Origin of the sequence: Clostridium lacusfryxellense, assembly GCF_018861735.1 — a bacterium.
GTDB classification, from domain to species: domain Bacteria; phylum Bacillota; class Clostridia; order Clostridiales; family Clostridiaceae; genus Clostridium_AD; species Clostridium_AD lacusfryxellense.
Genome location: NZ_JAHLEB010000015.1, coordinates 1 through 98,861, shown reverse-complemented (window position 1 = coordinate 98,861; position 98,861 = coordinate 1). Strand labels below are relative to the sequence as shown.

Sequence of the window (98,861 nt, the reverse complement as noted above, 5' to 3'; positions counted from 1 at the left end):
TTAAATATAAAAGTAAAAAGCATGAGATACCCAAAAATATGGGTATCTCATGCTTTTTCTGTTCAAACCTAAAAACTTTACTGAAAAAAGAGTGCTTTTTTCAGTGGCCTCCCTTTAATGGATATCTTTTTTTATGTCTTTAACCTGAATTCACTAAAACACTTTGAGCATGTAACGATAATTTTACCTTTTTTTCTTGGTACCCTTAATTTTTGCTTACACTTTGGACAATTAGTTATTATATACTTTCTATTCTCTTTTAATTTCTCTATTGGATTATAATTTTTTATTTTATTATTAATTACCTTAACACTTTCTTTAAAATCTTGTCTAAAGTTTGTTATTTTAAGAAAAAACCTTCTTTCTATATTTTCAAATACAAATTTTTCAATGTTTCTACCACGCAAATTAGTTGACTTACTTCTCCAAATTGAATAGATAATAAGTGCTGTTCCTAAAATCCATGCGTACCTAGTTATAATCAAAAATATCCCTACTATTAAAGTTACTTTTGATAATCTATCCCAGCCATAAAGTTCTCTAGAAGACTTAACATACATTTATACTATCCCCCCATTATTCTCTGGCGTAGATAACAATTTCAGATTGTTACCTATATATATATTAATGAAATAAAATAAATATTGAAATCTACCTTACGCACCATTATTATTCTTATATATATTTTATCACTATAAGAGTCAAATTATTATTAATATAATGTAAATTAATTAACCTTTAAATTAGCCTTTATATTTTGTCGAATATATTTATCTATTTTAATCCTAAAATTAGTCTTATTAAACTTTTCAACTCCTGTTGACTAATTACCTAATTAATGTTATCATTAAAATAAGAAATAAGTCGAATTATAATAGCAGTACATACAAATGATAAAACTTATTTTGATATAAATTAACAAATTAAAATGCCCTTAAGTAACAAAATATAAAAAAAGGAAACTATTTATGTCTTATAGTTAGTTATGAATAATTATTGTTCATATATTAAGCTAACACCCTGTAAACATTATCGTATTCATGGATGTAAATATTTTATATAAATGTATTTGTAGCAGTTAATATAAATTTAGTTTCCTTTTCTTTATCCCCCCCCAATGGATTTTATAACTGATTTTTAGTTATTATATATAAAAAACCTTAAGCAATTGCTTAAGGTTTTTATTTTTTCACATAATATATAATTTTCAAAATTACTTTATTTCCAAAATTACTTAATTCCAAAATTACTTAATTCCAAAATTGATAGATCTCATTTTGGGCATCAGCGTTGTTGCTAGCAATATAAAAATCGTCCCATTCTTTTGGGAAAAGACGTTTATACCTTTGTTTAAGAAATCTATCGTCTATTAAAAGTACTATCCCTCTATCTTCTTCTGTTCTAATTACTCTCCCCGCAGCTTGTAATACCTTATTCATTCCAGGATACATATAAGAATATTCATAACCGTTATTACTTTTACCATCAAAGTATTCTTTAATTATTTCTCGTTCAAAGCAAATCATAGGATGGCCTACTCCTATTACAATAACACCAATTAAGGCATCTCCTTTTAAATCAATACCTTCAGAAAATATACCGCCTAGAACTCCAAACCCTAATACATTTGCGCCCGTGGAGCTATTAAAATTTTGCAAAAAAGATTCTCGTGAATCTTCTGCCATAAAATTAGTTTGAGTTTCAACTTTTACCTTTGGATACTTTTGCACAAAACTAGCACTCACATCATCCATATATTTATATGATGGAAAAAACACCATATAATTTCCTTTTTTAGCACTAATTACAGCATATATATACTCCACTATTTTAGAGTAACTATTTTCTCTATATCTAAATTTAGTAGAAATATCCTTGGCAATCAAAACTTTAAGCTTGCTTGGGTCAAAGGGAGACTTTAGAGTTAAATTATAATCTAATTTTTCTCCGCCCAAAATTTCTTTAAAATATACGAGTGGCAGTAATGTTGCAGAGAAATATATCACCGACTTACCTCTTTTGGATGCCTCTCTCAGGAGTTTAGATGGGTCCAAACAAAATATTTTTAATACTACATCATCCTGCGTAGTTTCAACATAGGTTATATATTTTTCATCATATAGTTCAGCCACCCTAATAAAACTCAGGGAATTAAAATATAGTTCTAATAAATTATCATAGATTTCAGATTTTTCATTTTTCGTAAGCCATACCTCTAATATTTTAGTAAGCCTTGTAAGAAGATTGTATATGTCAACTGGTTCAGAATTTTGTTTGTAATATCCATCCTCATTACACAAGTTTTTCATACTAACCATAAAAGCATTCAACTTATTAATAATCTTATACATTTGATTGTCGATAGCTTTTATATCTCTTTTCAATTGCAAAAGCGGTTTTTTATGGAGCACCGCTGAAAACATTTCTCTTGCTCTATCAACTAGGTTGTGAGCCTCATCAACCAAGATAGTATAGTCACCATTGTTATCAGTAAAGAATCTTTTAAGGTAAACCCTAGGGTCAAATACATAGTTATAATCGCATATAATACAATCAGACCACACCGTCAAATCCAGTGTAAATTCAAAAGGGCACACTCTATATTTATTTGAATAATTCTCAATTATTTCTCTGCTAAATGTATCTTCATTTTTAAGAATATCAAGTAATGCTTCATTAACCCTATCAAAATGTCCTTTCGCAAATTCGCATTGCTCTGGATTACAAGCACTACCTTTGCTAAAGCATACTTTATCTTTTGCTGTTATTGTAGTTGTCTTAAATTTAAGGCCATTCTTTTTCATTTTAACAAAGGCATCCTCTGCAACCTGCCTTGTTATAGTCTTAGCTGTTAAATAAAATATCTTTTGGGTATAACCCTCTCCCACGGCTTTAATTGCGGGAAACAACGTAGATATAGTTTTGCCTATTCCAGTTGGTGCCTGAACAAACATTTTTTTATTTTCTACTATGGTTTTGTATACAGAAACAGCTAGTTCCCTTTGTCCCTCTCTATAACTATCAAAAGGAAACTTCAATTCTTTTATAGCCTTATCTCTTTCCTGATTCCACTCATTTGTAATATTAGCCCAGATAAAATAGCTAGAAATAATCTCATCAAAAAATTCTTTAAGTCTTATCATTGAAAAAGCTTTAATGAATTGCTTTATTTTCTGCGTATCAATTTCATAATAAGTTAGTTGAACATTTACAAGATCAAGATTATTTTGGACACCATATATATATGCATAACACTTGGCTTGTGCCCAATGAAGACTATTATAATCTTCTTTAATAAGCTCCACGTCTCTAGTGACTGTTTTAATTTCATCTATGGTGACCTTATCATCTTTGATTAGCATACCTTTTTCTATTAGAATTCCATCAGCACGCCCCTCAACAACAATTTTAGTATCATTATATAATATTTCGAGTTTTAAACTTACCTCTGCCAAATATTCTTCTCCAAATATTATAGAATACTTTTCTCTATTTTCTTGCTGAATCTTTTGGTGTGCCTTAGTACCATCAACAGCTCTACTGCTGCCCATAAATCTCATATCTAAATCTCCAGCCCTTAGTACAAATTCTACTAAGTTACGCACAGATATTTTTATATCTCTATTTTTATCCACAGATTATACCTTCTTTTTTGAATAACTACCTTCTTTTTTGAATAACTACCTTCTTTTTTGAATAACTACTTACTTTTTCTGAGCCTCAATAGACTCATTTAACTCATTTAACTCTGCCCAACGTTTCATTAGACGTTCAGCTTCAGATCCGATATATTTTTGCTGCTTCATCAATTTTTCCAAATATTCAAAATCACTGCCTGCAGCATTAATCTTTTTATTAACTTCAACAAGTTCTGCTTCTTTTTGCTCAACTAAACCATCAATTTCATCAAATTCCTTCTGCTCTTTAAAAGTAAATTTCAAAAGTTTTTCTTGTTTAATTTCTTGGCTAATTTCTTTTATAATTTCTTTTCCGATAGCGCCATTCACTTCTTTATTATCTTCAAGTAAGTTTGGATTATTTTCTATATATTCTTGATATTCAGTATAATTCCCTACAAATTGAATTATCTTCTCATTTCCTTCAAAACTAAATATTTTGTCTGATACTCTATCTAAAAAATACCTATCATGAGATACACTTATAACCACACCATTAAACCCATCTAAATAATCTTCGAGCACAGCTAGAGTTTGAATATCGAAGTCATTAGTAGGCTCATCTAAAAATAGCACATTTGGAGCTTCCATAAGAATCCTTAATAAATACAATCTTCGTTTTTCTCCACCGGAAAGACTCGAAATAAAGGAGTGTTTTGTAGTGCCATCAAATAAAAATCTCTCAAGCATTTGAGACGCTGTAATCTGTTCTCCATCACCTGTAGTTATAAATTCGGCTCCTTCACGTATGTACTCTATAGCGCGTAGCTTTTCATTCATCTCACCATTTTCTTGATGAAAAAAACCAATCTTTAATGTTTCTCCACGTTCTATTGTACCTGAATCTGGACTTAATACTCCGCTTAAAATATTCATTAAAGTAGATTTCCCCATACCATTAGGACCTATAATACCTACTTTATCAGTCCTAGTAAACACATGACTAAAATCACTAATTAATTTCTTATCACCATAAGCTTTATAAATATGTTCTACATTCATTATTTTTTTACCAAGCCTAGTTGACGCCGAAGATAATTCTAACTTTTCATTTGTTATTTCAACTTTACCATCACGAAGCTCATCGAAACGGTCGATTCTAGCCTTTTGCTTAGTAGTTCTAGCTTTCGCCCCACGCCTTATCCAAGCTAGTTCCTTTTTAAATAAACTCTCTCTTTTTTTCTCCATTGAATCCATTAAAGCCATTCTTTCAACTTTCTTTTCCAAAAATACACTATAATTTCCCTGGTAGCTGTATAGATTGCCCTTATCAAGTTCAATAATTTTGTTTGTAATTCTATCTAAAAAATACCTATCATGTGTAATCATAAGTAGTGCACCTTTTCTATTGTTTAAAAATTTCTCTAACCAATCTATTATTGCATCATCCATATGATTTGTAGGTTCATCTAAAATTAATAAATCTGATGGAGTAATTAGTGCGCTACATAACGCAACTCTTTTTCTTTGTCCACCTGAAAGTTCACCTATGCGCTGCTTAAAATCAGTTATTCCGAGTTTTGTAAGTATAATTTTCGCATCATTTTGTACTTCCCACCCGTTGCATGCATCCATCCTAGTGTTAAGTCTCATTAAAGCATTTTGAACCTTTTCATCCTCTGGAGTTTCCTCCATATTCTCTAAGGCAACTTCATACTCTCTTATAACCTTCATTACATCAGTTTTACTTTTGAAAATTTGCTCAAGCACTGTAGCTTCCGGATCAAATTCAGGATTTTGAGATAAATATTCTATATTCATCATGCTGCCCTTTAAAATTCTTCCTTCATCAGGAACTTCAAAACCAGCTATTATTTTTAAAAATGTAGATTTTCCAGTACCATTAACTCCTATTAATCCAATTTTATCTCCATCACTTATTCCTAATGATGCTTTATTAATGAGTATTCTCTCACTATAACTTTTACTCACTTCTTCTATTGTTAACACATTCATTTATGTACCACCCTTTTTATTTAATAAAACCATACTATATATTATAACCAAAAAAATAGCCAAGTGATAGTGGAAATTTTTCGAAGGCAAATTTCTCACTATCACCTGACTATTCACTTTTCACAAAAAAATTACCGCTAAGTCACACTTTTACATATATTCTTAAATAAGAATTATTTTTTATGTGAAGATAAAAGCGGATTATTAATTTTCTTTTGTTTTGCTAAACTAATTTGATACTCTATTAGCTTATTTTGAGAATCAATTATTTTATACTTATACGATTGAAGTTTAAATTTTATTTCTTTGTTCTCCATTTCCATTTTTCTATTTTCTTCAATGCAATTTTTACTAGTCTCTTGCATAATATCTAGTTGTTGCTGCATATCTATATTTTCACGCTCTAAAGCTTTGACATACTCTGTTTTATCTGTTGTTTTACACTTATTAAGCAGTTCTTGATTATAATCTTCCAAATGAACTAATTGCTTTTTTAAACCTTCTAATTGTTCAGTTAATTCTTTATCATGTATTTCCAGAGACTTCTCTTTACTTGAAAACTCCGTATTAAGTAATTTACTTTTAAACATATCGTCACCTAAATTCAACGCAGTTAAAATTGCTGCTGATGAAGTGCTAAGTTTTTCATTATTTGACATAATATTCTTTATTTTTTTATCAACATAACTAGCAACCTTATGTAAATATTCTTCTCTTTCATCGCCTTTTAAATTATATTCAATACCATTTATCTTTATTGTTACAATGTTCATCTAAAACACCCTCTTAGACAGATTAGTTAAAACCATTGTACCACAATATAACTTTTAATAAAACCAATATTTTCAAATTATATATACATTTAGAACAATTTAAATATTAATATGTTTTAACTTTTATGTTATATATTGTTAAAAACTCCTTATTTAAAGGAATTTTTAACAATATTAGTTTTATCTAAGTAATGCACCTAATTTATGCTCTAGTGTTCTAAGTATTTTATCATGTACCTTATTTACCTCATCATCTGTTAATGTTTTGTCGTTTCTTCTATATACTATAGCGTAGGCTATACTTTTCTTTCCCTCGGCTATTTGTTTTCCTTTGTATACATCAAATAACTTAACACTTTCTAAAATATTACCTCCTTGAGATACTATTATATCTTCAATGTCCTTAACCAATATCTCCTCATCAACTATAAGTGCAATATCTCTTGTTACAGCTGGGAATTTTGGAAGAGGTTTATACTTTTTATTTAGTTCTGCATATTTATATAATATATCTAGGTTTAGTTCTGCTATATAACATCTTGGCTCAACCTCATAATTTTCCGAAACACTAGGATGAATTTCACCAACCGTGCCAGCAAATTCTCTTTTTACATATAAATTTGCGGTCTTCCCTGGATGATAAGTTGGATTTTCACTTTCTCTTTTAAATGATGTATTTTTCATTCCTAAAATGTCCAATACATTTTCAACTACACCTTTTAAATCTAAGTAATCAACGTTTCCATACATTCCTATAGTCAATATGTTTCTTTCCTCAGGAAGTTTATTCGTATCATCATTTGGAATATAAACTTTACCAATTTCAAATAATCTAGCTTCTTCATTACTTCTTGAGTAATTTCTCGATAAACATTCCATCATAGATGCAATGGTTGTAGTTCTCATTATACTAAAATCTTCTCCTAGAGGATTTCTTATAATAACTGCTTTCCTTAACTCACTATCCTGCGGAACTAAAATTTTATTAAATATTTTAGGACTTACAAACGAATAACTTATTGATTGATTAAGCGAACTTCCGATTAAAGATAAAACTACCTTATCCTCTAATTTTTGCTTTTCGCTTTTACCACTCTTTAAAGTTTCACATTTAGGCATAGTCGTTGGTATATTATCATAACCATACATTCTTGCTACTTCCTCTGCAATATCTTCTCTGATATTAATATCAGACCTGAATGTAGGTGCTTGTATTATTAAAAAATCACCTATTATGTCAGTATGCAGTTCTAACCTATCAAGATACATTTTCATATCACGTTTTGATATATCAGTTCCTAAAAATTCATTAATCCAATTTGCATCTACTTCTAAGCTATGTCCATTAACAACTCTAGGATATACATCTACGCACCCCTGCATTATTTCACCTGCACCTAATTCTTCTATTAGATGACACGCTCTATCTATTGCAATTTGCGCCATATTAGGATCTAAATCTTTTTCAAATTTTGATGAAGCATCAGTTCTTAAAGCTAATTTTTTAGAAGCCAGCCTTATATTAACTCCTTCAAAGTTTGCGCTCTCAAATATTACGCTTGTGGTATCTTCTTTAATTTCTGAATTTAAGCCACCCATTATACCTGCAATGCCTATAGTTCTATCTCCATCTTTTATGGTTAAAATAGTTTCATCTAAATTTCTTTCTTTCTCATCTAATGTAATAAATTTAGAATCATTTTGAGCCCTTTCAATGATTATATTATTAGTCGTAATTTGCCTAGCATCATAAGCGTGCATAGGTTGACCAATCTCCAGCATTACAAAGTTTGTAATATCAACTATGTTATTAATAGGCCTAAGTTCTGCCTCAATTAGTCTTTCTTGCATCCATTGTGGTGATGGCTCAATTTTTATATTTTTTATCCCTTTTAACATATATCTTCTGCAAAGCTCATCTTTAATATCAACTTTGTAGATATCTTCCACATTATCCATGTTAGTAGCTTTATAATCTAATGCTGGTTTTCTAAACTCTGTGCCTAAAGTTGCTGCTGTTTCTCTAGCAATTCCTAAAACACTTAGGCAATCTGCCCTGTTTGAAGTTATCTCAAAATCTATTAGAACGCTTTGAAGTTTTAATACTTCTTTTATATCCTTGCCAATAATAGTATCACTTGGAAGTATCATTAATCCATGAACTGCTTCATCTGTGGCAATTCCAAGTTCTTCCTCAGAGCAAAACATTCCATTTGAAGCTATCCCACGAAGTTTACCTTTTTTTATTTTTAATCCTCCATGAAGCGTTGAACCATGAAGTGCTACTGGTACAATATCCTGTTCTTTCATATTAGTAGCCGCTGTAACAATTTGAGTTGGTTTATCAAGCCCTATTTCTACCTGACATACAACTAATTTATCTGCATCTGGGTGCTGCGTTATTTCTATTATTTTTCCTGTGACAACATTTTGAATTTCAGCACCTGCTATAATAACCTCTTCTACATTTGAACCAGACATCGTTAGCCTATCTCCAAGTTCCTTTGGTGGAATATTTATATCAACATAATCTTCAAGCCATTTAACTGGAATTTTCATAATGTATCCTCCTAGTCTTTCTATAGTATTAATTATCTTCTCCGAAGCTGTAATTAACTTTTATATTAAAATTGTTTTAAAAACCTCATATCACTTTCATAAAGCGCTCGAATATCATCTATTCCATATTTAAGCATTGTAATTCTATCAAGTCCAAATCCAAAAGCAAATCCGCTATAAACTTCCGGATCTATTCCACAATTTCTTAAAACATCAGGATGAACCATACCACAGCCCAAAAGTTCTATCCAACCGCTTCCCTTGCACACGCTACAACCTTTTCCCTTACAAACAAAGCAAGTAGCATCCATCTCAGCTGACGGCTCAGTAAACGGAAAATGATGTGGCCTGAACTTAGTTTCCATTTCGTCTCCGAACATTTTTTGTGTAAATGCCGCTAATGTTCCCTTTAAATCTGAAAACGTAATTCCCTTATCAACAACTAATCCTTCTATTTGATAAAAGATTGGAGAATGAGTAGCATCCGCTGCATCTGATCTATAAACCTTTCCTGGAGAAATCATTTTTATAGGCGGTTTCTGAATTTCCATAGTTCTTATCTGTACTGGAGATGTTTGAGTTCTTAAAACTATACTATCATTTATATAAAATGTATCCTGCTCACCCCTTGCTGGATGATTTTTAGGTATGTTTAACGCCTCAAAATTATAATAATCTCGTTCTACCTCTGGGCCTTCCTCAATTGCAAATCCCATAGATAAAAATATATCATTAACTTTTTCAAGTGTTAAATCAAGAGGATGTCTTTTCCCAACTGTTTGTTTTATCCCCGGCATAGAAATATCTATGATTTCACTTTTTAATTCCATTTCCTTTTTATTGTTTTTAAGTATATCTGAAGCTTTTGTTATAAGTGATTCTATGTCGCTCCGAACCTCATTAGCTATTTTACCAACAATTGGTCTTTCCTCATTTGAAAGTTGTCCCATACCTCTTAATATTTGTGTTAGTTCTCCTTTTTTTCCTAAATACTTAACTCTAATATTTTCTAATTCTTCTTTAATGGTAGCTATTTTTAATTCTTCTAAAACTGTTGCTTTTATCATTTCTAACTTTTCTTTCATAGTGAATTCTCCTTCCATATTTACTTACTTAATAAATTTTATATTTTTTTTTAAAACAAAAAAAACCATCCCTAGTGAAGGGACGGAATAACCGCGTTACCACCCTAATTGACTAAAAAACAGTCCTCTTAGATAAATTTATCGATTCTACCCGCTAACAGTTACTTGGTTTCACTGTTAGAACTCCGGAGTGAATTTCAATATAAAAAATTTCTTAAGTAAGCTCTCAGTCTAAGGCTTCTTATCCCTGTATATATTTTTATATCTACTATCTCCATCACAGCTTAATATCATTTAATTCTTGATTCTTGATTTTTAATTACTAATTCGTAATTTGTGAAAGTATACAAAACATTATAACCACAAATGAGAAAAATTTCAACTATAATTTATATATTGTTTTTTTGTCTTACTACTTCATACATCATAATTGATGCAGCTACAGCTGCATTTAGAGACTCTGCACCACCAGGCATAGGGATTTTTATTTTCAAATCACTTATATTATAAACTTCACTGGAAATTCCATTACCTTCATTTCCAACTGATATAATAATTTTTCCTTTTAGATCTACATCATAAAAGTTTTTATCTGTATCTAATGAACTAGCAACTAATTCGAATCCAACATCCCTAAGTTTTTTCACAATGTATAAATCTTCATCGTATATAACAGGTATTTTAAAGATAGATCCCATTGTTGCTCTTAAAGTTTTCTCATTGTAAATATCCACAGTTCCTTTTGTAATTAAAACCCCTAACGCTCCCGATGCATGAGCAGTTCTAATTATGGTTCCCATATTACCTGGGTCTTGAATTCTATCAGCGAGCACATAGAACCCATTGTCATATTTAATCTCTAATGGTTTATTACGAACAACCGCAATAATCCCTTGTGGATTATCAGTATCGCAAATACCTTTAAATACATTATCACTAACAATGTAAACCTTAGTATTTTCATTTACCTTGTTTTTTATACAAAAGTTTTCATATTTAAGCTCTGCTCTTTCACTTATAAAAATATTCACCACATCAAATCCTGAGTCTATTGCTTCTTGTGCAAACCTAAATCCTTCAACTAAAAACATGTTGCTGCTTACTCTATGCTTTTTTTCTTTCAACTTTCTAATATCCTTAATCAATAAATTATCCTTACTTTCAATATGTTCCAAAATAAGTACCCCTTATTTAACTAGATTTTCTAACTTATTCAATTCCTCAATATTACCTATAGCCACAATAATATCACCTGGTTCAATAATGTTATCTGCAAGTGGTGAAACGTCAATGTCATTATTTCTTTTTATAGCCATTACATTAATGCCGTACCTTGCCCTTATATTCAATTCTCCTAAAGTTTTATTATGCCATTCTTCAGGGCTAATAACTTCGGCTATACTATAATCAGGCGATAATTCAATATAATCTAAGATGTTTGAAGATACTAAATTATGTGCAACACGCACACCCATATCTCTTTCTGGAAAAACTACTCTATCTGCACCTATTTTATATAATACTTTTGCATGTGACGCATTAGTTGCTTTTGCAATTACATGTTTTACTCCTAATTCTTTTACTAATAGTGTTGCCAAAATACTAGCTTGGATGTTAGAACCAATACTAATAACTGCGCAATCAAAATTACGAATACCAAGCGCTCTTAAGCTATTCTCATCATTTGCATCTACTTGAACTGAATGAGTCACATTATCCGAGATTTCTTGAACTACTTCTTCATCAGAATCAACTGCCAACACATCATTTCCCAAAGAATATAATGTTTCAGCAACAGACGCTCCAAATCTTCCAAGACCTATAACAATAAACTGTCTTTTACTCATTAACCCCACCCCTATCCAATTAAAATTTTACCTTCCGGGTATTTTATCTTACCCGATTTAGCCTTTTTATTTTTAGCAACTGCAAGTAATATAGTAAGCGGTCCGACTCTCCCCGCATACATTGTAATTGCTATTACTATCTTCCCTACAAGTGTTAATTTTGTAGTTAACCCCAAGGTTAACCCTACTGTAGCAAACGCCGAAGTAGCCTCATATAAGAAGTACTCAAAAGGAATGTCGTGTTGCTGTGTAATTGATAATATCATAGTAACTCCTATAACAATTACAAAACCAAGTACAGTTATTACTAATGATTTATATACAGTTTCCTTATTTATACGTCTTTGAAAAATCTCAGTATCTTCACGCCCACGAACTACAGACAATACAGTCATAAAAAGTATAACTGCAGTTGTTGTTTTTATACCACCAGCCGTTGAACCAGGTGATCCACCAATAAACATTAAAATTATAGTTAAAAAATTTCCTGCAGGAGTCATTTTATCTAGTTGAATAGAATTAAACCCAGCAGTTCTAGGAGAAACCGATGCAAATATTGAAGATAAAACTTTACCCTTAAAGGTCATCCCCTTAATAGTACCTGGATTATTCATCTCAAAAATATACATAAGTATCGCCCCTCCAAAAATTAAAACTAAAGTAGAATAAATAACTACTCTAGAATGAAGTGACAGCCTTTTAAATGATTTACAATTATATATTTCCACCCAAACGAAAAATCCTAAACCACCAATTGCAATTAGTGCTGCAATTGTCAATATCACTACTGAATTATTAGCATATTCAGTAACACTTTTGAAATTTCCCATCAAATCAAACCCCGCATTACAAAAAGCAGAAACTGAATGGAATACACTATAATATATTCCTTTAGCAATTCCAAATTCTGGAATGAATTGTGTTGAAAATAACACTGCCCCTACTGCTTCAACAGAAAATGTAAATATTAGTACATATTTAACCATTTTAACTAAGCCTTGAAGCGAACTAACATTCATAGCTTCCTGCATTACTAGCCTTTCCTTTAATGTTATCCTTTTACCTAAAAAGAAAAAACCAAGTGTAGCCACGGACATAAATCCGAGCCCGCCTATTTCTATAAGAAACATTATCACTGTTTTCCCAAAGTATGTCCAATGCGTCCCAGTATCCACAGTTACGAGGCCTGTAACACACACAGCCGATGTAGAGGTGAATATACAATCTATGAAAGGTGTAATTCCACCGCTTTGTGAAGCTATAGGTAGACTTAGGAGTAATGCTCCTATGAATATAACTATAGCGAACCCTAATGCTAGTATCCGAACAGGAGTATATATACTTTTCTTTTTAATAGCTTTAATATCTAATTCCAAATTAGCCACCTCTACACCTTTAAATTTCTACAATAACATTATTATAATGACATTTCACTAATTATATCACTTAACATATTTTTGTCAAAAATGCAATAAAAAATGCAGCCTAACGGCTACATTTTAAATTATAATTTTTATGCTTGTAATTGTTTTTTTGCAACTTCTACTAATTCAGCAAAAGCTTTAGGATCATTTATAGCAATTTCAGAAAGCATCTTTCTGTTAATATCTATGCCTGCAAGTTTCATTCCATTCATAAATCTTGAATATGAAAGATCACTTAACCTTGAAGCTGCATTTATTCTAGCTATCCAAAGTGTTCTAAAATCTCTTTTCTTTAATTTTCTACCAATATAAGCATTTCTTAATGCTCTCATTACTGATTCATTAGCTGTTTTAAATAACTTACTTCTTCCACCGTAATAACCTTTTGCAAGCTTTAATACTTTTTTATGGTTTTTACGAGAGTTTACTGCTCGCTTAATTCTTGCCATTTAATATACCTCCTGATCACCATTCATATTATAAGTATGGTAACAATTTCTTCATCGCTTTTATTTGAGTTGTTGAAACATATCCTGTTTTTCTAAGGTTTCTTTTTCTTTTTGCGCTTTTCTTTGTTAATATATGGCTTGTAAAAGCTTTCGCTCTTTTTAGCTTGCCAGTACCTGTTTTCTTAAATCTTTTTGCTGCGCCTCTATGTGTTTTCATTTTAGGCATAATAAAATTCCTCCTCTCGGTTACGCTTTTTTGGGAGCCAAAATCATTATCATATTTCTTCCCTCTTGTCTCGCTGGTTTCTCGACAACATAAACATCATCACCGATTTTTTCTACAAATGATTTTAAAATCTTATGTCCTACTTTAGAGTTTTCAATTTCTCTTCCTCTAAATCTTACAGTAATCTTTACCTTATCTTCGTCTAGCAAGAATTTTTTAGCATTACTAGCCTTAATTGAGATATCATGATCTTGTATTGTTGCACTTAATCGTATTTCTTTAAGAACGACAACTTTTTGTTTCTTTTTAGTTTCTTTTTCTTTCTTTTGCTTTTCGTATTCATATTTACCAATATCCATTATTCTACATACTGGAGGTTTAGCAGTCGGAGACATCATAACTAAATCCATATCTGCCTCATCAGCGAGATTTAAAGCATCCTTAGTATTTAAAATACCCAATGCAGATCCGTCAGCTCCGATAACTCTTATTTCTGAATGTCGTATTTCCTCATTCATTATGAAATTTTTGTTTTTACTAATAGTTTTCACCTCCTAGGTGTATTTAGCTAACCTTATAATATTTAAACAATTAAAAGGACGACAAAATGCCGTCCCTAATAGTAACAAATTTAAATTACTAATTAACCAAACTAGCATAGCTGTAAGGTGAGAAACGGCTGTTTCTTCTTGTAAACATTATATTATATTAAATTATTTTTTATATTTTCATTCACAACAATTAGTATTATATAACATAACTTTTTAATTGTCAATACTCTTTATTTTTATTAAATATAAATTTTATATATATTATTTTCTACTCAAATACAGCTAATCCTTTTTTTATTTTTTCACATTCGACGCAATTATCACAATAATGAACTCTATCCACAAACACCTTACTAATCGTACCAATCAATTCTTTATTTTTACAATTGCCGCTGCAATGTATAATTATTTTTTTAGGAGCATTAGTTATCATAGCACTAATTATAAGTTCTTCTTGATTTTCTTTCGAATCAAATTTAACATCAGGTAGCTCCGTCATCATATTACCTACTAAATCATTTCCTTCTTCATCTCTTAGATTATAACTTCCATTTTTCTCAATTAGAATGTGAACCTCATCTACCTTACTCTCTTGAACGTCAACAAAATATTTAAGAAGCTTTATAAACTCATTATATTCTTTATCAACCATATACTCTTCAACTACTTTATCTACAATACATTCTAAATCTGAATTTAGTTCTTTTGTCCTAAATGTTAAAAATCCACTTACATTAATTTCATTATTTTCTTCTATACATCTAGTTATTTTATCTATAATCTTATTTTTCCTATTAATACAATACACCATATTAGGTCCTAGTATAGTCCCTTCACTAAGCAATGCCTCTTGTATCTTTGGTTTAATTTGTTTAATTTCATCATTTTGCAGAAAAAAATACGTTTCTGCTAAAAAAGCATTCATTTCTTTTTTACAAAATTCTATTGTTACTATTTTATATAACATATTAGCGACATTTAAATTAAATGCTTTAATACTACTATCACTTAAATTATCATCACTACTAAAAAACTTTACCAAATGACTATCTTCTATAATAGACTCTGATATACCTAGTATGTTTTTCTTATCTTTAAAAGATCTTTTCATATCTTCAATTTCTTCAATGATGTATTCCATACTCCTATTATATGCAATAGTTAATAAAAGCATTTTACACACTCCTTTCTCATTAAGGTAGTATGCGTGTAATATTAATGTATATGCAAAATAACTTAAACAATTATCGACATATTGCATTTCCTTATAGATTTATGTTATAAAATAAACATAAGAAAATATATTTAAAAACAGGAGTTTTATAATGAAAAATTTAATCGTTGATTTTAGAATTGCTAAAGAAGAAAAAGAATATTTAATTTCTAGAGGATATAATTTACTTATTTGCCCTCCAAGCAAGCTACTTTGTGATGTTGAATGTGGTCATCCCGATATGCTTATGCACATATCAGGCAATAATATTATAGTACATCAAGACATGGATAGTGATTTTATACAGAAGTTAATTTTGCAAAACTACAAAGTGTACAAATCAAAACTAACTTTAAAAACAGACTATCCTTACAACATATTTCTTAATTGCTTGAGCTTAAGTAATCTTTTTATTCACTCAATTAATTTTACTGATCCAGCTGTTTTGTCTTTTTGTAAAGATAAAAATCTAATAAACGTAAAGCAAGGTTACACAAAATGCTCTACTTGCATAGTAAATGATCATGCAATAATTACTAGTGACATTTCAATTTCCAAGGCTTTGACTATAAATAAAATAGATGTTTTATTAATTCCTCCCGGTGATATTCTCCTTCCAGGGATGAACTATGGTTTTATTGGTGGTGCAACAGGTCTTATCGAAAATAACGTCTTAGCATTTTATGGTCATTTAGATTATTATCTATATGGAAAAGAGGTATTAGCGTTTTTAAAAAAGCATAATGTAGAGCCTGTATTTTTAAGAAATGGGAAACTAATCGATAGAGGCAGCATTTTTAGAGTCTAGGTAGTAAATAAGGTTCTTCGTATATTATGCAACAGCTTTTCTTAAATCATGCTATAACGAAAAGTATATATTGCTTGAAATGCTTTCACTTCACTAAGTAATTCTAAAATTCAGTTTATTTGTAGTTGCTAAAAATCGCAAACTCGCTATCGCTCAAACATGCGTTTTTCTTTACGCATCTGCAAATAAACTAAATTAAGAACACAACTTAATATAAGAATAAAGGTATCATATAGTCCGTGAGCAATACCCACCGATAAAGTTGTACAATCTTTGAATTTCAATCGTAATACTGCAAATATAAACCCAATAACAGTTGTCATAAGAACTTGCAGAATATTGTGTCCCACAGGATAGTGAAACAGCCCAAACAATATAGATGAAATAACAACAGACTATTCTCCAGAATTTGTAGTTTCCTTTAATTTTTCATACAAGTATCCACGGAATACAATTTCCTCACCTATTCCACAAAAAACATGTAGTAAATAACATAAAATCCAATTATGCTTGCCTTTGTTGTTTTAATCATCAATACATCCTATAAAACGCAAGATTATACTAATAAATTAATGCAAATGTATAGCTACATTATTTTATAATATAAAAAAAAGAAGTTTAACTGCTGAAACATCAGTAGTTAAACTTCTTTTTTTGTTTTGGAGGCGCCACCCGGATTTGAACCGGGGAATAAAGGTTTTGCAGACCTTGACCTTACCGCTTGGCTATAGCGCCATTTTTTTTAATTTTTAAAGTTTTTGGAGCGGAAGACGAGATTCGAACTCGCGACGTCCACCTTGGCAAGGTGGCACTCTACCACTGAGCTACTTCCGCAACACTGGTGGCTAGACCAGGAATCGAACCAGGGACACGAGGATTTTCAGTCCTCTGCTCTACCGACTGAGCTATCCAGCCACATTAATTTTTAAAATCGCCATTTTTTTGAATTTAAATGGCGACCCAGAAGGGACTCGGACCCTCGACCTCTGCCGTGACAGGGCAGCACTCTAACCAACTGAGCTACTGGGCCATATGTGGTGGGAACAACAGGGTTCGAACCTGTGACCCTCTGCTTGTAAGGCAGATGCTCTCCCAGCTGAGCTATGCTCCCACATGTCTTTATACAACTATTATAGTCTACCTTAATTAATAAAACTTGTCAACAACTTTATAATATTTTATTAATAAAGTTAATTATTAATTAGCCTCTTTTATTAGTTTACCAATATCTTCATGATTAAATTCATAATTTTTATTACAGAAATGGCACTTAAGTTCCTCTGTTTTTTCATCATTATATATTTCTTCTAGATCTTTTCTTCCTATGCTTATTAATGCTTTCTCCACTCTTTCTCTAGAACAATCACATTTATATGTTGGCTTAATGTCTTGAAGTATTTTAAGTTCCATATCTTCAAATATAAATTCTAATATTTCTTCTATGCTCATACCTTTTTCTATAAATTCAGTTATCGATGGAATTTCTTCAAGTCTGTATGTTATCATATCAGCTAAGAATTCATCCGCATCAGGCATCATTTGGATTATAAACCCTCCCGAAGCCTTAATACTCATATCAGTATCAACTAAGACTCCAAGTCCAACAGCTGATGGAGTTTGCTCAGAAACTGTATAATAATAAGCTAAATCATCCCCGATTTCACCAGTTTGAATAGGTACTTGGCCTACATATGGTTCCTTGAGCCCCATATCTCTTATGACTCTTAAATAACCATCTGTTCCAACTGCACCACCTACATCAAGCTTACCCAGTTTGTTAGCTGGCAAATCCACATTAGGATCTGCTATATACCCTTTTACACTTGAATCAGCATGAGCAGTCACTACTATTCCACCCGCTTTTCCACCACCATCAATCTGAAGGGTAAGGCTATCTTGCTTTGCCTTTAACATTGTTCCCATAAGTGTACCTGCTGTTAGCATTCTCCCAAAAGCTGCCGATGCCGTTGGCAAACATGAATGCATAACAACTCCTTCATTTACTAAATCGGTAGTTATGGCTGCAAATATTCTAACTTGGCCCTGTTTTGCTGTAGCTCTAACTAATTTATCCATATAATATCCTCCTGTAATTTTAAAATAATTCTATCTCTTCTTATTTTACTTCTTAAGAACATAACATATTCTCTCTGTTGTATCATTTACTACTTTATCTTCGTAATTATTCATTTTTTTTATTATTTCAAATCCAACTTCCTTTATAATCCGTTCTATATACTCTTCGGTATAAGCTCTTTCTGAATGTTGTTCATCAAACCGCCTATATACTTGTCCTTCTTTAACAAAAAAGGTTAAACTCATTTCAACTACATCATCCTCTAAATAATTTTCCCATATGTATACTACATCTTCCGAATCGTAATTATAAGTATTATTTCCAAGTACGTTTGTAAGTTTGTAATAAGAATTAATATCAAAAACAAATAATCCATCTTCTTTTAATAAATTGTAAGCTCCTGATATATATTTTCTAAATTTTTCTTCTTGTAATATATAATTACTAGAATCTAAGCAACAGGTTATGAGATTGAAAGTCTTATTTATATTAAGTTCGCAAATATTCTGACATACAAATTGTGCTTTTATGTTAGAATTCCTTAATTTTTGTTCTGCTTCACTTAACATATCAGAAGATAAATCAACTGCCCATATATGTTTAAATTCACTTGCAATTTCTATAGTAAGATTTCCTGTACCACAGGCTAAATCCAAATAACTGTCCATATTTAGGCGTTGATCTTTACAAATACATAATATGTTAGTTGCCCATGTTTTATAATCAATATCCGAATTGATTAATTCATCATATATATGAGCAAATTCTTTATAACAATCCATATTAACATTTCTCCTTTGCTTTTAAAAAAAGGTTCACCTTTTTAAAAGATCCCCTCTTACTACTGTAATGGTATATAATATTCTAACCTATACAGCAATTATTGTCCAAGCAATTTGCTTTGGAATTCTAAAAATCTTTATTTTTAGGGAGATTTATAAGTTTTTTTCTTTTTGTCATTAATCCTCCAATTCTTCCTGTTTCCTCAGCTGTTAGTCCACTCCACCCACAATCATCTATCTTGCTTATAAGTCCTAATTCTTCTGCTATTTCATATTTTAAGGTTTCTCTTAACATTTCATTTGTTGTTAACTCCTTATTTGTTTTTAATTTAGCTTTTATAACTTTTTTTAAAGGTGTTTTCCCCATGATGTACCTCCCAATTATACTGTAATATGTTATATATTTTACAATATAGGACTTTTTTATTCATAATATTAAAATTAAGAAGCAATTACTAAAATAATTCTTATCACTATATATGTAGAGATTTTTTATTGCAATATGTAGAATTTACTTTTTTTTAAAAAAGTATATATATTTTCGCATATGGGCTATATAATATAATATAATGACAAAAAATATTTTAGTGGCTAGTCATGTTATGTTTCAAATTATTATGAATTTACATTACTATATTATGTACGAAAAGAAATTCTTCACTAAAAGCAATCTAAATTAATAAATATATAGTATACAAATAAAATAGCTATATAAAAGTAAATTTTTATTTATTTTTATAAAACTACGAGGAGGTAATCTTTTGAGTATTTTTAAAGGGTCTGGTGTTGCAATCGTCACTCCATTTAACGAAAGAGGAGTAGATTTCCAAAAACTTGAGGAATTAATAGAATGGCATATTGAAAGTAAAACAGATGCAATTATTGTCTGCGGTACAACTGGTGAAGCTTCTACTATGACTGAACAAGAAAAAAAAGAGACTATAAAATTTGTAGTTGATTTAGTTAATAAAAGAATTCCAGTAATCGCAGGTACTGGAAGTAACAACACTGCCGATGCAATTAGTATGAGTAAATGGGCAGAAAAAATAGGAGTAGATGCATTACTTGTAATTACACCCTACTACAACAAAACTACACAAAAGGGTTTAGTTGAGCACTTTAAAGTAATTGCAAATAGTGTAACTTCACCAATAATAATATACAATGTTCCTTCAAGGACGGCTCTTAATATTCTTCCACGAACACTTCAAAAATTATGCTTAATACCAAATATTGTAGCAATCAAAGAGGCAAGTGGAGATATAAGTCAAATAGCTCAAATTAAAGCGTTATGCGCAGATAACTTAGATATCTATTCAGGTAATGATGATCAAGTTATACCTATACTTTCATTAGGTGGTATAGGAGTTATATCCGTTATTGCAAATATAATTCCTACAGATATTCATAACATGTGTGAATTATATTTAAATGGAAAGCACGATGAGGCATTAAAAATTCAATTAGGTTACCTTCCACTTAATAATTCTATATTTATAGAAACAAATCCAATCCCTGTAAAAACAGCTCTAAATCTTATGGGCATGCAGGTCGGTCCTCTAAGATTACCTTTATGTGAAATGGAAGATAATAATTTAGAGTTCCTAAAAAAAGAATTAAAAGCATATAACGTTCCATTAAAGGAGGTATTATAATGATTAGAATGCTTCTAAATGGTTGTAATGGGAAAATGGGTAAAGTTATTTCTGAAATGGCGAAAGCTTCAACAACAATTGAAATTGTTGCAGGTGTTGATAGGAATTCATCTAATCTAAACTATCCATGCTATGACAGCATACTTGAGTGTGATATTGATGTAGATGTAATTTTAGATTTTTCAAGGCCAGATGCTTTAATTGACTTATGTAAGTATTCTAAAGAAAAAAATACTCCTATTGTATTTTGTACCACTGGTTACTCAGCTGAACAATTATCTGAAATTAGCTCCCTTAGCAGTGAAATCCCAGTATTTCACTCAGCAAATATGTCCATAGGTATAAATATTGTTAATAACATTCTTAAGAGTGTAAGCAAAATGCTTTATAAAGATTTCGATATTGAAATAATTGAAAAACATCACAATCAGAAAGTTGATGCACCTAGTGGCACCGCTCTACTTCTTGCTAATACAATTAAAGCTTCAATAGACGACGAGACGGTTTTTACTAATGGTCGAGATGGATTAAGTAAAAGAGAGCACAACGAAATAGGAATTCACGCTATTCGTGGTGGGAATATTATAGGTGATCATGAAGTTATATTTGCAGGAAAAGGCGAATGTATCGAAATCAAGCATACTGCAATATCAAGAGATGTTTTTGCAATAGGCTCACTTAAAGCTTGCGAATTTATGTACGGAAAAGATAAAGGTATGTATACTATGGATGACGTAATCAATCTATCACTTTAAACGCTAATAACTAAAGCCTTGGAACAGATACTTCTCTGCTCCAAGGCTTTATTATATATATACCCCACTTACGGAAATTACTGTTATAACATTGCGATCCATTTTTCCATCCTGTCTAACCCCTCTTTTAAAACCTCTGAACTATACGAATATGATATCCTGATAAATCCTTCCCCTCCTGTTCCAAAAGCTGAACCAGGCACTACAGCAACTAAGCCTTCATTTAGTAACCTAGTACAAAACTCTTCGCTAGTCATAGAGAATTTCTCTATAGATGGAAATATATAAAAAGCTCCTCTAGGAAGTGTTGTATCCATCCCCATTTGCCTTAACCTTTTATACACATACTCTTTTCTCTTTTCAAATTCAACTTTCATATTACTGACATCATCCCTGCAAGAAATTAATCCTTCAAGTGCTCCCCATTGCGAAATTGAAGTTGCACAAGAAACATTATATTGATGCACTTTGAGTATATTATCCGTTATGTGTTTGCTAGCACAAACATATCCTACTCTAAGTCCAGTCATTGAAAACATTTTAGAAAACCCGCCTACCAAAATTATTCTATTTCTTAATTCATCAATTTGAGCAAGAGAATAGTATTCTTCATAGCACAACGCGCTATACATCTCATCACTTATTATGTAAATATTTCTTTCTTTTAGGATTTCAAAAAGTTTATCACGCTCAATCCTTGATAATATTGCTCCAGTTGGGTTTGACGGATGTGACATAACTAATAGCTTAGGATTTTCATCATCTATAAGTTTAATTATACTATCAAAGTTAATAGAAAAATCTTTGTTAAGATTATAGTTAACTACTTCCGCGCCAAAAATCTTAACACAGCTCTCATAAGCCGGGTAAGCTGGTGTTGGCACAAGAACTTTATCTCCCGCATTCAAAAATGCCCCAAAAATACATAGCAGTGCCTCACTTCCTCCTACAGTCACAGTTATTTCATCAGCTAAATAGTTAATGTCCATGCTACGTAAAAAATTAGAAATCTCATTTCTAAGCTCCACAATACCTGCATTAGCTGTATACTCCGTTTTATTTTCATTAATTGCATTAATCATAGCTTTTTTAATATTTTTAGGCACTGGAAAATCAGGTTGCCCAAGTGTCAATGAAATTGCACCTTCAACTTTTGAAACCTTATTGAAAAATTTTCTAATTCCAGATATTTCAACATTAGATACGTTGTTTGAAAATAAATTACTCATAAAATCATCCTTTCAAGTGTTTTTACTTTTCAAGTGTTTGCATTATAAGTATTTTACTATATAATATAATAAAAATCAGTATTTTTTAAATTTTTATAACTATGCTAATGATATTTTTCATTGATTCTTTAATTTTAAATATATTTCTTAAGAAAATAAGTATTTTAAATTTGTTTTCATAATAAGATAGTATTTATATTTTACTTGAAATGGAATGCATAAAAACAAGAATTTGGATTAATACTTATGATACGAGAGGAGACTAATTATGAACTACGATTTAACAGATGCTTATGAAATTGCAAGGTACATAAAAGAATCAAAAAAGGCTACACCAATTAAACTTTATATTGATGGAGATTTATCACAATGCCAGTTTGGGAATATAGAGACTTTCGGTGAAGGTACTTTCCGTATACTTTTTGGAGAAAGTGATGAGATATCAGAATTCTTAGAAAAGTATAAAGACAAAATCAAAAAATATAGACTTGAACTAGACAGAAGAAATTCTGCTATCCCTTTAATTGATATGAAAAATATCGATGCAAGAATTGAACCAGGTGCAATTATACGCGATAAGGTTACCATAGGTAAAAATGCCGTTATAATGATGGGTGCTGTTATCAATATAGGCGCTGAAATTGGTGATGAAACTATGGTAGATATGAATGCTGTTGTAGGCGCAAGAGGTAAACTAGGTAAAAGAGTTCATTTAGGAGCAGGTGCTGTAGTTGCAGGCGTACTTGAGCCACCAAGCAAAAGCCCTTGTGAAATTGGTGATAATGTTCTAATTGGAGCAAACGCTGTAATACTCGAAGGAGTTAAAATCGGTAAAAACTCAGTAGTTGCAGCAGGGTCAGTAGTTGTTAGTGATGTTCCTGAAAATGTTGTAGTTGCTGGAGCTCCTGCAAAAATAATAAAAAATGTAGATAGTGGAACTAAAGAAAAAACTAAATTATTAGATGATTTAAGAAAATAGTTTAGGAGAAAAGAGCATATATTACTACAAATGTGTTTCACTACGCTAAGTAATTCTAAACTAATTTTAATTGAAGATACTAAACAGTACAAACTCGCTAACGCTCAAACATGTACTGTTCTTAACGTATCTTCAAATAAAATTAATTAAGAATTACTAAGGCTTGTGAAAATACATTTTACGTGATATATGCTCTTTTCAACCCACTAATTTCTCAAATAAATCTATTGTGACGTATGCAGTTTCATCAAGCTAAAGCTTGTTTAAATGTATTTTACATAATATATGATCTTTTCTACGCCTTCACTTCTTAAGTGAATCTTATTTCTAGTCCTAATAAAAAAAAACTCCAGACATTATATATGTATATAACATCTAGAGAGTATCTTAAAATTAATTCACAAATATATGACTTTTCAACTACTAAAATTATTCTATATAGCGTCTAGGGCTTGAAAGTCTTGATCTTGATCTATTGTTGTATCTGGCTGCACTATGTTTTCGCCATCTTTGGTTACTCTTTCCATCTTAGATATAGACACTTCATATGCTACTTTTTTTATAACTTCGTCGTCTGATAATTTCTTTTGATATTCTCTACTCTGGAGTCTTCCCCAAATTCTTATGTTGTCTCCTACTTCAAGACTTTTGCAGAATCTAGAATTTCGTCCCCATGCAATTGTAGGTATATAATCAGATTTATTATATAATCTATTAACTGCTAAAAGCATGTCTGCAATTTCTCTTCCAAAAGGAGTTGTTCTATACACTGGGCTTTTGCAAATATACCCATCTAAAAATATTTGATTTGGATTCTTACTACGTTCTTCGCATACTTTAATGTCTCTAGCGAACACTGTTAATATTAATCTATTAGATCCCTCAACAAATTTATTGTAAGATCTAAGTTGACCTTCAACTATAAATTCATTTCCTGTTTTGATATCCATACCTGCGATTAATCTTTCAGAAATTGTTATAGTTAAAATATCAGTTGTTTCACTAAGTCTCCATACCTCAAAATCAAATACATAAAACCCTTCCCCATACATTTCATGACTAAATTTCAGTTCAGATACTACCTTTCCTTCTAAATAAATCTTGTTATTTAACATAACATTCTCCATCATAATCCCTCTTTCCCTTAGTTTTTTTAATAAACTTTCCTTAGATTATAGGTATTCATTTTTCCGTTGTAATATTCCTAATATTGAAAGAATTTTAGTTATTCAAAGCTCCCCCCATTTATTTTTCTAATTTTACATATATATTCCTTTTTTATTCCCATTATAATACATATACCTATTAAATTTCAATACTTTTAATTATTATTTTTGTAATTGTTTTCCTGACTCATTAATATAATAATTCTTTTTGTATATTAGGTCTGATACTGTTACGAATTCATAACCCTGAGCTTTAAAATGTTGTAAAATTTTTTCCAAATTCTCTGGGGTATATTTGGCATCATTGTGAAATAAAAGTATAGAGCCGGGCCTCGTCTTTTTTATTATTCTATTATACTCAATTTCTGCCCCTTCTTCTTTCCAATCAATACTATCAGCATCCCATTGTATACAATAATGATTTGTAGATTGTACAGTTCCAATAACTAAATCATTATATTCTCCTGAAGGGCATCTAAATAGTGTTGTTTGCTTTCCTGTTATAGACATTATTTTAGCATCTGTTGCCGCTATTTCTTCAATCATTTTTTCTTTAGATATTGTAGTCATTATAGGATGTTTATTGGAATGATTTCCTACTTCATGTCCCTTTTCATCCAATATATTTAGCATCTTAGGGTATTGGTCTACCCAAGCTCCTACTATAAAAAATGTTGCTTTTGCATTATACTTATCTAGTGTCTTCAGTATATCCTCTGTTTTATCATCGCCCCAGCTTGCATCAAATGTAATTGCAATTTTTTTCTCTTTAGTGTCCACGCTATAAATTGGTAATTTACGTTGATTATTCAAAAACGTCCCCTTACTTTTCCAATTATAAATACCTATAATTGTAGAAACCCCAATAAAAATGATACAAAATAGTATTAAATTCTTTTTTATGTAACTCATGACGTGCTATATCCTCCTTGTATATTTATACTTAAATTTATATTCTAAAAGTTGATATATATGTATATATTTTTATATCTAAAATTTATTTTTTACCATTATTTATAAGAAATAACTCATTATAATTAAAAGCACCGATTCATTTCGGCGCTTTTTATGTTATACTGTTTGTAGTTAATTTTACATTAAACGAGCCAGTTCATTATCGTTTTAAACTAAGTGACCTACAAGGAGGATACGATATGTTTGAGGATGCTTTAGACTTAGCTGAAAATAAGCTTCTTTTGCTTTATATATTTTATAAAATAAAACTCCCAATATCTAATATTCAAATAACACAAATAATTTTAGAAAATAATTTTATTAATTATTTTACTCTGCAACAATATATTACAGAATTAGTTACATCAAACCTACTTATGCATACTGAGCAAAAAGGTAAACATAGATTAGTCATTACACAAAAGGGTGACAATGTTCTATCCTTGTTTAAAGGAAGGATCTCCGATAGCAAAATACAACTTATTGATAACTACTTAAAAACCCATATTGAAAATATAAAAAAAGAGCTAACAGTCAGTGCAGATTACACAATAGAAAACAATAATAATTATTTAGTTAACCTAACCGCTTCTGAGGACAGTTTTACACTTATAGACATTAAACTTAGTGTAACCTCAAACAAACAAGCAAGAAATTTATGCGCAAAATGGAGGAACAAACCTTCAGAACTTTACGCCAAAATAATTAACCTTCTCATAGATGATTAATCTTAATACATAAGCTTAATCTTCCTATAGAAGCTATTATTTCTCATGGAAGTTACATATATTTTCGTAAAAACAACTTTTATAAAAAAGTCATTCCTGTAGGCTCTCCGCCAATAGAAATAGCTTTTTTATCATCAGTATTTTTATCAATCCTAAACAGTAAATTGTTATAGTTATCACCTACATACAAATATCTTTCATCTTCTATTATTCCTCTAGGCATACCGCCAATCTCTATTTTTTTCACCTCTTTATAACTGTTAATATCTACCATACTAACCGTTCCATCTCCAAAATTTGATATATAACAGTATTTTTGATTGCAATACATGTCTACAGGCGAATTTCCAACAGAAATTTTTTGTATTACATTGTAGTTTTTCAACGAAATAATACTAATATTCCCTTTGTTATCCATGCCAATATTAGACTCACAAACTAAAATATAATTTCCATCAGGTGTAATTACCGCTTTAGTAGGATACGCTCCTACCTTAATATTTTTAATATCCCCATCTCGCGAAGAATCTATTATAGTTATACTATCACTATTCATATTCGCTACTATAATAAGTTTTTTTCTTTTACAGATATAAATACTATGCGGAGAATTACCACAAGGAATCGCCTCTACAATGGTTTTTTTCTCTAAATCAAATACTATTATATCGTCTGAATCCCCACAAATAACATAAACCTTATTATCATCAACCGATAAATCATTACAGTGCATACCTATAAAGTAACTTTCTGTTTCATAATTTTTAATATCAACCAAAGAAATACTATTACCATAACTATTAGCTGTTAAAATCTTGTTTTTATAACCACATATGCCATGAGGACCAACTCTTTTGAGATTTACTTTATCCAAATATATTTTTTCCTCTTCTACAAATAAATCTAAGTTTACCTTTGATATGCAATCTGATGACGTACTACATACATATAACTTTCTCAAATCCCTCACCTCCTCATATCCATAATATGAAAATAATAATAATGTGCTAACAATGTTTTCTAAAAATTAATTTCTTGAACTATAGATACTAAATAGTATATAATAATTAGTGTAATTATTAAGATTACACTAATTGGAGGAATAAATTATGTATAGTTATGAGCCAAAAGGCGTTTGTGCAAAAAAAATAAATTTTGAAATTGTTGATAATATAATAACAGATGTTATTTTTATAGGTGGATGCCCTGGAAATGCATTAGGAGTTTCAACTTTGCTTAAAGGCATGGAAGTTAAAGCTGCTATAAAAAAACTTAAGGGTATTACATGTGGTGATAAAAGTACTTCTTGCCCAGATCAATTCGCATTAGCGCTTGAAGCATTAGTTATAAATGCTTAATCAAAAAAAATAAAATGGATGCATCCAAATGTGATGCATCCATTTTGTGCTTTTAATAACCATGAACATTTCGTATTATTTTTCTCATATCTCCCACCATGTATAACGATCCCGATATTAGTAATAAGTCTCCATCTTCGCAATAGCTCAGAGCTTTTTTATAAGCCAGTTCATAATCTTCTATTGCTTCACAATCCGAGGTATATTTTTCTACTTGGACTTTTAACTGCTCGCAAAGTTCCGCCCTCTCGCTATGAGGTGTAACTGTAATTACTCTACTAGCTTTGGGAACTATAGTTTTTATCATATCCTCTACTTGTTTATCTGCAAGGATTCCTAAAATCAGTATGATTTTATTGTAATTGAAATACATGTCAATGCTTTGAGTAAGTTTTTCTATACCATCTATATTATGTGCTCCATCTATAACAACCAAAGGTCTCTTGTTCATCACCTCAAGCCTCGCTGGCCACTTTACCTTCTTAAGACCACTTATTATATCTTCACTACTAATAATGGCACCTTGGGCTATAAGTTCCTCTATAGCATGAACTGCTACAGAACAATTTAATAATTGATGTTTCCCTAAAAGTGATAAATCAATAATGTACTCATTATTTAAGGTAGTTACTTTAATTCTTTGAGTTATAATTTTATCGTAATTATGTATTGTTTCATTTAATAATTTTTTTTCATTTATTGAAGCACTTTCAATATTATGCAAATTCTCTTTACCTAAATATATAGATGAGTCCGGAAAAACTTTTATTAGTTTGCATTTTTTTTCGGTGCATGTTTTTTCTATTACTTCTTCACTCTGTTTCTGCTGAGGAAACATAACTAATGGAATTCCCGCCTTAATAATGCCAGCCTTTTCATATGCTATTTTATCTATAGTGTCCCCAAGTATTAAAGTATGGTCTAGACTTACAGATGTAATAATGCTTAAAATCGGTGTTATTACATTTGTTGAGTCAAGCCTTCCACCGATTCCTACTTCAACTACAGCAAAGTCTACATTATTTTTATGGAAATATAAAAATCCAGCACAAGTTATAATTTCAAATTCTGTCGGATTACCATACCCGAGTTCTACTACCTTCTCTACTACTTTGGAAACCTCTGTTATAATGTCACTTAAATCTCCTTTAGAGATGTTCTTATTATTAATTTGCATCCTTTCTTCAAATACTTCTATAAAAGGAGATGTATACGAACCTACTTTATACCCAGCTTCCACCAAAATTGTAGTAACCATAGCTGTAGTAGACCCTTTCCCATTGGTCCCTGCAATATGGATACACTTTAATTTTTTATGCGGATTCCCTAAAAGTTCTAATATCATCTGCGTTCTCTTAAGCCCGAGTTTGCTACCAAACTTTGCTGTGTCTTTTATATATGCCATCGCCTCATCATAATTCATTGTTATACTTCCTTTCAAAATCAAAATAAACAAGTGAGTCTCCTATGCCTTATTTAAACATAGGAGACTTTTTACTTCTTATTTATTGTGCATCACTTATTTCAGATTTTCTATGCTTTGAATTACTGAATTGTACATTTCTTTATATTTTTCACCTTTAGCTTTTTCTTCTTCAACTACTTCTACTGGAGCTTTAGCTGTAAATCTTTCATTACTTAGCTTCTTTTCTACTCGCTCTATCTCTTTTTTTAGTTTATCTTTTTCTTTATTTAATCTCTCTAGTTCTACCTCTAAATCTACAAGTTCAAGTAATGGCATATATACCTCTGCGCCAATAGTTACTACTGTAACTACATTCTCGGGTGCCTCTGCTTTAGATGCTAAAAACTTAACCTCACTAGCAAATGCAAGTTTTTGGAAATAAACCATTCCTTCCTCAAATGCTTCTTTTGCTTTTGTTGCGTATATGAATACCTTAGCTTTTCTAGAAGGTGCTACATTCATATCTGCTCTTGCATTTCTTACGTCTTTTATCGCCTCTATAACATAATTCATATTTTCCTGAGCTTTTTCATCATTAAGCGTTTCGTCATACTCTGGCCATTTAGATATTGTTATAGATTCATACTCATTATCCAAATGCATATAAATTTCTTCTGTTATAAAAGGCATAACAGGATGAAGAAGTTTAAGTCCAGTTTTTAATACCTTATTTAAAACATTTAATGCTACGCCTTTAGCTTCACCATCTTCTGCATATAATACTGGTTTAACGAGTTCAATATACCAATCACAGAATTCAGTCCACATAAAGTCATGAGTCTTTTGAAGTGCTATACCTATTTCATATTTTTCAATGTTTTCTGTTACTTCTTGAACTACAGTGTTCATTCTCGATAATATCCACTTGTCAGCGGCAGTGTAGTTTTTACTATCTTTATATTTAGCCATTAATTCTTCATTATAGTTCATCATAACAAACCTAGAAGCATTCCAAATTTTATTAGCAAAGTTTCTAGCAGCTTCAACCCTTGACTCATAGAACCTTATATCACTTCCTGGAGAATTTCCTGTTGCAAGTGAAAACCTTAATGCATCTGCTCCATATTGGTCTATTACGTCTAATGGATCAATACCATTTCCTAAAGACTTAGACATTTTTCTTCCTTGATCATCTCTAACCATTCCGTGCATTACTACTGTTTCAAATGGTACTTCACCTAAATTGTATATTCCCGAAAAAATCATTCTTGCGACCCAGAAGAATATAATATCATATCCTGTAACTAAAACACTTGTTGGATAAAATTGTTTTAAATCTTCTGTATTACTTGGCCAACCAAGTGTTGAGAAAGGCCACAATGCTGAGCTAAACCAAGTATCAAGTACATCTTTATCTTGATTAAGATTTGTACTATTACATTTACTACAATTCGTTGCATCAGTAGCCGAAACAATAATTTCTCCACAATCAGCGCAGTACCATACTGGAATTCTATGTCCCCACCATAACTGTCTTGATATACACCAATCTTGAATGTTTTCCATCCAATTGAAGTATGTCTTTTCAAATCTCTCTGGAACAAATTTAGTTTTCTTTTCCCTTACAGCATCTATAGCTGGTTTTGCAAGAGATTCCATTTTAACATACCATTGTTTTGATAACATTGGTTCTACAGTTGTTTTACAACGATCGTGAGTACCTACATTGTGAGCATGATCCTTTATCTTAACAAGTAGTCCTGCCTTATCTAAATCTTCTACCATGACCTTTCTTGCTTCATATCTATCAAGTCCTGAATATTTTCCATAACCTTCACATATAGCTGCATTTTCATTTAAAACTACTATTTCTGGAAGGTTATGTCTCTTTCCTATTTGGTAATCATTAGGGTCATGTGCTGGAGTAATTTTAACCGCCCCTGTTCCAAACTCTATATCAACATAATCATCTGCAACTATTGGTATTTCTCTATTTACTAGAGGTAGCATTATTTTCTTTCCTATTAAATGTGTATACCTTGGATCATTAGGATTTACAGCAACTGCCGTATCTCCAAGCATAGTTTCTGGCCTTGTAGTAGCTATTTCTAGGAATTCAGACCTGCCTATTATTGGGTATTTTATATGCCAGAAGTGTCCCGCTTGTTCTTCAAATATTATTTCAGCATCTGAAATTGCTGTCATGCATTTTGGACACCAATTTGTTATCCTATTTCCTTGATATATTAGTCCATCATTATATAATTTAACGAAAACTTCTCTTACTGCGTGGTTTAAGTTTTCATCCATAGTAAAACTTTCACGAGTAAAATCAACAGAACAACCCATTTTTCTTATTTGTCCTCTAATTTTTTCTCTATACTCATTAGTCCAATCCCAAACTTTTTCAAGGAAAGCTTCTCTTCCCATTTCTTTTTTCTTTAGCCCTTGCTTTAAAAGTTCATTTTCAACCTTTACTTCTGTTGCAATACTAGCATGGTCTTCACCTGGAAGCCACAATGTATTATATCCTTGCATTCTTTTAGTTCTTATTAGAATATCTTGAAGAGTATTATCAAGAGCATGACCTAAATGTAATTTTCCTGTAATGTTTGGTGGTGGCATCACTATTGTAAAAGGTTTTTTATCCGTATCAACAGTTGGTGTGAAAAAACCTTTTTCTTCCCACCAGGCGTAAAGTCTTTCCTCAAACTCTTTAGGATCATAATTCTTATCAATATTATTAATTTCTTCCATATTTAAGTCCTCCTATTTACTAATTAGTAATCTAATTGTATTAGCAATTATTAAAAAACAATAAAAAAAGGCCCTTCGTCTATAAAAGGACGAAAAGCTCGCGGTACCACCTTTTTTCCTGCAAAATTTGCAGGCTCTTTAAAATTTAACGATTAAGAAAACCGTCTTTACCAAGTTCTTATAATTAATTACATCAACTTGGCAAAGAAGCTCCGAAGCAACATTCAAGGATTTTCATATAGAAGATCTTACAGCCTATGGATCTTCCTCTCTTAATATTAATTTTCCCCTACTCCTCTTCATCTAAGCTTTTGAATATTTTATAATATAACTATTAATTGTTATCATTATTGTTTAATTTTCATTATACCTTTTAATCTACATATGTCAATATATTTTTTTATAAAGCTAGAATATTATTTAAAATGTAACATCTAGCCAATTTTCCATATTATATAATTATAACACTATATAATACGGAGGTATCTATGAAGATTAAAAAAATATCTATTTTTTCCTTACTTCTCTCACTAGCCTTAATAACTACATTATTCTCTGGATGCAAAAAAACTACCAGCGATGCTTTAGTAAAAGTAAAATTAAATGAAGTAGTTCGCTCTATATTCTACGCTCCTATGTATGCAGCTATTTCAGAGGGTTTTTTTAAAGAAGAAGGACTTGACATTGACCTTTCAACAGGTCAAGGCGCAGATGCACAGCTTACCAAAACACAAGTTTTAATACCAATTCATTAAACGTCAAAATAATGAAAAAATATGTTACATATATAAAGAAGTAAAAAACATGATAAATACTGATGAATGAAATGCAGTTATTACAGCCATCAGTGTTTATTATATTTTTTTACCATTGGCTATAAGTTTTAAAACAAGCTGTCCATTACTTTTCTTTACAAATACCAATTTAGGTTTCAATTCCTTCATATCAATCTGTTTATCCTTTGTTACTATATTGTCCATTTTTATCCCCCCATAGTATTTTATGTCTTAATATATACATAGTAACGATCAGCTAAGACTTTTATACACTAAAAAAATATTTATTTTTATTTTGTTTGATTTTTCTTATTTGGTAGTTCAATAGTTCAATATTAGCACTCGACTGTTAACAAGTAAAGAACATTTGTTCGCCTTTTAATTTATAATATGTAATATATTTCATATTATTCTTTTAAGAATATTGTTAAATTTTAGTTGTACGCGAAACGAGTCATAATAAATTTTGTCAATTGCTCCATGATATACTACTTAATTATATGTAGCATGGAGGGTTTGATTATGCGATTTAATGATCGGTTGCGAAATATTAGACAAGATAGAGATTTAACACAGGATAAAGTATCAAAGGCATTAAACATACGAAGGAATACATTAAGCGGTTACGAAACTACACATCGCACCCCTAGTATATATATCACCATTGAAATAGCTAGATACTTTGATGTATCTGTTGATTATCTTTTAGGTCTAACAGATATTGAAACGCCTTTTCCTAAATGATTAAAATAGTATTTATTACTTTATAATAACATGCTTTTAACTTTTTGTTTATATTTATGTTCGCCTTTTTGTTCCCATTAATTTTTTTTATTGTAATTTAAATCTATATATTGTATACTTTGTCCTTTATTATTAAAATAAATTTAATAGAATTAAAGCCTACCAATTAAGGTAGACTTTTTTATTTAGGCTATTTTTAGTAATTTTACTTCTTTTATTTTCAAAGTCCTTTTTTTCTTTATTGGCTTAGGTAACTTACTTATGAAACTACTATAGCCTCCTGTGTAATAAATTAAGTTCATGGACGAATATTGTTTCATATCTCTGAGATCCTCATAATCAAAGTTTTCTATCTTGTTTTCAAAATGTTTGAAGTCTTTCTCCGATGTCCCTCCGAGTAACATAAAAGATGCACCGGCACCCTCTAAGGTTTCAGCTATTGTATCTATTTGATCTAAGAATTGACAACTTAAAACAAATTTACAACCAAATTTTCTTGTTTGCGGTAATATATCCGTATCATTTAACATTTTCATTGCAGTTTTGCATTGGAAAATCTCATCAATTGAGATATGAGTTGGTCTAGGTTTTGCATTCCATGAACCCCTAATTTCAGTTGCGTTCCATATCTTAGAAATAAGGAAAGTAACAATTACGTTTTTGCTATGCATACTGAATTTGTCCTGAGGCATGCGAATTATTATCGTCTTACCAGCCTCAAGCTCCTCAGCAAAATCAATATTATTAGCACTGCTTTTATTGAACATATATTTTAGTTTAAAGTCCTCCCTTAACAAACTAATTCTATCAAGTATACCTTCAATGCGGTCCATTTTAGTTCCAATTACATAAGCTGTAGGCTCTTTTACTGTAGCTTTGGAATATTCATCAAGATCATGTAAACTCTTAATCTCATCCTCTAAAAACTCAATTTCCTCCTCATTTAATTTTTTTATATAATTGGCACGGATCACATGGTCCTCTAAACATTTAACAACCTCCTTAAATCTACTTTCCCCACATGCAAATACTACATTTGTAGCAGCTGATAAATATTTTCTCATCCTAGCTTGGAGTGGCTGCTCTACATTAATTGAATTTACAAATGTTAGTATCTGTTGGGCCTGTTTATTCATAAGCTCAAGCCTTTCAAATATAGTCATTGAAGAATCCACTTTATATTCATTAAAAGCTAAACTCTGAATACATTCAGGCTTTGTATAATCCAATATGATAAGATCCTCTGGTAGTGTATCTTTTATAATATCATCACTTAACTCACAATTTTTTATATAATCTATGACCACGCCGCCCTCTTTACGTTTATTTGCCATCTTATGATAATTTGCATCGAACTTAGATTTCCCAGATCCTTGAGCTCCAATCATAACTAGAGGTAAAGAACCTTTGTCGTAGGTATCTTGAATATAAGCGGTCATGCCCTCACCCTTACACTTTACTTCTCCCAAACTAATATATCCATGACTTAGAGTATCAGGAACCTTGGCCTCCTCTACCTCTACATGATGTATTCCTAATATTTTCATAAGCTGTCTACCTGGTTGTTGTATAAAATTCTGTGTTTCATCAACCGAGAATGTGTTCTCATCTACTCCTGAAAATTTATAATCCTCTATGTTTATATGTTGCTTTTTTTTCAATTTTACTTTTTTCGCAATTAACTCATTCCCACCCTCTGCATCGAGTACAGAAAAACTGTTGCATACACTTTGTGTTATATTCTCTCGGCGAATTCTGTCTGTGCTACTCGCCGCAATTAGAATCTGAGCATCAAGGACGGTTTTATCCTTTTTACGTTGGGTAGAATCGCTTAATCTTTTATTCGTCTCCAATATGTTGCTGGTGACTAAGAGCTCAGAGAAAACTGTGTTTACTTCTTTCTCATCACCCATGAAGTCCGTTAATACTGATAATATGCTTGTAAATATATAATTAACACCAGCAAGAGCTGCTTTGCCTCTATAGGTCCATGTAGCCTTGTCTTTGTCTATTGGTTGCAATTCCTCTATCTTTTTACGAGTGGACTCATATCTTTTACCCCATGAGAATTGACTTTTAGGTAAAAAATTATATATAAGTGTCACGCGGTCTTCTTGCTGCATGATCTCCATGACTGCCAGGATTGAGTTAAGAGGCTCATTACTTGTCTTATTAATTTCTAGTGATAAAGCGTCCTCTTTTTTATTATTAAGTTGGTAATAGACTGTGTCAGGTCCAAATGCTGAAATTGGATCAACCACCTGGAGATCTACTTTCGACCAGATTTCACGGATTTTTTCAGTAAGGTATGATAAATATTGCTTTGGTAGTATAAAATAAAAACATGTATCACCTTTTTTAATATCAACCGCATATGATATTTTGAAATTTGTTTCAATACATAACTTCTTTTTATCGAATTTTACTCTTTTATTTATGGACCTGAATGTCCTCTGTATGGCCTTTGCTATACGACTTGAGTCATAATTCCTTGTAGCTTTATGAGGTATGATCTGCAAATATATATACTGTGGATGCGTAAACTCCAGGTATTTAGAAATTGGTATGCTAAAATTTTTCACTAGAAAGCCCCTCCTATAGTCTTGATGAGAGTAAAAATTGCAATTGATCCAGGTATCCATTTGGCACATTTTTTAAATCCTAATCCATAAAATATAGCTGCTAACATTGCCAATAATAAACATATCCAAAATGCATAAGCTTGTGTATAGTTCCACAGTGCAGATACAATCAAACTTGGGTGCATAAGATAATTTAAAAATTTAGCTATAGTTTTTAATGAATCCCACCCATCAGCACCAGCACCTTTTATTCCTTCAACTAAACTAGTAATATTATTCATAATTTCCCCCTCCTAATGTGCAAATGCTGCTTGTATTGCATCGAAAATTTCAGGTATCAAATACATAGAAGCAAATATTACAATAAATTTCATTAATATTGGTAATGTCTTTTTTACATCCCCGGAACATCCAGAGCGAATAACTTCGACTATGCACCATAATACTAGAATTGGTTTTGCCCAACCTCTAATTAAATTTAATAATGTCCATCCTAATTTATCAATTGATGATGTTGCTGCAAATACATTTCTACAATAAAGACTTAATCCTAACAGAGTAATTAAAAATTTTCTGTGATTAGATTTCTTAGATAATTTACCTGCTAATATTTCTACTTTTTTATCATTCATACAATCTTGGTATTTTGTTGAAGAAGATCTTGATTCCCAATTTATAATTGTATGATTATTTTTTATTACTAAAATTTCCATGAATTACCTCCGTATAATTATTTGTAATTTGGTTAAACTATTTGTAAGGTGGTGATGTAAAAATGTTCGCAATAATACCTTATATAATTGGTGGGCTTTATATTGTAGCGACGATAATTGGAGCGTAAGAAATAGATATGAATAAAATGTAACGTTTTAAATATATAGATAAAAAGTGTCATCTTTTCATAGTTGGTGGCATAACTTACATGTAAGGAACTCATGTAAGACTCGACTATTTCTCTCCGGAGAAGTAGTCTTTTTATTGCTCTTTTTTGTTTTCGTCAGTTAACATTGCTCTCAGCTTCTTTTCAAAGTGCCCGTAATTCATGTAAAAATTTATACAATCTTTAATCCAACATACCTTTCCACTGTGACTTATTGCCTCCGAATACATTCTCATTTCTTTGTCATCTTCTTTAAATGTTACTTTTATGCTTGCTGACATCAATTGCCTCCTTTTGGTTTTCTCTTATAGTTCTAATATATGCTAGTTAGCTCCAATAGTTTCCAATTATTTGAATTATCGTTAAATTATTTAATACACCTACAAATAAAAAAATATGGCACTATTCAAAGTACCATATTTCCTCTATCCTTTTATTTAGTTTTAAAGCAATTGACATAGCCAGTTCTAACTTAGGTTTGCTTCTATTACTCTCCCAGTTATTATAGTTTTGCATATCAGTTCCTATATATAAAGCGAATTCTCCTGGGCTCATCATATGCTCTTTCATTCTTATTTCCTTAAGTCTATTTTTAACCATTCAATCACCTCATAAGTTTATCTTATGTAAGTATTCTCCAAAAGTTAAAAAATTCCTTTATATACTCTTATTTAGTTAATTATGTCTACCATTACCCCTGGTATAGTAATGTCACCACCCATTGTAGATTTATACGTAATAACCCCTGACGATATTCCTTTAATAGTAACTTCATCATCTTCTAATATCCTTGAATCTATTATACTTTTATCATATGATGCTAATAAAACAGTGTCGTAATTATCATTTATGGCAATTCGCAATTGTACCTCTGAACCACTTTCCATAACTTGTATTACTTTACCATGAAATTTAACCTTTTGAGCAACATATTTATCAGGTGTTCTAGCTAATTGATTATAAGTTATTCCTGTATCGTAAGCTACTTTATCAGCTTTTGCTTTAGCCGCCGCCTCAACCTTAGCTTTTGCATCTGCAACTTTTTTGTCTTTAGCTGCTTGAATATTTGCAAGTCTTTCATTTTCACTAGCTACAGCAGCTGCTAATTTCTCTGCCGCTATGGACTTTTGTTTTGCCTCGGCATCACTCTTAACTTTAGCTGCAGTAATTACCTTTTGTTCAAATGCAGCTTTAGTGTCAGCTTTTCTTTGAACTGAGGCTGCATACGAACCCAACCCAAGTAAAAGCACCATACATATTCCAATTATTCCTGTAAGCTTTTTTGTAAATACAATAGGAGTGCGTGGCTCAATAGTTTTTGTAAATTCTTCAGGATTGTTTTCTCTTGCTTTTTCGTTTGCTATCACTTTTGCTTTAGCTGATTTAGTATTATCCTTTATAGAAAAAAACACAAAGGGAATTAAGATCGAAATTATAAATGCTCCGACCCCTTGAGCCGGAAGTGAATACACGCAATATGCGTAATAAATTAATGCCACTATTACTTTCCATTTAGTATTGGATCTAAAACCAGGTACTTTTTTTAAAAAATTATTCATTGTTGAGTCCCCCTCTAATATACTATTCATGTAATAATATCAATAATTTCATATATTTACAAACATGAAGTGAATATAATTTGAAAAAAGGTCAATAATCTAAATAATCCTTTATTGATACGGATAATTTAATTTTATTTAGAAATACCGCAAGGGACTCCTCTCTCGCGGTATTTTGCTGTGCAAACTAAAATATAATTACAAAAAATAAAAAAAGACCTGAGTTAGTATTTAAACTAATCTCAGGTCTTTAAAATTATACTGTTGCTACTGGAACTACTATTGGTGTTAGCTCTATACCATTTTCATCAACATATACCTTTTTAGATTGTACCACTATAGTTTCATCAATGTTTGCCATAGGCGCTGACTCAGTAGCCTTTACGATTGCTTCATCCGCATAACTTAGTAAATTTATATTAGGATCTTCTAACTTTTTATTAAGCCAAGTTACTGCATCCTGTATATAAGTGTTAAGTTCGACTTTTGAAAATAAAACTCTAATAAGAAATGGTAATGCGCTATACAAATCACTTACAACTTGGTTATATTTTAAAATACCTGTTTCTGTACCTAGTGCCCTTTGTGCCTTTACCACTAAATTCTTAACAATGCTCTTTACTAGATTCTTTTTACCCTTTTTATAAAGGATTGCCAAGGCTGCTGCCACTACAATTACTAAAAGCATGTCACTCCAATATAATAGAATTAAATTGTATAAAAATATTAATATATTCATTTAATACATCTCCTCGGATTTTAGATTATTTAATATAGTCAGCGCTTACATATCCGCCATTATCACCAAAATAAATATTGTACATATTCCCTACTTTTTTAGCTATTTTAACTTTACTACCTTTATTTAATTTTCCAATTATAGCAGAGTTTGAAACCGCAGTTTTTCTGACATTTAGTACACTAGCAGTAACTGTGCCACTTGTTAATGTTGCAGCTGCTACAGAATATACATTTTGCCCAGCAGAATTAAATAAGCTATAGCCAGGATGATTATTTACATAAGATTTTGCATTAGCTAAAATACTAAATGCTTGAATCTGAGAACTAGCATCAGCCCAAGTTTTTCTGACTCTATACATTTCTCCAGTTGTTACAACTTTTACAGGTGCTACTGCTGGCGTTGCTTTTATCGCTCCTATAAGACTTTCAACTATAGCTTTTGCAATAGCCTTATAGCCTATCTGTAAGTAATGATTAGCATCTGCGGTATCTACAAAACATACCTCAATTAACATAGATTTTGCTTTTGTTTTTCTTATAACATAAAGGCCTTTACCATCTTTTACACCTCTATTTCTAAATCCTAATTTAGCTATGTTAGAGCACACTTCAACTGCATCAGGATATTGATTGCCACCATATGTGTAATTTTCAACACCGACTCCTCCACCCGCATTAAAATGTATTGCTATAAACCAATCAAGGTCCTGTCTATTTGCCTGATCCATTATCTTAGATAAACTTTGAGATACTGAATTAGCATAATCAACAGTACAATTTATTGCTTTGTGACCAGCTGCATTAATTAATCTTCTTACCTCTGTTCCTACTATTCGAGTTTGTACTCCCTCGTTTATAATCCCTACCGCTCCAGTACCATACCCTTTAATTGTGTGTCCATCATTTACACCTATATTCATTAATAAAACCTCCTGTTATTTTAGTTGTTCAATGCTTTACTGAGCCATATAATACCTTTATATAAACCTACCGCTACAGCTATTCCACTACCTAATAACCATTGCCATATCATAAATTTCATTTTTTTAGCATTTGCTGCTGCTACTCTAGCTGTCTCAATTGGTAACTGCTCTATTGCTGTTACTTTAGCGTTAACTTCGGCTAGTCCTTTTACTACGGTGTCTGTTACTACTACTAAATTAAGGGCTATTTTCTCAGTTACAGTAGACTTTTGTATATCCTCTGCAAGTGATATTTTTAAGTCGTCCAACTTTTCAAAAATCTGTGTAACAAAAATTTTAGTTTCGGCGGTAGTAACAGCTGCTATATTATCTCTTTCTGTATGCTTATCTTCTTTAGCTTGTAGCGTTTTTACATTTTCTTCGATATTTTCTATTCTAAATTCTCTGTCGTCAGCCATTTCAAACATCTCCTGTTTTTTACTACCATCTTTCGTGTATAAAGGCCCTAAGCTTTCTACTTAAAGGCCTTTACCTTAATTTAAATTAGTGCAATAAAAGCCATAACCACCAAGGCATATATTCTCACTGCCTTTCAATTTTGGACATGAAAAAAACACCCTTTCGAGTGTCTTAAATTTAATTATTTAATTTTTCAGATCTTGCGCGATATATTCCTAATGTATAATTTACCCACTCTTAACCATTGGTATGACTTAGTTTGCACTAGTTAATACTAATACTTACAAGTGCGAACTAAGTTCACATTGAAGCTTATACCCTTCTAATTCCCACAATTTATTCTTAATTCTGTCATAACAAATATCCCTACCTATTGTTGCATCAAAATTTGCTTTATCTACACAAGCAGAGCTCTCAACTATAATAAACCCATTTGGTAGCTGAACTGTTACAACTAGACATTTTTCAAATATTATATTTTCGTTCTTTGTTGCACTATGCAGTATTTGATTTATCTGTTCTTGTGTTACTGTATTTTTCTTTGACATTATTAAAAACCTTCTTTCATATTTTTTTATATAAGAAAAGACACCCTCATGGATGCCCTTAATTTTTATTTTTTCTCATTTCTTCCAGAAACTTTTCCTCTTCTACAAACTCTTTCATTTTTATAGTTACCCAGGTAGAGATCTTAATACCTTTCTTCCCAGCATAATTACAAAACTCTTCAAATACAGTTGGATCTATACTCATATTCTGTCTACGTACTGCCAAAATAACCACCCCTTGAGAATGATTATATAGCATAATTAACATTATTTATCATGATTAACCACTAATACACACTAGTATACATTGTTACACACTATTATCCTGAGACGAATTAAAGTGTCTTTAACTTTGATTCAATTTGTGGGACATAAAAATATAAATATCCGTTATAATTAGGGTGTAATCCCATACTAGAACCATTGAAATAGTTTGTAAGCCATACATCATTATAACCACATAAATTACTTGATTTTCTTAAATCGACATAAGGAATAGACCATTTTTCGAGTGCTGAAATTATAGCATCCCAATAAGAATTTTGATTTGGAAAATCCCCAAAAACAGGTGTATTTGTTGTAAGTCTATGCCCTAAAATAAATAGTTTTTTAGCAATTGGATAATTGGTAATTAATGTTTTACAAATACTTTCGACTGCCCCTATTACCGTAGTTTCAACTAATGTAGCAATAAATCCAATACTTAACATACCAAGTGGTAAACTCTGCATTAGGTCATTATAACCACCTTGTACTAAAATATAATCATAACTATTTGTCATAACTTTTACTCTTTCTAAAATACTATTAGTTTGACCACCTTTTACAGCTAATGTTGTACCACCTAATGATTTTTTAGTAAGCATCATAACATTATTAAGCGAAATTATATTTGCATAACTAATTCCTAAAGCTTCTACTCCATCAGCGACACTATCACCATCAGAATACATAGTCTTTTGAAATAATGGGTTATTCGACATTTGGTATGATGTGGATTTCAATATAGTAACAGGCTTATTCATAGGCAAATTTTTATTTACTATCAATGTGCAATCTTCTGTCATAGTAATATCAACTAATTGATTAACATTTCCCTGTGTTGATACTGTAGGATAGGAGGTTATAACCCCATTTGTTCTTATAATATATAATGGACAAGCGTAATAATCATATCCAGTAATCTTGTATTTATCGCCTGCCTTGGCATAAATTATAGTGTTTGAATATCCCGGAAAAGCAAGTACACCATCTCTTCCATATGCCCCATTAGTATTGTAAATTGGATTTTGTACTGTATAAACTGGTTGAAATGAATTTTGTAAAGCAGTATTTAAATTATTTAAACCTACACTTGAATTTTGCAATAAATCATATCCACTACGTTTACTTAAATAAAATGAAGCACCTTTAGTTATATCTGTTTGTAATGTCATTTTTACAACATTGCTTGGAATAATTATCTTGGTATTACTATATAAAATATTATCAACATGATTATCGTAAACAATTATTTTATTAGTGGAATCATATAAAATATATCTACAAGCACCCCAAATAGAATAACTAGTTAAAATATATATTTCCCCGTAAGAAACTACAACATCATTACTATAATAAGATGCAGTACTAGTTACTTGTGAACCCATTTGATTAATATAGTATCCCTTATTTGTCAATACTATATCTTGTTTTGTAAATAAATCAGTAAAACAATTTTGTAAATTAATTTCCAATTTTTCTTTAATTACTGCACCGTTTGTAATGTTGGATGTAAGTACACCATCCGTACTAATTCCTATGCCTTGATATACTCCGAAATCTGTCCAAGCCGAATTCATATAAATATATGAATGTTTTTCAGCACCACTTAAACCAATTATATATTTTCCAGTCGTACCCGTTGGGAAAGTTGATTGCAACAATGCTAAACTATCATATTGCCCTTTTGGTGTATCATTTGTTTTTAAAGTATTTTGTGCATCCACATAAGATTTATCAGCCTTTAAAGCCACAACATTATTAGTAGTAACTAACGATGTTTGCAACGCCTTTTGAGCCAAATCCGCATCAACTTTATCACTTCTAGCTTTTAAATTTGCGAAGGATCCTCTCCCAGCTGTTACTTCTGCAGCAAAAGAATTCTGACCCGCTAAAACAATATCAGCCTTTAAAGTTACATCTGTAGCATTACCAATTACTGTTGATGCTTTTACATTTGCATCAGTGGCATTTCCTGTTGCGATATCATCTTTTAAAGTTACATCTAACGTATCTCCAGTTGCAATGTTACCCTCTAATATTGTGTTAAGCGTATCTATGGTACCAATATTTTCTACCGCAACATCTATTTTATTTAAGGCATTTGTTAAAGCTGTAAACTCACTTGTACTTTCTATAGCTGAATCATCTCTTATAACCGGAGTAACAACAAATATGAATGTAACTGTTGTTAAAATCTCACCATTCGGACCATAAATAGTGATTTCACTTGATACTATACCCGCATAACTTACAGCTTGTGTTTCTACTAGGTAGGTTATTTTTCCGTTCGCTGCATCATCCATGGTACAATCAGAAAATAATTTATTTTTATCAGCTTTTTTTAAATATATTCTTGCTGTTGAACCAGTTAGAGGGTAAGGAACTCCATTGTCTGTTATATTTATTTTAAATAAATGACTATTAGTATCATTCTTTTTAATAATAATCGACTTATTTGTATTTATTATTTTCGATAAATCTATATTTATTATATGGGGAATAGGTACAAACATGTTATCACTCCTTTTGATTAAGATATTATTGGATATTGATTAATACTTTCTTGTTTTAAAGATAATATTGGTTGTTCACCATTTAAATTCATTTTAAACTTATTTGAGTTTTCTAAGACATAAGGATCATTTGGCAATACAATTTCGTCTATTATTAGTATTAGGTCCTGAGAATGAGTTGTAAAAAACTCATTGATATCTTGTATACCAGAACAGGCTGAATATATATCGCCATTACTTTTATAATAAAATATTGTCATATTATCTTGCATTTCTTGCATTGTAGACATTGTTAGTACCTCCTTAATATATTACTGTATATAATATATTCATTTCACCTCTCCAAGCCGGTGCTCCTTCTGTAGCTGGGTTTCTTACCATTAACGATGCTTCCACAACAAATGAAGCCGCGTTCTTATCTTCAGAAATAAGATTAACGTTAGAAGAAAACACTAAGTCCGTTGGGTGTTGGGGAAATGTATTTCCGGCCCACCAATCAAGTAAATAGTTTTTGCCCCTAAATTCCTCTGGGAGATAGACTCTATACGTACTACCACTAAGAACTTTAGATATTGAGCCACTAAATTTTAAATAATGATAACTCTGCCCAGTTGCTGAAACATATCTAGTAAGCCCTTGTGAGCTTATTACAGTGTAACTACCATCTACATGATTACATCTCATCCCACCGGTACTAAAACTAAAGTTATCATTAATTCCGTTAAAACCTATTTCAACATTATCAGGGTTTTGAGCTATTGTACTCGCTTGATTTGCGGTTACCTTTTGTCCTAAATCATTTATATATGATGTTGATCCTCTGACTGTGGAGACTATAAGATTTGTGTCAATTGCCAATACCCCATCTGCATAGCTTAATTTATTGCCTAAATTAAAAGTTTCAGCATCAAGATTAAGTTTCCAGTTACCATTTTTAGAAGTTATGATACCTGTTTTTATTAGGTTAGCATTTAGAACTCCAGTTGTTATAAAATCAGCTACAATAGCGCCATCATTTGTCATTGCTATACCAAATTCACCATAATAGCCAGTACTTGAATATCCTAAACCACCACTATTCCATCGCCATACCTTAGTCATTGTATTTATGTCTTTGGTATCACCTATAATTATTTCATTTTCTCGTACAGTTACATAAGAGTTTTTAATACCTGCCTTTATAAGTACAGTTGCATTATCTTTCGCGAGTTGCAATATATCATCTTTAGTTCCTATTTCATCTAATCTTTCGATTATTTGTTTTATACTTAAGGGTTTGACTTCAATATAGTTGCTTAAGGTAATTTCTATTGTTTTCTGTGCCAATATATCAAACTTTTTAATCATTGCCCTTACTTTTACATCTGAGTTCAATCGAGGGACATAAACTCCAATAATATCGCCTAAATAAACTCTTTCAGCTTGAATATAATTCTTATATTCCTCTGTTTTTTCAAGTTGTACAAAGTTAATGGCATAACTAGCTTTAATTTTATCTATACCATTTGTGTCATATTCTGCTCTTATTCTTCTATCGAGTTCAACTTGTGCAAGCGCTAAAGTAGCATATCCTTCTTCACTGTTCTCACCCTTAACCTTTACGTCTGAATACTCAATTACATCTGTATAAACTCGGTTATAGCTATTAATCAAGGGACTATCTATATAATGGCCTACAATGTCATCAGAGCCTTTGCCCTGTGCCCTTGTGATAAGATTATCTATATTGGAGGTACACTCAAACCCTGTAAGATTTTTACCTTCCCTTATCGAACCCCCTCTACTTATACCTATAACACTATTGATATATTCTATATATCCTCGCCTTTGAATTTCTCCGCCCCATCTATTTAAGAAAGATTGGTCACAATCATGTAAAGCTTGATACAATGTCATTTTTTGATAATATGCAGTAGAAAAATTAGAAATATTAGAAACAACTTGAATTTCTTTTATCCCTATTGAATTTGATACTAGATAATTACTAGTATTAGCACCACTCATTGTAGTAGGTCTTACATCCTCTAACCACAAAGTTAATTCCTCAGCAATAGTAATTTGTCTTGCCACTATATCTATATACCTGGTGCCAACTGTGGGCTTACTAATCCTAAATATTTCTTCACCATAATCCATTAAAACTTTTAATATTACTTCTTCTTGCAATAGATCCTGAAGATTATCCTCTATAAGAAAAGTAGCATCCAGAATATAATTTCCAGTGCTTAGATCTTCTTCCGTACTACACTTAATACAATATTTATCTAAGCTTTTACCATTGCTGCTCAAAACCTTATTCTTAGTAGCAGTAGAGGGGAAATATGCTACTTTTATTTGTTTTTTCATATTATCCCTCCTACCTATATTTAGTGGTGTATTCCACCATTATTTTTGTAACTGATCCTGTATAGGAAATTGTATTTGTACCCTTTTCAAACATATTGAAATTACCTAAAGTATCATCATCCTTAGAAGTACTATCTAAATTTCTAACTTGCAATAAATTGCTATCTATTTCCACATAATTAACTACATTTGATATTTGCATCGTTTCCCCATTAATAGTAATTTGTATATTTCCATTCCCGTAAATCTTTATTAAGGATTCAGCTGGAGCATTGCCAAAGTATTCAAAAGAAAAATTATTAGATGTTATTGTATATAGTGTTTCCTCTAGATCTGCTTTGAAAGGTTCAAATACAAAATCTACGTTAAACTCACCTATACTTCTAAATTCCTTTTGTAAATCACCAAATATAACCTTCTTAACCAAATAGCATCTGTCTACCCTACCAAATATAAATCTATTATCTTCTATATCCAATAACCATTCATATACCTTGTCAAAATCAATTTCAAAGTCCTCAGACCGAAGTGCAAACACAAAAGGAACCACCACATTAGGGTAAGTTCCTTTATTTATAAATAGTGTTCCATTTCTGCCCTCGACTGGCACTTCTTCGTAATCCTCATTGCTAATAGGTATGGATGGATACTTTTCTAAAAATAAATTAAGGTTAAGGCTACTATTATAATTAAAATATATTTCACCCTCTTTTAATATCATCTTCCATCCCCCCATTTTGCTAATACTCTATCTGTATCTGGATTATCCTTTACAATATTAAAGTTATGTTGTGCTGCCACGCTTGCTGTAGTTTTAGCAGTTTCATAATCAACAGTGCCTTTCATTTTAGCAACTAACCCAGACATATTTTTATCTATACCCTTTTTTAAATTAGGCATTTCATTGTCTATACCAACCCCGATACCTTTTGGAATAAATTTACCTATCTGGTCTCTCATTACTCTTGAAGGTGAATTTATATCTAGTGCATCTTTCATACCCTGCAAAATTCCACCTGCAAAATTAGCTACTTTAGATTTCATCCAACCTGCCATATTGCTCATACCATTCCAAACACCTCTTACGATATTTGCACCTATACTTGCCATTTTACCTGGCAAACTACCAATAGTACTCATTATATTGCTTACCATATTCGTTCCAGCTTCACGAGCCTTAGACCCTAAATTACTAGCAAATTGCGCCATTTTGGAAAGTGCACTTGATAAATGTGACCATAGTTTCCCTGGCAACTGACTAAAAAATGTAACCGCTGCACTTATAGCTCTACTAGCAGCGCTCGACATATTACTATACATTTGAGATCCCCAAGATATAATCTTAGAAATAGCATTAGCCAACCACGTATAAATTTTACCCGGCAATTGACTAAAGAACGTAACAACAGCCGTTATTGCTCTACTAATAGCACTTGACATATTAGCGTAGGTTTGTGCTCCCCATGTTACTATTTTAGTGTATGCGTTAACTAGCCAGGTCCATATTTTACCTGGCAACGTACTAAAGAATGTAACTACTGCATTTATCCATATAGGTACATTTGTTACAAGATAATTAAATGCATCTATGCCCCACTTAATTATTGTTCCTAAAGCAAAACCTAAAGCATACCCAAGTTTACCTGGCAATTCATTAAAGAATGTTACTATATTATTCACTATTTGTGATACTGTGGTAGCCACCCAGGTTATAATACTTAAACCCCAACCAATAAACCCGTTATAAATATTGGTAAAGAAAGTACCTATCTTACCCGGTAATTCACTGAAAAATGTTATTATTGTATTTGTTATTAGAGGAATTGTTGTTGTGGCCCAAGCAATAACACCTGTACCCCAAGCAATAATAGAATTTAAAATATTTGTAAAACCAGTAGATATTGAAATCTTAAGTCCATCGGCCCAATTTTTTATATATTCAATGACTGGAGTCATGCAAGTTCCAATTGTTGCTAAAAGCCCTTCTCCTAACGCTGTTAAAGCATCTATTCCAATTTGCAACCAATTAATACTATTTAACCCTTCTACTAGAATACCTATAATTTTCAACGTGGCAATTGTTAATTGAGGCAAAGCCTTTGCCAGTCCGTCTATAATCGCTACTAGCAATGCTACTCCAGTTTCTATTATAAGTGGTAGGTTATCAACTATAAACGTAACTAGACTGTCTATTATTTCAGGAAGCATAGTAATTAATTTTGGTAAAGCTTTTAATATCCCTTGTACCAAACCAATTATAATTTGTAATCCAGCCTCTAATATTAAAGGCAAATTATCTATAATTGTATCGACTAAGCTAAGTATACAGTCAATCGCAAGTGGTATTAACGTAGGTAATGCTTTTCCTATACCTAGTGCAAGATTTGCTATAAGTTTCAATCCAGTATCTAATATTTGTGGTAATATCGTTAAAAACCCAGTTACTAAACTTGCTATTATCTTAACAGTCGCGGTTGTTATTGCTGGTGCATTGTCTTGTAACCCTGAAATTAAACTTTGAATTAATTTTATACCTAAGCTTATAATTACTGGCAAAGATTCAAGCATACCATTTCCAAGAGATGATGTAATTTTCATTCCAGCATCCAACATCCCAGGCAATATGGACATTATTATCCCTGGTACTTTATCCATAATTAGAGGTAGCAATCTTCCTATTAAAAGCCCAATACCATTCATAGCAACTTCTATTCTTGGTAATAAATTTTCACCCAAAGCACCCGCACTAGTAACTAAATTATCTATTAATCCATCAAAATCAGACTCCTCATCAGCCATACCTGTCAACAAATTAGTCCATGCTGATTTAGTCATGTTCAAACTACCTTCAATAGTAGACGCAGCTTCTTTTGCAGTAGTCCCAGTTATACCCGTTTGGGTCTGAATCACATGAATGGCTTCAATGACATCACTAAAGTTACTCATGTCATATTTAATACCAGTAAGTTTTTCTGCATCAACAAGAAGTCTTTTCATTTCTGTTTTTGTACCACCATAACCAAGCTTCAAGTTATCTAGCATAGTATAATTTTGCTTTGCAAATCCCTGATATGCATTTTGTATATTTTCTATACCTGTGCCCATCTTATTTGCATTATCCGCCATGTCGGTAACAGCCATATTTCCTACTTCAGCCGCTTTTTTTGTATCTCCACCAAGGCCTTGCAATAGTGAGGCAGAGAATCCTGTAATGGTACTCATATATTCGTTTGCAGACATTCCAGCTGTCTTATATGCATTATCTGCATACTTCATCACTTTATCGCTACTGCTTTTAAATAACGTTTCAACTCCACCCGTTATCTGCTCGTATTCAGCATATTGTTTTATAGATGCGCTAATTAATCCTCCAACAGCAATCGTAGCCGCTCCTATTGCTGCCCCCATTACCTTACCAGCAGTTGCTATGCCACTTAACCCAGTCTTAGCAATGCTACCTAATTTACCCACACCTTTTTCAGCACCGCTAGAGTCTAATTGCGTATCAATGATAATTCTTCCATCAGCCATATATTTCACCTACCTTTAGGACATCTTATATCTTTAATTGTAATCACCCCAATTTTATACAATAAAAAAGCACCTACATTTCTGTAAGTACTTAACCTTATATGTATACTTTAAACTCTCCATCTACGACCACAATTTTGGCATATCGCTTCACTATGTGTTTTGGATTTTGTCTTCGAATTAGTCAGCAAAGGGATTATAATTATAAGTCCTAGCGTACAAATTGCTAGCATAATCCATATACACCATCCTAAACATCCTCTATGCTTAGTCTTTACGTTTGTTACCGCCTGAACAGATACATTTTCACTTTTACATTTTGGACACTTCATGTAAATCCCCCCGATACAATTTATATTTATTATTGCATATATAGGGTAAATTTACAATAGTTTGGACATGTCCCCTCCATTAAGCAATGCATTTTCAATGCTGCCTAGCTTTTCAGTTTCATCCTTGCTTATATGTCCCTGTATTTTATATAAATCTTTCATTTTTTTATAACGTGCCTTTTCCTCTTTATCCTTAATTTTGTTTAGGTCCATAGAACGATAGCCCATAATCTTTACAATTTCATTGTCTTCTTTAAGACTTTTAAATAATGCTTTAAACTTCCACCAATGCAAATCCGCATCCTGTAAGTCAATATTGTATTGGTCTAAAAACGCACTATAGATATAATCATCATCAAAGTCGAAATCATAAATTTGATCGCTTTTACCACTACCAGAACCTTTTGATTTAGTCATGTTTTTACCACACCTATAAAACCACAGTATCTGTTCTATAGCTTCATTTATATCATTTGGTATTATAGGATAATAAAGCATTAAAGCATTTTCTATCCTTTGTTTATCGTCTAGTTCTTTATCTGCCATCATTAACTCAAAGAGCATAGACGTTCTAAAGTCACTATTAATAGCATAATTTACACCATCAACACTAACTTTATTAGTTAATACATCTATAATCATATTCATTATTTAGCGCGTTTTTGTGCTCTGTTAGGAGAATATTTATTTGCCATCTTTTCCATTTCATCTTTTTGTTTGTTGACAAATATGGCTAACTCCTCAAAGGCTTTTAGGCATACCATTAAGTTAGTTTTATTCCCAAAAATCTTTTTATCTGTACCCGTTCCAAAAATTGCATTAAAACAATCAAATACAGCATTGCATTGTCTTCTGATTACAGAAGATAAAACTTTTTTATCTTCATTTGTTGTTGATTTTAATTCTCCTACTACCTTTTGAAAATCTGCTATGGCCACCTCATATTTTTCAGATGTTTCCAAATCATATATATCAATATCTTCTAATTCTACATTATTAATTAACATTCAATAGCCCTCCTATACTGTTTCTGTAAAAGTTTGTGTGAGTGTAGCGAATGTTCCTATAACTATATCACCATTTCCTAGCAAATTTCCTTCGGCGGTCATCTCACCATCTTCATCGCCAAAGCCTGACACCTCAATTGCTACTTTTATCATCCTAGCCTCGAACACGTTAGGTGTTGCTTCTTCAGCTAGTTTATCTAAATCAACCATTACATATCTTGTTTCTGCTTCAGCTCCAGTTAATTGTTTTTCACCAATATTACAAATATAATCTATTACTTCCTGTGCCTTGATTTGATCTGTAGTAAAAGCGGTTGACCATTCATAACCTGTAACACTTTGAGTAGCTGACTTATCATTTATATATCTTTTGCTAGTTGTCTGCGCGGATGGAGACTCATTTAACTCAGTAAATCCAGCACCCATTAAAGCAAATGTTGGGGTTTCACCTACCTCTAAATAATTCGCTAACATTCTTCTTTGTCTTACTGCCATTTTAATTCCTCCTCGATTTATAATATTTTAATCTCAATTGGATTTGATATTGCGCGGTGTCTTCGCTAACCGCAAAAGCATATCCTGTACTAGTTACTTTAATTTCTCTAACCTCTGAGTTATTATCCAATACAGGAAATATTTCATTATCATTTTTGCTTTCAATCTCATCCGCAAACTTTTCATAAAACCCTGAGTTATCTATATTCTGTAGTACATCACTACCATACGGATTTCTGCTTGTAAATATAAAAGCATATTGTCTAATGCTATCGCCATTAACATACTTCTTTAAAATAGGTTCTATTGGCATTTCCTCAATACTATAAGTGTCAACATTAGGCTCTAAGTAATTAACATTTACGCTTATCGCATTGTTAAACATTTCTAGGCAATCCATGTTCTTTATAAAATCTCTTATACTTTCAATTATCATCCTTTTCTCCCGCCTACAAAGTTAGCTACCGTTTGTATTATCATGTCCCTATTATCAATAAACCCACGCTTATCCCAATACATACCGCGTTTACCACCAGCTGATTCGCCCTGTTTTCCCATGCCTTTATTATTGTAATACTGCATTTTTGCATAAGGAGCTGAGTATGTTATTTTAGTAATATCAATAGTTATCATCATATTTTTAAGCCTACCAGTATCAAACGGAACATAATTATCAAAAGCTTTGGCACATGCTCTTGTTAAAAAATCTTGCCCTGTTCCGTTTTTATTGAGGTGATGTGCAAGCAAAATTCTTGCGGTGCTATTCATATTTATATTAACTCCCATTACTTGCCCTCCACCTCCCAATGATCAGAAAGAGGTCTTGAAGACATTACATTTACCACATCATCAAAGTCTTTTTCCAAATCAGCAATCCTATATGGACTAATTCCTAAAACTTCAAAATCAATCACACCTTTTACAATTTTATCTCCCATGGCCAACGTAAAATAATTTACTCTTTCATCATCAGATAATTTTGCAAATTGCTTTGGTGATACATAATTTTCTAATTTATCAATTATGATAACTATACTATCAGCCAGTAACAAGCCAGTGTTTGACACGGTAGCATTACGTTTACCTTGCCAGTCCACATCTTTAACTACAGTCCTTTGATACATGTCATTACCACTTGTAAAATCATAGTATTTGTTATATATAGTTATATCTGAATTTACAAAGAGTACCATTAAATCACCCCATCATCCTTACAAATGGTAGAGGTAATAACATTTTTATACTACTGGTTACCACCCATGCTTCAACACCATCAGTAAATGTAACGCTTTGAACACCATCACTTTTAGATTTTATACCTGTAGCTTTAATAGCTTTAATAGATAAAGAACTTTCAACTAATTCATCTATTGCCAGCTCAAAGGTTTTCATCATATAGGTATCTGTATATTTTGGATTAGTACCTACATTTAAATAATTTTTAATTGTTAGTATTGCTTTTCTTTGGTCTTTAGTAGGCATAAATACCTCCCTCTATAAAAAATAAAAAGAGGAAATTAATTCCCCTTTAGATTAAAGTGTTATTGTTGCAATTCCTAATTCATTGGCATATGGGAAAGATGGAATTACTGTAGCAGCAGATTTTGTAAACTCTGCAACTGGATCTACGCTTGTATAAGTTCCTACAAAAACATTTCCAACCATGCTTGCAGTTTCCATGTTACCATCACCAATAAGTTTTACTTCTTCAGCAGTTAGGCCATAAATTGTTTCTCCTAAAGTTGAAGATCCAAACATAGATATGATGTTCTCAGGGAAGTATCTTACAGTTGTATATCCAGTTGCATTTTCAACCTTGTATTTACCCTCATTAACTAAAAGAATTGGTAAATCAGATTGTGACAATAAGTCATTAAGTAACGCTAAAGTAACAAGCTTATCTGAGTTAGTTCCAAAGATTGCTTTCTTAATTGAAGTACAAGCACAAATAGCTTTTACGATTTTTCTAGAAGTCATTGCCCTTGCTGGTCTGTTTCCACATTCAGCCTCAACCGCTGTAGCGATTGTTTCTAAGTCAATTAGTGGTGTAGCAGTAGTTGGTGCGGACCAGTTGAAAGGTAACTTGTTTCCGGCTGGGACTAAATAATCTATAGTAACCGCAACCCCATTTTCATTTATTGCAATTTTCCCGCTAGATAGGACTTCCATTCTCATAGCTTCAACTCTTACTCTGATACCTTCTTCCATTTTTTCAGCATCATTGTAAAGTTGAGCTAAAACAAATGATAACTCAGCATCTGAACGAGGGTTTTGAATTTTAATTAATTCTTTCTCAGTGATTTTAATTTGTCTTTTGATTAGAGATAAACTAGCAATACCTTTTTCAATAGCCTCTCTACTAGCTAATTGTGTCTTTGTATCGAATGCGTGAACACTTGCTGATACTGGAAGTCCACCTGAGCCTAAAATCATATCAAATTCGATATCCTGTATCTTTTTTTCTGGGAATAAAGCTTCACCTAACATTGGTACTATAGCTCTTTCCTTGAAATAATTTATAATTTCGTTTGTGTTAAATACTTCTACTAATTTTGGCATATTATTATTCCTCCTCGATTATCTAAATTTTATTTCTGTTAAAGCTTCTTTGATTGCAGTTTGAGCAGCAACTGAGAAACTGGCTAAAATTCTATCCGCTCTTAAGTAACCCTCAACCATTATAGATCCTGCTTCGTCACCGGCAGTAACATCTACTGTTTGATAAAGAATTCCAACAGGTGTACCTGTTAAAGCATCTCCTGTAGCGGTAACAACATTTCCGTCTGCATCAATTAAACTTCCAGCTTCAACATATTTTTTTCCGTCTGCATCTGCCACCACACCGGCTGCTAATACTGTTCCTGAAAAACATACTAAATTTGCTTCTGAAAATAATATTTCCATTTCATTTGTGTAAACTATTTTTTTAAACATTTAATATTCCTCCCTTTATTTGCTTGCCCAAGGATCACTTGGAGCGGTCTTTGAACCATTATTTTGTTGAGCCATTGAAGCACCAATACTAGTTTTTGTTCCATCTGTGTTTGTTCCTGGTGGAACATATACATTAGCTTTAAGTCTTTCATTCACTGAGGTTTCAAGCCCTTTTGACCAATCTGTTGCCAATATGTCTAAATTAGCTTTTGTAGTCTCCAAATCTTCACCCAAAAACTTATCAATGAATCCTGCTGGCAACTTCTTTTCTGCAGCATACTTCATTGCATTACTAAGTAGATCTTTACGAGTATTTGAAGCTCTCTCTTTTTCAAGTTCTCTTTTCATTTCCGCTAACTCTTTTTTAACTGGATCAGTAACCATGTCCGGATACTTTAACAGCATAAATGGCTCAAGTTCCTTTTCTAAGTTATTTTCTTTCCAAGTTGTTAAAGCTTTATTGTGATACTTGTCGTTTTCACTTTCGAGATAAGCTTTGAAATCCTTATCTGTTTTAGCCTTTTGTTTGAAAGTATCTAGCGTAGGTTCGGCCCCTTTAAATTGTGTTTCAATGTCTGTTCCACCCAATAGTGAATTGATGTCTTGAGTATCTGGAGCACTTTCGATTAATTTTAATAAAGCTGATTTTAACATGTATTTCCCCCATCCCTTATACGCAAATTGCCCATAAGACATAATTTTTTATTGATTTAATATAGTTGCACCCCTTATACGCAAATGCCCATAAGACGAGCTTAAACAGTTTAGGGCCATATTAAGGGCACAATAAAAAGCCTTAGTTTCCTAAGACTCTAATTTTTATTTTTTCATTTCCTTTTTAGCTTGCTCTAGCTGTGTTATAAGAGCATCGATACTTTCAGCTTTAGTAAATGTCATAATGATTGGAAATTCTCCCAATAGGTGGACTTCTCCGCCTTTAGTTATTCCCTCAATGCCTATTTCTCTAGGTTCTTGATTTATAAAAGTAACTAATCCACTTTTTTCTAACATGCAATCTCTCACATATCCACCAGCTATACATATGTCGCCATCACCAAAAGCCAATTCAATTTGATTGTTTTGATTGTTTTTAACTATCATTCGTTATTCCCTCCCCTCTAGTTTACTAATTATATCGTATAAGGTTTCATAAACGTCATCACCTCTGAAATGGTCATTCCGTTTATTTATTAAATCTAAAATTAATTCTTCTCTGTCGGCTTTCAATCGTAGATTTTCTTTCTTTAAGTTCTTGCTAAATTCAATCAAAGATTCTATCTGCATATCCTTACGCTCAATAACAATTTCAAGACTTAAATCTTCAAATTCGCCAACTTGTGGGACTCTCATTTTTATAGGTTCTCTTATTATTTTGGCATTGTAACTACCACATCTCATACCATTGTTTTCACCTTTTCTAAAATTGCAATGTTTGCCTGTATGGACACAACACAAATGATTGTCATTATCCTTGAACATATTTTTACAATCAATTTTGCCTAACATATAACTTCCTCCCTACGTTTGTTTTTACTATGTCTTTTCACTACCATCCCCACATAAAATTCACCACTAGCATAATTGGATTTAAACTGTATGAATTGTGCTCTTGTATTTCCACCATAGCCATATAACTTATGAAACAGTACGTGTATATCATGTTTTAATACTATTCCATTGTCTGCATCAATTCGCCTTTCAACAAATTTTAGTAGATATTAGAACTTTAGCTGATAAAGAAGGTAGAAACGTAAGTAACCAAATCAACAAAATATTAAAAGATTATTTTGAAGAATCTGCTAAATAGTAGGTTCTTTATTCAACTATTGTGTTGTAACCTCGGCAACAAGGGTGCAAGCCACCCGGAGCATCCTCTAAATCATATACATTTTCATTTATACCAGCACATTCAGCGCAAGTTCTGGAATCCATTTCTTCATTTCTCATAACGCGTTTCACACCTGTTTCTTTACAGAATCTTTTAAATGCTTCATCCTCAACACGATTAATTTCTGTTTCAACAAGCCTGCGTGCATTGTAAGCATTGGCATTATAAGTATCTTCAATATTTCTCTTAATTTGATTAACATTTACTTTTCCATTAAGGAAATCATTAACTTTCTTATTGAGGTGTTTGGCAACATCTTCTTCTTTTTCCCAAACTCTAGTACTAAAATGTTTCCCTTTGAAATTATTGCCTATAATCTCTTTAACATCTTTAAAATTTACATTATAGCTGTAAAAATCAAAGGTTTTATTTATAGTAGAGGATAACATCTCCTCTATAACCCTATTCTGTGTAGTACCTTGTCTCTGCGCTCCACTTGTAACCATATTGGACAACCTATTGTGCTCTTTCTTTTTATCTGCTATAGAAAGCTTCATTAGGTCGTTTAAAATGGAATAGGTAAGCATGATAGTTGCTAATTGCTTTAATAATTCATCTCTATTATCTTTCTGCTCTTTATATACCTCTTTTATCTGTTTATCAGCTTCATTATAAAGCTCCTCTATAAAATCTAACTCTTCTTTATCTGTATAATCTTTCATTTAAGTCACCTCATCTAAATTAAGATCAGGCATTTCTGCATCCTGTTCCTTTTTAACTTTTTCAGCTTCAGTAACTTTATTATTAATAAAACTAAATAATCCTCTTGCGGTATCTTTAGAAATAGTACCCTCTGGTACCTGCGCCAACATTTGAGCTGTGCCTAAATCATCCATCGGAATATTTGGAGTATAAAGAGCGTTAATATCTTTATAATCATAATTTTTGTCTTTCTTAAGGTTTAAATACATGCATAAAAACCTATTACGATTTTTAACAATATTTTTATGTGCCTTTTCTTCAAGCTCACATTTATTTTCCAGTGCTATAAGCCTGGACCTTAAAGCAATACCACTCAAATTAGAGACCATACCTTCATTATGATTTATATGGCAACTAATTTGATACATTGTATCAACATATCTATCAAGCGTATTTTGAATAAAGGTATCATTAATATTTTTAATAAGCCACTGGATTGTACTATCTTTGTCTTTAGCTTGTAATACCCCTAGTTTTTTCATCTCTGGAATATCCTCTTTAGGAATTTCACAACCTGTAAATACCAAATAAGCGTTTCTAAAATCACTTATTTCATTACCGATATCACTAAAATTAGTTTCAAAAGCGTCCTGAAGACCTTTAATATCACCATACAAGCTATCATGATATTCCTCTAGTGTTAATACCCCAACAGAAACCGGAACTTCTCTAAATATGTTTTCAGTTGGAGGAGCTATTTCATTAAATTTGATATCAAAATGATATATATATTCGTCAGTATAAACATCTATATATTGGTTAGTTGTGTCAAAATCATTTTTAAAAGCACGAATAAAAAATAAAATCTTATCATTATCATTTGTATAAGCATAACCATCTGTTGGTTTTACAACTTTGCTACAAAAGTCAAGATTATCATTAAGGTAATATATTTCATAAACCTTAGTGAATACCAATAAATATTTCATAAGATTCGTATCATGAAGTTCATCCCAGTGGGCTTTATAATATTCAATATCTTTAATTATTTCGTTATTATCACTCTTGGACTCATAAGTTATATCGTTCCCAACGGTATACGAGACCTCTTCCTTAACAAATTTTTTCATGTAATTTGTATTTGTCTTAATATTGGACCTTTCAGTTATAAATTTATAATTTCTCATTGCATCAGTATCGCCCTTATAGTAACGGTACATTTTTTCATGAATATGCTTATTTGCATTATATTGGCCATATATTTTTTTGACCAATTTGAGATGTTCAGGGTTATGCATATCTAATCCAATTTGCTTTTTAAATAATTTCTTTATCATTTCACTTAAATTCATTTCTCCACCTCCTTATAAGCCTAATGCTCTCCTGTCCAATATTTTAACAACACTTACTACCTTAATATCATTAATTCTATTAGCAAACTCTGCGGTTATATCTGGAGCATCATCATGTTCACTGAAATTTTGGCCAGCAAAGTCAATTATTTGATCTTGGAATGCAACATCTTCTTCATTAAAAATTATTCTGCCATTATTAACATCAGAAACAATGGTGCTAATCTTTTCATCTTTATTCTTATTCTGCATTTCATTAATAAAAATAAAAGTCCTCGATTTAAGAACTTCATCCAATGCTATTAATTCTTTTAACTTAATTACATCAGCGCCTGAGTATGTATTTTTTTCAACACATATGTGAGTTATATCTTTATAATCAATTAAAAGTTTAAGAGTATGCTTCATATACCCATCAAACTCAATTTTCAATATTTCAGCCTTACGAGCATATTTAAAACCATTATCAGCGAGTGATCCAACTAAGAAACCATAAAAATCTTCTTTTTTCTTATTTTTATTATCAGTGCCAGCAGGATCCATGCAAAGCATAGTTTTAATAAATTTATGACTTTCAATTTCTATAGCAGGTTGATTAACAGTAGTTTTAAAGTTTTTAACACCAATTTTGCTGGCATCATTCTGTAATTCCTGTTTAAAACTTATTTCATCAGTGTAATAATCAATCGCAAGTTTTACACAACTCCATTTATCAGGCCATGAAACAGGGTACTGCATTTCCTCTTCATGTTGATAATAAAATTCTTTAGCTGCAGCTTCAGCATCCTCGTATATATCACTAAAATAAATCTCTTTAAACTGTGCCCATAATCCAGTAGTGTAAAGATCATCAACATCATCTACTAAAACTGCTTTTCTAGTAATGCATTTATATTCTTTATTTACAAGAATCCTACTCATAAAACAATCTCTATGAAGAATAGTGCCGAGTACAATAAATTTTGTGGCCATTTTAATTTTTACACCATTACGGATTACGGCTTCATCTCCTGCAAACTTTGCATCATCCATCCAAGTACGATATTTTTTATCCCTTGATTCCTGAGTTATAATATCTGACTTACCTTGGTAATCATCAGCTATAATACAGAAAGGTCTATCATTACCATACTTTTTCCCACGAATAGAGCTTGTAGAAGATATTGCCTGTATCTTTGTATGATTAGCAAGTTCAAGCTCTAATTTATTTACTGTGAAATTTCTAGTATCAATTAATTTTCCAAATGTTTTTATGATATATTGATTTTCTTCAAAAGCCTGCCTTGTTGTTGCTATAAAATCAGTGGCATCCTGTTCAACCTTTCCGCAAACAAGGGTATAAGGTGATAGCTCATAAGCATGGAGCCAAGTAGATACTGCGAAATCCATTATAGTTGTTTTTGCAATTCCACGAGGTTCTGCTGCACCAAACTTATCGAACTCATCAGCTATAAACATTTTTTCAGCCTGTTCCCAAAGTTCATAATGCACAGGTGCTAATTCTCTAGCTACGTTTCCAGGCTTAGGTGTAAATGTGTCCTGAAGAAAGTATTTACAGAAAAATGCTATTGACCGCTTACCTACTGACCAGGCTAGACCATGAAAACCAAATAAGTTATTATTATTTTCATGCATCAATTCACTAGCTCTAACTGAACCATATAATTTCTTTAAGTATTGGAACAGTAGTCTTCTATTTTCTTTACTCTCATCATATTCCATTTAATCACCTTCTTTGCTGAATAGCCCCTCTGTGCCTTGTATAACTTGGATGCCTCATGCAATCATTCATATTAAATGAATTATCTAACGTGAAATCTAGTTCTTCGCATCCATGGTTTTTGTTGCATTTATTAATCAGAGGACAGCAGCATACTAATTCTTTTTCTTTCCATTGAGTTAATAATGTTATTTTCATTAGCCTCACCCCCAACCTAAAAAATAATATAAAAAATTGTATAGCCTACCCCAGGAATTTCAGAAATTCCCAGAATAGAAGGGTACCCCACCACAAAATATAAATTCTTTTTAAATATGAACAAACTATTAATGTCGTGAAATCAAACTTTAACGACATTAATGCATGCTCTAAACCCATTGCCTTGGTTAATTGATTGTACAACTGCATAATATACTATGAATCCATGTATATTCTGCATATTATACAGTAATTATATACATGATAACAATGAGTCTATCACTCATGCATAGCTTACCAATAACAGGACTTCATACATCATATAATGTAGTGATAGCCTCATTCTAATTAGGTTATTTAGTATCATTCATTTAGTTGTAACTAAACATAATATTAGTTATAACTAAATAAAGATACTCGCCAATTAAATTAGTTCAATCTATTTTAATATTAGCTGCAACTAACTTCACATGACCCCCATATAACATTAGTTGCACCTACTATATGATTAGTTCAATCTATTCTGTTATGGCTCTGCGACTACATTAGATGCCACTAAATATATATTAGTTCAAACTAAATATAATATTGTACCGCATTAATTAGTTATAACTAAATCTCATATCAGTTCAATCTAATTAATAATAAGCACCGCATATATTAGTTGGATCTAATTAGATGATTAGTTGAAACTAAATATAATGTAGCATCATTAAGATTAGTTGCATCTAATTAGATGATTAGTTCAAACTAACACAATGCATCACCCACAAACGAGGCTATAGGCTAGACTTCCAACGTATATATGGTTAGTGTAATCGCACATCTGTGTAGCAACCACTACCTACATTGCACCAGCATCATTGCTCTTTATCAAACTCTTTAAGCTCTTGGTCCAATATATCAGCCGTTACGGTGTCTTTATCCTCTCGGCCGTCAGCCAACTCCATCCTAGAGGTGGCCTTGCCATGACCTCTATCAAGGATATCCGTTGCTGCTCCTTGTGCTATCTTCTCATTCTTTGACTTTAGCTGTTCGACTAAAACCTTTGATGCATTGATAAGAGCTCCCTTTAATATCCGTTTACTTTGAAATGAAATCTCCTGTTCGAATTCGTCCAGCTTCGCCTGAAACTCTTTCAATTTTTCCCAACTCCAAAGGGTTGTTCTTGATATTCCAACAATTGTTGCTATTTCAGCTTTACCTATACCAATAGCAAGCATTTCTGCACACTTTACTTGTCTTTCATCTAGCATTAAAACCACCTCCTTAAGGTTAACGTTAAGCATAAAAAGAGCACCAGTTGTTCACCAGTACTCTTATACCCTTTTAAATACTTCCATTACGGTTTCCATTACCTTTTATTCATAGAAAAAGCACCCGAAATCAGTTAAGATTTTCAAGTGCTTTTTAATTACAATTTATAATAGTATCATTTTACCACTTCTGTTTTAACATGTATATAACATCTTTTTAACACGTTTTTATCATAAGGCATCTACTCCAAATAAATATACTCCCAAGGCTTGTACCATCTCGTTTCTCCACCTTCTAACGGTCATCTCTACACAGCTTAATTCAACTGCTATCTTATCAAATGGTACATTTTGTATATAATACATTTCAAGTACCTCATACTTACTTAGCTGGTTTTTCTTAATACATTCTTCTTTTAGAGCTTCCAGTGCTGCTTTAATATGACTTACCATAATCATTGTCCTGAACTTACTTCTTCGGATTGTTAATATAAATAGTTTATCATTTGATTCTATATTCTCACAGGAATTTTCATCAACTTCATCAAGATCTATAAAGTCTAAATTATCAACTGCATTCTTATAATGTTTTGATAGACTATTATAATTACTTAAAAGCAATCTCGTATTATGAAGAATTTTAGTTTTTGCATCCTCCTGTCTTTTTATATCAAATTCCTTAATAGCCTCTGTTACAGCTTTTTTTATTACTTCATCAAAGTTTGCAGAATATCTCATTGTCTTATCCCTCCTAAGTTTTTATATTAGCCTAACTTCTTAACACGTTCTTGAATTATTTTCTTTTCAGCCTCAAGCTGAGCTTTAAGTGTCCACTTTTTACCTAAAACAGCATTTCTGATATTTATATTTAGTTGATCTATTCTACCCAGGTACATATCTTTAAAATCTATTTTCATATTTGCCCCCTTAAATTTTAAATCCGTTTAACAATTCATCTTGTCTAGCATTTTCAATTTGGTTTCCAACTTCGCTAAGCTCTACAGTAATTTTCTGATATTCTGGAATATAACTTTTCTCTATAACTTCAAGTTTTATATTTTTATTATCTAAGTACAAACATGCTTTCTTCTCTCGAAGTAGCAGAGAATTATATTTTTTCTTTAATACCATTGATTTATCCATAAATTACCTCCATTCCCCCACCGTGTAGGGAATTTTGAATTCGTGTAGGGAATTTATTTTCCTACACGCCCTTTAACCCGTTGGTATCACTAGGTTTAATGATAATTCGTGTATAAAGTGTACAAAAAATCCCTATTGTATACATAATACATATGTATATATGTATATATATTACATATATTTTACACAGTATATAATTGTTCAATAATTTACTACACTTTATACACGATTGAGTATTACCAATACTTTGAACCAGTTTTTTTATACACAAAGCCTACACAAAGCCTACACGTTTCCTAAATTCCCTACACGCTTTTTTACTATTTGTATAATTAATATAATATTTATACATTTGTTGATTTATTTGTCTATTCTTCACTTTTACCATTACTTGACATCTCATTCCTCAATAATTCTTCTTCTCTCCTGCTATTTTCACTACAATTCATCATCAGATTAGCTAACCAATATCCCATTATTGCACCCATGGATAATATAAATGTTACTTTTGCTAATGCTATCATTTTTACCCTCCCTATATTTTTTAAGAAGTTCTTCTGTATTCGTGCATTATGTTTTCCTTACTCACTTTTGCATATATTGTAGTCGTTGAAATGTTCTCATGGCCTAAAATTTCTTTTATTATTTGGATTGGTGTGCCTGAGTTGGATAGATCTGTTGCTTTCCCATGACGGAACAAATGCGGAAATACATTAACTCCTAATCCACTTCTCTTTTTTATTGTTGCTATTTCATGCTCAATACTTCTTCCACCTAGCCGAGAATATGGGTTTTTAGACCCTACGAATAATGCATTACTAATACCTTTTCTTGTTTTTAAATATTTTTTCAGAAGAATTTTTGCTTTTATAGAAAAGTAAATCTCACGTTCTTTATTCCCTTTTCCAATTACAACGGCTGTGCACTCTTCCCAATTAATGTCCTCTAAACTTATAGTAACCGCATCACTTAGACGACATGCTGAGCTATACAGAAATTCTGTTATTGCCCTTTCTCTATCTGTAATACATGCCTGCCTGAATATTTCCATCTGTTCTTCTGTAAGCGGTTGTCTCAATCTTACAGGCTCTTTTGTCAATTTCAACTTTCTGGCAGGATTAGTTATAATATACTCTTCATCATTTAGCCATCCAAAAAAACTTTTTAATATATAAATTTGTTCGTTGGTGCTAGTTGGCATTAACTTTTTACATCTTTGCGCCAAATACATTCTCAAGTCCATTGTAGTTATTGATGCTAATGGCTTTATAAGTCTATTTGCAAATATTAGTAGGTTACTGTTATATCCCTTTAGCGTAGTTATGCTTAATCCATCTAGCTTTTTCACCACTAGATATATCTGCAATTTTTCGATTGTATCATTACTTGTTACTAGCCCAAGTTCCTGTGGCACTAAATCAAATTTGTACAGGACATCTTCAATTATTTCTCTAACTTTTAACTGATTTATGTCTGGAAACTCCAATGTCAATTTTCCAACCATGCGAATTATTACTTCATTATTAGCTATACTCATACCAATACCTCCTACAATTTCACAAAGAGGAGATAAAGGTATGTTATAATAGCCTTATCTCCAAGTTGAGATTTAACAAGAGAAAGAGAGCTGTATGTTGTCGAGACAGGGGCTCTCTTTTTCTATGTAGCTATTATAATGAAATAGTAGGTAAAAAAACGGTCAAATTATGAAGTTTTTATAATTAATTTGTTGCGAGGTTTTTGGATATTATGAAGTAACTTAGTCCTCGTACGGATTATAAAAAATCAATTCTTCACCACAAAATGGACAAATAGTATCTTTAGACTGTGCCAGTTTAAACAATTTATCATACTTATTGTTTCTAGTCATAATTACATCTTTGCTGCAATCTGTTTTTAATGACCACTTTTTATTAGTTTCAAGGCATTCTATAAATGTCCATGTACATTTGGTATTCATTTCTTATCCTCCTTGCATTATTTATTGGAATTACGCACTAATTAAAATAGATTAGCACCGCCTATTCAAACTGAATACTGCGGTGCTAATCTATTTGTTTTTTAATTGTTCTATTAACCCTGTGGCACTATCTAATTCTATTATTAGTCTTATATAGTCTGCCACGGTTAACCCTAGCTTAGAAGCTTGTTTTGTTGCCATTTCTTTAAAATTCGTTTTTTCTTCGTCTGTTTTATGATGTACTCTTATTTCAGAGTATATACGAGGTGACATTAAGCCACCCCATTTAACCACTTTTTAAAATTTTTATGGTAATTATTTATAACTTTTCTGTTTTTGTAGGTAGCATCTATTAAAATTTCAAATGTAATTTGATTGTTTTCATCAAATATTCTAGCACCACCAGCATTCCACCTATATGTGTTCTCTTGTTGTACTTCATTAAGTGTGTAATATTTCCCTTCCCATTTTGCATTTTCAGTTCCACCCATACAATCTATTAAATATAATCTTGCATCCTCTTTACTTTTTATCATTTTATATTCCCCCTTACTTATCTGATATTTTAATTATACCGTACATTGTACGGTATTGCAATAGGGAAATTAAATATATTTTTAGCTGTTAAAAAGGTCATTTAACACCGCATTATTCAGTTTTCAAAGAACAGTTTTCTATTTTAAATTATTTCATTATTTTATTGAAGTGCGTACTAACTAATCTCTAACTTTTAAAGGCATTCCCATTTCATTACTTACAATATCTACTCTACCCTCTGTTACTATTGCAGTTGCCATTGGATTATAATATTTATTTAAATAATCAATTAAAGGCTTCGAAGCTTTCTCTAATGCATAGAAAGAATTTTGAGTCTCTACATCATAAGAATCTCTTAAATACCTATTGATATAAGAACCTATTGACGTTGCTATTAGTAAATCCTCAAATACCATTTTAGGAACACATTTATACATGTACTTTTCTCCACTAATAAGTTCTACGTGGATACTTCTATAATCTTCGTCATACCCTACTGACTTTACATTTGATGATTTAACTGACACCATTTTTACTTTTAACATATTAATTACCTCCTAATTTTTATTGCACATTTTAATCATATATGGATCTAATATCTTCTTCTTACAATTCTGTATATTACATAACCTATTCCAATAACAACTATTACAGTAAATACATCATGCCATCTGGAATAAGTAGCAGGTGATCCAGTAACTACATTATTAACCGGATACATTGAATGTTGAGACATAGCTTGATACAACCAATAGTTTGACCAGAAGCAATTACTTGAGTTAAAACTATAATAGCCTGGACTAAAATACGTCTTATATGTTGGATGTCTATAGTTATTATTTATATGTGTTGTTCTATAGGTGGTGTAATTAGTGTAATTTCTAGCCTTAGTTTCCTTTTTTACTTTAGTTTTATAAGCTGCAGCTTTTGTTTTAGTAGCAGTTTTATATGCCTTTGCTTTAGCTTTTGTAGCTGTTTCTTTTGCAGTAGCTTTTGCCTTATTCACATTGTAAACTTTGGTTTTTGTGGTATCTGATTTTGTTTTTGCTATTGATGCCTTAGTAGGTGTTTTTGCTTTAGTAGTAGATTTTGAAGAACTTTTATAACTACTGGATGAACGAAAGCTTGATGATCTACTTGATGAATGTGAACTTGAATGCGACCCTTTTGCCAATATCATTTGGGATGGCAGCATCAACATTAAACATATTCCAAACACTATTAATATCTTTTTATTACTCATTTGTTTCCCCCTATATTAAATTTCGTCTTACTCTTCTCCAGTAATAATTGTATTTTTACAAGTTTCAGTGAATAGTTCTACTGCATCAGTTCCACTATCAATCCACCAAGTACCATCATAAAACTTAACCACGCCAGTGAAGTCTCTATCCTTTGTACCAACTAAAACATTCACTTGACGTACATTCATGCCCTCATATATTTCATTACCATTAACATCATTTTGCTCTGAATATTGTCCAACGCTTTCAGGTATAACTTGTTTATTTAAGGAACTAAATATCCACGCCTGTTTCTGTGCTGGTGCTTGAAGAAGATCACCATGTTCCCATTTATTAGTTTTTATATTTTTGCCTCTGAATTTAATTTTTCTCATAGCGTACCCCTCTCATATTTTTACTAACTAAATGAAGCTTCTGGCTCTGCATCAGGTGTAATATCGTCAGAATCATCAGTGATATCTGCCTCTAACGTTGTACCATTTTGGGCCAATTTCATTAAAAATATTTCAAACTCATTTAAGTATCTTAAGGACTTTATATCATGGGCAGTATCATAAGATATATCCCACTTTGCGCCCTTATCTTTATTGTATTTACTAAGTCTTATAGCAAAATTCATATCTTCATCTTTTTCACATTCAAGCACTAATGTTGCATATTCAAAAGAGCTCCAATTTCTACCTTCATCTTCATCAATAGTTAATGTAACCTCAACACATTCATAGCTAGGGCCATCATCATATTCAACTTCTAATTCAGAAGTTGCCACGTTTTTACACACATATTTCTTCCATGCTTCAAATAATTCAGAACTTTTAATGCTTTTCTTTTTTTCATCTGAAATCATCAGCTCTTTAAAATTAGTCAATAATTTTTTATTTTCTAATGCAGAACTCTTCAAAACATCAACTAGAATAGAATCTAGTTTAACTATATACTTGCTATAATCGTAACCCTCAAGGTAAGGAATCATAACAGCTTTAACTTTTTCTTCAATCACTTTGGTAACATCGCCGTAACTACCTAATATACGATCAAGTGCTCTTATAATCCCTTTTTCTAATTCATCTCCAATAAGCTTTTCAACTGTTCCATCCTCTAATTTTTTGCTGATAATATCTTTAATTCCATTTTCTAAATTCATAATAATTTACCTCTCTCTCATATCTAATCCTTAACAAAAGGATTGAATTTGTTGTTACATTCGGTAATGTTTACTTGATGATCCTTATCTAGTAATCCAATACCTTTCCAATATAAGCCGCTATTGCTCCTACCCTTTTCAAATTCCTTCTCATTCATTTTCTTAGTAAATTTAATAGATGAAAGTGTATATTCTTTGTTTTCTTTACACCAAGACTCGTAACACTTGTACATATCGGGTACATTAACCCTTACAGTTTCGCTATTAGCTACTATGCATTCATCAGCTATAAATCTTTGAATAGGGTCACTGTCAATTCGATATTCATCTACACTAGCTTTAACAACATCTGGAATACATTCACCCTCTTGTTGCCACTTTAAGCAGCCCTCTATTGCCCAGTTTAATATCCCAGGCATTTCAGGTAACAATTTATTTTCAAAGAAATTTACGTCCTTATCACCATCAACAAATTTATATTTAAAAGGAATTTTTCTAATTCTTCTCCAAATACCATCATCATCATTATTAATTTTAGGCATATGGTTAGTTGACATCCACAGTTTAAATGTTGGTTTTAAGTTAAAACTTGATTCATATAAATTTCTAACCTTAACAGTTTCATCTGCTCCTGAAGTCATAGATTTTAATAATCCTTCATCAAAGCTTTTAGAGCCTTTCATTTCATTCACACTTACAAATCGCTTCCCTAAAAGTCCTGCAATTTCTTCTCTTGTACCTTCATCACCCATTTTTTCCATTATGCTCTTAGCATCTAAGCTGTCAGAGTAATCTCCCAGAAACCTCATAATGGTTTTTATGAAAGTTCCCTTACCATTTGCTCCATTACCATGAAGTATATAAAAGCATTGTAAATTCGCATCTCCGGTCATAGAATATCCTACAGATTTCTGAATATAATTTATTAGCTCCTGGTCCTCCATGAATATTTTGTTTATAAAACTTGTCCAATTTGGACATTGAGTTTTAGGATCATACTCAACGTCTATAACTTTTGTACAGAAGTTTCTTCTATCATGCTTTTCTAATAACCCAGTTTTAAGGTTCAAGGTCCCATTTTTTATATTTAGCAAATAATTGTTTTTGTCTGTTTCAGTAATAATAAGACTATTTTGGGTCATGGCTTGATTGACCATAGCTTTAATTTTCCCATCAGATTCACTTCTAAGAACATACTTTTTAATAGATTGCTTTAATTTTTCCTTTTTATCTTGTTCATCATAAGGTAAACCCTCCAAAGTAATATCGTCGCCCTCTGTCTGCAGTTTTCGTATTACTTTCCTTGATAATCCTTCAATCTTACCTACAAAATCAAACTCCCAGTGTTTGCTGGACCACAACAACCAACTCCTACGAACAGGATTATAACGAATGTTTTTTCCGTATATGGCCATAAGTCTTTCAGCATTTCCAACGTCACTAAAATTGTAGTTAATAAGACTCTGTTCTTCTGCATCATCATATTCATATACTGATGTAGAATCTATTACTTCTCTTATTTCATTTTCACCATTTCCAGCTGAAATAAAATCAGTAATATCTTCTTTATCCAAAATACCTGGAAGGTCAGGACGTTTAACATATTCAGCAACTTCATTAAGCTCTCTAGCAATATAATCTGCATGTGTTCGACCTGGATTGTCATTGTCGTTAAAAATTACAACCTTGGCACCTTTGAATATTTTATTATAAGATTTTCTCCACTTAGGTTTTAGCTTACTGGCTGAAGCTCCATCAAAATTACAGCAACAAGGGAACCCCAATGTGGTAAGATTGTCCGCATCCTTTTCACCCTCTGCGATATGAACTTCTTCACCTGCAGCTATAGCTTTTAAAATCACTGGGAGATTATATAAAACTGGTTCGCAACTCTCGAATTCCTGCTCAAGTGGATTTATTTTCTTTCCTAAATTTTTTGTCCACTCATTACTCCCTGGATAGGTTTCAAAATGGACGCCACCCTCTAATCCCCACACAATGGCATCCCCTATTTTTCTTCTTTGTGTGAAGTTCTTTTTTTTTGTTTCAGTGGCTTTAAACCTTACCTTTTCAAATAAAACATTCCCATTACTACTTTGATATTGATATATTCTTTCAAATCTACTATCGTAATCCCCTACAGGTAATGATCTGTCAAATAGATCACTTATCTTTAGTCCTGCTGCATCAAGAATGTCAGAAATTTCACATCCGGCATGACAAGTTAACACTGTTTTACCTTCGGATACATCATGCCAGAGGGATAGAGAAGCCTCTTTGTCTGGATGCGCAGGACAAATAGCTATATATCCTTTGCCTTTCTTTTTTACACTTTTAAACTTACTTAAGATAATGCTAAAGTCCATGCGCTACCACCTTTCTATGCTTTTGTTCACTCTTCTATGAAACCCTTATGCACTAATATATTTCTAACCCCATAACGTAGAGTATTATATATTTCGCTACCCATGAACTCCTTTGAAACAGGACGTATTATAGTTTTAAATTCTCTTTCAAGTGCCTTGAATCTTTTGTATAATGTGCTTGGATCATATTTACTTCTAAATTTCCCTTTTCTTATATCTTCATCAAAATCCTTACCCTCCATGAAGATATAAAATTCTATTCCATACTTATTGATTGATGTTAACTCTTGTTTCATCCTGTTATAATCAGTTTTCAATACCTTTGCTAGATATTTATCTCCAAATAAATCAATTATTTCTTTCTTAATTTCGTTGATATTAGTTTTATTGTCCTTTAGATTCATGGCTAATTCATCGATACAGAACTTCCTCTCAATGACAAGTTCATCAGTGAAGTAAATATCTCTAGTCTGTCCCTCGAAGCTCCCCATTGGTAAATAACAGCCGTAATCTCCATAGTCAAGTTTTTGTACCTTATACTTCTTTTTGCTCTTATCAAACCAATCTGTAATGTGACTATTTGCCTGTTCTCTAGAATCTACAAGCACAACCAAATTTTTTAATAGTTCCGTTATTTCTTTGTCAGTAAATTTATATCTCAACGCTATCTCTCCTATCGCTTATTTGCATTATTTTTAAAAAGGAATATCGCCATCATCCACTGGAGTTATATCGCTATCACTACCGAAATCATTAGAACCAGTGTTAGATGCATTATTATTATTTCCACCTTGATTATTACTTGTACCTGAAGCTTTATCGCCCCATTCAAGGAAGTCAACCTCATCAGCTATAACCTCAGTAACATATCTCCTAGTACCATCTTTAGCCTCATAATTTCTAGTTTGAATGTTTCCAGAAACGCTTAAAAGCTTGCCTTTTTTCATGTAATTAGCGGTAGCTTCTGCCTGTTTACCAAATGTCACCACTGGTATAAAGTCCGCTTCGGGTTGTCCTTCTCTTTTAAATCTTCTATTAACAGCTACAGTGAAAGTGGCTACTGCGGTACCTGTTCCTTGAGCAAACTTTAATTCAGGATCTTTAGTTAATCGACCAACTAAAACAACTTTATTCATACTTTTTTGTCCTCCAATATCGTATTTGTTACAAATTGTTCAAGTATATGTGCTACTTGACCTTTGCTCAGAGTGTCATAAAAATCAGTTCTTTCTTTTTTATCAGCATCTAACAAATCTTTATGATAAGATTTATCGCCATTTTTAACTTTTATAAAGATACCTCTCATTGCTCCTTGCATTACAGCCTCTCAGCCATTTTATTTATTAGATTTGAAATACCGTTTTTACATTTCAAATACATCTCAGGATAATCTTTTTTTATTTCTTCCATTACCTCTAATTCATTCCTGAAAATATTCTGAAGTTCATCAAAATAAATTTTAAATTTAATAACCGGCTGAGTGGTATTTTGTCCGGTTTTGCTCCTAAGTTCCTCAAGTTCTTTTTGTATATCCTCAGGTACCTTCTCAATTATTATTGGCTCAGCTGTTATTACATCAATTGGTCTCTCTTTGAGTTGAACTTCAAGTTCATCAATTTTATGTGCCGAACTATCTAAGTCACCTTGTATTTCTAGTAGTTGTAAATTAAGCTTTACAACCTCTTCATCATTCCCAGATGATTTAGCCTCTCCGATAAATGTTTGTAGTTCTTCAATATCCTTTATGGCTTTATCCTTTTGATTTCTAAGTTCATCTTGCAAATTTTTTACATCTTCTGATTTTTCAATCGCGATTCGCTTTGCAGCTTCTGATGCTTTGATAGCTTTATTTCTTTCATCCTCACGTAGATTAACTAATTCACTAGCTTTTTTATTAAATTCTCTAGACTCTTTTAATTTTTCCTCTAAATCTTGATTTTCTTTTATAGCCTTTTGAAGTTCCCTCGTTGTCATTTCATCTACTGGATTATCTTTTACAAAGGTTTCTCTCTGCTCTTGGGGCAAATCCAATAGTGCGAATATCTTAGATTGTGTCAAATCTTCATACGTATGAAAGTTTGAAAACTCCTTTGCTACTCTCATGAATTTGCTTGCTGTGGTTTGTTTGAAATCAACCTTTTCTTCTAGCCATTTACCCCATTCTCCATGAGGTAATGATTCTTTAACTATTATCAATCGCTTACCTATTTCAATCATGCTTTGAGCTGTTTGTTGCTTCAATATAAGTATTTCGGTGGTCAATGTATCTATATTTTGAATTTCATTCATAATGTTTCCTCCTCATAATTTAAGCTGGAATAGTTATTCTTTTTTGAGCTATAGCCTTTTTCTTAGTTAATTTTTTATTTGTGAATGCTTTAATGAATTCTTGAACATCCACACTTGGAGAACGATTGTTTTTACCATGGACCTGGATAATTTTATCTTTCTTAATTTCTATAGTGTAATAGGGTTTGTTTAAGTCTAAATCTTTTCGTATGAAGAATATGTTGGTTTCTCCTTTTGCATATCTATCTGCATACCCACCTACACAGTGAGTAAGTGCTGCACCCTCTTTAATTAATTCCTCGGAACTTTCAGCCGGCCTTATTACTAATCCATTACACTTAAATAAATATTTTTTTAAAAGTTTAACTCTATTTTTTATTAGTGCATCAAGTTTTTCATCCTTTTGCATTTTAATTTGTTTAATAGTATTTTGATGCGCAATGAATAGGTTTTTGGGGAATACAGCCTGGTCTTTCGTAGTATCTATTCCAAGTTTTATACAATCTGATATATAGTCTCTAAATGTTCCAAGTACACCACCCTTGTTATAATAATGATGTCCTGTTTTATAAAGGTTATAGTCGTTAAATTGCTTTGAAAAGTAGTTTAAAAGTTTTTTCATTGAGCTGTATTTTAATGCATTTAACAATGAATCGTAATAATTTAGATAATCTTCTGCAATGCTAAGAGTTTCTTCTATCGATATTTTCCAATCATGTTTTCTTGCATCTTGAAACACTTTTAAAAATGTGAATGTAACATTAATTTTTTGAGCTTTTATTAGTTTCAAGTCTTGCTTATTTATCTTTAATATCTTAAATATAGTTTTACCTCTCCAGTTTATAGTTCTGTACGTAAGCCCTCCATTAAGCTTGTTTTGGACTAATCCTTTATAGCCCTCTTTTGTCAGATATTCAACGCAAGGGTATTTAGTATAGAACTCGAAAAACTTAGTCATATCGCCACTATAGTAACTATCCCATTGACTATATTTAAAAGGGGTATCTTTAACCGCTATTTCTATACTTTCCCTTGAGTAACCTACCCTAGCGCCTCTTTGCTCATATTGTCCTGATAGTGAACAGATACTGCTAGTTCGTTCAAACCCGTTACCATAGTACGAATGTTTTAACATTGTACTCTCACCTTTACTTGCATCAAATACATACATGGCCATTAAAAAATATTGAGTAATTATATTGTGATAACCATATCTATAGTCCCTTTGAGCTTGTATACCTCTTGCAGTTATAATATTTGGGTCCTTTACAGACTTTTGGTAGTAAACGAAATATACATTGTCAATCATATATTTCCTTCCCATTCCACTTGACCTCACCATTACTTTGCTTTTACATTTAGGACAAGTGGTTCCCTCATTATGCTTCAACCCACCCGTCTTAAATTCAGCTCCACAGTGAGTGCAAAACCCAAATTGCTGTTTTTTATCTTTATGTGTGAAAATATATCTACTATATTTAAAAGCTTTTTCAATTGCAAATTCTTCTATTTCCTTACTTATGTCTTTTTCAAAGTGAGAAGTTAATTCTTCATATCTGGAATTTTCTTTGTCCATATCTTCATCCCCTAAAAACCAAGGTCAACATTAAAATCAATGCTTACCTTTTCATTTTGTACTATAGGAGCTACTGGATCTTCTGTAACTTTAATAGGTAATGGATATTCACTAACCGGAGTGAATTTTATATCAAAGTACTTTAAGACTATTCCAAACCCTTCTTCATCCGTTAGCATTCCGCATCCATTTACTGCCTTGCTTTTTGCAACTTTCCTCATTTCTTCAATGCTGCCTTTTATTGTTTTGCCATCTTGAAGTACTTTTTCAGATGCTCCAACGTTTAGTTTTAATTGACTAACAAGAAAATCTCCAATGACTTTTATATTAGTGTCATTTTTATTCTTTTCAATCTCATCATTAATTTTTTTAATTGCTTTTTCTAACATGCTTTGCCACCTTCCTTTCCATAACACGTTTCCCAAACATCAACAGCTTCGCGGGCTTCTTCTACAATTTCTTTATTTATGAATTCTTCGAATGGGTAAGCCTTTACGCCATCGTTATCGAATGTGTAACGTCCATACTTCCCTAGCATAACCACAGGAATAAGTTTAGTAACTTCCAATATGTCTTCTTTTTCAGTTTCCATTACCTTAATAGTTTCAACAAGATTTATTACATCAGCTTTCCAAGGAATTCCTTGAGTCTCCGTGCCTTTAGTTTGTTTAATAATTGCCTTTGTTGGTAATATTTCATCCACTTTTATAATTTCATTAGCCGTTTCTGTGCTATTCTTAACATTTTCTTGCATCCCATCTTTTGCGGGTGCTACATAACCAGGCTTATTCATAAGCTCTTTTCTCCATATTGGATAATAAGTTTGAGCGGTTGTTTTAGTCACCCCTGCTTCTTTCATAGCTAAGAAAATAGCATGTTCTCTTATAGCGCCTTGATTATCGGTAAAAATTTGATAACATTGTTCTCTTTTAGTCATTTATACTCCAACCTCCTAACTATTAATAAATTCCCAACTCAAGTTCATATTCTGATAAACTAATTGGCTTAACAATCTTCTTAATACTTCTACAATAATCACATTTACCGCAGAAAATAGGTTCTATTAATTCATTTCTAACTGCTGTAATGTGTTCCAATCTGCCTTTAATTTCTTCCAATTTATCAGATATAAAATTCTTACCCATATAAATTACTTCATGGTCTGGGACGTCTTGTTTATCCACAACTATTAAGTATGGTTCCAAATAATCCACAAGGCCTGTGTTTTGTTTTAGTATTTCTGCATAAATTGCTATTTGAGCATAATAATCATACTTATTTATAAAACTTTCATGACCTCTAATTTCTTTATTCCAGTAAGATTCTTGTAAATTTTTAGTTGTTTTTATATCTGCAAAATATCCTTTATCTAAATTTAAAATATCTACTTGGATTTTAAAATCTACACCTGCTATAGCACCAGTGAATATTTGTTCCTTTACACCTGCCCTGATTTCTTCTACTAGTGGGTCATTTCTAAGAACGTCAATCATTTTGTCACCTAGCGCATATTTTGCTAACATTGAGCCATCTTTTTTAAACAATTCGGGATGATCTGCTATAAACTCTTTCAAGTCGTTTGAGCTCCAGGCATGTACATAACTACCTAATAGGAAAGCTGGATTCTCTTTTTCTATCCATATACCATTTTTTTTAGCTACTTCCTTGGCCTCACAACCTCCATGCATAATGTCCCAAGCCTTGAAACTTGAAGACCCCATGTAGAGTGCCTCAGCCTCTTTACTGAAATAATTTTCTCTAGTTAACTCCATCAATTTCACCCTCATTTTGTGGCATATTATAAACGAAAACGGCGCCAACACCAATACTTATCTCTCTTGTATATGAAACTATCTTTAATTTCTCAAGAACTATGATTCTATTTTGAATTGATTCTAATACTTTAGCTGCTACTTCATTACTTTTATAAACTCCAAGTTGTACTCCACTATGTTGTTCATCACTTGTAATTGCATAAATGGAGGTACGGTCTAGTTGAATTCTATTCGCATCAATCAATTCAGTTTTATCTTGACTTTTAATCCACATTATTATCACCCTCACTTGGGAAATCTTCGTAATCTGTTTCAATTATTTCAGGCTCTGTTTCAGCGTTAAATGTACTTGGTACATCTTCTTTAACCTTATCTTCCTTAAAATTTACATCTCCGCTTTCCTCAAAAGCTTTTGCCTGCTCAATAGATGAGAAATCTTTTTCTATTTTTTTAACCAATCTTCTCAATACTGTTTTTTTATACATTTCTCCAGGAGTTTGGACCCAAGCTTTTGAATATTCGCCTGTCTTATAAGATTTTTGAGAAAAGTTCACCTTTATATTTTCAATTTCCTCAGTGCTCATTGTTTCATATTCCATTCCACCATCTTGATAGAGAACTACAGCAAATGCTCCAATCATCTTATTGTTGTTAAAACTTGTAGGTTTGAAATTAATACTCTGCTGCCCTCTTATTATTTCTTCTTCAAATAGATCACCATCTTTAACTACTTTTGCGTATATATCTTTTATAACTCTTATACTGTGTTTCTTAGCCAGTTTAGTTTCACCCTTATAATCTGTTCGGAACTGTAATTCTCCTTTAACTGGGATTGCATAACATTCTTTTTGGAAGAAATCCAACCCTAGGAATGCAGCTTTAAGTAATGTCCTAGCGATGCTCATAGGCTGGCAAGTTTCAATATTGTAAGTATCTTGCATTACCGTCATACAATTTTGGAGAAACCTAGTTTGATTAAAATCATCAGGCATAGCATCCATTTTGCTTTTCAACAATTTATTTAATTCATTAGCAGTACTTTGCAGTACTAAACTTTTTTTATCTGCCATTTATATTTCCTCGCTTTCACTTTTGTTTTCTTTTTTTATTTCTTTTTTATCAAATCTTCCACATTGGTTACAATGAACACAAATTTCTCCGTAGCTTTCCATAACATTTTTACAATTATCTAATGCTCCATATTCTACAAATATCATTTATATTCCCTCGCTTTCATCTTCAGATTTAACATCTAATGAAAATTCTTTTTCCTTAACAATAGTCACAAATGCCTGAATATCGTTAGTCTCACAGATATCTAATACTTTCTTTTGCTCGGATTCGTTCAATCTTTCAAATCCATCAAGGCACATTATTTTAAGTTCTCCCATACGTTGTAACGATATATTAAATGCTACTTCTAACTTCTCTCCATCACTCAAACCATCTAACAAAGTACCATAAATCCTAATCATTCCTTTTTCATCTACACCAATACCATTAATGGGAAGTTTATGAGTTTTTAAAAGGTCCGTAGGCTTATCCCTAGCAGTCTTAATCTGTTTAGTTAATAATGTACTAGAGAGTTTCTTCTCTGCTAACTGGCCATTAATGATGCTCTGTAGCCTATCCCATTCCCTAAGATAACCCTTCATTCTTTCTACGTTATCAGCCTCGACTTGTAATGGAGCAATATCAATCTCTGTATTATTCTCAAGGTACTTTTTAGCCTTACTGATTTTTTCTTTTGCTGCATCAATTTTCTGTGTGGAGTCTTTTTCTATTGAAGAGAACTCTAATTCTTTCTTTTCATCCAGTCCCAACAATTCAGATTCTTTGACCGATACTTTTTGGTTTTGAAGTTGAATCAAGTCCTTTTGTTCTTCCTTCATTCGTACTGCATTGGACCTCATTTGTTCATTCCTAGTCTCTAATACCAGTTTTAACTCTTGTTTTTTTGCTTCAAACTGCTTCTCAATGTCAAATAATTCTTTATCATACTTAATAGAGCTGCCACTTAAATTGTTTTCTAGGTCTAAAGTAGATTTGTCTAATTCAGCGTTGGCGTTTTTAATTTTATTTTTACTCAAATCAACAATATCTTTAATGTCGGATTCCATTTCTCTATATTTCAAAGTAACTTTCGATTTTTGATTGTCTGAATCCGAATTAATAGCAGAAACTTTATCATCAAAACCCTTTTGCAATTCGTTTGCTTTATCTATCCAATTATTAACTTCCTGCGCTTTAGTTATTTTTGCGTAATACTCCTGGATGTTTTTGTCCTTCCATTCATCACCTACATAATTCGGTGGCAATTCTTTTGCTATTACATTACATTGGATTTCTAACACTTGAATTTGTCTATTGATTTCCGTACGTTCGGCAAATGATTTAGTTTCTATATCTTTAAGAATCTGTAATATGTGTTTATCATAATTAATTCCTAGAACTTCACTTCCAAACCATGAGGTTATGTCTTCCATAGTCCAGTTAACTTGGATCATGTTTAAAATGATTTCGGTTTGAGCTTTTATATCCATGGTTACAAAGTCTAAAGGTCTAAATATATCGCCACTAATTAATTTTCTTAATTCTTTTTCCGTAGAATTTATAGCCTTACCTTCTTGCCTAAGCTTCATATAATCAGCCTTACCACTTCTAATTTTTCTATCTATTTCTAACCCGTTGTCACATTCAATGTATAATGTTGCTTCTTCTTTACCATGGCTTACAACCTCAGTTCTTCTTCTTGTATTACTAAAAGCAGTTTCTATAGCTTCAAGTACACTTGTCTTTCCACTACCTTTAACACCCTCTAAAATGTTTATTCCCTTGCTTGGATTCCAAGTCAACTCGTCAACACCTACGAAATTATTGATTTTTAATGCTTTAATTTTCATATATTTACACACTCCCTTATTTATCTTCTTTTAAAACTTCAACAATAATTTTTATAGAATCATCAATGTATTCGTCGCCTGAGTTAGGTCCTTCAATAGACCTCAGATTCTGTAATATTTCTTTTAAGGCTTGTTTATAAACATCTACTCCCAGTGCAAATGACAATTTCAAAAGTACTTCTAGACTGGGATTTAGCTTAACCCCTTTTTCTAATTGTTGTATATAAGCCCCTGAAACTCCGACACGTTTACCTAATTCAGATTGCGTTGCTTTCATTTTTTCCCTTGCGTTTTTAATTCTTTCACTTAACACAAATGACTTTTTAAATTGTGCTTGTCTATATTCTTTTTCCACCTATACAACCTCACTTCCATTTGATATAATAGTCGTAATGATTTTTCATCTTAGGTTGCTTTGCAGAGCAGCCTTTTCCTTTGTTCTTTTACCACTTCTTTATCCAGTTTCTGAGACAACTTAACTACTTCTGGATTAGTCAGATTGAAATTATTTTTTATTATCAACTTGTCCAACTCGCGTTTTAACTTTTTCATTTTTTTCACTTCTTTTATAGCTTCTTTTACAGGAACACCTTCAAAATAGAGTTTCACAATTTCCACTATATGTTCATTAACAATATTAGTATTGGTAGAACTAACGCTCCTTTCCATGCTTTTTCACCTCTTTTCAGGTCTCTTATTAAATATATTAATAGGATTATTACGCTATAAACTATAAAAACTAATTTACTAGCTGGCGTCATACTAATTCACTCCTCTCACTATTTCTTTTGCCATTTTATTTGCCATTACTCTAAATCCGCATCTTCCGCAAATATAATTTTTATTTTTATAATCTTGTTTTACTTTTCTAGCATCTTTCAAACATGATCTTCTTAATACGAGTAGTCCCTTGCACTGTCTACACTTAATTTTGATTATCATTTTTCCTCCCAATAATTTGCCTGTTATATTTAGTTAAGAGAAGTAGTTCTCTCTCTATTTCCGCAACACGCTTTAATATCAGTTTCTTTTCATTTTGTAAAAGGATTATGTCGTGCTCATGAAGTTTGATGCTCTCCTTATCCACAGCCTGTCCTCCTTTTGTGCTTATTCTGTGCTGGTGCTTTTAAATTCAATTACCATTTTGTCCATAATTTCATTTGCTTCTTTTCTACTGATCATTAGTACAATACTTAATTTTCTTTTAGCTTTTTCTCTGGCTAACATATCCACGTTAATCCCTCCTTTAATGACTTATGCTATGATTTCTTCTAAACTTTCAGTAAAATTTACATATGGAATAACTTCCGAAATTATATTTGTTATTCCTTTTGCTAATTCGATAACTGTATATAACCTTGTATATTGCAATGTCGAAAATCCACCATTACTCAAGTTAACAGTTCCTAGTATTGAGATATCTCCTACCGATGGAAGTCCTTTATCAAGTGCTGCTCCAGGGTGTACAGATTCGTTGTTAATGCTTATACAATTTAAAGAATCCAATCTTCCTAAACAGGCATCTACTGCAATTATCAGAGAGTCATCAGGTATAGACTCCAATCTTTCAATAAGATTTTTTGCATGTAGCGGATTTTCAAGATTGCCAATTATGCTTACATTTTCCCATTTCTTTTGTTCAAGGATTTCGCCTACGATTGGACCAAGACTATCACCAGTTACTCTATCAGTTCCTATACAAGCTATTGTTATAGAATTAAATTCTCTAATAGAAAGTTTTTCAGTAATCAAACCATTTAAATAGGTAACCAATTTGTGTTTAATCCCAATATCATTTTTTATATCGTTAATATGATGCTTCGTTTTAATCACCCACTTTATTTTATTTTGGTAAGCATTGCGCTTATTTAGAAATGTTGGAATATTGCGATTGGTATTGCATATAATATTGTAGGAAGTGTTTAGTTTTTTAGATGTTATACAAATTTTTATTAGGCATTTCTGCCTATATTTCTCATTAGATAATTGTTTGTTAAAATCTTTGTGTGTCCTAATTTGCGATACTTAACAAATTTTCTCTTAGTTTTATCATTACTTGATCCAGTTCTGAATGCGAAAGCATCCTTATTAAGGATCTAGCAACAACCTCTGCTTGTCGTTCTTTTAAAAGTTGCATGCCTTCTTTAGTTTGCGGGTAATTTACAACTACTTTAATTGCCATCGCATCCTCCTCTATATTATTAATTAGGATATGCTTACTTTATTTTTTTGTTACTTTCATAACCTTAATAAATATGAGCACTTCTTTTCCATCAATAATTTTTTTAACAAATTTAATCAATTTTCAGTTCCTCCTTTAACTGTGGGAATATTTCTTCTAAGCTGGTTTGCAAAGCTCTTGCTATGCTTATAGCGGTATCTAGCTTTGGTACCTGTTTCCCTGATTTGATTTCATAAAAACTTGTTCTACCTATTCCGGAGCTTTCAATTATTTCCGTTACTGTTTTGCCTTTTGTTTTTGCTAAATTCAAGTATTTTTCTATATTGTTCTTCACCCTTTACCTCCCCTTTCGTTCGGTCAACTGAACTTGTCCTAACTATACGTCTTCTAACCGTCATTGTAAAATTAGCCTGTTCGGTTGAGCGACGGTTAAGGGAATCTATACCCCCTATATCTTTTATTATCTAACTATTCCAACGATTTACTGTTTACTTTAGCGAATACAAATGATATGATTCGTATTGTATACCGAATAAAACAATATAAAATATAAAACTATTTACACTTAAAGTGTAGGAGGAATTTAAAGATGACCATAACTGGTGATAATATAAAAAAGTTGAGAGACAGAGCAGGTATGACAATTACTGATTTAAGTAATGCCACAAGAGTTGGAATGAATACCAAAAAAGTTGGAAGAAGTACTATAAGTGAGTTAGAGTCTGGCAAGGCTCTAAATCCAAAGAGTAATACTATCACTGCAATAGCAAAAGCACTTGGTGTTAGTATTGGAACGTTAACTGAGATGGAAGTTGAACATGAATATGTAATAACTGATATAGAGGAGGCCATGAATATTATCTTAAGCCAAGAGAACTTAATGCTGCATGGGCAACCTTTAAATGAAGAAGCAAAAGTCCAGCTTTCAAACAATATAAAAATGGCATTGCAATTCGCATCTGACTCACAAAAGAGAAGTAATAAATAAATTCAAGGAGTGATATCGTGATAGCAGCTATATATTCACGTAAATCAAAGTTCTCTGAAAAAGGAGAAAGTGTAGAAAATCAAGTAAATATGTGTCAGTCCTATGCAAGTACTCTAGGGATTGAAAAATTTATTGTATATGAAGATGAAGGATTCTCCGGGGGAAACGTTGAAAGACCTCAATATCAAAAAATGATGAAAGAGGCTAAAAGTAAGAAGTTCGATTATTTAATATGTTATCGACTAGATAGGATAAGCCGTAATGTATCAGACTTTACACAGACGATTGAGGAATTAAAAAAATATAAAATAGAATTTATTAGCATTAAAGAACAATTTGATACAAGCTCACCTATGGGAAGAGCAATGATGAACATATCTGCAGTATTTGCACAGCTTGAACGTGAAACTATAGCCGAACGTGTAAGAGATAACATGATGGAGCTTTCCAAAACAGGAAGGTGGTTAGGCGGCACAACCCCTCTAGGATTTAAATCCGAATCTGTAAAATATAGTGATAGTAATGGTAAAGATAAAAAAATGTATAAATTAGTTGAAGTACCTAAAGAAATGGAAACTGTTAAATTAATATACAGTCTATATCTTGAAAAAAAAGGATTTAGTGCTGTTGCGAATTACCTCTGTAAAAACTTTTATAGTGGTAAAAATGGTGGTGAATTCTCTAGACAAACAGTTCAACAAATAATAACTAACCCTGTTTATTGTGTTGCAGATGCTTTGGCATTCAAACACTTTAAGGAGCTGAATCCAACAGTATATGGCGAACCTGGTATAAATGGATTTATGGTTTATAACAAACGCGAGGGTGGTAAAAAGGATCAACCAATAGATAAGTGGATATTCTCCGTAGGTGAGCATATTGGAATTATAGACTCTAAAGATTGGATAGAATGTAAAAAAATTAATGATTTTAATAAGTTAAAAACTTCTCCCAGAACTGGTACTGGTAATAAATTTTTATTAGCTAGTATGGTAACTTGCGGTTATTGTGGATCTGGAATGGCATCATGGAGTCATAACAATAAAAAATCAGGTAAATTGGAGAGATATTATAGATGTAACTTGAAAAATAGAGCTTCTAACAGATGTGATAATAAAATGCTTAATGCTTATGCAGCTGAGGACCTAGTCATTGATACGATTAAGAATACAGACATAGGATTATTAATTAAAAATGTTGAATTACATGAAAAAGAAGATGAGAATACAAATATTGCAATGAAAGAAGTTGAAAGGATTTCAATAGAGATTGAGCGTAATAAGAAAATCATGCAAGGTTTGATTAGAAAATCAGCGCTTATGGATGATGATCCTGATATAATCGAGATGTTTAAAGAAGAAATTGATAAAATCAAAAATGAAAACATTGAATTAGAAAACAATATAAAATCAATTCAAATAGATGCTAAGCAACTAGAGCGAATCAATGAACGTAAATTTACCATTGATGAAATAGTTGCAAGCCTAAAACATTTTAAAACTTACATTGACTATGTGGATGACTTCGAAGCTAAACGAGAATTAATACTAAGCGTCGTTGAAAGTATAGTATGGTATGGTAAAACTGAAATTCTTGAAATTAATTTAATCGGCTCAGGTAAGGTATTACCCCGTGGAACTGTATTAGCCCGTAACTTGTGTTATGGAAGTAATAGCAGACAAAACCATGCAACAAGTTTTAAGCAAAGCTTCCGATATTGGTTTTGCTGGTCCAGAACAAGTTATTTACATTTACAATCAAAAGCGCGAAGACTACCCAGTTCTTTTTGCGCAACTAACACAAAAAGATGGATCTTTTTTAGTATCTAGAAAAGCTGAAACAAACTTTAAATGGGAGTCCTTAAAAGGCAAAACTATAATAGGTGCAAGGCCTGGCGGAGTACCTGAAATGGCTCTTGAATATGTATTGAAAAATCACGGTCTTAAACCAGGTGTTGATGTAAATCTTATTACAAACATCGCTTTCACAGCAACATCAGGTGCTTTCAAAGGTGGTACCGGTGATTATGTTGCTTTATTTGAGCCCACTGCTAGTACATTAAAAAAAGACAATTCCGGATATAATGTAGCTTCAGTTGGCGCATCCGCTGGAACAATACCTTATACATGTTTTTTCGCTACAAAATCTTATATAGCAAAAAATCCAACAGTAATACAAAAATTTACTAATGCAATATACAAAGGTCAAAAGTGGGTTAACGGTCATTCTGATAAAGAGGTTGTTGCATCTATAAAATCTTATTTCCCTGGCACAGATGAGGCTGTACTTATTTCATCTGTTAAAAGTTACAGAGATATAAATGCTTTTTCAACAACTCCAACATTAACTTCCGACAATTTAACAAAACTTATGGACATAATACAATCTTACAAAGCCTCATTAATTCCAGAAAGACCAGCCTTTGATAAGATTGTTAACACTACCTTTAGCACAAAGGCAGTTACAGATATAAAATAAATATATAGTATAAAATTTCTCCTACATCCCTTGCAACCAACTTAAAACAAGAATTCCTAAATGGAATTTCAGAAGTTTTGTCGTTTCTTATTGCAAGTCACTCTGGAGAAATTTTATACTTTTATACATTAATCCATTATGTGTTTATTATAGAAAGATAACAACAGCTAAAATAATACACATTATAATGAAGCTTAAAATAATTGTTTTCTTCACCTTTTATTCCCACCTACCATTACATTTTTGTAATTATTTTAATTAAGAATTAAGCTGGGTTATAATCAATAACGATTACTGTAAATAACAAACTACCGGAGTCCCCTCAACTATATTATTAAATATCTTTTGAGCTAGTACAATTGGACAATTTATACAACCATGTGAACCATTTGTCAAATATACATTTCCGCCAAATACACTTCTACCTAAATCGTGTATTCCAATCCCATTATTAAAAGGCATAAAAACCGCTACAGGCACACTATAACCTGGACCCTTTAATGTGAAATTTCTTTGTTTAGATTTTAATTTATAAATTCCTGCTGGTGTTACACGATCTTTGGTTGGTTTACCAGTAACTACATTTCCGTCTGTAATGAGTTTACCATTTTTATAAAACCACAAATGCTGCGCTGTAAGATTAATTTCCACATAAGTATTTCCTATATCATTAAGATCATGATTTAAACCTTTCTGCGTATAACTAGGTTCCTTTAATATTGTTTGCCCATCTTTTATAGCTACAATTAAATCTCCAACTTCTCCTGAACGTTGAACTTTCCATCCAAAATCTCCGCCACTGACCTTTACGGTTTTTCCTGTGGATGTAGCAAATTCTCTTTTTGTGCCATATGTCTCATAATGACTATCTAGTTCAGTTAGGTAAGTTTTCATTGCAACTTCATCAAATATAATTGTATTCTTGTCATCAACTTTAATCCATTTATTTATTATAGACTTGCCTATAACTGATTTATCTCCAGCATAGGTATAAGTAATATTTGAAGCTATATACTTATTAAGTAAAGTTTTAGTGTTTAAAATTTCTTTTGAAGTTGAAATATATTTTGGTTTTATATAAATATTTTTTGTTTCTAAATCTAATTTTGTTTCTCCAGTAAGAATCGCACTTGCCGCGACTGCATATAATTGGTTGCTATTTATTTTATTTCCCATAACTTCTTTTACAATCACATAGCCGGTATCCGAATATTTAAAGTTAGCATTTAGGGGCTGGACTATTTTCTTGCTATCCAGACATGAGAGCTTATCAAAACGTGTTTTTAATAGTTTTTCATCATAGGTCACTAAGCCAGATAGTTCAGAATTTTTTGTGTTAAATATCTCATAAAACCACCCGAAAGAATTCTTATTGTCTTCTAAAACCTGAACTTTACCCTTTGAATTATAAATAACCCCAATGTCGACAGCCTTAATTTGTTCAATCATTCCACCACGTTCTTTAAGTACAAGCGTATACTTCGCATATTTTGATGATAGTTCTTTATCTACCTGATTTACAGTTTTACCTGATGCACTAATCCCATTAATTACTGATCCAAAATAAAAATGATTGCTAAAATAAATTGCTATACTCAAATATAGTAGAAAGAGAATAGAGAGAGATGTAATAATAATTTTTATAGATTTCTTGCGTTTTGTTGTTTGTACTTCCATGAGGCACCTCTTTTAATGTTTTATTTATCTAAACTAACAATATAAGTATTTATTTGAGTATTACCTGCTCGAGATGCTCCATAGGTAAATAATAAAGCAGTACTTGTACTATCCCAACAAATATTCGAAATTGACACCCCTACACGTACCTTCTTTTTTATAAATTTACCGTTTTCATCGTTTACTTCAACCATAGTATAATCATTATTTACATCTTTATCTTTTAAACTAGACCCCTTAACTATTTCTTTTGTAATACCTGTCTTTACATCTATAATTTTAACTTTGGACTCAGGGTCAATTGCAGGGTTAGGAGCAACCTCTATATCATCAGCATATTCTACATAAGCAACTTTACTTCCATCTGGTGACAGTGTGTAATCTTTACTATATCTATCTTTAGATAATTTTATTTTATGCAGTTGTGTGCCCGATTTATCCATAATAATAGCTTGATAAGTTGTATTTCTAAATATTCCAGCAGATAATTGTTTTCCAGTATTATCTTTCTCAATTATAATTGTTTTACCCCTTTTGTATGCCCAGTTAAAGGATTCATTTGTTAAAATAGTTTTTATTTCTTTAGTTACAACATCAATAGTCCATAAATTAATTCCCTCTTTTCCATTTTCGCATCCACTATAATAGAATTTACCTTCTACACTAGTTCCTAGATCTTTTATATCATCAACCCCAGCTACCATCTGGACATTATCAAATTTACTGCCCTCCGCATACACTTTTCCAATCATATCAATAATTATCCATTTTTCTTGATAGTTTATAAGAATTTTATTGTTACTTACCCATACAAATTCTGCAACATAATTATCTTTTTCTGTATCTAGCTTGGTAATTTCACCTGTAGATAAATTTAATATTTTTACATTTTTATGCAAATTATCTCCTGAATCAATAGCCTTTTCATACTGCGCACTTCCTACCGTCGGCATGATTCTTTCCTCTGCATAAATTACATACTTTTTATCAGGTGACACACCCATAAATTCATCTATATTTACGTCTTTAAAGTCCTTAGAACTTTTTGTATTTAAATTATAGATACTACAGTATCTTATCGGCTGCGTAGAATCCGGGTTTTTAGAGTCTCCCTTTTTAGTTAATGTTAAAACCTCATTGTCATTAATCCAAGCAACACTTTCAATTTTTTGATATTTGTCAATTTGAAAGCCATTTTGATTTATTTGTGCAGATGGCTTATATTCCATTACTTTTATAGTATGTGTAGTAGATGTGCGAAAACGAGATATTATTCCATAAGTAGTCACACCACCGATAACTCCTATGGCTAGAGCTAAAGATAATATCTTTTTTCTAGACATTGACTTCCCTCCCTTTTACTTTATAAACTCATAATATCAAAAACTTTTCACAAAATTATAAACAAATGTCACAGTTTTGTAAATTCTATACAAAAAATTCAATAGTAAATATAGTACCTTCATTTATCTTAGACTCTACATTTATAGTTCCTTGTTGCTTTTCAACCAGCTTTTTTACCAAAGATAGACCTAGCCCAGCTCCTCCTGTTTCACGACTTCTATGACTTTCAACTCTATAAAATGGCTCGAAAATTATATGCAAAGATTCTTTGCATATACCTATGCCAGTATCAGCAACAATAATAGATATTTTATTGTTAAATTTATGACATTCAACATCTATAGTTCCATTAGGACTATTATATTTTATAGCATTATCAATTAAATTAATAATAATTTGTCTCAAACTTTCCTCGTCTATTGATGCGACGATATTTTCAATATTAGATTTAAAGGTTAGGTTGTTTTTCTTTATTCTCCCCATCATTCGCGTGCAAATATCATCAAGGATTCTTTTTAAATTGACTTCTTTTTTGCTTATTTCAAAGTCGTATTTTTCTAAAGCAGACAAATTCAAAACCTTATCTACCATAGTTGCCAAATGGTCACATTCTTTTGATATATTTAATGTTCCATCATTAATTAAACTCAAGTCATTTTCATACATTCCAATTAATTCTGCATATGCTTTTATAATGGTAATTGGAGTCTTAAACTCATGCGTTACATTACCTATAAATTCCTTTTGTTTCTTGTCCATCTTTTGCAATTTATCTAATGCAATACTCATAGAATCCCGCTCAATTTTAAGTTCTTTGGTGTTTTTTTCTATAGTATTACTCATGAACACTATCCCTTTGCTTAACTCCCCTAATTCATCGTTTCTGTTGACTAAATGTATTTTACCAAAATCATATTTTTGAATATTTTCCACTGATTCTTTCATTATGTATATATCGCGAGTTAAACTGAATAAGTACAGAATACCAAGAATTACACCAACTATTAATGCTGAAAAACCTGCTGCATAAAACATATTTTTTATATTTTCATAAAATAAACTACTTTCTTTAACTGAATATTCAAGTTCTAAAATTGCTACAATAGAATTTTTATATTTAATTGGGGAATAAAAGTATATTATATTATTATTTTTTGTAGAAGATACTCTACCTTGACTGGCAGATTCAATCATAACAGCTTTTTCCTTATTTTCATTAACCATACCATCTACTTTAAATCCAGAGAGAAGATTCCCTTTAATATCATATACACTTGCTGGTATATTTCTAAGCCATGGTTTGTTAAATATGCTTCCTCTAGCTAATTGTGCCGTATTATTAGTTCCATTATCACCTAAACTCGAGCGTTCACTAAAATATTGCTCAAACATATCTTTTTGCTTAAAAAGAGTCGCTTCATTTTCCTTATCTTGATAGCTTTTTATTCCATTAAGTACAAAAACGCTTAAAAATAATATAACAACTAAAAGGAGTGAGGCTGTAAATGTTATAAGCTTAACTTTAATCCCGATCTTCAAATAATTCATCAACTCCTTTATATCCAACACCATGAACTGTCTGTATTAGTTGTTCATAAGGATGTCCTAACTTTTTTCTTATTCTTTGGACATGTGTATCAACCGTACGCGTTCCACCAACATATTCCATATCCCATACAATGTCTAAAAGACGCTCCCTTGAATATACTACATTGGGATTTAAAAGAAGTAGATATAGTAAATCAAATTCCATTTGTGTAAAATCTTTTTTCAAGTTTTTGATACTTACAGTCCTTAGTTTTTTATTGATATTAAAACCATGAATATCAATTAAGTTATCATTACGCCTATCATCTGTTGTTTTTTTAAACCTTCGCGCCAAAGACTTTACCCTTGCTAGAACTTCCCTTAGGTCAAAAGGCTTTGTTAAATAATCATCCGCTCCTAGTTCTAATCCTACTATCTTATCCACAATATCATTTTTTGCTGTGAGCATAATAATACCTATATTTTCATCTTGCAGTATTTTGCAAACTTCATATCCATTTATTACAGGAAGCATTAAATCCAAAATCATTATATGGGGCTTAAAGCTTTTTACCATGTCCAGTGCTTCTTGACCATCATAAGCTTTTTCTACGCAGTACCCATCTCTCTTTAATGCACAAGTAAGTACATTCAAAATGCTCTCTTCATCATCCACTACAAGTATTTTCTCGTTCATATTTTACACCTCCATATTAGAATATAACATATATTCCTTAAGTAAACTTTATTTCCATTTTACAACATATAGTTACAGTTTTCTATATTATACCTTTATTTTTTTATTCCACTTATATAAAATCAAAGTCATGACACGTCCAAATGCCCAATGTAATGTACAAAGGCCCGTCTTTAATAAGATTATTAACACTATGTTTAGCAAAAAAGCAGTAACAGATTTAAAATAAAAAGGGACTGTCTCACTCTAGAAATCAAACTCTTGAGTGAGACAGCCTTTCCTCTATTACCCAACTACCTCCCTAATGTACCTCCTCCTTGTAATAAAGAAAGCTCCTATTTGTAAAACTATATAAGTAGTTTTGGCTGTTAGTTTAGTGATATATTTTTTATCAGTAATATTTGGAGTTGCAGCAAATGGAGAGTATATGTTTAATAAATCACTTTGCATTAGCTGAAACAATAATTACTGGAACCTTAGATTTATTTCTAATGATTTTTAAAAAGTAAAAGCCATCAAAGGTTGGATGATTAATATCTAATATTATAAGATTAGGATCTATATGCTGAACATCTTCTAAGACATTTTGGAAATCATTTAAGAGAATAGTGTCATAATCATAAGCATTTAAATATTCCCGCATATACTTTTTTAAGTTTAAATCATCTTCTATTATTAAAATTTTATTCATAATAAATATCCTAGTTTTATATTTATAATGCTAATTATACCATTTTTTAAAGATATAGAGATATATTTTGAATTAAGCATACGCTAATAATTGTCGTCAAATTTCTTCTAATGCACATCAAAAAATAAAAAAGGTACAAGTGGATTTAGATTTAAATCCACTTGTACCTTATTTAGCCAATATCTATCTCCGTCGCAAATTTATCGTGCAATCTTAAATTTAATATATCTCAAATTTCAAACCTAAATTAGCTTGAATTACTAATGAAGTTGCAACTCTATTATTACTTTATGATTTATTTATTACACATTAATAATAACACTCCCTTATTTTTTATTTCAACAATAAAAGTTTATAGGAAGTGTGAATTATAATAAAGTAGTATCTTATTTAAGATGCTTTTTTTTATTTTATTTAAGGAAAAAAGCAAAATTAAAATAATTAGTACTCGTCTACCACCGTCTTTAGCGGTTTAGTTCTTAGCATAAATAACGAACTCTGGCTATATTTATTACATATTTTATGAATATTATGAATTAATTTTGGAGTTTGCAAACCAAGTTATAGATATAAAATATCCTATTATAGGGGAAACTCCGTATCCCATCAATGGAACTGGAAAATTTCCAAGTAAAGTAGAAATTAAGATAATTATAAAATACATACCAATGCTTACTGATAACAATTTATATTTTTTTGGTGGAAAAAATATAAATGGCAATGGCAATATTACAAGAGAGATAACCCCTAAACAAAGCCATATAAGTCCCATATTCGCTACCAAAATAACTATATTTTCAACATAAGATACAGGTGGTAATTCATCTAAAAACATCCATGAAATAATAATCAAAGTAAAAAGTAACACTACAATACAAAAGCGAAAAGTATTATTATTAATCTTATTCCATAACAACATTATCATTGGAATAGCAAATGCAGATAACATAGAAGCATCAGGTTGTAAAGCAAGCAAAATGGATATAACTATTGTAATAGTAGCTGAAACCCACCAATCTCTTATTTGCAATAATTTCCATATATCTATAATTATAATTGGTAGAATAATTACTGCAACGTAAAACTTAATTGGCCCAACAGATACCCATCTATGAACTCCTTCTATTCCTGAACTAATAAAAGTTAGAAATAAAAGGATTATTGCAATTATAATAGTAGTGGTATTAGTGTTTGCATTATTTTTAACTTTAGATTTAGATTTTTTTAGCAGTATAAAGTATGAAATTATTCCAGCTAATACTAAATAAAAAATATTTTGAACAAAAATATTAATTGGTACTTTATTGGTGTACATTGCTATCACCCCAATAATTATTGATGGTACTGCCATCAATAATGGTATAAAAGTTAATAACCTCAATTTTTTCATTTTTAACTCCTTAACAAATAAATATTATTTTGAAATGTATATTAATTAATAATATCATAAGACTGTGAAATAATTTATAGGTAGATTGTAGTAGCGTCTAATTGAGAATATACACTGCTTTATCTTAAAACTTTAATTAAACGCAGTATTCTAGGCAGTCCAAAGTGTTTTATTCTTTTGTTTATATATATTTGATATCAAGCCTACAACAGCCATACTTATGATAAATTGTGAATTTCCATAGCTTATGAAAGGCAAATCAACACTAGTTATTGGTGCAAGGCTTAGATTCATAAGTATATTCCATACAAACTGAACAGAAAACATTGCTGTAAATCCACTAATTAAAAGCTTTCCATAGCTGTTTTTAACATAAAGAGCAATATTTCCTATTCTTACTAAGAAGAGGACTATTAGAACAACCAGTAAAATTCCAGCAATCCAGCCAAAGGTGTATATGATGTAGGTAAAAATAAAATCTGTGTGTATTTCAGGTAGCATTTTACCGTCAAAGGTAAGTCCCTGTCCCCAAATGCCTGCTGAGTGAATTAGTTTATCTAATTGGATATTTAAATATCCGCTTCCCTGGGGATCACCTTTTGCATTTAAGAAAATTAAAAGCCTTTGAGTGCGGTAGGGTTCCTTAAATAAGAAAAGAATAAATGCAGTTAAGCAGGATGTTATAAGTATGGAGATTTTTTTTATTTTTACTCCAGACATTATCAAAAGAACTATAACTGACGTACAATAAGGCAACAATGCAGAAAATGAGTGGCTAACAATCATTAGAAGAATCGGAACAACAATTATGATACTGCCATAGATGGACTTCCTGTTCTCACTCCAATTAAATTTGCTAAATATGCCGGCTAAGGAGATAGTTAGAAGCCATGGACTTACATCAATAAAATTAATACCTATACCAATAAATAAAAATGTTTTTCCATTAACCGTCCGACCAAATATAATTGTAAGAAGCATAACTGCGATAGTTGCAAGGTATATATATTGGGAATAACTTTTGATTTTCATGTAGTCAAAATAGTATAAAAAAGCAGCAAAAGAGAGACCTATTAATGTACCTATAATGCTTTTGGAAAATAATGAATAATTGAGTATTCCGCTGTAATCTATAAGGAAAATCATTGATAGGCCTAGCACTGCAAAAATTGAAGTTAAAATTATTATGCTCCACTCAGGTTTTTGCTTATGAACTTTATTAAGCTCCCTACCAATAAGAGATGCATCACCCATTTGTGTTAATGCATTATTTATGGCTTCATTTTCAGATAAACCGCCGTCGATATATTCCTGAGCAATTTCTTCAATATGCCCTCTAACTTCCTCCTGAATATCACTATGTATCTTTGAATTCCTAATCTGGCAACATATGCTGCTTAGATATTCTTTTATCTTTTCATTATCATTTAACCCCATGCTATTCCCTCCCATAAAACTTGACCCATAGCTTCAGTAAATACCTTCCATTCCTGTTGCTTTTCCTTAGCCTCAGTTTTGCCAGCCTCAGTAATCCTGTAGTATTTTCTTTTACGAACACCTACATTCTCATTCCAATAGGACTCAATTAAATTATTGGCTTCAAGAGAATGCAAAATAGGATAGATGGTTCCTTCCTTAAATGCAAATACCCCATTAGACTTTTTTTGAAGCTCTTTAATCATCTCATATCCATACATTGATTTCCGCTCAAGCAAGCTTAGTATCAGTATTACAGTACAACCCCTAAGTAATTCCTTATTAACTTTCATAAAATTTCTCCTTTCATACTTAGAATAACTATGCATATTACATCTAGGTATTATTGTAGCAATTATAAAAAGTTTAGTCAATATAATTATTTTTTTTTATTCAAAGAAAAAACAAGTGAAGTTATAGAGGAAACCATACAACGTTTATTATATTGAGTGGGTTTTATCGTTTAGAACTGCAAAATTCTCATGTTATATATGGTATAATTAAGTAAATTTTCAACATTTTTAAATAATTGTAAATATACTTTGAGGGGGATATTAATGATATCAGAAATTTATCAGTATCTTATTGATGGTAATATTAAATATGGTACAAAGGAGAAAGATATATGCAAGTCTGTAATAGGATGCGATAAAAACATAATAAAAGAAAATGTTATTATTGCTCCTTGGTGGGAACCTGACAAGTATGATACTAGTGTACAAGTAGAAATGATAGTTGATGGTCCTATAAAAGTATGGGAATTTTCAATTGAAGATAAAAATTATACATATATTAAAACGGGTATTGGTGCTAGTGTTTGTACCGATGTAATTCTGGCTTTAGGCTGTACTAAGTGCAAAAATATCATATTTGTAGGTTCTGTAGGTTCTCTTATTGAAGGGATAAATATTGGAGATATTGTTATCCCAAGATTTTCAATTTGTGGAGATGGTGTTTGTAAATACTTATCTAAAAACATTGATGTAAATTGTTTCGGTGAACGAAATTATCCAGATGGAAATATGTTTACGAAGGTAACGGATGTCACTGATAAAATTTGTATTGCTAATAAAGTTAAATGGCATATCGCAGATAACTTTAGTGTTGATACTATATTTGCACAGTTTGCTCATTTAGATAACATTATAAGCATGGGGGCACAAGTAATCGAGATGGAAACGTCCGCATCTTTTAAAGCCGCCAATATAAGTGGAATATCAATATGTGCGATTTTTATTGTATCTGACAATTCAACATTAAAAAAATCTTTATATAGTGGACGAACAGAAGAGGAACAACTCTATAGAAGTGAGGTAAGACGAAAAATTATTCCTCAGATTATATATCAAGTATTCTAACAAATAAAAGTTGAGTTACTTTGCTATATTCATATATTAAGTCTCAAGTAACCTCATATCTAATGATATGGGGTTTAACATATTTGGAGTATTTTAATATTCCGAATGTAACACAATACCAATTGAGTTACTTTCACTTTGAGTCTATTACTCATTTAAAAATGATTTTTAATATATTCAATTTATGGTAATTATGGTATGATTATATATATTAAAATAGAGGGGGATATCTTTATGAAAAAAAAGATACTACGGTATATTATTATGCTAATGGCTATAACATTGTTGTTTTTCGGAGTTAGTATAGTTGATAAACTTGTTGAAACATATCAAAAGGATAGTATGGGAAATACAATTGGTTTCGTATTCGAATTTATTGTTTACTGCATTGCAGGAATGATATTTGGTGTTGAAAAATTAATTAGTGAAACGAAGATGAATGGTCATTGGAAGATCAATTTACCGAGACTTATTTTAGTTGGTCTCCCGAGTTTTTTCGTAGGTATGATTGTCTTTTTAATTTTTACATTTCCAATTAATTCACAAATTTTAACTCTTAGTTTTGCTAACTCTAATTTATTTATAAGTTTTATGCAAATGCTCTTCGGATATATTCTTGTCACAAGTTTTTACAAGGTTGAAAAAATATCATTAACAAATGATTAATCATTGTTTCAATTAATTTGGAATATTCTTATATGTCATATCACAAGTACCCCCACATTTAATTAATGTGGGGGTTAATATAATTAAGTTATATTAATATGCCGAAAGTAACACAATGGTAATTGAGTTACTTTCACTTGTGCGCCAGGCATGGGCGTAATCTAATGGGTGAAAGTACCTAGTACGGGTTAATAGTGCCAAGTGCATAGCTTAAGACAAGGGTGTCCACCGTGAGGTGGAATCTGAAGGAAGTCTGCGGCCAAACTCTGGTCTGACGAACAGAAACTACATAAAAGGCATTTGCTTGTGGGTAAATTTGCAAGTCAAAATGAAGCCCAAAACTATTCGAAACTGGCGAATGTAAATGTAGCAGATAGATGGAGTGAAAGATTGCGTTCTTACCCGGGGAGATCTGATAGATATGTTGTGGATACGAATTTAGAAATAACAAACCATACAGTGATGTATGTCTGAACTATCAGAAGTCAGCAGATGTCATAGTACCATGCTAATCGCTTTAGCGTGGGAAGGACTGAACAATAGGAGGTTTTGGAATTTTGAAAGATACGAAGAAATATGATGAAAGCAGACAACTTCATAAAGAAGGCTGAATAGAGTGGAACTTAAAGGTAACGTAGAAGTGCATAGTATTTCTCCTATGTCAGAAGAAGGAAGAAACGGTGCAAATAGATACGGTAATGATTTACTCGAGCAAGTATTGTCGAGAGATAAATTTTCGGATAATAGTTATGGGTTTAGACCTTTAAGGAGTGCAAAACAAGCTGTTGAAAAATGTAGGGGATATATTAACGCTGGACATACATGGACAGTAAATATAGACCTCTCTAAATACTTTGATACGATAAATCATGATAAATTAATAAGGATACTATCGGAAGATATTAAAGATAGTAGAGTAATCTCTCTGGTACGAAAGTATCTACAAAGTGGAGTGATGATAAATGGGGTATTTACGAATACTGAAGAAGGAGCACCTCAAGGGGGGTTCCACAATGTGTGTCATTGAATGAATTATTATCAACATATCCTGCTTTCAACCATTTATATATAGTTTCTTTAGCGGGAAAACCCATTAAACAGTCCATAATGTATTGATGATTAAGATTATCAAAGCAACCTTTGAAATCACCCTCGAATACCCACTGTCTTGTACTCCTTGATGATAGCTTAGTGAATAGGTTGACAATGGCATCTTGGGCTCTTCGCTTAGGTCTGAATCCATATGAAGAAGGTTCGAATTTTGCTTCCCATTGTGGCTCCAGAGCATTTTTAACTATGTTTTGAAATATCCTGTCTTTTATAACAGGTATTCCTAAAGGTCGCATTTTACCATTTTTCTTAGGTATGTATACTCTCTTTACTGGCTTTGGTTTAACATACTTAATGCTATATTTTTTGAGAAGGCTATACAATCTCAATCTATCACTTGAAGTGATTGCAACTTGACCGTCAACACCAGCAGTTTTTTTACCCTTATTAATTTGTGTAACTCGTTTTATTGAAAGTAGCAAATTACCCTCTGGCATTGTAGCTTTCTTTCGATTGCCCTACCTCTATCGAGGAACACAAAGGGCTTATCAAGTTCCACTATTATTAGATTCAAATGGGTAAGCACCCTTCTTTACTCCGATAGATATTTGGGTTACTGCATGATTGGACTACGATTCAATCTTTCCTATCCATAATAAGCTTGTTATGTCGCAGTACGCTTATCTTCATTAACGAAGATTACAAAGGTTCAACTTTCGTTTGTGCTTTCCACTTTTCCCCTAACCCACCATTACTTCTGCGTAAAGCAATAAGATTAGATAATTAACTCTCATGCAACCTACAAACCGATTACTCAGAATGCAGTTTCGAGCGGGGATACATTTAGTAACTAATGCAGTTTCTCACGAAACACTAATAATTAGCGACTTCTTGCCGCACCGTAGTTTACGAATGATGTGTAATAAATTTATCACAGCTTATTCTCATTTTATGCTACGAAAACTTCTTCAATTCATTAAGTTGCCATTCTCTTTCAAAGGTTATAGCGTCGATATCATTTGAACTAATTAAGCCTATTGTTTTTATTGCATAATCCGATGCTACCATTGCATGTTCTCTCATATGTCCACTTGATACTGCTTGACCAACTACTCTTAATGCTGTTTTCTTTATTTCTGAATCGCACTCACGAGCAATCTTATGAATTTTAAAGCCAGCCTGTCTTACATCATACATCCTCACTTTACCTGTCTGCCATAATTCATTTACTATAAATCCATCAACTATTGCATCTATCGAATTATAATCTATATTTACAGTGTCCAAAATATGTTTTGCCATGAGTAACGACCATTTTGCTAAATCTACTTGGTTCATTTTTTCATATAATTCATCAATTTTTTCTCTTAATTCACTATTATCCTTTATCTTTATTTTCACTTTTGTTGGCATAATACACCTCTTCAAAATATTTGATTATTTACTTCAACATATTCTACTACTGTGAAATAACACATTTAGGGGTAGTAACCGCGAAACGAGGATTTTATACGTTAAGACATTTGTTACCAAAATGGTGATATATCTAAGGTAAATATTAAATATACCAGTGTTATTTTAATATTTTTCTCAAGGATTATATATTAGCTAACAAATGTTTTTATCACTATTTTAGATAGCATTATCAATGCTATAATTGTACTTTAACTAACTTGTTTTGAGCAAAAAAATAGGTGCTTTATCATTTAGTGATGAAACGCTAGATATATCAATGCTTTACACCGATGTTATATGTTTTTCTGAGTTAGAACTATTTAGTATTAGTTCTAACTCAGAATGTTTTGATAAAATATATTTTTGGTAATAACTGTCTTAACGTATATTTTCCGCATTTTGCGAGCACTACCCCATAATAGAATACAAGTCCGTCATAAAATATATATTTAATTATACCATAATTACCATAAATTAAGTAATTTACAATTCGTAAAACTGTGTAATAGCCTCAATCTGAAAGTAACACAATTGTATTTATGTTACATTCAGAGTGAGACTATTGAAGCTAGACATATAGCCATAGTTTGTCTTTAGCATATTTAATGAACTTTTCATTTTATTGAAGTTATTTAAAAGATGAAAAATATTTAGTTAGTATAATATTTATATTTGCTGATCAAACTATAATTGAGTTTCTACAGTTATAGAAAAAGTAGTAGGTTGTAGCCGAGGCCACTGAAAAAAGCACTCTTTTTTCAGTAAAGTTTTTAGGTTTGAACAGAAAAAGCATGAGATACCCATATTTTTGGGTATCTCATGCTTTTTACTTTTATATTTAA

Annotated in this window: 116 protein-coding genes, 5 tRNA genes, 1 pseudogene and 3 other annotated features; of the genes and pseudogenes, 16 read left to right on the top strand and 106 right to left on the bottom strand. The window is 31.6% G+C overall.

What is annotated here, in order from left to right:
• Positions 1 to 131: 131 nt before the first annotated feature.
• The 13 genes from KPL55_RS11015 to ytxC all read right to left on the bottom strand — a co-directional run bounded on the left by KPL55_RS11015 (position 132) and on the right by ytxC (position 15,721).
• Complete coding sequence (locus KPL55_RS11015) at positions 132 to 560, bottom strand: hypothetical protein (RefSeq protein WP_216306762.1); 429 nt, start codon at positions 558 to 560, stop codon at positions 132 to 134.
• A 690-nt stretch (positions 561 to 1,250) separates the two neighbouring features.
• Positions 1,251 to 3,635: an ATP-dependent DNA helicase gene (locus KPL55_RS11010; protein ID WP_216306761.1), complete on the bottom strand. Its 2,385-nt coding sequence runs from the start codon at positions 3,633 to 3,635 to the stop codon at positions 1,251 to 1,253.
• Between the two features lie 69 nt (positions 3,636 to 3,704).
• The gene (locus KPL55_RS11005) at positions 3,705 to 5,633 is read right to left on the bottom strand and encodes an ABC-F family ATP-binding cassette domain-containing protein (protein WP_216306760.1); all 1,929 of its coding nucleotides are present in this window, start codon (positions 5,631 to 5,633) and stop codon (positions 3,705 to 3,707) included.
• A gap of 173 nt (positions 5,634 to 5,806) precedes the next feature.
• A complete protein-coding gene (locus tag KPL55_RS11000) occupies positions 5,807 to 6,406 on the bottom strand; it encodes a cell division protein ZapA (protein ID WP_216306759.1) in 600 nt (199 codons plus the stop codon).
• 180 nt (positions 6,407 to 6,586) lie between these two features.
• Positions 6,587 to 8,965, bottom strand: a complete 2,379-nt coding sequence (pheT, locus tag KPL55_RS10995; protein ID WP_216306758.1) for a phenylalanine--tRNA ligase subunit beta — start codon at positions 8,963 to 8,965, stop codon at positions 6,587 to 6,589.
• Between the two features lie 65 nt (positions 8,966 to 9,030).
• Complete coding sequence (pheS, locus tag KPL55_RS10990; protein WP_216306757.1) at positions 9,031 to 10,050, bottom strand: phenylalanine--tRNA ligase subunit alpha; 1,020 nt, start codon at positions 10,048 to 10,050, stop codon at positions 9,031 to 9,033.
• 75 nt (positions 10,051 to 10,125) lie between these two features.
• Positions 10,126 to 10,340 (bottom strand) — a binding site (T-box leader).
• A gap of 99 nt (positions 10,341 to 10,439) precedes the next feature.
• On the bottom strand, positions 10,440 to 11,225 hold the full coding sequence (locus KPL55_RS10985) for a TrmH family RNA methyltransferase (protein WP_216306756.1): 786 nt from the start codon (positions 11,223 to 11,225) through the stop codon (positions 10,440 to 10,442).
• 12 nt (positions 11,226 to 11,237) lie between these two features.
• Positions 11,238 to 11,897, bottom strand: a complete 660-nt coding sequence (locus tag KPL55_RS10980) for a potassium channel family protein (protein WP_216306755.1) — start codon at positions 11,895 to 11,897, stop codon at positions 11,238 to 11,240.
• Between the two features lie 11 nt (positions 11,898 to 11,908).
• Positions 11,909 to 13,261: a TrkH family potassium uptake protein gene (locus KPL55_RS10975; RefSeq protein ID WP_376770439.1), complete on the bottom strand. Its 1,353-nt coding sequence runs from the start codon at positions 13,259 to 13,261 to the stop codon at positions 11,909 to 11,911.
• Positions 13,262 to 13,410: 149 nt separating this feature from the next.
• The gene (gene rplT / locus KPL55_RS10970; RefSeq protein WP_216306753.1) at positions 13,411 to 13,770 is read right to left on the bottom strand and encodes a 50S ribosomal protein L20; all 360 of its coding nucleotides are present in this window, start codon (positions 13,768 to 13,770) and stop codon (positions 13,411 to 13,413) included.
• A 28-nt stretch (positions 13,771 to 13,798) separates the two neighbouring features.
• Positions 13,799 to 13,996 carry a 50S ribosomal protein L35 gene (gene rpmI, locus KPL55_RS10965; protein ID WP_216306752.1) on the bottom strand — a complete coding sequence of 66 codons (198 nt, stop codon included), beginning with the start codon at positions 13,994 to 13,996 and terminating at the stop codon, positions 13,799 to 13,801.
• A 20-nt stretch (positions 13,997 to 14,016) separates the two neighbouring features.
• Positions 14,017 to 14,547, bottom strand: coding sequence for a translation initiation factor IF-3 (infC, locus tag KPL55_RS10960; RefSeq protein ID WP_216306751.1), 531 nt, complete (start codon positions 14,545 to 14,547; stop codon positions 14,017 to 14,019).
• 34 nt (positions 14,548 to 14,581) lie between these two features.
• Positions 14,582 to 14,693: a sequence feature (ribosomal protein L20 leader region), on the bottom strand.
• Positions 14,694 to 14,815: 122 nt separating this feature from the next.
• Positions 14,816 to 15,721 carry a putative sporulation protein YtxC gene (gene ytxC / locus KPL55_RS10955; RefSeq protein ID WP_216306750.1) on the bottom strand — a complete coding sequence of 302 codons (906 nt, stop codon included), beginning with the start codon at positions 15,719 to 15,721 and terminating at the stop codon, positions 14,816 to 14,818.
• 151 nt (positions 15,722 to 15,872) lie between these two features.
• Between ytxC and KPL55_RS10950 the strand changes: the two genes are divergently transcribed.
• Positions 15,873 to 16,568, top strand: a complete 696-nt coding sequence (locus tag KPL55_RS10950) for a DUF6873 family GME fold protein (protein ID WP_216306749.1) — start codon at positions 15,873 to 15,875, stop codon at positions 16,566 to 16,568.
• 146 nt (positions 16,569 to 16,714) lie between these two features.
• Here the strand turns inward: KPL55_RS10950 and KPL55_RS26750 are convergent.
• The 9 genes and pseudogenes from KPL55_RS26750 to KPL55_RS10900 all read right to left on the bottom strand — a co-directional run bounded on the left by KPL55_RS26750 (position 16,715) and on the right by KPL55_RS10900 (position 19,794).
• Positions 16,715 to 17,068, bottom strand: a pseudogene (locus KPL55_RS26750) (CPBP family intramembrane glutamic endopeptidase).
• A gap of 160 nt (positions 17,069 to 17,228) precedes the next feature.
• Positions 17,229 to 17,303: transfer RNA gene (locus tag KPL55_RS10935), tRNA-Cys, on the bottom strand.
• 24 nt (positions 17,304 to 17,327) lie between these two features.
• Positions 17,328 to 17,402: transfer RNA gene (locus KPL55_RS10930), tRNA-Gly, on the bottom strand.
• 5 nt (positions 17,403 to 17,407) lie between these two features.
• Positions 17,408 to 17,483 (bottom strand) — tRNA-Phe (locus KPL55_RS10925).
• Positions 17,484 to 17,521: 38 nt separating this feature from the next.
• Positions 17,522 to 17,598, bottom strand: a tRNA-Asp gene (locus tag KPL55_RS10920).
• A 5-nt stretch (positions 17,599 to 17,603) separates the two neighbouring features.
• Positions 17,604 to 17,679: transfer RNA gene (locus KPL55_RS10915), tRNA-Val, on the bottom strand.
• Positions 17,680 to 17,765: 86 nt separating this feature from the next.
• The gene (gene hslO / locus KPL55_RS10910) at positions 17,766 to 18,644 is read right to left on the bottom strand and encodes an Hsp33 family molecular chaperone HslO (protein WP_216306747.1); all 879 of its coding nucleotides are present in this window, start codon (positions 18,642 to 18,644) and stop codon (positions 17,766 to 17,768) included.
• A 45-nt stretch (positions 18,645 to 18,689) separates the two neighbouring features.
• Positions 18,690 to 19,427 (bottom strand): class I SAM-dependent DNA methyltransferase, encoded by a 738-nt coding sequence (locus tag KPL55_RS10905; RefSeq protein ID WP_216306746.1) that lies wholly within the window; start codon positions 19,425 to 19,427, stop codon positions 18,690 to 18,692.
• A 127-nt stretch (positions 19,428 to 19,554) separates the two neighbouring features.
• Positions 19,555 to 19,794, bottom strand: coding sequence for an alpha/beta-type small acid-soluble spore protein (locus KPL55_RS10900; protein ID WP_216306745.1), 240 nt, complete (start codon positions 19,792 to 19,794; stop codon positions 19,555 to 19,557).
• Between the two features lie 394 nt (positions 19,795 to 20,188).
• Here KPL55_RS10900 and dapA point away from each other — a divergent pair, with 394 nt between their 5' ends.
• Positions 20,189 to 21,082 (top strand): 4-hydroxy-tetrahydrodipicolinate synthase, encoded by an 894-nt coding sequence (gene dapA / locus KPL55_RS10895; RefSeq protein ID WP_216306744.1) that lies wholly within the window; start codon positions 20,189 to 20,191, stop codon positions 21,080 to 21,082.
• Positions 21,082 to 21,837: a 4-hydroxy-tetrahydrodipicolinate reductase gene (gene dapB / locus KPL55_RS10890; protein WP_216306743.1), complete on the top strand. Its 756-nt coding sequence runs from the start codon at positions 21,082 to 21,084 to the stop codon at positions 21,835 to 21,837. Before dapA ends, dapB begins: the two co-directional genes overlap by 1 nt.
• Positions 21,838 to 21,920: 83 nt before the next feature.
• Here dapB and KPL55_RS10885 read toward each other — a convergent pair whose 3' ends face one another.
• Entirely contained in the window at positions 21,921 to 23,066 is a 1,146-nt protein-coding gene (locus tag KPL55_RS10885; RefSeq protein ID WP_216306742.1) for a pyridoxal phosphate-dependent aminotransferase, read from the bottom strand.
• A 268-nt stretch (positions 23,067 to 23,334) separates the two neighbouring features.
• On the opposite strand from KPL55_RS10885, the gene dapD reads away from it, so the two are divergent.
• The gene (gene dapD / locus KPL55_RS10880; protein ID WP_216306741.1) at positions 23,335 to 24,045 is read left to right on the top strand and encodes a 2,3,4,5-tetrahydropyridine-2,6-dicarboxylate N-acetyltransferase; all 711 of its coding nucleotides are present in this window, start codon (positions 23,335 to 23,337) and stop codon (positions 24,043 to 24,045) included.
• Between the two features lie 434 nt (positions 24,046 to 24,479).
• Here the strand turns inward: dapD and KPL55_RS10875 are convergent, their stop codons facing one another.
• Entirely contained in the window at positions 24,480 to 25,172 is a 693-nt protein-coding gene (locus KPL55_RS10875) for a single-stranded DNA-binding protein (protein ID WP_216306767.1), read from the bottom strand.
• Between the two features lie 201 nt (positions 25,173 to 25,373).
• On the bottom strand, positions 25,374 to 26,123 hold the full coding sequence (pdaB, locus tag KPL55_RS10870; protein ID WP_216306740.1) for a polysaccharide deacetylase family sporulation protein PdaB: 750 nt from the start codon (positions 26,121 to 26,123) through the stop codon (positions 25,374 to 25,376).
• Positions 26,124 to 26,365: 242 nt separating this feature from the next.
• Between pdaB and KPL55_RS10865 the strand changes: the two genes are divergently transcribed.
• Positions 26,366 to 26,893, top strand: coding sequence for a DUF4364 family protein (locus KPL55_RS10865; RefSeq protein ID WP_216306739.1), 528 nt, complete (start codon positions 26,366 to 26,368; stop codon positions 26,891 to 26,893).
• 79 nt (positions 26,894 to 26,972) lie between these two features.
• Here the strand turns inward: KPL55_RS10865 and KPL55_RS10860 are convergent, their stop codons facing one another.
• Positions 26,973 to 27,854, bottom strand: coding sequence for a YncE family protein (locus tag KPL55_RS10860; RefSeq protein WP_216306738.1), 882 nt, complete (start codon positions 27,852 to 27,854; stop codon positions 26,973 to 26,975).
• Positions 27,855 to 28,002: 148 nt separating this feature from the next.
• Between KPL55_RS10860 and KPL55_RS10855 the strand changes: the two genes are divergently transcribed.
• Positions 28,003 to 28,251, top strand: coding sequence for a TIGR03905 family TSCPD domain-containing protein (locus KPL55_RS10855; RefSeq protein WP_216306737.1), 249 nt, complete (start codon positions 28,003 to 28,005; stop codon positions 28,249 to 28,251).
• Positions 28,252 to 28,303: 52 nt separating this feature from the next.
• On the opposite strand, the gene KPL55_RS10850 is transcribed toward KPL55_RS10855, so the two are convergent.
• Both KPL55_RS10850 and KPL55_RS10845 read right to left on the bottom strand, forming a co-directional pair.
• Complete coding sequence (locus KPL55_RS10850; protein WP_216306736.1) at positions 28,304 to 29,674, bottom strand: bifunctional folylpolyglutamate synthase/dihydrofolate synthase; 1,371 nt, start codon at positions 29,672 to 29,674, stop codon at positions 28,304 to 28,306.
• A 96-nt stretch (positions 29,675 to 29,770) separates the two neighbouring features.
• On the bottom strand, positions 29,771 to 32,413 hold the full coding sequence (locus tag KPL55_RS10845; protein WP_216306735.1) for a valine--tRNA ligase: 2,643 nt from the start codon (positions 32,411 to 32,413) through the stop codon (positions 29,771 to 29,773).
• 82 nt (positions 32,414 to 32,495) lie between these two features.
• Positions 32,496 to 32,728, bottom strand: a binding site (T-box leader).
• Between the two features lie 173 nt (positions 32,729 to 32,901).
• Here KPL55_RS10845 and KPL55_RS10840 point away from each other — a divergent pair.
• Positions 32,902 to 33,168 (top strand): ABC transporter substrate-binding protein, encoded by a 267-nt coding sequence (locus KPL55_RS10840; protein ID WP_216306734.1) that lies wholly within the window; start codon positions 32,902 to 32,904, stop codon positions 33,166 to 33,168.
• Positions 33,169 to 33,267: 99 nt separating this feature from the next.
• On the opposite strand, the gene KPL55_RS26350 is transcribed toward KPL55_RS10840, so the two are convergent.
• Positions 33,268 to 33,393 carry a hypothetical protein gene (locus tag KPL55_RS26350; protein ID WP_281418837.1) on the bottom strand — a complete coding sequence of 42 codons (126 nt, stop codon included), beginning with the start codon at positions 33,391 to 33,393 and terminating at the stop codon, positions 33,268 to 33,270.
• Positions 33,394 to 33,711: 318 nt separating this feature from the next.
• Here KPL55_RS26350 and KPL55_RS10835 point away from each other — a divergent pair, with 318 nt between their 5' ends.
• Positions 33,712 to 33,933, top strand: coding sequence for a helix-turn-helix domain-containing protein (locus KPL55_RS10835; RefSeq protein ID WP_216306733.1), 222 nt, complete (start codon positions 33,712 to 33,714; stop codon positions 33,931 to 33,933).
• A 185-nt stretch (positions 33,934 to 34,118) separates the two neighbouring features.
• Here KPL55_RS10835 and KPL55_RS10830 read toward each other — a convergent pair whose 3' ends face one another.
• The 67 genes from KPL55_RS10830 to KPL55_RS10505 form a co-directional block, all read right to left on the bottom strand.
• On the bottom strand, positions 34,119 to 36,515 hold the full coding sequence (locus KPL55_RS10830; RefSeq protein WP_216306732.1) for a type IV secretory system conjugative DNA transfer family protein: 2,397 nt from the start codon (positions 36,513 to 36,515) through the stop codon (positions 34,119 to 34,121).
• On the bottom strand, positions 36,515 to 36,796 hold the full coding sequence (locus KPL55_RS10825; RefSeq protein WP_216306731.1) for a hypothetical protein: 282 nt from the start codon (positions 36,794 to 36,796) through the stop codon (positions 36,515 to 36,517). Before KPL55_RS10825 ends, KPL55_RS10830 begins: the two co-directional genes overlap by 1 nt.
• 12 nt (positions 36,797 to 36,808) lie before the next feature.
• The gene (locus tag KPL55_RS10820; RefSeq protein ID WP_216306730.1) at positions 36,809 to 37,228 is read right to left on the bottom strand and encodes a hypothetical protein; all 420 of its coding nucleotides are present in this window, start codon (positions 37,226 to 37,228) and stop codon (positions 36,809 to 36,811) included.
• Positions 37,229 to 37,490: 262 nt separating this feature from the next.
• Positions 37,491 to 37,676, bottom strand: coding sequence for a hypothetical protein (locus KPL55_RS10815; protein ID WP_216306729.1), 186 nt, complete (start codon positions 37,674 to 37,676; stop codon positions 37,491 to 37,493).
• 121 nt (positions 37,677 to 37,797) lie between these two features.
• Complete coding sequence (locus tag KPL55_RS10810; RefSeq protein ID WP_216306728.1) at positions 37,798 to 37,995, bottom strand: helix-turn-helix transcriptional regulator; 198 nt, start codon at positions 37,993 to 37,995, stop codon at positions 37,798 to 37,800.
• Positions 37,996 to 38,066: 71 nt separating this feature from the next.
• A complete protein-coding gene (locus KPL55_RS10805) occupies positions 38,067 to 38,954 on the bottom strand; it encodes a hypothetical protein (RefSeq protein WP_216306727.1) in 888 nt (295 codons plus the stop codon).
• A 256-nt stretch (positions 38,955 to 39,210) separates the two neighbouring features.
• Positions 39,211 to 39,693 carry a hypothetical protein gene (locus KPL55_RS10800; RefSeq protein ID WP_216306726.1) on the bottom strand — a complete coding sequence of 161 codons (483 nt, stop codon included), beginning with the start codon at positions 39,691 to 39,693 and terminating at the stop codon, positions 39,211 to 39,213.
• 25 nt (positions 39,694 to 39,718) lie between these two features.
• Entirely contained in the window at positions 39,719 to 40,615 is an 897-nt protein-coding gene (locus KPL55_RS10795) for an N-acetylmuramoyl-L-alanine amidase (RefSeq protein ID WP_216306725.1), read from the bottom strand.
• Positions 40,616 to 40,635: 20 nt separating this feature from the next.
• The gene (locus tag KPL55_RS10790) at positions 40,636 to 41,076 is read right to left on the bottom strand and encodes a hypothetical protein (protein WP_216306724.1); all 441 of its coding nucleotides are present in this window, start codon (positions 41,074 to 41,076) and stop codon (positions 40,636 to 40,638) included.
• 282 nt (positions 41,077 to 41,358) lie between these two features.
• Complete coding sequence (locus KPL55_RS10785) at positions 41,359 to 41,625, bottom strand: Gp49 family protein (RefSeq protein ID WP_216306723.1); 267 nt, start codon at positions 41,623 to 41,625, stop codon at positions 41,359 to 41,361.
• Between the two features lie 58 nt (positions 41,626 to 41,683).
• Positions 41,684 to 41,851 carry a hypothetical protein gene (locus tag KPL55_RS10780; RefSeq protein ID WP_216306722.1) on the bottom strand — a complete coding sequence of 56 codons (168 nt, stop codon included), beginning with the start codon at positions 41,849 to 41,851 and terminating at the stop codon, positions 41,684 to 41,686.
• Positions 41,852 to 41,960: 109 nt separating this feature from the next.
• Positions 41,961 to 44,402, bottom strand: a complete 2,442-nt coding sequence (locus KPL55_RS10775) for an SGNH/GDSL hydrolase family protein (RefSeq protein ID WP_216306721.1) — start codon at positions 44,400 to 44,402, stop codon at positions 41,961 to 41,963.
• A 17-nt stretch (positions 44,403 to 44,419) separates the two neighbouring features.
• Positions 44,420 to 44,692, bottom strand: a complete 273-nt coding sequence (locus KPL55_RS10770; protein WP_216306720.1) for a hypothetical protein — start codon at positions 44,690 to 44,692, stop codon at positions 44,420 to 44,422.
• Positions 44,693 to 44,705: 13 nt separating this feature from the next.
• Positions 44,706 to 46,748 (bottom strand): phage tail spike protein, encoded by a 2,043-nt coding sequence (locus KPL55_RS10765; RefSeq protein ID WP_216306719.1) that lies wholly within the window; start codon positions 46,746 to 46,748, stop codon positions 44,706 to 44,708.
• 10 nt (positions 46,749 to 46,758) lie between these two features.
• A complete protein-coding gene (locus KPL55_RS10760) occupies positions 46,759 to 47,469 on the bottom strand; it encodes a phage tail protein (protein WP_246599396.1) in 711 nt (236 codons plus the stop codon).
• Positions 47,466 to 50,279: a phage tail protein gene (locus KPL55_RS10755; RefSeq protein ID WP_216306718.1), complete on the bottom strand. Its 2,814-nt coding sequence runs from the start codon at positions 50,277 to 50,279 to the stop codon at positions 47,466 to 47,468. The genes KPL55_RS10760 and KPL55_RS10755 overlap by 4 nt, the downstream gene beginning before the upstream one ends.
• 110 nt (positions 50,280 to 50,389) lie before the next feature.
• A complete protein-coding gene (locus tag KPL55_RS10750) occupies positions 50,390 to 50,611 on the bottom strand; it encodes an LITAF-like zinc ribbon domain-containing protein (RefSeq protein WP_216306717.1) in 222 nt (73 codons plus the stop codon).
• A 51-nt stretch (positions 50,612 to 50,662) separates the two neighbouring features.
• Positions 50,663 to 51,259 (bottom strand): bacteriophage Gp15 family protein, encoded by a 597-nt coding sequence (locus KPL55_RS10745; RefSeq protein WP_216306716.1) that lies wholly within the window; start codon positions 51,257 to 51,259, stop codon positions 50,663 to 50,665.
• Positions 51,259 to 51,618 carry a DUF6673 family protein gene (locus KPL55_RS10740; RefSeq protein ID WP_216306715.1) on the bottom strand — a complete coding sequence of 120 codons (360 nt, stop codon included), beginning with the start codon at positions 51,616 to 51,618 and terminating at the stop codon, positions 51,259 to 51,261. Before KPL55_RS10740 ends, KPL55_RS10745 begins: the two co-directional genes overlap by 1 nt.
• A 12-nt stretch (positions 51,619 to 51,630) precedes the next feature.
• Positions 51,631 to 52,113, bottom strand: a complete 483-nt coding sequence (locus KPL55_RS10735; RefSeq protein WP_216306714.1) for a hypothetical protein — start codon at positions 52,111 to 52,113, stop codon at positions 51,631 to 51,633.
• A gap of 1 nt (position 52,114) precedes the next feature.
• Entirely contained in the window at positions 52,115 to 52,549 is a 435-nt protein-coding gene (locus KPL55_RS10730) for a chloramphenicol resistance protein (protein WP_216306713.1), read from the bottom strand.
• Positions 52,546 to 52,899: a minor capsid protein gene (locus tag KPL55_RS10725; RefSeq protein ID WP_216306712.1), complete on the bottom strand. Its 354-nt coding sequence runs from the start codon at positions 52,897 to 52,899 to the stop codon at positions 52,546 to 52,548. Before KPL55_RS10725 ends, KPL55_RS10730 begins: the two co-directional genes overlap by 4 nt.
• The gene (locus KPL55_RS10720; RefSeq protein ID WP_216306711.1) at positions 52,899 to 53,306 is read right to left on the bottom strand and encodes a DUF6751 family protein; all 408 of its coding nucleotides are present in this window, start codon (positions 53,304 to 53,306) and stop codon (positions 52,899 to 52,901) included. The genes KPL55_RS10725 and KPL55_RS10720 overlap by 1 nt, the downstream gene beginning before the upstream one ends.
• A gap of 4 nt (positions 53,307 to 53,310) precedes the next feature.
• Entirely contained in the window at positions 53,311 to 53,595 is a 285-nt protein-coding gene (locus tag KPL55_RS10715; protein ID WP_216306710.1) for a hypothetical protein, read from the bottom strand.
• A gap of 51 nt (positions 53,596 to 53,646) precedes the next feature.
• The gene (locus tag KPL55_RS10710) at positions 53,647 to 54,672 is read right to left on the bottom strand and encodes a major capsid protein (RefSeq protein ID WP_216306709.1); all 1,026 of its coding nucleotides are present in this window, start codon (positions 54,670 to 54,672) and stop codon (positions 53,647 to 53,649) included.
• Positions 54,673 to 54,690: 18 nt separating this feature from the next.
• On the bottom strand, positions 54,691 to 55,047 hold the full coding sequence (locus KPL55_RS10705) for a hypothetical protein (RefSeq protein ID WP_216306708.1): 357 nt from the start codon (positions 55,045 to 55,047) through the stop codon (positions 54,691 to 54,693).
• A gap of 15 nt (positions 55,048 to 55,062) precedes the next feature.
• Entirely contained in the window at positions 55,063 to 55,701 is a 639-nt protein-coding gene (locus KPL55_RS10700) for a DUF4355 domain-containing protein (protein WP_216306707.1), read from the bottom strand.
• A gap of 165 nt (positions 55,702 to 55,866) precedes the next feature.
• Positions 55,867 to 56,148: a hypothetical protein gene (locus tag KPL55_RS10695; protein WP_216306706.1), complete on the bottom strand. Its 282-nt coding sequence runs from the start codon at positions 56,146 to 56,148 to the stop codon at positions 55,867 to 55,869.
• Positions 56,149 to 56,151: 3 nt separating this feature from the next.
• Positions 56,152 to 56,553: a hypothetical protein gene (locus KPL55_RS10690; protein WP_216306705.1), complete on the bottom strand. Its 402-nt coding sequence runs from the start codon at positions 56,551 to 56,553 to the stop codon at positions 56,152 to 56,154.
• A gap of 309 nt (positions 56,554 to 56,862) precedes the next feature.
• On the bottom strand, positions 56,863 to 57,597 hold the full coding sequence (locus KPL55_RS10685) for a structural protein (RefSeq protein WP_216306704.1): 735 nt from the start codon (positions 57,595 to 57,597) through the stop codon (positions 56,863 to 56,865).
• The gene (locus KPL55_RS10680) at positions 57,598 to 58,929 is read right to left on the bottom strand and encodes a phage portal protein (protein ID WP_216306703.1); all 1,332 of its coding nucleotides are present in this window, start codon (positions 58,927 to 58,929) and stop codon (positions 57,598 to 57,600) included.
• Positions 58,930 to 58,941: 12 nt separating this feature from the next.
• Positions 58,942 to 60,651 (bottom strand): hypothetical protein, encoded by a 1,710-nt coding sequence (locus KPL55_RS10675; RefSeq protein ID WP_216306702.1) that lies wholly within the window; start codon positions 60,649 to 60,651, stop codon positions 58,942 to 58,944.
• A gap of 4 nt (positions 60,652 to 60,655) precedes the next feature.
• Positions 60,656 to 60,847 carry a hypothetical protein gene (locus KPL55_RS10670; protein ID WP_216306701.1) on the bottom strand — a complete coding sequence of 64 codons (192 nt, stop codon included), beginning with the start codon at positions 60,845 to 60,847 and terminating at the stop codon, positions 60,656 to 60,658.
• 860 nt (positions 60,848 to 61,707) lie between these two features.
• Positions 61,708 to 62,136, bottom strand: a complete 429-nt coding sequence (locus KPL55_RS10665; RefSeq protein ID WP_216306700.1) for a phBC6A51 family helix-turn-helix protein — start codon at positions 62,134 to 62,136, stop codon at positions 61,708 to 61,710.
• Between the two features lie 198 nt (positions 62,137 to 62,334).
• The gene (locus KPL55_RS10660) at positions 62,335 to 62,841 is read right to left on the bottom strand and encodes a hypothetical protein (RefSeq protein WP_216306699.1); all 507 of its coding nucleotides are present in this window, start codon (positions 62,839 to 62,841) and stop codon (positions 62,335 to 62,337) included.
• Positions 62,842 to 62,867: 26 nt separating this feature from the next.
• On the bottom strand, positions 62,868 to 63,020 hold the full coding sequence (locus KPL55_RS10655; RefSeq protein WP_216306698.1) for a hypothetical protein: 153 nt from the start codon (positions 63,018 to 63,020) through the stop codon (positions 62,868 to 62,870).
• Between the two features lie 10 nt (positions 63,021 to 63,030).
• Positions 63,031 to 63,246 carry a hypothetical protein gene (locus KPL55_RS10650; RefSeq protein WP_216306697.1) on the bottom strand — a complete coding sequence of 72 codons (216 nt, stop codon included), beginning with the start codon at positions 63,244 to 63,246 and terminating at the stop codon, positions 63,031 to 63,033.
• Between the two features lie 368 nt (positions 63,247 to 63,614).
• Positions 63,615 to 63,770 carry a hypothetical protein gene (locus KPL55_RS10645; RefSeq protein ID WP_216306696.1) on the bottom strand — a complete coding sequence of 52 codons (156 nt, stop codon included), beginning with the start codon at positions 63,768 to 63,770 and terminating at the stop codon, positions 63,615 to 63,617.
• Positions 63,771 to 63,790: 20 nt separating this feature from the next.
• Positions 63,791 to 64,783 carry a tyrosine-type recombinase/integrase gene (locus KPL55_RS10640; RefSeq protein ID WP_216306695.1) on the bottom strand — a complete coding sequence of 331 codons (993 nt, stop codon included), beginning with the start codon at positions 64,781 to 64,783 and terminating at the stop codon, positions 63,791 to 63,793.
• 222 nt (positions 64,784 to 65,005) lie between these two features.
• Complete coding sequence (locus KPL55_RS10635) at positions 65,006 to 65,206, bottom strand: hypothetical protein (protein ID WP_216306694.1); 201 nt, start codon at positions 65,204 to 65,206, stop codon at positions 65,006 to 65,008.
• A gap of 90 nt (positions 65,207 to 65,296) precedes the next feature.
• Positions 65,297 to 65,479: a hypothetical protein gene (locus tag KPL55_RS10630; protein WP_216306693.1), complete on the bottom strand. Its 183-nt coding sequence runs from the start codon at positions 65,477 to 65,479 to the stop codon at positions 65,297 to 65,299.
• Positions 65,479 to 65,742 carry a hypothetical protein gene (locus KPL55_RS10625; RefSeq protein ID WP_216306692.1) on the bottom strand — a complete coding sequence of 88 codons (264 nt, stop codon included), beginning with the start codon at positions 65,740 to 65,742 and terminating at the stop codon, positions 65,479 to 65,481. Before KPL55_RS10625 ends, KPL55_RS10630 begins: the two co-directional genes overlap by 1 nt.
• Before the next feature lie 180 nt (positions 65,743 to 65,922).
• Positions 65,923 to 66,288, bottom strand: coding sequence for a KTSC domain-containing protein (locus KPL55_RS10620; protein ID WP_216306691.1), 366 nt, complete (start codon positions 66,286 to 66,288; stop codon positions 65,923 to 65,925).
• Between the two features lie 47 nt (positions 66,289 to 66,335).
• Positions 66,336 to 66,986: a hypothetical protein gene (locus tag KPL55_RS10615; RefSeq protein ID WP_216306690.1), complete on the bottom strand. Its 651-nt coding sequence runs from the start codon at positions 66,984 to 66,986 to the stop codon at positions 66,336 to 66,338.
• Positions 66,987 to 67,013: 27 nt separating this feature from the next.
• Positions 67,014 to 67,361: a YopX family protein gene (locus KPL55_RS10610; RefSeq protein ID WP_216306689.1), complete on the bottom strand. Its 348-nt coding sequence runs from the start codon at positions 67,359 to 67,361 to the stop codon at positions 67,014 to 67,016.
• Between the two features lie 23 nt (positions 67,362 to 67,384).
• The gene (locus KPL55_RS10605; RefSeq protein WP_216306688.1) at positions 67,385 to 68,131 is read right to left on the bottom strand and encodes a hypothetical protein; all 747 of its coding nucleotides are present in this window, start codon (positions 68,129 to 68,131) and stop codon (positions 67,385 to 67,387) included.
• A 23-nt stretch (positions 68,132 to 68,154) separates the two neighbouring features.
• A complete protein-coding gene (locus KPL55_RS10600) occupies positions 68,155 to 70,497 on the bottom strand; it encodes a phage/plasmid primase, P4 family (RefSeq protein WP_216306687.1) in 2,343 nt (780 codons plus the stop codon).
• 26 nt (positions 70,498 to 70,523) lie between these two features.
• The gene (locus tag KPL55_RS10595; RefSeq protein WP_216306686.1) at positions 70,524 to 71,159 is read right to left on the bottom strand and encodes an ERCC4 domain-containing protein; all 636 of its coding nucleotides are present in this window, start codon (positions 71,157 to 71,159) and stop codon (positions 70,524 to 70,526) included.
• A 33-nt stretch (positions 71,160 to 71,192) separates the two neighbouring features.
• Positions 71,193 to 71,633 carry a single-stranded DNA-binding protein gene (locus KPL55_RS10590; RefSeq protein ID WP_216306685.1) on the bottom strand — a complete coding sequence of 147 codons (441 nt, stop codon included), beginning with the start codon at positions 71,631 to 71,633 and terminating at the stop codon, positions 71,193 to 71,195.
• Positions 71,630 to 71,815 carry a hypothetical protein gene (locus tag KPL55_RS10585; protein ID WP_216306684.1) on the bottom strand — a complete coding sequence of 62 codons (186 nt, stop codon included), beginning with the start codon at positions 71,813 to 71,815 and terminating at the stop codon, positions 71,630 to 71,632. Before KPL55_RS10585 ends, KPL55_RS10590 begins: the two co-directional genes overlap by 4 nt.
• Entirely contained in the window at positions 71,815 to 72,786 is a 972-nt protein-coding gene (locus tag KPL55_RS10580) for a DUF3102 domain-containing protein (RefSeq protein WP_216306683.1), read from the bottom strand. The genes KPL55_RS10585 and KPL55_RS10580 overlap by 1 nt, the downstream gene beginning before the upstream one ends.
• Positions 72,787 to 72,805: 19 nt before the next feature.
• Positions 72,806 to 74,362, bottom strand: coding sequence for a PcfJ domain-containing protein (locus tag KPL55_RS10575; RefSeq protein WP_216306682.1), 1,557 nt, complete (start codon positions 74,360 to 74,362; stop codon positions 72,806 to 72,808).
• 11 nt (positions 74,363 to 74,373) lie between these two features.
• Positions 74,374 to 74,751 (bottom strand): PcfK-like family protein, encoded by a 378-nt coding sequence (locus KPL55_RS10570; protein WP_216306681.1) that lies wholly within the window; start codon positions 74,749 to 74,751, stop codon positions 74,374 to 74,376.
• Positions 74,745 to 75,299: a hypothetical protein gene (locus KPL55_RS10565; RefSeq protein ID WP_216306680.1), complete on the bottom strand. Its 555-nt coding sequence runs from the start codon at positions 75,297 to 75,299 to the stop codon at positions 74,745 to 74,747. Before KPL55_RS10565 ends, KPL55_RS10570 begins: the two co-directional genes overlap by 7 nt.
• Before the next feature lie 22 nt (positions 75,300 to 75,321).
• A complete protein-coding gene (locus tag KPL55_RS10560) occupies positions 75,322 to 76,134 on the bottom strand; it encodes a PD-(D/E)XK nuclease-like domain-containing protein (protein WP_246599395.1) in 813 nt (270 codons plus the stop codon).
• Complete coding sequence (locus KPL55_RS10555) at positions 76,121 to 76,411, bottom strand: hypothetical protein (protein ID WP_216306678.1); 291 nt, start codon at positions 76,409 to 76,411, stop codon at positions 76,121 to 76,123. The genes KPL55_RS10560 and KPL55_RS10555 overlap by 14 nt, the downstream gene beginning before the upstream one ends.
• Complete coding sequence (locus tag KPL55_RS10550) at positions 76,401 to 77,207, bottom strand: RecT family recombinase (protein WP_216306677.1); 807 nt, start codon at positions 77,205 to 77,207, stop codon at positions 76,401 to 76,403. The genes KPL55_RS10555 and KPL55_RS10550 overlap by 11 nt, the downstream gene beginning before the upstream one ends.
• Complete coding sequence (locus tag KPL55_RS10545; RefSeq protein ID WP_216306676.1) at positions 77,208 to 77,354, bottom strand: hypothetical protein; 147 nt, start codon at positions 77,352 to 77,354, stop codon at positions 77,208 to 77,210.
• Positions 77,355 to 79,040 (bottom strand): AAA family ATPase, encoded by a 1,686-nt coding sequence (locus KPL55_RS10540; protein ID WP_216306675.1) that lies wholly within the window; start codon positions 79,038 to 79,040, stop codon positions 77,355 to 77,357.
• Between the two features lie 16 nt (positions 79,041 to 79,056).
• Positions 79,057 to 79,395, bottom strand: a complete 339-nt coding sequence (locus tag KPL55_RS10535) for a helix-turn-helix domain-containing protein (protein ID WP_216306674.1) — start codon at positions 79,393 to 79,395, stop codon at positions 79,057 to 79,059.
• A gap of 50 nt (positions 79,396 to 79,445) precedes the next feature.
• Positions 79,446 to 79,709 carry an aspartyl-phosphate phosphatase Spo0E family protein gene (locus tag KPL55_RS10530; protein WP_216306673.1) on the bottom strand — a complete coding sequence of 88 codons (264 nt, stop codon included), beginning with the start codon at positions 79,707 to 79,709 and terminating at the stop codon, positions 79,446 to 79,448.
• 93 nt (positions 79,710 to 79,802) lie between these two features.
• Entirely contained in the window at positions 79,803 to 79,982 is a 180-nt protein-coding gene (locus KPL55_RS10525; RefSeq protein WP_216306672.1) for a hypothetical protein, read from the bottom strand.
• Positions 79,966 to 80,127, bottom strand: a complete 162-nt coding sequence (locus tag KPL55_RS10520) for a flavodoxin (protein WP_216306671.1) — start codon at positions 80,125 to 80,127, stop codon at positions 79,966 to 79,968. The genes KPL55_RS10525 and KPL55_RS10520 overlap by 17 nt, the downstream gene beginning before the upstream one ends.
• A gap of 20 nt (positions 80,128 to 80,147) precedes the next feature.
• Positions 80,148 to 80,273, bottom strand: coding sequence for a hypothetical protein (locus tag KPL55_RS26345; protein WP_281418835.1), 126 nt, complete (start codon positions 80,271 to 80,273; stop codon positions 80,148 to 80,150).
• Between the two features lie 21 nt (positions 80,274 to 80,294).
• Positions 80,295 to 80,873: a spore protease YyaC gene (gene yyaC / locus KPL55_RS10515; RefSeq protein ID WP_312887268.1), complete on the bottom strand. Its 579-nt coding sequence runs from the start codon at positions 80,871 to 80,873 to the stop codon at positions 80,295 to 80,297.
• A 178-nt stretch (positions 80,874 to 81,051) separates the two neighbouring features.
• Positions 81,052 to 81,222, bottom strand: a complete 171-nt coding sequence (locus KPL55_RS10510) for a hypothetical protein (RefSeq protein WP_216306670.1) — start codon at positions 81,220 to 81,222, stop codon at positions 81,052 to 81,054.
• 112 nt (positions 81,223 to 81,334) lie between these two features.
• Positions 81,335 to 81,556, bottom strand: a complete 222-nt coding sequence (locus tag KPL55_RS10505) for a helix-turn-helix transcriptional regulator (protein ID WP_216306669.1) — start codon at positions 81,554 to 81,556, stop codon at positions 81,335 to 81,337.
• Between the two features lie 255 nt (positions 81,557 to 81,811).
• Between KPL55_RS10505 and KPL55_RS10500 the strand changes: the two genes are divergently transcribed.
• Genes KPL55_RS10500 through KPL55_RS10490 form a run of 3 tightly spaced genes read left to right on the top strand, consistent with a single transcriptional unit; the run spans position 81,812 to position 84,688 of the window.
• A complete protein-coding gene (locus KPL55_RS10500) occupies positions 81,812 to 82,210 on the top strand; it encodes a helix-turn-helix domain-containing protein (RefSeq protein ID WP_216306668.1) in 399 nt (132 codons plus the stop codon).
• A gap of 17 nt (positions 82,211 to 82,227) precedes the next feature.
• Positions 82,228 to 84,039 (top strand): recombinase family protein, encoded by a 1,812-nt coding sequence (locus KPL55_RS26745; protein ID WP_376770437.1) that lies wholly within the window; start codon positions 82,228 to 82,230, stop codon positions 84,037 to 84,039.
• Positions 83,927 to 84,688 carry an ABC transporter substrate-binding protein gene (locus KPL55_RS10490; protein ID WP_376770438.1) on the top strand — a complete coding sequence of 254 codons (762 nt, stop codon included), beginning with the start codon at positions 83,927 to 83,929 and terminating at the stop codon, positions 84,686 to 84,688. The genes KPL55_RS26745 and KPL55_RS10490 overlap by 113 nt, the downstream gene beginning before the upstream one ends.
• 291 nt (positions 84,689 to 84,979) lie before the next feature.
• Here KPL55_RS10490 and KPL55_RS10485 read toward each other — a convergent pair whose 3' ends face one another.
• The 8 genes from KPL55_RS10485 to KPL55_RS10450 form a co-directional block, all read right to left on the bottom strand.
• Positions 84,980 to 86,365, bottom strand: coding sequence for a L,D-transpeptidase family protein (locus tag KPL55_RS10485; protein WP_216306666.1), 1,386 nt, complete (start codon positions 86,363 to 86,365; stop codon positions 84,980 to 84,982).
• A gap of 20 nt (positions 86,366 to 86,385) precedes the next feature.
• Complete coding sequence (locus KPL55_RS10480) at positions 86,386 to 87,708, bottom strand: TolB-like translocation protein (protein ID WP_216306665.1); 1,323 nt, start codon at positions 87,706 to 87,708, stop codon at positions 86,386 to 86,388.
• Between the two features lie 85 nt (positions 87,709 to 87,793).
• The gene (locus KPL55_RS10475; protein ID WP_216306664.1) at positions 87,794 to 89,248 is read right to left on the bottom strand and encodes a sensor histidine kinase; all 1,455 of its coding nucleotides are present in this window, start codon (positions 89,246 to 89,248) and stop codon (positions 87,794 to 87,796) included.
• Positions 89,232 to 89,933 carry a response regulator transcription factor gene (locus KPL55_RS10470; RefSeq protein ID WP_216306663.1) on the bottom strand — a complete coding sequence of 234 codons (702 nt, stop codon included), beginning with the start codon at positions 89,931 to 89,933 and terminating at the stop codon, positions 89,232 to 89,234. The genes KPL55_RS10475 and KPL55_RS10470 overlap by 17 nt, the downstream gene beginning before the upstream one ends.
• Before the next feature lie 439 nt (positions 89,934 to 90,372).
• Positions 90,373 to 90,624, bottom strand: a complete 252-nt coding sequence (locus tag KPL55_RS10465; RefSeq protein WP_216306662.1) for a response regulator — start codon at positions 90,622 to 90,624, stop codon at positions 90,373 to 90,375.
• Between the two features lie 529 nt (positions 90,625 to 91,153).
• Positions 91,154 to 92,014, bottom strand: coding sequence for a cell division protein (locus KPL55_RS10460; protein ID WP_216306661.1), 861 nt, complete (start codon positions 92,012 to 92,014; stop codon positions 91,154 to 91,156).
• 150 nt (positions 92,015 to 92,164) lie between these two features.
• Positions 92,165 to 93,451, bottom strand: coding sequence for an FtsW/RodA/SpoVE family cell cycle protein (locus tag KPL55_RS10455; protein WP_216306660.1), 1,287 nt, complete (start codon positions 93,449 to 93,451; stop codon positions 92,165 to 92,167).
• Positions 93,442 to 93,783: a PadR family transcriptional regulator gene (locus KPL55_RS10450; protein ID WP_216306659.1), complete on the bottom strand. Its 342-nt coding sequence runs from the start codon at positions 93,781 to 93,783 to the stop codon at positions 93,442 to 93,444. Before KPL55_RS10450 ends, KPL55_RS10455 begins: the two co-directional genes overlap by 10 nt.
• Before the next feature lie 264 nt (positions 93,784 to 94,047).
• Here KPL55_RS10450 and KPL55_RS10445 point away from each other — a divergent pair, with 264 nt between their 5' ends.
• From KPL55_RS10445 to KPL55_RS10430, 4 genes are all read left to right on the top strand, one after another.
• Positions 94,048 to 94,848: a phosphorylase family protein gene (locus KPL55_RS10445; protein ID WP_246599392.1), complete on the top strand. Its 801-nt coding sequence runs from the start codon at positions 94,048 to 94,050 to the stop codon at positions 94,846 to 94,848.
• A 234-nt stretch (positions 94,849 to 95,082) separates the two neighbouring features.
• Positions 95,083 to 95,514, top strand: a complete 432-nt coding sequence (locus KPL55_RS10440; protein ID WP_216306658.1) for a hypothetical protein — start codon at positions 95,083 to 95,085, stop codon at positions 95,512 to 95,514.
• A 306-nt stretch (positions 95,515 to 95,820) separates the two neighbouring features.
• The gene (locus tag KPL55_RS10435; RefSeq protein ID WP_246599391.1) at positions 95,821 to 95,988 is read left to right on the top strand and encodes a hypothetical protein; all 168 of its coding nucleotides are present in this window, start codon (positions 95,821 to 95,823) and stop codon (positions 95,986 to 95,988) included.
• 142 nt (positions 95,989 to 96,130) lie between these two features.
• Complete coding sequence (locus tag KPL55_RS10430) at positions 96,131 to 96,541, top strand: reverse transcriptase domain-containing protein (RefSeq protein WP_312887267.1); 411 nt, start codon at positions 96,131 to 96,133, stop codon at positions 96,539 to 96,541.
• Here the strand turns inward: KPL55_RS10430 and KPL55_RS10425 are convergent.
• Positions 96,486 to 97,061 carry a reverse transcriptase domain-containing protein gene (locus KPL55_RS10425; RefSeq protein WP_216306657.1) on the bottom strand — a complete coding sequence of 192 codons (576 nt, stop codon included), beginning with the start codon at positions 97,059 to 97,061 and terminating at the stop codon, positions 96,486 to 96,488. The genes KPL55_RS10430 and KPL55_RS10425 overlap by 56 nt on opposite strands.
• A 457-nt stretch (positions 97,062 to 97,518) precedes the next feature.
• Positions 97,519 to 97,977, bottom strand: a complete 459-nt coding sequence (locus KPL55_RS10420; protein WP_216306656.1) for a putative immunity protein — start codon at positions 97,975 to 97,977, stop codon at positions 97,519 to 97,521.
• A gap of 265 nt (positions 97,978 to 98,242) precedes the next feature.
• Here KPL55_RS10420 and KPL55_RS10415 point away from each other — a divergent pair, with 265 nt between their 5' ends.
• Positions 98,243 to 98,389: a hypothetical protein gene (locus tag KPL55_RS10415; RefSeq protein ID WP_216306655.1), complete on the top strand. Its 147-nt coding sequence runs from the start codon at positions 98,243 to 98,245 to the stop codon at positions 98,387 to 98,389.
• Positions 98,390 to 98,861 lie beyond the last annotated feature (472 nt).

Coding starts and splice junctions, on each gene's coding strand:
- KPL55_RS10625 (WP_216306692.1), bottom strand. CDS start 65,742: ATGATAAAAAGTAAAGAGGATGCAAGATTATATTTAATAGATTGTATG.
- KPL55_RS10785 (WP_216306723.1), bottom strand. CDS start 41,625: ATGTCAAAGAAAAATACAGTAACACAAGAACAGATAAATCAAATACTG.
- KPL55_RS10740 (WP_216306715.1), bottom strand. CDS start 51,618: ATGTTAATTAATAATGTAGAATTAGAAGATATTGATATATATGATTTG.
- KPL55_RS10735 (WP_216306714.1), bottom strand. CDS start 52,113: ATGGCAGTAAGACAAAGAAGAATGTTAGCGAATTATTTAGAGGTAGGT.
- KPL55_RS11005 (WP_216306760.1), bottom strand. CDS start 5,633: ATGAATGTGTTAACAATAGAAGAAGTGAGTAAAAGTTATAGTGAGAGA.
- KPL55_RS10840 (WP_216306734.1), top strand. CDS start 32,902: ATGAAGATTAAAAAAATATCTATTTTTTCCTTACTTCTCTCACTAGCC.
- KPL55_RS10570 (WP_216306681.1), bottom strand. CDS start 74,751: ATGTTAGAAAAAGCAATTAAAAAAATTAATGATGAGATTGAAAAGAAT.
- KPL55_RS10760 (WP_246599396.1), bottom strand. CDS start 47,469: ATGATATTAAAAGAGGGTGAAATATATTTTAATTATAATAGTAGCCTT.
- KPL55_RS10850 (WP_216306736.1), bottom strand. CDS start 29,674: ATGAATTATGATGAGGCGATGGCATATATAAAAGACACAGCAAAGTTT.
- KPL55_RS10700 (WP_216306707.1), bottom strand. CDS start 55,701: ATGTTAAAATCAGCTTTATTAAAATTAATCGAAAGTGCTCCAGATACT.
- KPL55_RS10650 (WP_216306697.1), bottom strand. CDS start 63,246: ATGGATAAATCAATGGTATTAAAGAAAAAATATAATTCTCTGCTACTT.
- KPL55_RS10745 (WP_216306716.1), bottom strand. CDS start 51,259: ATGAATATGATTATAGATGTATTAACTAATAAAGTTAGTGTTGATGGT.
- KPL55_RS10620 (WP_216306691.1), bottom strand. CDS start 66,288: ATGTTAAAAGTAAAAATGGTGTCAGTTAAATCATCAAATGTAAAGTCA.
- KPL55_RS10580 (WP_216306683.1), bottom strand. CDS start 72,786: ATGAATGAAATTCAAAATATAGATACATTGACCACCGAAATACTTATA.
- rpmI (WP_216306752.1), bottom strand. CDS start 13,996: ATGCCTAAAATGAAAACACATAGAGGCGCAGCAAAAAGATTTAAGAAA.
- KPL55_RS10635 (WP_216306694.1), bottom strand. CDS start 65,206: ATGAATACCAAATGTACATGGACATTTATAGAATGCCTTGAAACTAAT.
- KPL55_RS10440 (WP_216306658.1), top strand. CDS start 95,083: ATGAAAAAAAAGATACTACGGTATATTATTATGCTAATGGCTATAACA.
- KPL55_RS10600 (WP_216306687.1), bottom strand. CDS start 70,497: ATGGACTTTAGCATTATCTTAAGTAAGTTTAAAAGTGTAAAAAAGAAA.
- KPL55_RS10725 (WP_216306712.1), bottom strand. CDS start 52,899: ATGGGAGTTAATATAAATATGAATAGCACCGCAAGAATTTTGCTTGCA.
- KPL55_RS10950 (WP_216306749.1), top strand. CDS start 15,873: ATGAAAAATTTAATCGTTGATTTTAGAATTGCTAAAGAAGAAAAAGAA.
- KPL55_RS10690 (WP_216306705.1), bottom strand. CDS start 56,553: ATGTTAGGCAAAATTGATTGTAAAAATATGTTCAAGGATAATGACAAT.
- KPL55_RS10905 (WP_216306746.1), bottom strand. CDS start 19,427: ATGGATTGTTATAAAGAATTTGCTCATATATATGATGAATTAATCAAT.
- KPL55_RS10810 (WP_216306728.1), bottom strand. CDS start 37,995: ATGGTTAAAAATAGACTTAAGGAAATAAGAATGAAAGAGCATATGATG.
- KPL55_RS10605 (WP_216306688.1), bottom strand. CDS start 68,131: ATGAATTTAGAAAATGGAATTAAAGATATTATCAGCAAAAAATTAGAG.
- KPL55_RS10980 (WP_216306755.1), bottom strand. CDS start 11,897: ATGAGTAAAAGACAGTTTATTGTTATAGGTCTTGGAAGATTTGGAGCG.
- KPL55_RS10680 (WP_216306703.1), bottom strand. CDS start 58,929: ATGAATTTAAGTGAAATGATAAAGAAATTATTTAAAAAGCAAATTGGA.
- KPL55_RS10845 (WP_216306735.1), bottom strand. CDS start 32,413: ATGGAAGAAATTAATAATATTGATAAGAATTATGATCCTAAAGAGTTT.
- KPL55_RS10885 (WP_216306742.1), bottom strand. CDS start 23,066: ATGAGTAATTTATTTTCAAACAACGTATCTAATGTTGAAATATCTGGA.
- KPL55_RS10560 (WP_246599395.1), bottom strand. CDS start 76,134: ATGGAGTTAACTAGAGAAAATTATTTCAGTAAAGAGGCTGAGGCACTC.
- KPL55_RS10470 (WP_216306663.1), bottom strand. CDS start 89,933: ATGAACGAGAAAATACTTGTAGTGGATGATGAAGAGAGCATTTTGAAT.
- KPL55_RS10420 (WP_216306656.1), bottom strand. CDS start 97,977: ATGCCAACAAAAGTGAAAATAAAGATAAAGGATAATAGTGAATTAAGA.
- KPL55_RS10645 (WP_216306696.1), bottom strand. CDS start 63,770: ATGATAGCATTAGCAAAAGTAACATTTATATTATCCATGGGTGCAATA.
- KPL55_RS10640 (WP_216306695.1), bottom strand. CDS start 64,783: ATGAGTATAGCTAATAATGAAGTAATAATTCGCATGGTTGGAAAATTG.
- KPL55_RS10540 (WP_216306675.1), bottom strand. CDS start 79,040: ATGAAAATTAAAGCATTAAAAATCAATAATTTCGTAGGTGTTGACGAG.
- KPL55_RS10660 (WP_216306699.1), bottom strand. CDS start 62,841: ATGAGATATTCTGCAAACTTTGATGAAGTAATAAAAAAAGCTGTAACA.
- KPL55_RS10825 (WP_216306731.1), bottom strand. CDS start 36,796: ATGAATAATATTACTAGTTTAGTTGAAGGAATAAAAGGTGCTGGTGCT.
- KPL55_RS10795 (WP_216306725.1), bottom strand. CDS start 40,615: ATGAATATAGGTGTAAATGATGGACACACAATTAAAGGGTATGGTACT.
- KPL55_RS10765 (WP_216306719.1), bottom strand. CDS start 46,748: ATGAAAAAACAAATAAAAGTAGCATATTTCCCCTCTACTGCTACTAAG.
- KPL55_RS10730 (WP_216306713.1), bottom strand. CDS start 52,549: ATGATAATTGAAAGTATAAGAGATTTTATAAAGAACATGGATTGCCTA.
- KPL55_RS10705 (WP_216306708.1), bottom strand. CDS start 55,047: ATGTTTAAAAAAATAGTTTACACAAATGAAATGGAAATATTATTTTCA.
- KPL55_RS10455 (WP_216306660.1), bottom strand. CDS start 93,451: ATGGGGTTAAATGATAATGAAAAGATAAAAGAATATCTAAGCAGCATA.
- KPL55_RS10565 (WP_216306680.1), bottom strand. CDS start 75,299: ATGACTAAAAGAGAACAATGTTATCAAATTTTTACCGATAATCAAGGC.
- KPL55_RS10575 (WP_216306682.1), bottom strand. CDS start 74,362: ATGGACAAAGAAAATTCCAGATATGAAGAATTAACTTCTCACTTTGAA.
- KPL55_RS10805 (WP_216306727.1), bottom strand. CDS start 38,954: ATGAATAATTTTTTAAAAAAAGTACCTGGTTTTAGATCCAATACTAAA.
- KPL55_RS10550 (WP_216306677.1), bottom strand. CDS start 77,207: ATGGCAGATAAAAAAAGTTTAGTACTGCAAAGTACTGCTAATGAATTA.
- KPL55_RS10720 (WP_216306711.1), bottom strand. CDS start 53,306: ATGGTACTCTTTGTAAATTCAGATATAACTATATATAACAAATACTAT.
- KPL55_RS10655 (WP_216306698.1), bottom strand. CDS start 63,020: ATGAAAATAGATTTTAAAGATATGTACCTGGGTAGAATAGATCAACTA.
- KPL55_RS10555 (WP_216306678.1), bottom strand. CDS start 76,411: ATGTGGATTAAAAGTCAAGATAAAACTGAATTGATTGATGCGAATAGA.
- KPL55_RS10675 (WP_216306702.1), bottom strand. CDS start 60,651: ATGGAATATGATGAGAGTAAAGAAAATAGAAGACTACTGTTCCAATAC.
- KPL55_RS10585 (WP_216306684.1), bottom strand. CDS start 71,815: ATGCAAGGAGCAATGAGAGGTATCTTTATAAAAGTTAAAAATGGCGAT.
- KPL55_RS10755 (WP_216306718.1), bottom strand. CDS start 50,279: ATGGCTGATGGAAGAATTATCATTGATACGCAATTAGACTCTAGCGGT.
- KPL55_RS10820 (WP_216306730.1), bottom strand. CDS start 37,228: ATGGAAATTTTAGTAATAAAAAATAATCATACAATTATAAATTGGGAA.
- pheS (WP_216306757.1), bottom strand. CDS start 10,050: ATGAAAGAAAAGTTAGAAATGATAAAAGCAACAGTTTTAGAAGAATTA.
- KPL55_RS10445 (WP_246599392.1), top strand. CDS start 94,048: ATGATATCAGAAATTTATCAGTATCTTATTGATGGTAATATTAAATAT.
- KPL55_RS10710 (WP_216306709.1), bottom strand. CDS start 54,672: ATGCCAAAATTAGTAGAAGTATTTAACACAAACGAAATTATAAATTAT.
- KPL55_RS10500 (WP_216306668.1), top strand. CDS start 81,812: ATGACCATAACTGGTGATAATATAAAAAAGTTGAGAGACAGAGCAGGT.
- KPL55_RS11000 (WP_216306759.1), bottom strand. CDS start 6,406: ATGAACATTGTAACAATAAAGATAAATGGTATTGAATATAATTTAAAA.
- KPL55_RS10610 (WP_216306689.1), bottom strand. CDS start 67,361: ATGAGAAAAATTAAATTCAGAGGCAAAAATATAAAAACTAATAAATGG.
- KPL55_RS10510 (WP_216306670.1), bottom strand. CDS start 81,222: ATGGCAATTAAAGTAGTTGTAAATTACCCGCAAACTAAAGAAGGCATG.
- KPL55_RS10485 (WP_216306666.1), bottom strand. CDS start 86,365: ATGGAAGTACAAACAACAAAACGCAAGAAATCTATAAAAATTATTATT.
- rplT (WP_216306753.1), bottom strand. CDS start 13,770: ATGGCAAGAATTAAGCGAGCAGTAAACTCTCGTAAAAACCATAAAAAA.
- pheT (WP_216306758.1), bottom strand. CDS start 8,965: ATGAAAATTCCAGTTAAATGGCTTGAAGATTATGTTGATATAAATATT.
- KPL55_RS10615 (WP_216306690.1), bottom strand. CDS start 66,986: ATGAGTAATAAAAAGATATTAATAGTGTTTGGAATATGTTTAATGTTG.
- KPL55_RS10855 (WP_216306737.1), top strand. CDS start 28,003: ATGTATAGTTATGAGCCAAAAGGCGTTTGTGCAAAAAAAATAAATTTT.
- KPL55_RS10695 (WP_216306706.1), bottom strand. CDS start 56,148: ATGATAGTTAAAAACAATCAAAACAATCAAATTGAATTGGCTTTTGGT.
- KPL55_RS10865 (WP_216306739.1), top strand. CDS start 26,366: ATGTTTGAGGATGCTTTAGACTTAGCTGAAAATAAGCTTCTTTTGCTT.
- KPL55_RS10750 (WP_216306717.1), bottom strand. CDS start 50,611: ATGAAGTGTCCAAAATGTAAAAGTGAAAATGTATCTGTTCAGGCGGTA.
- KPL55_RS10775 (WP_216306721.1), bottom strand. CDS start 44,402: ATGTTTGTACCTATTCCCCATATAATAAATATAGATTTATCGAAAATA.
- KPL55_RS10425 (WP_216306657.1), bottom strand. CDS start 97,061: ATGCCAGAGGGTAATTTGCTACTTTCAATAAAACGAGTTACACAAATT.
- KPL55_RS10525 (WP_216306672.1), bottom strand. CDS start 79,982: ATGATAATCAAAATTAAGTGTAGACAGTGCAAGGGACTACTCGTATTA.
- KPL55_RS10835 (WP_216306733.1), top strand. CDS start 33,712: ATGCGATTTAATGATCGGTTGCGAAATATTAGACAAGATAGAGATTTA.
- ytxC (WP_216306750.1), bottom strand. CDS start 15,721: ATGCTTTTATTAACTATTGCATATAATAGGAGTATGGAATACATCATT.
- KPL55_RS10715 (WP_216306710.1), bottom strand. CDS start 53,595: ATGCCTACTAAAGACCAAAGAAAAGCAATACTAACAATTAAAAATTAT.
- KPL55_RS10545 (WP_216306676.1), bottom strand. CDS start 77,354: ATGATATTTGTAGAATATGGAGCATTAGATAATTGTAAAAATGTTATG.
- KPL55_RS10900 (WP_216306745.1), bottom strand. CDS start 19,794: ATGGGGAAAACACCTTTAAAAAAAGTTATAAAAGCTAAATTAAAAACA.
- KPL55_RS10590 (WP_216306685.1), bottom strand. CDS start 71,633: ATGAATAAAGTTGTTTTAGTTGGTCGATTAACTAAAGATCCTGAATTA.
- KPL55_RS10630 (WP_216306693.1), bottom strand. CDS start 65,479: ATGTCACCTCGTATATACTCTGAAATAAGAGTACATCATAAAACAGAC.
- KPL55_RS10480 (WP_216306665.1), bottom strand. CDS start 87,708: ATGTCTAGAAAAAAGATATTATCTTTAGCTCTAGCCATAGGAGTTATC.
- pdaB (WP_216306740.1), bottom strand. CDS start 26,123: ATGAGTTACATAAAAAAGAATTTAATACTATTTTGTATCATTTTTATT.
- KPL55_RS10790 (WP_216306724.1), bottom strand. CDS start 41,076: ATGGCTGACGACAGAGAATTTAGAATAGAAAATATCGAAGAAAATGTA.
- KPL55_RS10685 (WP_216306704.1), bottom strand. CDS start 57,597: ATGAAAGATTATACAGATAAAGAAGAGTTAGATTTTATAGAGGAGCTT.
- KPL55_RS10465 (WP_216306662.1), bottom strand. CDS start 90,624: ATGAATAAAATTTTAATAATAGAAGATGATTTAAACTTAAAAAAGTAT.
- KPL55_RS10800 (WP_216306726.1), bottom strand. CDS start 39,693: ATGAATATATTAATATTTTTATACAATTTAATTCTATTATATTGGAGT.
- dapB (WP_216306743.1), top strand. CDS start 21,082: ATGATTAGAATGCTTCTAAATGGTTGTAATGGGAAAATGGGTAAAGTT.
- KPL55_RS26350 (WP_281418837.1), bottom strand. CDS start 33,393: ATGGACAATATAGTAACAAAGGATAAACAGATTGATATGAAGGAATTG.
- KPL55_RS10665 (WP_216306700.1), bottom strand. CDS start 62,136: ATGCTTAACGTTAACCTTAAGGAGGTGGTTTTAATGCTAGATGAAAGA.
- KPL55_RS10530 (WP_216306673.1), bottom strand. CDS start 79,709: ATGGAAAGGAGCGTTAGTTCTACCAATACTAATATTGTTAATGAACAT.
- KPL55_RS11015 (WP_216306762.1), bottom strand. CDS start 560: ATGTATGTTAAGTCTTCTAGAGAACTTTATGGCTGGGATAGATTATCA.
- dapD (WP_216306741.1), top strand. CDS start 23,335: ATGAACTACGATTTAACAGATGCTTATGAAATTGCAAGGTACATAAAA.
- KPL55_RS10770 (WP_216306720.1), bottom strand. CDS start 44,692: ATGTCTACAATGCAAGAAATGCAAGATAATATGACAATATTTTATTAT.
- KPL55_RS10815 (WP_216306729.1), bottom strand. CDS start 37,676: ATGTCAGCAAGCATAAAAGTAACATTTAAAGAAGATGACAAAGAAATG.
- KPL55_RS10460 (WP_216306661.1), bottom strand. CDS start 92,014: ATGAAAAAATTGAGGTTATTAACTTTTATACCATTATTGATGGCAGTA.
- KPL55_RS10875 (WP_216306767.1), bottom strand. CDS start 25,172: ATGGAGAATGTTATGTTAAATAACAAGATTTATTTAGAAGGAAAGGTA.
- KPL55_RS10450 (WP_216306659.1), bottom strand. CDS start 93,783: ATGAAAGTTAATAAGGAATTACTTAGGGGTTGTACTGTAATACTGATA.
- hslO (WP_216306747.1), bottom strand. CDS start 18,644: ATGGATAAATTAGTTAGAGCTACAGCAAAACAGGGCCAAGTTAGAATA.
- KPL55_RS10670 (WP_216306701.1), bottom strand. CDS start 60,847: ATGAAAATAACATTATTAACTCAATGGAAAGAAAAAGAATTAGTATGC.